Here is a 115343-nt window from a genome sequence, read left to right on the forward strand (position 1 = left end):
ACCTCCAATAGCCTCTTCCATTTGCTGTTGATTCTTTTGCTCTAAATCATTTTCTTTAAAGATCCCTTTAACATCAGGATGATTTTCGCTTAAAATAGCAACCGCTTGTGCAATGACCGTTTGTTTATCGGTCCCTTCCTTCAATTTAAAATTAATACCGCTGATTGACTTGGAAGCTGCTAGTTTATTATACGAACTTCTTGATACAAAACTACTGTTCACAATATTCCAGTCTAACGACATCGCCTCAGAATTATCCAATGCGTCATAATCAAACGGCTCTAAAATACCAATCACTTTGTACATATATCCGTTGATTGAAACAGCTTTTCCGATCAATTCACCAGGATCATCCATCTTTAAACTCATGTCAAACGTATCATGATTTAAAATGATCACATCTTTATTGATATCTCGATCGTCAAAATCCCGACCATATTTAATTTTATTCTGGCCTCTATTAGAAGTGACCATTAAATTTGCTTTAGCGCCAAAATAATCTAACTGAGTTGTCAAATTATCTCCCATCATACCGTCTCCATATTGAGGATAAATCGATTCAACGCCATCAATATCTCTAACTTTTTTCATATCAACTCGGGAAAAGCTATAGTCTGGCTCTTCAAACGACATCATCCCAGAAGCACTTTCATCCTGCATCGTATAATGTAGCTTGACCACATCTGTATTCATAGCACTCGTTGCAGACATTACTTGCTTTTTCATGCCCTCACCTAGTGTTGAAATCGTCACAACAGAAGCAATCCCAATAATGATTCCAATCATCGTCAAAAACACTCGCAGCTTATGCGCTCGTAGACTCAATAAGGTACTTATCAATAGATTTGAGATCATCGAATCACCTCTTCTTCAAGGAAACGACCATCTTTCATATGGATCACTCGAGTCGCATATTTTTTCATATCGCCATCATGAGTTACCATCACGATCGTTTTACCCTGTTGATTCAACTCTGTCAACAGCTCCATGATCTCAGTTCCAGTTTCACTATCAAGTGCCCCTGTTGGTTCATCTGCCATGATTAACAGTGGATCATTGACTAGAGAACGAGCAATCGCCACTCGCTGCTGTTGTCCACCAGATAGTTCATTAACTTTTGCTTTTGTTTTTGCACCTAAACCAACCAACTCTAAATATTTTTCAGCAATCTTGCGTTTTTCTTCATTACTTTTCTTGCCTTCATATACACAAGGCAATTGCACGTTTTGGCTAACATTCAATGAATTGATCAAAAAGAATTGTTGAAAAATAAAACCAAGATATTCATTTCGAAACTCAGATTTTTTATTCTCTGAAAGTTTAGAAACATCTTCCCCTTTAAAAAGATAATTGCCATCAGAAACACGGTCTAAAAAACCAATGATATTCATCAAAGTAGTTTTTCCACTTCCCGATTTTCCCATGATCATAATGAATTCACCTTCATTGATCGTCAAATCCAATGATTTTAAAACCTGCAATTTTTCTTTCCCAACAGGAAAATATTTATTGATAGCTTGCATTTGAATGAGAGGTCGCGGGCTTTGTTCTTCTTGTGTCATGTGTGCTCCTCCTATTCTTTAGCTGCTGCTCCTGATTCTTTACTTTCTTCTCCAATCAGATCTCCTTCTTTGACTTCCTTTTTAGAGGAAACGACGATTCGATCAGCCGACTCTAAACCTGAATTGACAACTGTATTTTCACCTTTTTCTTCGCCTACTTGAATATCACGGCGGATCACTGAACCGAAATCGTTCACTAATACATATTTTTTGCCATCTTGATCATGGATTGCCTTTTTAGGGACTTCAATTGGTTTGTTGTCTCCTAGATTGATCGTTGCTTGCATATGGTAACCATTTTTGATGCCATCCAAACTATCGAGAGCCAATTTTACATTATAATTAGACATCGAACTGTCTGCACCAGTACTTTCACCTTGATTTTGATTTGCTTGTGCTTCAGGTGGATTGTCATCGATATACGAAATTTTACCTGTCACCGTTGTGCCGCTTGAAACCACTGAAAGATTTGCTTTTTGGTCTACGGCAATTTTCATCAAATCTTTTTCATTTACTTTTCCTGCAACATATAGACCATCCGATGTCAAACGTAGTACTGGCGCATTTTCATCTTTGACTTCTGGAATGGACACACGTCCTTTAAACTTTGCTTTAGTTGAAATGAACTGCTTCGTTGACAGGTCAGCAATTGTTTCATTTGAAAAGAAAATTTCTTCATCTACTCCATCGACTTCTGCTTGATGTTGTTCATCAATAGCAGCTCCCGTTGTGTTTCGTTCTTCTTCTTTTGTTTTATTAAAAGTATCGATTGCTCGATTCCATTTCTTATAGATATTTTGTTTTTTTGTTGCAAGTTTACTTAAGGTATTATTTTGTACTTCGATTTCTTTAGTTACTTCTTTATCTTCATACGTAAATAATTCTGTGTCAGGTTCGACAACATCTCCATTTTTGACTTTAATTTCTGGTGTGCTTGTCATTTTGTTATCTTTTGCAAAAGCTTCCGCCTGTTCAGGTTGTACAACACCATTGATGTATACCTGTTCAATATCGGGCACTTCAAAATATTCGATTCCTAAATCTTCTGTGGCAGTCTTCATTTCAGGACCAGCCGCTTGTTTTCCTCCAAATAAACTTGGAAGAACAAAGATACCAATTATTACCACTACTGCAACTATCCCTGCAATGATCATTGTTCTTTTTTTCATAATTCTACTCCTCATCTCCTTTTTTATCCCATCAAGTAATCTCTTTCCAACAACACAGTTGTCTTACTCTTAATTTAACCATTATTCGGTACATCATACAACTTACATTTTTGTAATTGCTCGAAAATTCAGTTTATTACAAACGTTTTTTTCATTAAACTCGTTTGTTCAATAAAAACGATCCAGCTACGAAAATCGTTTTCTATGTAAAAATTACTCTTTTATCGTATCGTTTCAGCTTTTAAGAGTCTGAGTTAGAAACCAAAAGGATTATTTCTTAGACCCTTAAAACCTTAACAAACGACCTTAATAATACGCTTAATTTTTTTACCTTCTTACTAGTTATAAACTCCTTCTTTTAACCAATTCAACCTGGTTTTAAAATTTCCAATTGTTAGCTCAATTTCATAATCAGGATTTTCCTTAAGTTTGCGATAGCCTTCGATAATCGAAGAATATACGGTATTCATAAGCATCTGCATCAACATTTTAAATTCCTGTTCATTTTGAATGTTCAACTTAGTAAGATCAATCAGTTTATACATTTTATGGCCGTGACGTTTTTTCTGCCATGGTTCACCCTTTTTGTCGTTTGGGGTGAATTGTGGAGAAATCCGGCTAGTGGTTTGATAATCCATTTTCATAAAAAGATTGTGATAAAATGACGCATGCTCACCAGTCAATACTTCTAAAATCAACTTAGGAAAATATATGGCTAGCCCCTCAAACAAATCACCATCTGCTTCTTTAATATATTTTTCAATATTTTTTTTACTATCTTGCCTCAATAAATCAAAATAGTAGTAATAAAGATCTTCTTTATCTTCGAAATACTGATAGAAGCTGCCTCTAGGTATCTCAGCTAATCTCACGATATTAGCAATTGAGGCATCATTCAAGGCTGTTCTGGAAAATTCGATGGAAGCCGCTTCTAATAGGCGTTGCTGCTTCTCTTTAGTTAAATGAAAAAAAGTCTTTTTTGGCATATTTTGCATCCCTTCCTTTTTATGACAAGATGTCATATGACACCTTGTCATTATATCATCTTAAAAGAAAAAGGCAAGAGGCATAAATAGCATTTTAAATAATTTATACAAAAAAACTGGTTACTCCAGCTTTTTTATGCGCTCATTTACTGCTTGTTCTACCTCTTTCACAACTTTTTCAAAGGGTTGATTTGCATTGATTATAGAGTGGTTCGGATATGTGATTATTTTATTTTTATTCTGAGATTCTTGAGTGTATAATGCGCCTCGTTGTTTTATAAGTATGGTATCATTTTCTCTCGTCTGTAACCTTGATAATACATTTTTTTTAGATACATCTAAGAAAATCGGAATAATCATATTGCCAAATTGTTCTTCGATTTTTTGAAATCCCTTGAACGTCAAAACATCATAGGCATAATGATCCGTCGTTTTTTGAATCAGTTCTGCTATCCCTACACCATATTGATTGCCATGATAGGTATCAAATTCTGCCAAAGCATTCATATTTAATAAGTGTTGAAATCCTTCTTCCGTTTCAAAATAGTAATCTGCACCCTCTACTTCTTCCTTGCGAATAGGGCGAGTTGTATGAGATATCACCTTATACTCCGACGGAAAAACAGCTTCTGCTACTCTTGTTTTTCCTGAACCGCTAGGACCGATAATAACAAAAAATGGGTGCTTGAGTTTTTTTCTTTCCACTAGTCCTTCCCCCTTACAAATTTACTATACAACAACGAAAGAGCGGCTTCAATAAAAAGGAAAATAAGGAATCATTTTTAGACGATTAGCATGCGTTAGTGATTTAATGAATGGACTTTTACTCTTCCTTATCACATAAAAAAAGGGCTATAAAACAGATTTGTTCTGCTTTATAACCCCAATTTGTTTTCTAGTTCAACTCTTGACCATTCGTTTCAATGACTTGCTTATACCAATTAAATGATTTTTTCTCATAACGATTCATCGTTCCTTCACCGTTATCATCTAGATCTACATAGATAAAACCGTAACGTTTGCTCATTTCACCAGTTGAAGCACTGACTAAATCAATACAGCCCCAAGGTGTGTAGCCCATTAAATCAACGCCATCTTTAATGGCATCTGACATCGCTTCAATGTGACGACGTAAATAATCAATTCGGTAATCATCTTCTACATAAAAGTTTTCATCCACTTTATCGATCGCGCCTAAGCCATTTTCAACAATGAATAACGGTTTTTGATAACGATCGTATAATTCATTCAAAGCAATCCTCAAGCCTTCAGGATCGATCTGCCAGCCCCATTCACTTGCTTCTAAGAATGGATTGCGCACACCACCTAATAAGTTTCCGACTACTGTATCCTCTTCGTCAGCCGTTTCATTGACTGCAGAAGACATATAATAACTAAAACCAATATAATCTACCGCATATTCTTTCATTAAGGCTAAATCATCATCACCAATCTCTAACTCAGAGACGCCATATTTATCAAACATGCGTTGTTGATATGCTGGATACTCACCACGAACCTGAGCATCTGTACAATAGAAATTAAATTCTTGATTTTGAGCCAGTGTTGCCATTTGATTGATTGGATTTGCATCAATACTGTAGGTTGTCGCATAAATGATCATGCAACCAATTTGCATATCAGGATTGATTTCATGACCGATTTTCACAGCTTTTGCGCTAGCGACAAATTGATTATGCCATGCTTGGAAAACATTTTGATAATCGCCTGCACCTGTTGCTTTAACCATTCCTTGGCTTAATGCAGGGAAATGGAAGGCAGAATTGATTTCATTAAATGTCATCCAATATTTTACTTTTTTGCCATAACGAGTTAATACAACTGTGGCATAGTTTTCAAAGAAATCGATCATTTTACGATTTTTCCAACCACCATATTCTTTGGCTAAGTGTAAAGGCATTTCATAATGAGAAATTGTAATCACAGGCTCGATACCATGTTTCAAGCACTCATCGATCACTTGATCATAAAACTTCAACCCAGCCTCATTTGGAGTAGCTTCATCACCTTTAGGAAAAATTCTAGTCCAAGCAATTGAAAAGCGATAACATTTAAAGCCCATTTTTGCAAATAAAGCAATGTCTTCTTTAAAACGGTGATAGTGATCGATCCCGCGGTGGTTAGGGTAAATGAACTTGTCTTCATCGATTTCCCAATTAAACGTATCACTACCTAAAATTTGAAAACGTTGTTTCCCTCCAGGCATTGCATCTGCTACTGACAAGCCTTTGCCATCAGAGCGATACGCTCCTTCTAATTGATTGGCTGCTGTTGCGCCACCCCATAAAAATCCTTCTGGAAATGCAGTTGTTTTAATTGACATCTAGTATTCCTCCTTATTTTAAAAATTAATAGGGCTCGTTTAGCTCCTCGAAAAAAAGATAACATAAAAACTAAACGGGCTCATTAAGCATTATCTAAAATTTAAAATCCTTTAATTAGCGAACAATGGCCAAGAAATCTTCTCCATGTAAAACATCTGTTTGATCCATATCTAATACATCCAAATAATCACCACTATTTGTCACAACAACTGGCGTTACCACTGGATGTCCTGCTGCTTTGATTTTTTCAATATCAAATTTAACTAATAAATCGCCCTGTTTGACTTTATCCCCTTGTTTGACTAATATCTCAAATCCGTCACCATCCATCTCGACCGTATCCATACCAATGTGCATTAAAACTTCAGCACCATCTTCTGTTGTAATACCGACCGCATGACCTGTTGGAAAGAGCGTTGTGATTTCTCCATTCGCTGGAGCATAAAGTTCACCTAAGATTGGTTCGATCGCAATCCCTTTACCCAATGCACCTGATGAAAATACTTGATCTTCAACTTTATCTAAAGGAACGATTGTACCTGTTATTGGGCTTGTTAAAACAATTTTATCATTTTTATTGCCATTTTGTGCTTCTGAGCTATCACTTTGACCTTTTACAGGTGTTTCGCTGCCTGCTTCTGGTTTATCTTCAAATTTCAAAATAAAGGTTAATACAAAAGCAATGACAAAAGCAATGATTGTTCCGATTACCGCTGCAATCAAACCAGAAGTATCTTTTGTATCTTGAGGAATAAATCCTGGTAAACTCAACAAACTGATCAAACCAAATACATAGTTTTGAACATGGCTGAAACCGATAAATGCACCACCGACAGCGCCACCAATACATGCTGCAATAAATGGTTTTTTAAGTGGTAAAGTAACACCATAAACAGTTGGTTCTGTAATCCCAAAGATCGAAGTGATCGTTGAAGATAAAGCTAACCCTTTTAATTTTACATTTTTTGTCATAAAGAAGACTGCTAAAGCTGCTCCACCTTGTGCTAATACAGCTGGTAAAAGCATTGGTGCCATTGTATCTACGCCGCCGCCTGCTGCTGAAAGGTTTAATAACATGATTGGAACAAAGCCCCAATGCATACCGAACATCACGAACACTTGCCATAAACCACCCATAACTGCACCGGCAATAATTGGGCTGAAACCATAAATTCCATCATAGCCTTTTCCAAGTAAATCACCTAAAATTGTACCGATTGGACCAATTGCAATAAAAGTAACTGGTGCCATTACAAGAAATACTGCCAAAGGAACACAAATGATTTGTAAGAAAGAAGGAATTACTTTCTTAAAGAAACGTTCAACATAACTTTGAACAAAAACAGCTAAGATAATCGGGATAACGGATGATGTATACGCACTTGCCCCAATAATCACTGGAATACCTGCAAAACTCAACGGTTGTCCAGCCAAAGCAGTAATGCTAGGATGCACGAGCGCCATTGCTAAACAGACTGCTAAAAACTGATTCGTTTTGAACTTCTTCGCAGCAGTAAAGGCTAGAAGAATCGGTAGGAATGTGAAAATCCCGTCAGCTATTGCAAAAAGAACAACATAAACACCTGATTCTACAGTCAACCAGTTTAATGTAACCGCTAGTGTTAAGAAGCCTTTTAAGACCCCAGCTCCAGCCATCGCACCTAAGAATGGCGTGAATATAGAAGAAATAATGTCAATCAGTTGATTAAAAATATTGCCTTTAGGTCCTTCATCTTTTGCTGAATCATCGTCGCCTAAACCACTGTGCGCCATCAATTCTTTATACACATCACTTACGTGGCTGCCGATTACGACTTGATATTGGCCACCACTTCTAACAACTTGAATCACATCTGGATCTTGATTTAATTTTTCAGTCGCCGCTTTTTCCTCATCTTTTAATTTAAAACGCAGACGAGTAGCGCAGTGGACAACGCTATTAACATTTTCTTCTCCGCCGACAAGCGTTAAGACGCGCTCAGCAATTTCTTGATTTTTACTCATTTTATATCCCCTTTTCCTTAATTTTTTATATAAAAAAACCTAAACTGAAAAAACAATGATCTACTATACTTAAAAAAACCTAAATATAGATGGATCGGTTGTTTTTTCAATCTAGGTTTTGCCTGCTAAACAGTAACAATCCGCTTCGATTGAAATTTGAATTTTTTAATACAAATAAATGCTAAATTTTTTTCTCTCCAGCTACTCGCTGAATATGAATAGTCAAATAAATTTGTTCCGCTTTATCAATTGGTTTTTGATATTTTTTGACTAGATAATCATTAATTCTTTGCACTGATTGAAATGCTTTTGGATACTTGCTTTGAATCAACTCATAAAGAAAGTCATCTTCTTCGTCATGTGCTTCATTTTGTAGATAACGTTGGGCAAAATACTGTAAGTGCGTCACGATTCTTTGATAGTTCAATGAATCTTCATCAAATGGTTTACCGAAATAACGACTAATAATTGTTAAGATATCTCGGACCATTTCAGTAGCTGACATAGTCACTTCCATATTGCCATTTGCCTGCTCACTATTTACGATGTGAAAGGCAATAAATCCTGCTTCACTTTCTGAAAAATCAATGTTCAGTTTTTCCTTGATCAATGCTACACCTTTTCTAGCAATAGCAAATTCTTTAGGATAAAACTTTTTTGTTTCAAACATTAATGGATTCGGCATCTCAAGGCCCTCTTTGGCTCTCATGATGGCGTAATGCACGTGATCTGTCAACGTTAAATAGATATTGGATGAAAGCTCAATTCCTAAATCCTCTTCAGCCATATCCACGATTTTTTTAACAATCTCTACTTCTTCTAACGGAATATCTGCAAACAACTGTTGGAACTGTCCTGAGGTGATAGAATCTTTCAGAACAAACTCTTTTTCAATAAATGTTGGATCGATTACATCGCCGATTTTTTTTTGAAATGCTAGTCCTCGGCCCATACAGACGATTTCTTCACCTGATTCATTTTTTGTCATGACGACATTGTTGTTTAAAATTTTTTCAATATACATGATGAACCTCACTTTTACAAATACAAATGAAAAAAACCTAGAATCCACCCAAACAAACTACTATGGAAGATTCAGGTTTTGCCTGCCGAACAGTAACAATCCTCATTACATGGATATCATAACATCTTTCTATTTCATTTGCAACCCTTTTCAAAGAACAAATGAAAAGGTTGTTTTTAGACAACTATTAAGAAATGTAAAAGCCCGATTGCAAACCTTCTATAAAAGAGTTACAATCTATCCCGTAGTTTAAAAAATATTTTCAAAGGATGAGGTACATGTTTGAATCAATCTCCACTCCTGATTTTGAAACACTTTACAGTAAAAATGACCTTAACGTCATCGATATTCGTGAAACTGAAAGTTTTTTACAAGGACACTTAGCACATTCTATGTCACTACCTGCAACTGTTTTACCAAATATGTTAAAACAGCTAAATAAAGAGAAAACCTACCATATCATTAGTTACAGTGGCCGCCGTTCTGAAGTTATTGCATCATTTATGGCTTCCAAAGGCTTTCATGCTGTACACGTGATCGGCGGCATGCAACAACTCTCTAAAGCTTCTTAATAAGAAAAGAGTTTGGGTCAGAAGTGTTTAACTCCGAGAAATAAGAGGAAATTCACGAAAATGGCTCTCCAAATTTTTGTGAATTTCCTCTTATTTCCGAAGGGGTTACTTCTGCTCCCACCGTTTATTCAGATTCCTTGAGGCTAGAATGTAACTCGTAGAGTTATGTCCCGGGCTCTTTTTTATATAATTTAAGTAAAAACTTGATTTTCTTACTTTTTATTAGTAAAATAGTTTTTGTTTATAAATAATGATACTTAGGTATTCAAAGGAGACTTTACATGTCAAAATTACTTGTTGTTAAAGCACACCCGCTTACTAAGGAAGAATCTCGCTCTGTTCGAGCGTTAGAAACCTTTTTAGAGAGTTATCAAGCTCAAAACCCAGCTGACGAGATCGATGTACTTGATGTCTATGCCGATTTCGTTCCGGAAATCGATGAAGAACTACTTTCTGGTTGGGGAGCACTACGCACAGGTACTGAATTTACTGCCTTAAATGAAAGTCAGCAAACAAAAGTTGCCCGCTTCAATGAATTAACAGATCAATTCTTAGGCGCTGACAAAGTTGTTATTGCTAACGCATTATGGAATTTAAATGTACCAACTCGTTTAAAAGCGTGGGTCGATACGATCAACGTAGCTGGAAAAACGTTTAAATATACTGAGGAAGGTCCTAAACCTTTGACTACTGGTAAAAAAGCCTTGCATATCCAATCAAATGGTGGATTTTATGAAGGGCAAGATTTCGCTTCTCAATATGTAAAAGGAATCTTGAATTTTATCGGTGTTGCTGAAGTTGATCAATTATTTATTGAAGGTATCGATCATCACCCAGAAAAAGCTGAAGAATTATTAGATGCAGCAATGAATCAAGCAACAACCTTAGGAAAAACATTTTAATAATATAAAAAGCTGAAACAGACAGACTTGTCTACTTCAGCTTTTTTCTTTGAATAAAAAATAGCACTTTAGCCTTACTTTTACTCTAATTTATTTAATTCTTCTTCTTCATGGTACAAGCTTGAGACATCTTTGTACCATTCAAAGACATGAGTAATTATGACCTTAGCTGCCGCGTATACTGGTATACCTAAAATTACACCTACTACACCAAAGAGCTTTCCAGAAGTCAACAGCACGACTAATATCGTTACTGGGTGGATATCTAGTTGACTACCTAGAACAAGCGGTGAAATCACACGACCTTCAATCGTCTGCTCAATCACAAAAACAACTAACACTTTAGCTAATAAAACCGGACCGCCTACGATTCCTAAAAAGATCGCCGGAACCATTGCCAAAAATGAGCCTAGATAAGGAATCAAATTAAGAAAACCAGCAGTGATACCTAAAGTGATCGCATAATCTAGTCCAATAAATGAAAACCCTAGAATAAACATCACAGCAACCGCAAAAGCCACAGTCAACTGACCACGAATATAAGAAGAAACTTGTGAATTAACTTCTCCTAACACTTTCAATGTCGGTTGACGCATTTTATTAGGCAAAAACTTCATCAGGTACGGAGCTAATTGTTTGCCATCCTTTAGTAGATAAAATAATATAAACGGCATCGTGATGATTGCTACTACAATTGTTGCGACCGCTCCCACAAAGCTTCCTAGCCCTTGGACCGTAAACGTCGAAATATTACGAATAATATCACCTAATGAGCTGATTAGCTTATCACCCATATCTTCCAGTTGACTACGAAACTGTGCAAAGAGGGGATCACTTAAAATTTCCTGCATCTTTTTATCGATCGTATCAATATATTGCGGGAAGTGATTGCCAAAACTAACTGTCTGCTCTTGGATTTTAGGAACGATTACAACAAGTCCCCAAATCATCAAAGCAATCACAATAATAAATAATCCAATGATGCTCCAAAGGCGCGGGATTCGTTTCTTTTCCAAATAATCGACAACTGGATTCATTAAATAATATAAAATTCCTGCCATAATCAATGGTAGGCCTACAACACCGATAAATTGCCAAACCGGTTTAAATAAATAGGAGACCTTCGTGAAAACGAGTAAAATCAATAAAATCAGTAATACAATCAATAATGAAGTGACGATTTGATTGTTTAAAAACCAGCGCCAAAACCACGAAAAGCGCTTTTCTTTTTCTTTCTCTTGTCCCATTCACTCACACTCCATGTGATACATACTCAATTATTGTTCCAACCTTGATTGCTGGAAGAACTTGAGGCGTTAGATACAACGCATTCACAATTGCATCCTCCTCAGGAATGTCATCAAAAACCAAAGTCACATGGGCAATGCTGTTTAAATTTTTATTCGCAAATGGCCCCACATAATCTATGATATATTCTTGCTCATCAATCTTTAACAGATTGCCTTCTTTCATCGCTAAGGGTTGTATTTGTTGAAATTTTTGAATCACTGAGTATTCTTTTAACCCCTCTGTGGCACTTTCACCAAAAAGTATGATCATCGGCTCTTTTTCATCTAATGCGTGAACACCAATTTCAGTAACTACAGCTTTCATATACTTATCGCTCCCTCTTCCATTAATCAATCTTTATTATAACATATAACTTTTTTTCTTATTCGATAATTCGAACTTTGCAAGCTACAAAAAAAAGATGAACAAGAATTCAAACATTCTGTTCACTTTTTGATATGTTATAGAGAAACTCTTTGCAACGTGTTCTCTGCTTATGATAAAATCGTCACAGAAACTTGTCTCCTACCCCAATTGATACACTGAGATACATCTGAAAAATGCACATCGATAATATTGCCTTTGATTGCACCACCTGTGTCACTAGCAATCGCTTCACCGTAACCTTCGACATACAATCTCGTGCCTAAAGGAATTACCGTAGGATCAACTGCAATTGCCATTGGGTCAACCTGAAGATTTTGTCCGGTAGCCGTTAAGTTACCTCCACCGATAAAGCCTTCATTACAAGAGTATGCGGTCGCTTCCATTATCAGCTTTTGGCCGCTTGGATTCGTATTTTCACGTTGTTCTTTTTCCAATTGCGCTTGCTTTTGTTCAGCTTCTGCTTTTTGTTTTGCCGCTTTTTCTTTTCGTTCAGCTTCACTTTTAGCTTTTGCAGCTTTTTCTTTTTCTATTTTTTCTTTATTGAGTATGTCCGTTTTAACTAATTGAAATGCTTTGCCTTCTGACAAGGAATGGATCATTGAACTAGACAATGTCTTGGCTGTACGCTCCGATACGATTGTGTAATTAGATAAACGCTCTATCTCGTTGTTTTGATTTTCAGATGCGTATACTGGAATAACTGATCCAGTAATAAAGCAACTAATAATAAATAAAATTGGCAACCATTTTTTCTTCATTAAATAGTTTCCTCCCTAAAATTCGTACGAGAGCAATCATATCATGTGTAGAATTTTTGATGGTTACTATTTAATTAAAGCTAAGTTACAGTGTTAGAGAAAGCGTTTTAGAAATTGTCACATTGGAAATATTTTCATAAAAGACTTGGCATGCCTCTTTATGATCCTTGGTGTACCAGACTTTCCACATTTTCATTAGAAAATACATAAAATCTATACTGATGAATTTTTGTTTTCTTTTACAAGTTCTAACATAGATAATAACTTGAAAAAGGCGATAAAACCTCAAATATTACGACATTTTTACAAAAAAAACGAAACCTAAATTAATAATGATTGTTATTTAATATTCAAAAAAAGATTGGAACAAGACTCAGCGAGTCATATTCCAATCATATAGAGTTCGAATAAAGAATTGGAAGCAAATTATTGCACTTTAATCTTCTCACATTTTACCAATCAAATGCCTAGTTATCAAAGCGCTCATTTATTTTCCAACATCAGGTTTTAAAATCTACTTAAAAAAGTCTAGAATATGAGTCCAAATTTCTTCTTTGAACACATCTTTTGGATTTCCTCCACCGATTACTCCATAACCGATCATCGTTCCGGCAATAAATAAAATAATCACTAAAGCTATCACTACTAAAACTTTCAACAAAGTCACTATAATATAGCGTGTCGAACTCATATCTATTTCCCCTTTTAATTAACAGTAGACAATTTCTTTTCTGCAGCTTTTTCGTCATCGTTTACTCGTTCCACTTTTGCTCCTAATTTTTGAAGTTTTTCATGGAATTTATAGTAGCCACGATCTAAATATTCTAAGTGTGATACACGCGTAATACCGTTAGCACGTAATCCTACTAAAATCAACGCAGCAGCAGCACGTAAATCAGTTGCTTCTACAGCAGCCCCTTGCAATGGTTGACCACCATTAATAATAGCAATATTACCGTCCATTTTCACATCAGCATTCATGCGTTGCATTTCTTCCAAATGTTGGAAACGATTTTCAAAGACTGTCTCAGTTACAATACTTGAACCGTCTGCTACCATTTGTATCGCAGTCATTTGTGCTTGCATATCTGTTGGGAAACCAGGATGCGGCATTGTTTTAACATCTGTTGGTTTGATTACTTTAGGACCAATGACGCGTAAACTGCCTCTTTCTTCACGAATAACAGCGCCCATTTCAGTTAATTTAGAAATAAGTGGACGATTGTGTTCTGGGATTGCTTCTTCGATCAAAACATCTCCCTCAGTCATCGCAGCTGCAACCATGAATGTTCCTGCTTCAATGCGATCTTGAACAATTGAATGTTCAACAGCATGAAGTTTTTTCACACCTTCGATACGCATCATTTCAGTACCGGCACCGACGATTTTAGCGCCCATTTTATTAAGGACATTCGCTAAATCAACGATTTCAGGTTCTCTAGCAACGTTTTCAATGACAGTTGTGCCTGTTGCTTTAACAGCGGCCATCATGATATTTTGAGTAGCACCTACGCTTGGGAAATCCAGATAGATCGTATTGCCAATCAATTCATCCGCAATCGCTTCGATATAGCCATTTTTCTGAATGATTTTAGCACCTAGCGCTTGGAAGCCTTTCAAGTGTAAATCAATTGGACGTTTACCAATTGCACACCCACCAGGCATCGCAACTTTGGCATGACCATTACGAGCCAATAACGGGCCCATAACAACGATCGAAGCTCTCATTTGACTAACATACTCATAATTTGCTTCAATGCCTAAAGGCTGAGTCGCATCTATTGTAACTTTGTTTTCGTCTTGATTAAAATCAACATCAACATTCAAGTGTTTGATTACTTGATTCATTGTAAACACATCAGAAAGAATCGGTACATTATTTAATGTCGTTACTCCTTCTTCTGCTAAAAGGGTCGCTGCTAAAATTGGCAATACTGCATTTTTAGCCCCTTCGATTTTCACAGTTCCTTTTAATTGGTTACCACCATGAACAATAATCTGTTCCATTTTGTTCCCCCCAAAAAAGTTAGAATTGGATGCTTTGATCCAAAATCTTTTCTATTATACCACTATTTATCAACAATTAGTACCTTTTCTTTTTATTCGTCGTTCCTTATGGAAAAATTACAATAAATAAGTTGCGGCATAATGCAAGAAACTCTAAGAAAAATGAGCTTACAGTATAGCCAATGACAATTGAAAATAAAACGATCAGCAAACGTACTTGAGAGGTTTGATGCGCTTTAAAAAACTGTTCAATTCTGATAGATTGCATCGCCCAGAAACTAACATAGATAAACATCATATGGCAGATAATCCGAATCACTGCATCAATACCAAAAAATTGCATAGGTTTCTCCTTAATTTAAAAGCGTATTTGGCTCAGTCAGGCTCGACTGAAAAATAGGAAAAATTGACTGTGGCGTCCTTTGTCACATTCAATTTTTATCTTTTTTCCGAGAGACTAGCCAGAGAAGCTAGATAACATTTAAAAGCGTATTTGGCTCGTTCAGGCTCGACTGAAAAATAGGGAAAATTGACTGTGGCGTCCTTTGTCACATTCAATTTTTATCTTTTTTCCGAGAGACTAGCCAGAGAAGCTAGATAACATTAAAAGCGTATTTGGCTCAGTCAGCTTCGACTGAAAAATAGGAAAATAGGACTGAGGTGCTTTTTGCCTCATTCATATTTTATCTTTTTTCGAATAAACATAGCTACTTTACTAAGTAATATAAAACCAGTTTAGCACAAATAAGCGGAAACAAAACATAAAGATTCTTAAGTTTTCTAAAAAAATATATGTATATATCATTTTTTCAAAAAAAGTGAACTGAGACAGCTACTAGTCTCAGTCACTTCAATTTTTTTACGTATGTTTTGATACATTGATCCGATTGATCGCTCGATGAAGGGCAACTGTTGCACGGCGCAATTCGTCCGTATTTGCATTTTCTTTCGCTTTTTCAATCATTCGTTCAGCTCGTTGTTTGGCACGTTCTGCGCGACTAACATCAATGTCTCGTTCTCGTTCTGCACTATCTGCAATGATCGAAACAATGTTATCACGGACTTCCATAATACCACCATTAACAGCGATCCAATCCACGTGTTTATCTGAATCTGTTCTTTTTACGCGAACCTCATCGATCGCTAAGGGAACGATGATTGGTGCATGTTTCGGTAAAATACCGATTTCACCATCCGTTGTTTTTGCAACGACGATCATTGCGCGATGGTCATAGACCAAACCATTTGGAGTCACCACATTGACAGTTAAACAATCCATTTCTGTGTCTCCTCCTTTTAGTAGTTCAACGTTTTAGCTTTTTCGATAACGTCTTCGATTCTACCAACACTGCGGAACGCTTCTTCCGGTAAGTCGTCATATTTTCCATCAAGAATTTCTCCAAAGCCTTTAACTGTATCAGCAACTGGAACATAAGAACCTGGTTGTCCTGTAAATTGTTCTGCCACGTTAAAGTTTTGAGATAAGAAGAACTGGATACGACGGGCACGGCCAACCAAGATTTTTTCTTGATCAGATAACTCATCCATCCCTAAAATTGCAATGATATCTTGTAACTCACGGTAACGTTGCAGCACGTGTTGTACTTCTGTTGCTACGGCATAATGCTCGTCTCCGACAACTTCTGGTGCTAGAGCACTAGATGATGAGGCTAACGGGTCAACCGCTGGATATATCCCCATTTCAGTTAAGCGACGTTCCAAGTTAGTTGTTGCATCTAAATGGGCGAATGCTGTTGCTGGCGCCGGGTCAGTATAGTCATCTGCTGGTACATAGATTGCTTGAATCGATGTGATCGAGCCTTTTTTAGTAGAAGTGATACGTTCTTGTAATTGACCCATTTCAGTTGCAAGTGTTGGTTGATACCCAACGGCTGAAGGCATCCGACCTAACAAGGCAGAAACTTCTGATCCAGCTTGAGTGAAACGGAAAATATTATCGATAAACAATAATACATCTTGACCTTCAACATCACGGAAATATTCGGCAATCGTCAAACCAGTCAAGGCCACACGCATACGTGCACCAGGAGGCTCATTCATTTGACCGAAAACCATAGCTGTTTTTTCAATAACGCCAGAGTCTTTCATTTCAAAATAAAGGTCGTTCCCTTCACGCGTTCGTTCACCAACACCGGTAAATACAGAAATACCGCCATGTTCTTGAGCAATATTATGAATCAATTCTTGAATCAAAACGGTTTTACCAACACCGGCACCACCGAACAAACCAACTTTACCACCTTTTAAGTAAGGGGCTAATAAGTCGATCACTTTGATTCCAGTTTCTAGAATTTCATTACTTGTACTTAAATCAGCAAAATCAGGGGCTTTTTTATGGATACCGCTGCGGATTGCATCTTCTGGAAATGGCTCTTCTAAATCGATCGTATCGCCTAAAACGTTGAATACACGACCTAATGTTTCTTTTCCGACAGGAACAGAAATTGGTTTTCCAGTATCAATAACTTCCATTCCGCGTTGAAGCCCATCAGTAGATTCCATAGCGATTGAGCGGATAACACCGTCTCCTAATTCTAAAGCGACTTCTAAAACGACTTTTTGTTTTTCTTCGCCGTTTTTATAAACGACTAATGCATTGTTTATATCGGGTAAGGATTGATCTAGTGAAAATTCCACGTCAACAACGGGACCGATTACTTCAACAATCTTTCCTGAACTCATGTGTCTTTCCTCCGTTTCGTTTGAAGAGGTACAAAACCGCCGAAAGTTCGACAGTTTTATGCCCTAACGAGGTCGTGATAAAACCTGTCTTCTCTATTACATTAGTAAGAATATCGTGCTAAGTAAGCCCAACATTCTGATTGTTATTCTAGTGCTGCTGCACCAGCTACGATTTCTGTGATTTCTTGTGTAATGGCTCCTTGACGAGCACGATTATAAGAAATCGTCAGATCACTAATAATATTTTGCGCATTATCAGTGGCAGTCTTCATCGCGGTCATCCCAGCAGCATGTTCCGCTGTTTTTGCATCAATTATTGCGCCATAGATCAAGCTTTCAGCATATTGAGGCAGTAAATTATCTAAAATCGCTTCTTCTGAAGGTTCTAAAATATATTCCTGCTCATAGGTTGTTGCTTCGTCCGGATCTAAATCAGAAATCGGCAGCATTTTTTCTACACGAAATTGACTTGTCAATGAATTAATGTGGTGATTATAGCAAACATACAACTCATCAAATACTTCATTTTCATACATTGTAGTCGCTGTTGAAACGATTTTTCTAACCTCATCAAAACTAGGTTGATCACTTAGACCACGAAGTTCGTATGCAACGTTTATTCCACGAGCCTTGAAAAAATCTGCACCAGTTCCACCAATTGCAATCAAGACGTATTCATCTTGAGATTTATGGTCATCTGTCATCATTTTCATCGTTTGCTTCAAAATTGAACTGTTATATCCGCCCACCAATCCTTTATCAGAGGTAATGACGATATAACTTGTTTTTTTCACCGGACGCGATGTCAGCATTACATGATAATTGCCTGTTTCTGATGCCTCTTCACTATCATAAGAATCTAATTCTTCTAGATCACTTAATTGAGCTGCAACAAGATGTGTAACGATAGAACGGATTTTTGACGCATATTCTTGAAAACCTCTAGAAGCCGCTTCTGATTTTGTCAGTTTAGCACCTGAAACCATTTGCATGGCGTTAGTAATTTGGCTTGTTTTTTTCGTTGAAGCAATGCGTTGTTTGATTTCATTTAATGAAGCACCCAATTCTTGTCACCTCTCTTACGCATTTTGAATTGAATCAAGTGTGTCTTTAGCTGTCGATCCTTCTGAATTAGCGGCATCAAAAATCTCTTTGAATTCGCTGATTGCTGCATCTAGATCTTCTGATTTTGGCAAGTCTTTTGTTGTACGGATCGTTTCAAATAATTCAGGATGTTTGCCGTCTAAAAAGTCAAACAGTTCTGATTCGAAATCTAGGATTTTTGCCACACTGATACTATCTAAAAATCCGTGCGTCAGTGCATATAAAATAACAACTTGTTTTTCAACTGCTAATGGTGCATGTAATTTTTGTTTTAAAATTTCAACAGTCCGACGACCTCGGTTTAGTTTTGCTTGTGTTGCCGCATCTAAATCAGAACCAAACTGAGTAAAAGCTTCTAATTCTCGGTAACTTGCTAAATCTAAACGAAGTGTCCCAGCGACTTTTTTCATTGCTTTGATTTGTGCTGAACCACCAACACGTGACACGGAAAGACCAGCATCAACGGCTGGACGTGTACCCGCATAGAACAAATCGCTTTCTAAGAAAATTTGTCCATCTGTGATTGAAATAACGTTTGTTGGAATATAAGCAGAAATATCTCCGGCTTGCGTTTCAACAAATGGTAAGGCAGTCATTGAACCGCCACCTAATTCATCACTTAATTTTGCTGCACGTTCTAATAAACGTGAATGCAAATAGAACACATCACCTGGATAAGCTTCCCGACCTGGAGGACGACGTAATAGTAATGACAGTTCACGATAAGCAACAGCTTGTTTTGATAAATCATCAAAAATGATCAAAACGTGTTTGCCGTTGTACATGAATTCTTCACCCATTGCAGCTCCTGCATAAGGCGCAATATAAAGCAATGGCGCTGGTTGAGATGCTCCAGCATTCACAATAATTGTATAATCTAGTGCGCCATATGCTCTTAACGTTTCGACTTGGTTACGAACCGTTGATTCCTTTTGACCGATAGCAACATAGATACAAATAACATCTTGACCTTTTTGGTTGATGATCGTGTCGATGGCAATCGATGTTTTACCAGTTTTACGGTCACCGATCACTAATTCACGTTGACCACGACCAATTGGTACAAGAGCATCAATTGCTTTAAGACCAGTTTGCATCGGTTGATCAACTGATTTTCTTTGCATAACACCTGGAGCTGCTGCTTCTACTGGACGTGTCTTATCTGTCTTGATTTCACCCAGACCATCGATTGGTTGACCTAATGGATTAACAACACGTCCGATCATTGCTTCGCCGACAGGGACTTCCATGATTTTACCAGTGCGTTTTACTTTATCGCCTTCTCGAATGGTTTCAAAATCACCTAGAATGATAATACCAACGTCATTGGTTTCTAAGTTTTGCGCCATTCCGTATGAGCCATTAGAAAATTCAAGTAATTCTCCGCTCATTGCGTTTTCTAATCCATGGGCACGAGCGATTCCATCCCCAACGTATGTGACAGTCCCAATTTCTTCGACTGCTAGTTCTTGTTGATAATTTTTGATTTGTTCCTTAATCAAGGCACTGATTTCTTCTGCTTTGATAGCCATTCAATTCACCTCTTTATTGTGCTGAACGTTATTTTAATAACAATTCTTGGATTCGTTCTAATTGCTTGTGGATACTGCCGTCAATCACTTTGTAGTTGGCTTCTATTATCACGCCGCCAACAATTTCAGGATCGATCAAATTAATTAGATTCGCTTGCTCATAGCCTAACAATTTTGCTGCTTTTTCTTCCATCAATCGGTGTTGTTCTTTGGTCAATGGAACGGCAGTCAACGCTGTTCCTAAAAGTAAGCTTCTATGTTCATCGTAACGTTTTTCATATTCATCGATCATCAATAATAAATCATTCATGCGTGAATAGTTATAAACGACATTTAGGAAATTCTCAAGGGTTCCTTCAAATCCGTTAACCAATTGTTTCATGATTTCGTCTTTTTCATAAGGTTCAAGACGGACATCACTTAAGATATCGCCTAAATCTGGTACTTCATTAAAAATTTCTCTGAGTTTTAATAAGTCTTGATAAATGCTATCGGCTTCTTCATTTTCAATCGCCAACTCAAACAAAGCTTTACCGTAGCGTTTACCTACCGTGTACTTATCTAACTTCATTTGAATTACCTAAGCCTTCAATGTAAGAATTGATCAATGAATCGTGTGCATCTGGCGTCAATTCTTTGTTTAAGATTTTTTCTGCAATTTGTAAAGACAAGCTCGCTACTTCGTCTTTAACAGATGCCAATGCTTCTTCATGCTCTTGAGAAATATCAAGACGTGCTTTTTCTCGTAAACGTGACACTTCATCATTGGTTTCTGCTAAGATTTTTTGGCGATTTTGGTCTCCATTCTCTTTCGCATGTTTGATGATTTCTGCTGCTTCGGATTTAGAAGAAAGTAGTTTTTGTTGACGTTCTTCTTGCAACTTAGCAGCTGCGATTCGAGATTGTTCTGCAGAATCTAAATCGTTGGCAATTTTATCTTCACGTTTTTTTAACATATCAGTGATTGCTTCCCAAGCGAATTTCTTGATTAGAAGCATCAAAATTAGAAAAGCGCCACTTACGACAATCATCGTGCCAATTGTTGTACTTGGGCCGGCTTCACCGATTACTAAATGATCTAGCATGAAGTTTCAACTTCCTTTCTCTGCAATTCTCTGTGGTGATGTTGTTAAATGTTTTTCGTTTGTATGATTTGTTCACCTTATTTTTGGTGGAGCATGATGGTTTTTTTATAAGGTAGCTTTTCTCATTACGTTCGCTAAGTATTGCTCATCATCTGTTCTGTCAGATTTTTGATAGCTACAAACTTAACTTGATGTGTTTTGCGGTCTACTTTATTTTGGAGAAGCTTGATGGTTCTTTTAATAGGTTACTTCTCTCACTATGTTCGCCAAGTACTGCTCATCATCAGCTCTGCCTTTGGGCTAGAACTTTGAAGTATACTTGATATGTTTGGCGGTCTACTTTATTCTGGTGAAGCTTGGTGTTTCTTTTAATAGGTTACTTCTCTCTCTTCGTTCGCCAAGTACTGCTCATCATCAGCTCTGCCGACGGCAGTCGCTGTGATTCGCAGCAAAGAAAGCAGCAACGCGTGGCGTTTTAAAAACTCAGCGTCCTGCCTTCTAAAGAGATTATTTAAGCACTAATAACAATGCAATAACTACACCTAGAATTGGAACCGCTTCGATCAAGGCTACCCCGATAAACATTGTAGTTCTAAGTTGTCCAGCCATTTCTGGTTGACGTGTCATTGATTCGATTGTTTTTGAGATAACTTTTCCGTTACCGTATGCTGCTCCGATTGCTGCTCCGAAAACTGCGATTGCTGCTGCGATATAATTCATTATTGTTTTCCTCCTAAGAAATAGTTGTTTTTAATTTATTGTTTATTCTTCGACTTCAACTTTATGAGCCATGTAAACCATTGATAATGTGACAAAGATAAATGCTTGAATTCCACCGATAAATAATGAAAAGGCTAACCAGATCATTTCTAACGGTATTGCTAGTGGAATCGTCCAAAGTCCTACACTTGATACAAGTCCTGCAATCAGTCCAAGTAATACTTCACCAGCAAAAATGTTTCCGTATAAACGTAGCGCCAACGTAAGCAAGTTCGTAAATTCTTCCATCAACTTGATCGGCATTAGAAACGATACTGGACTTAAAAAGCTGTTTTTAAAATATCCTTTTAAGCCAAAACGACTAACACTGAAGAAATGTGTTAAAGCAATCATGATCAAGGCTAATGTCAAGGTAACCATCGGATCGGCTGTTGGGCTCTTCCAATACGTATAATCTCCGATTGCCACTTTGGTTACTAATCCAATAATATTAGCAACTAAAACGAACATGAACATCGTGAATGCTAGCAGGTGAAAATTTGTTACTTCTTTACTCGGCATATTGTCGGTAATGATACTTCGAACAAAATCAATGAGATACTCAATGACATTTTGTTTGCCTTTAGGTTTCATTTGTATATTCCTTGTGCAGTAATATACTATCCCAAAGACAATGACACATGTTAACAGAACCATTAAACAAATCGTTCCGTCAAACCAAATTGGCCCAATCTTGAAGAGTAGTGTCTTCTCTTCCAAATTTTTTCACCTCTTTTCCAACAAACTTGCGAGAAGCTTAAAAAGGCTTCTATTTCTTAACCACACGTATCATACCACCAACGATGAATAATTTCAAAAGAATTTCATGAAAATTGGACACTTCTTTTAATATGACAAAATAGTAAAAGAATAAAGTCTCACTGGTAATTGGTCGTACAATAGTTGGTTACTGAAAAAACGATGAAAACTCATCAGTTTCCTTACACTCTACCAAATTTTTCACATAAGATAAAGCAAAGAAAACAAATATGCGAAAAAGAATAAAATAACCACATAATCAATTTCTTTTCATTCAAAAAATTGACAATTCTCTTGATAAACTACCTTAAATTATTTTTTAACGTTCGGTCTATTTCACGATTGATTTCTTTGCGTTTCAAATCTTCCCGTTTATCGTATTGTTTTTTCCCTTTAGCTAGACCGATTAACACTTTGGCATAGCCATTACGGATATATACTTTTAACGGAATAATCGTGATTCCAGTATTTTTGGTCTCAGCAATCAGTTTGGCGATTTGTTTTTTGTGCAGTAATAATTTTCTTGTTCGTAAAGGATCATGATTAAAAATATTGCCCTGCTCATAGGGACTGATATGCACATTGAGCAGGTAAGCTTCGCCATTTCTGATTCTGGCAAAGCCATCTTTTAAGTTGATTCGTCCATTGCGGATCGACTTTATTTCAGTTCCTTGTAAAACAATTCCAGCTTCCATTGTATCAACAACAGTATAGTCATGCCGCGCTTTACGATTTTGGGCAATCAGTTTTCCTTCCCCTTTTGGCATACCCATTCCTCCGTTTTCTATTTTTTCTTCGGTTTCTTCGCTTTTTTCTTTTTGACTACTTCTTTATAAAATGGTTTTTTACCTTTTTTCTTGTTTTTCTTTTGTGTAAAAGGTTTCTTATCGGTATCTTTACGGTCAGAAGTTCGTTTTCGACGCCCATCTTGACGTTTCTTTTGTTTTGGCGCTTCAATTCTTTCGACTTCTTCAGCTTCAAGAAATTCAAAATCGATTTCTCTGGTTTCTGGATCGGCTTTGTCTACTCTAACTTTGACTTTTTGACCAATTTTCAAGGTCATTCCTGTTCGTTCGCCAACAAGCGCCATATGATTTTCAATAAAATGGAAATAATCTTGTTTCAAGTTATTGACGTGGATCAAGCCTTCAATTGTATTTGGTAATTCTACAAACAGGCCGAATCGAGTAACCGAACTAATAACGCCATCGTATTCCTCACCTATTTTATCAGCCATAAATTCTGCTTTCTTCATCGAATCGACTTCACGTTCTGTCTCAACTGCACGACGTTCCATTCTTGAGCTATGATCAGCAATATCTGGCAAATCCTGTTCCCATTTTTCTTTTAATTTTTCAGAGACATTTCCTTCATAACTGCGGATCAATCGATGAACGATCAAATCTGGATAACGACGGATCGGTGAGGTAAAGTGGGTATAGTATTCTGCAGCCAAACCATAGTGACCATAGTTATCCTCTGAGTAACGCGCTTGTTGCATACTACGCAGCAACATTGTATTGATTACAGCCTCTTCTGGCTTATCAACCACTTGCTCTAAAACCTTTTGTAAGTCTTTTGGTGTAATGTCGGCTTTAGTCCCTTTGACTAAAATGCCCAATACGGCAGCAAAATCAAAGAAACGTTGCATTTTTTCTTCTTTGGGTTGCTCGTGAATTCGGTAAATAAATGGTAATTTCAAGTCATTGAAATGCTTCGCTACGGTTTCATTTGCTGCTAGCATAAATGATTCGATCAAACGTTCCCCCACCCCACGTGTACGCAGTAAAATGTCATGTGGATGACCATTTGCGTCAACTAACACTTTTGCTTCACGGTCCTCAAACGAAATCGCACCACGATTTTCCCTCATGTGTTCAAGAATATGGTGAAGTTCCCCCATTTCTTTAAACATAGGAAGTAATTTTTTGTAACGTGTCATCGTTTCTGGTTTTTCTTCTTCTAAAATTTCATTAACTGCGGTATAGGTCATCCGCTCAGTTGTTTGAATCACGCTTTGGAAAATATCATGTTTCACGACATGACCTTCAGGCGTTATCTCCATTTCACAACTCATTGTGAGTCTTGGCACGTTAGGGTTTAATGAACAAATACCGTTCGATAATCGCTGTGGAATCATTGGTACAACACGGTCTGTTAAGTAAACACTAGTACCGCGTTCGTATGCTTCTTGATCTAACTCACTACTTTCTGTCACGTAATAAGAAACATCTGCGATATGAACGCCTAAGAAATAGTGGCCATTGTCTAACTTACGGACAGTCACTGCGTCATCTAAGTCCTTAGCGTCTTCACCATCGATCGTTACGATCAATTGATCACGTAAGTCTCTACGGCCTTTGATATCCATCTCTGAGATTGCATCAGGCACCTTGTCGGCTTCGGCGATCACTTCATCTGGAAAACTTGTTGGAATCCCATGAGCCACGACAATCGACAAGATATCCATGCCAGGATCATTTTTATGGCCAACCACTTTTTTGACGATCCCTTCCAAACTCTTTGGATATTCTTTTTCAGGGTAGTGAGTCACTTCTACGATCACGATACTACCGTCAACGGGTTTGATTCCTTGAGCGGCAATATTAAACGTTAAACCTGTCATTTTTTTATCTTTTGGCACCGCATATCCGTATAGATCTGTTTCACTCACTTCTTTTTCATCATAGGCGATAAATTCACCAACGACTTGCGTGATTGCACGCGTTTTGATTGCTGCGACTTTCCCTTCAGCACCGCGATCTGAAAAAGCATCTGCCGGCTGAACGATGTCAATGACAACAATATCGCCATCCATTGCAAAATTTACAGCTTCTTTTGGAATATAGACATCGGCTTCTTCTGGATCGATTGTCACAAAGCCAAAGCCTCGTTCATTTGCACGAAAAGTCCCTTCAATGTCACCACTTTTTTGTGGTAAACGGATTTTTCCTTTTTTAGTGAATTCTACTGATTTTTCCCGTTCCATCGTCGCAACGGTTTGAACAAGTAATTTAAAATCTGAGCTTTTTTGCAGTTGTAAGCCTTCTGCAATTTCTTCCATAGAAAAACTCTTTTTCGTATGATTTTCTAGGAAAAATAGGATTTTCTCCTTGATTGTTTGTTTTGTCATTCTTTCTCCTCACTCCAAGACAGTGTATTTAAAAATGCTAACACATCTTGTTCTAATTGTTTATGATCTGGTCCAATCGTCAGAACATGTCCGCTATTTGGATACCAGTTTAATGTAAATCGTGTCTGGGTTAGTGCTTGAGCGGTCTGATAAACGCCCATAGGATCGATCATTTCATCTTTGCCAGCCTGTCCCATAAAGACGGGAACTTCGATTTGATCAAGTTTTGCGGCTATTTGTTCAGAATAAGATTCAATGTCTTTTAATTGACTATAAGATGCTTCTTTGATTTTCCCCATACGCTGCGTTCGTTCTTCACTTGGCACACCAGCCGTTTTCAAGACTTTATCTGCATACAAGACAAAATTTTCAGGTACGTTGTTTTTTACTGGAAAAACGGGTGAACAGAAAAAACCACCACCGATAATTCCTTCTAATTGACTTGTTAATGCGCCCATCGTAAAAATACCACCCATTGATAAACCAAAGACGGCTATCTCTTGATACCCTTTTCCCTTTAAAAACTGTACAGCATCAATTGTGTCTTGCCACCAGTCACTAGTCGATTTCCCCAAAATATCTTCTGGTGCAACCGTTGCATGTCCAGAAAAATTAGGTGAATACACCGTATAATTTTCTTTTTCTAAATAACGACTCAACATACGAACATCGTTACTACTGCCTGAATACGCGTGCAAGAGTAATACTGCACGGGAACCATTTTGCGTAAATAATGGTTTAGGTAGACTTATTGTTTTCACTATCTAATTCACCTCATCCTCATTTTAGCACATTATCTATTGAAAGCCTTATGAAAAGAAAGTTGTTTCAAGAACTTTTCACAGATAGTAGTCAATTTTTTTAAAAGAAAAAAGCCTCTCCGTAAACGAGAGACTTCAAAGAGCTTACTTTGATGATAATAATACTAAAATAAATAATAGTAACATCCAAACAGCACCAATAATTGCTGTTGCACGTTGCATAACAGCTTCAAATCCGCGTGCTTTTTGTTTACCGAAAAGTTTATCTGCGCCACCTGTAAATGCACTTGCTGCACTGTTTTGTTTACTTGGCTGCATCATAACGGCAATAACCATCACTACTGAAAGGATGATCACAAGTGTTAAAATAAAATTATACATAGTCTAATTCTCCCTTATTCACAAAATACATCTATTATACTTTAGCATATTTTTTGTACAAATACCAGTTGTATTTGCAAAACGAGAATGTTTCAACTAAATTATACGAAAAAATGACCTGTGTTTCCTCATTCAAGCACAGGTCATTTTCATCACGTTCTTAATACATCACTATATTCAGATTTTGTATCAAATTCTTTTTTGGCAAAGGGGCATAGTGGAATTATCTTTTTCCCTTCACGACGGGCTTTTTCTACACCGTTATAGACTAGTTTTTCTGCTAATTTTTGCCCTCTGTAGGTCGGATCAACAAATGTATGATCGATAATCATCATGTGATCTCCTGCGTTGGACCAAGTCATTTCACCAATTTCTTGGTCGTCATCGTTTAATAACACAAAACGATTTTTTTCTTCTTTGATTTCCATCCTTATTTTCCATCCTTTCGAATGTATTTTAGTGCTCCGCTAGGGCACGTATTAATTACTTGAATGTCCTCTTCAATACTACCATTATCAGCAATGATCCACGGGCGGCGTCCTACTTCAAATACGTTTGGATTCCCTCGAACACAATTGCCAATATGCACACATACATCTTTGTTATAGTAAATATCCAGATCCTCACCTAAGTATTTACGATACCCTTGCTCTGTCAGCATTTCTTCTGTGACACTTTGGTTATTTACTTTGCTGCCATCCATATTTTTCCTCCTCAAACTATAAAATTACAGTCATTTTTTTATTCTTTAGTCAAGTTGATTTTAACAATTAAAAATGGACGTTGCAACTATCTTTACTCTTGCACATCGGTCGTATAGAAAGAGTCGTTTTAATCATTTTTAGCTCGTAACGAAGAAAGAATAGAGACAGTATCCACCACTTCTTGTAAAATCGCACCTAATAAGGCTGGAATAATCCCTGTGCTAGCGATCAACATCAAGATCGTACAAATCAGAATACCGATCAACACAGATTGTTTAGCGATTTTCATTGTGTCTTTAGAAATAGCCACTGCCGTACTAACTTTTTCTAAGTCATCTTTTAAGATCACAGCATCAGCCGTCTCACTTGCTGCAGTAGCTCCGCGAGCCCCCATTGCGATTCCCACATCTGCAATTGCCAAAGAAGGTGCATCGTTTACTCCATCCCCGACCATTATCACAGGACGATCAGCATTAACTATTTTCTTTAATACATTAATTTTGTCTTGAGGTAAGCACTCTGCATAGACTTCCGTGATGCCGACTTCTTTTGCGATATCATCGGCAACTTTTTGATGATCTCCAGTCAACATCAATAAGTGATTTACATGCAATGTTTGCAATTGATCCATTGTTTTCTTTGCTTCTGGACGAATGCTATCATTAAAAGTGATATAGCCTAGAAATTGTTCATCTTCGGAAACATATACAGCAGTTTGGTCCACTGTATCTTCAATTTTTTTTGGTGACACAAATGCTGGTTTCCCGACACGAACTACTTTTCCTTCAATCGTTGCTTTTACGCCGGATCCTGTTATTTCTTCTAATTCTGACACATTTTTCAAGCTTTGTGCTGATGAAAAATGAGCTACCAGAGAACGTGCCAATATATGGCTAGATTCTTGTTCAGCACTTGCCGCTAAAAGTTCTAACTGATCGGCTGAAAAACCATTAGCAGGAACAATCTTATCCACTGATAATTCTCCTTTAGTGATGGTTCCAGTCTTGTCAAAGGCAATTGATTTAGCACTCGCCATTTTTTCTAAAGTAGTTCCTGTCTTTACAACGATTCCATTTCGACTTGAACGGCTCATACCAGCAACTAAAGCAATCGGTGCCGCCAATATCAACGGACATGGGGAAGCTACAACTAAAACCTCAGCAAACCGGGTTGGGTCCTTTGAAATAAACCAAGCAACACCTGCAATGACATAAGCTGTAATTGTAAATGGCACCGCGTATCGATCAGCCATCCGAACAAAACGGGCAGGCTGTGCTTCTGATTCTTTCACAAGCTTAACGATTGTTTGATACTGACTATTTGCCGCCGTTTTTTCAGCCCTCATCGTTAACGAATTGTCACCATTGATCGAACCAGACATGACTAAATCGTCTACATTTTTATTGACAGGACGAGATTCACCAGTCAAAGATGATTCGTCAACAGTTGATGTACCACTAACGACACGACCATCGACTGGGATTATTTCTCCCGGTTTGACAACTAGCTGATCGCTAACAATAACTTTTTCCACCGCAATGTCGATCAGATTTCCCTCAACTAGCTGATGGGCTTTTTGCGGTGAATTATCAAGTAGTGATTTTAATTCTTTATTGGCTTTTTTAGCTGCATAATCTTCAAGCGAATCGCCACCAGTCAACATAATCAAAATCATTAAACTCGCCCAGTATTCCCCGACAGCCAAGGTTGCAACGATTGCTGTGATTGCTAAAATATCAACACCGTATCTACCTGATTTCAATGTTTTCACCATTTCTACCAACATCGACAACGCCATAACCGAACCAGTGATAATGATGATCCCGTAGGCAACAGCCGATTGATTAAAAATAAATTCAAATAATAATGCTAAAATTCCTGTTATGACAGTAATCACCAATTTGATTAAATGCTTCATTTATACTCACTCCTTTTAAACACAGTGATCTCTTTCTTAAGACTACTCCTCGTGGAAGAAATAACAAAGCCAAAGCCCCTAAATGAAAATGATTGTCATTCTTTATACACAAAATAAGACGAGGCTGGGACATAACTCTACGAGTCACATTCCAGCCTCAAGGAATCAAGATACTTTTGTCTAATAACTGTAATCATTTAAATCACGCGCTTCTTCTTTTTGACTGTTCTATTTTCTTGTCTTTTTTCAACTTCATAGACTGCTCTTGTCATAAAGAGTGAGATATAGTTAAAGATAGAGCGACTACCTAGAATCAATGGTAGATAAAAGAAAACATTTCGGGTAAACAATGACGTTAGCATAAAGAACTCACCGAAAAATAGGAAACAAACTAGAAAAGCGACTAGTAAAAGACCAATCATGATCTGTTTTTTTAAATCCAACGGTCGAGCTGCTCGAAGTAACACTTGAAATCCGACACAGCCTGTAAGTAACACGCACATTGTAGAGACTTCTTGATGCGATAGATCAAACCAAATACCAGCAATTTGCAGCACTAAAATATTAAACACAACCGTTAAAGCACCAGGAACTGAAATTTTCAATATATTGGTTAAAAAATGACCCTTGATTCGTTGATAATTAGGCTCTAGCGCCAAAATAAAGGAAGGTATTCCGACTGTTAAGGTATTGATTGGTGTTAACTGCAACGGGGCAAAGGGATAGGGTAAGAATAAAAAGATAAAGCTTACAGCCAAAATAGCTGAATAGATTGTTTTTACCATATACATTGAAGCAACACGCTCAATATTATTGATGACTCTACGCCCCTCATTTAATACTTGAATCATTGAACTGAAATCAGAATTCAGCAAAACAACATCCGACACCGCACGGGCAGCATCACTGCCACTGGCCATGGCTACACTGACATCCGCTTCTCTCAAGGAAAGAATATCGTTGACACCGTCACCCGTCATACAAGTCGTATGACCATTTTGTTTCAGTGCTTGGATCAACTCTCTTTTTTGGTAGGGAGTTACTCGGCCAAAAACAGTCGTATTTTCTACTAATTCATTAAAGTTTGCTGAATCAGAAATAGTGCTCATATCAACAAAATTTTCAGCACCATCTATGCCGGCTTGTTTGGCGATTTGAGACACAGTTATGGGATTATCACCAGAAATAACTTTTAGGGTTACATCTTGTTTGGAAAAATAAGAAAAGGTATCCACTGCATTTTCTCGAATCGTATCGGCAATAATGAAAATCCCAACCGTTTCTTTTTTTGAGGGTAATTCAGGACTTTTTAATTCTTCTGGAAAATGAACTAAAATCAGGACACGGTCTCCTTGCTCATTGTATGGCGCCAACTTTTCTTGTAAGTCTTCTGGAACTTTAGAATATATAAATTCAGGCGCCCCCATGACAAATGAGCCTTTTTCTTCAAACGTCACCCCACTCCACTTTCGATCAGAAGAAAAAGGAATCACTTCTTTGACTTTCCAAGTAGATTGGGACAATGGAAACCTTGTTCTAAGAACTTTTGCTGTCGCATTTTGATCAGACAAGCCTAGCATCATTTCACCCATCGCACGTTCAACTTCACTTGCTGGAAAACCAGCTTGTGGAATCAATTCTTTAAAAGTTAAAGTGCCGTCAGTGATCGTTCCAGTTTTATCTAAGCAAATCGTATCGACTCGAGCAAGCGTTTCAATACAAGACAGGCGTTGGATCAATGTTTTTTTTCTAGCTAGGTTTGCTGCACCAACGGCAAATGCCACACTAGTCAATAACATTAGTCCTTCTGGAATCATACTAATCAAGGCACCAGAAACACCTAAAACTGTTTTAGGAAACGACTGTGTCGATTGGTATTGTGACCAAAACAATAGTAAACCAATTGGGACAATCGCAAACGTTAGTCCTTTTATTAACAGATTCAGAGAATTCATTAATTCAGAGGTTGATTGCTTTTCTGTTTTTGCTTCTTTTGACAGCTTAGAAACAAAATTATCTTCTCCAACAGCAGAGATTTTAACAAAGCCTAAGCCTGATGTGATAAAACTACCGCTCATGATTTTATCACCATTTTGCTTTGTGATTTTATCAGATTCTCCCGTTAGTAAAGACTCGTCAACCTCCATCCCATCAGCTTGCAGTACAATTCCATCAGATGGCACTTGATTGCCCAAGGTCAAGACTAAGACATCCCCTAAAACGATCTCATCTTGAAAAATCTTTACTAACCGCCCTTCTCGCAGTGCAGTAACTTCTGTTTTATTGACAATTGATAATTTATCGATCGTTTTTTTAGCATGTATTTCTTGAATCACACCAATTGCTGTATTAATGATGATGATCCAAAAAAATAGTGCATTCTTCGGATATCCTACAGCAAAAACTGCAACTGCCAGAAATAAATTGATAAAATTGAACAAAGTTAGTGAGTTATCTAGAATAATCTGTTTTGTTGTTCTAGACAAATCTTCTACTTCTTTGTTGTATTTTCCTTCTGCGTAAAGCTGTTCTACCTCTCTATCAGATAAGCCAGTGATATTAGCTGGTATCCTAATATCATTATTATTTATCGTTTGTGCTTTTTCTTCAGATGAAAGAAACTCCTCATTATCGATATCTCTTTTTTTCCTGAATAATTTTTTCATATTTTCATTCACCTTTTTCTTGCTATAGTTACGTTTATTGTAGAGTAATTCACCGATTATTGTAGATTACTAGTTTAAGTTTACACTTTTTTTAACCATTTGAACAAAATGAAGGTATTTTAAATTGAAAATAGGTATAAAAAAAAGGCCATTTTTCTAGCCATTCTTTTTGTTCATTTCGATTTATTTAAGTCTAGTTACTTTAGATTGGAGCGAGAACTTTGTATTGATTCACATTTACCTGTTACTACGATATTTTGATCGTGTCTCACTCTAGATTAGAGTGAGACCGTTTATATTCACGTCCAAAGCTTCAGCGATCAAATTTCAATCCACTCACTCTAGATTAGAGTGAGACGGAGCAACGACATCAAATCAAAAAGTAACACTTGTTATTTCAATCCACTCACTCTAGATTAGAGTGAGACGCTGCTAATCGATTAAACGATGGGCAGAAAAAAATTTCAATCCACTCACTCTAGATTAGAGTGAGACTGACACAAACAAAGACACTAAAACACACCTATTATTTCAATCCACTCACTCTAGATTAGAGTGAGACAAAAAGGATACTTGATTGCATTTGGTAGAGAGAAATTTCAATCCACTCACTCTAGATTAGAGTGAGACAAGTAGAGTTGGCTCCAATGGTCGAGTGGGTACAATTTCAATCCACTCACTCTAGATTAGAGTGAAACCTGAACAAATGTTAGAGGATATAGAGCGGATTAAGATTTCAATCCACTCACTCTAGATTAGAGTGAGACAATTTATGTTCAAGTAAAAACACAAGGTGATTATATTTCAATCCACTCACTCTAGATTAGAGTGAGACGTCATGGCAATGCTAAAACACCAAAGTATTTTACTGCTATTTCAATCCACTCACTCTAGATTAGAGTGAGACGAGGAGGAATAAAAATGAGTAAACCATATACAACAATTTCAATCCACTCACTCTAGATTAGAGTGAGACGCGGAATTTATCAACTTAAAAAGAAAGATCTATATTTCAATCCACTCACTCTAGATTAGAGTGAGACTCACAAGAAGTTTGCGGAAAAACGGACAGAAAAAATTTCAATCCACTCACTCTAGATTAGAGTGAGACTCGAATGTTAAACCAGTTGAGAGTGCGATTTCTGATTTCAATCCACTCACTCTAGATTAGAGTGAGACCGTGAAAAAACAAAAATAACAGTCAAAAACTTACTATATCTACTATTTCTTCACGTAAATCTATACAACCATTAAAATAAAATGAGAAAAACAGCTTAATTATGCTCTTTTTCGCTCTTTTTTTGGTGCGGATCTCCCAGTGTTTTTATGGGCACTTAGGGTCCGCACCAAACGATCCCTTACCTTTTTGAACTTTTAAAGGCTTACTTCCAGAAGTCATCAAAAATGGAAATCGGCATATGGCGTTTATGTTGGGTCTTTTTATACCAACCTTCAATCGTTTCCTTTGCTGGTTCAGATACTTTTTTCCCTTCAACATAGTCATCGATATCATCATAGGTCACACCAAGCGCAACTTCATCTGCCAACAATGGTTTATCATCTTCTAAATCAGCAGTTGGGATCTTTGTATACAATTCAGCAGGTGAGCCCAATTCTTTCAATAAGGCTTTTCCTTGACGCTTATTTAAGCGATATAACGGTAAAATATCAGCACCACCGTCTCCATATTTTGTATAAAAACCAGTAATATTTTCAGCAGCGTGATCCGTTCCAATCACAGCGCCTGCTTTTGCTCCAGCAATCGCATATTGAACGATCATCCGTTGCCGTGCCTTCATATTGCCTTTATTGAAATTATTAATCGAAACACCAGACTCCTCAAGTGAAAGAACACCTGCATCGATAGCAGGTTTGATATTAACTCGTAAAGAAACATCCGGCTGAATAAAATCTAGGGCTTTTTTAGCATCCGCTTCATCCACCTGTTCACCGTAAGGCAAACGCACAGCAATAAACTGATACTCATCATCTTTCGTTTCCTGACGCATTTCCTCCATTGTTAGCTGAGCCAGTCGTCCAGCTAAAGTGGAATCCTGACCGCCACTAATACCAAGTACAAAGGTTTTTAAAAATGGATATTTATATAAGTAATTTTTCATAAAATCAACACTTTTTCGAATTTCTTCTTGCGGATCGATTTGTGGTTTGACACCTAATTCTTCAATAATTGCCTGTTGCAGTGACTCCATATAAAATCCCTCCTAATTTAAAAGCGGAACAAATCGGTTAATCCTGTAGAAAATTAGGAAATTGGTACTGAAACGTTCTTTGTTTCATTGCCAATTTATCTATTTTCCTAAGGATTGATTTGTGTAGCTAGATAATTTAAAAGCATAGCAGGCTCGGTCGGCTCTGACTGAAAAATAGGAAATTATGACTGAGGTGCTTTTTACCTCATTCATAATTTATCTTTTTTCCGAGAGACTAGCCCATGCAGCTAGATAACATTAAAAGCATAGCAGACTCGTTTAACTCCGACTGGAAAATAGGAAAAATCGATTGTGGTGCTTTTTACCACAAACTATTTTTATCTTTTTCCCAAGGAATTAGCCCGCGTAGCTAGATAACATACGGTAAAAACGTTCCGCTTCGCTTCACTGTGTTTCAAAACAAAAGCGGAACAAACCGGTTAATCCTGTAGAAAATTAGGAAATTGGTACTGAAACGATCTTTGTTTCATTGCCAATTTATCTATTTCCATAAGAATTGATTTGTTTAGTTAGGTATATCTATTTGCCTTCACTTAATGCTTTGACATCCACACGAACTTTTTCAAGTAAACGCATTTTATGATTCCAACACTCAGTTGATAGATCGACTGGGTATTTTTGCGGATTAAGATCACGTTTATACTCTTCCCAAAGTGAATCAAGATTTTCTTTTGCGTAGCTTTTGATTTCTTTTAAAGTTGGCATTTCATACACTCGTTTTCCTTCAACAAAAATATCTTGTAACACCGCTCTAGCTTCAAAATCTCTGACTGTTTTATTGATAAATGTATGCACTGGATGGAACATATAAATCTCCTCTTGTTTGCGAGGATCTTCATCCCACAGTGTCACATAATCACCTTCAGATTTCTTATCTGATTTACGTGTGATGCGCCATACTTGTTTTTTCCCAGGTGTTGTAACTTTTTCGGCATTGCTAGAAAGTTTGATGGTATCTTTCATCTGACCATCTTTATCTTCGATCGAAACTAATTTAAACACAGCCCCTAAAGCCGGTTGATCATAGGCCGTGATCAATTTCGTTCCAACACCCCAAACGTCGATTTTAGCTTTTTGCATTTTTAAACTTAAAATCGTATTTTCGTCTAGGTCATTTGAGGCGTAGATTTTAGCTTCGGTGTATCCCGCTTCGTCTAATTGTTCACGCACTCGTTTTGAAATATACGCCATATCGCCACTATCAAGACGTACACCGAGGAAATTGATTTTATCGCCCATTTCCTTCGCTACCCGGATTGCTCCTGGTACTCCAGATTTCAAGGTGTCATAGGTATCAACTAAAAAGACACAATCCTTATGCGTTTGTGCATATGCTGTAAAAGCATCATAATCATTTCCATATGACTGTACTAATGAATGTGCATGCGTTCCGCTAACTGGAATACCGAAAACTTTACCAGCTCGAACATTACTTGTCGCATCAGCTCCGCCAATGTATGCTGCCCGAGTGCCCCAAACAGCCGCATCCAATTCTTGGGCACGACGAGTTCCAAATTCCATCAAAGGATCATCTCCAATGACAGATTTGATTCGTGCCGCTTTTGTTGCAATTAGGGTTTGGAAATTGACCATATTCAACAGAGCCGTTTCGATCAGCTGACATTGCGCTAAAGGACCTTCTACCTGGATCAACGGTTCATTATTAAAAACTAAGTCCCCTTCTAAAGCAGAACGAACAGTACATTTAAATTCAAACTCTTTTAAGTAAGTCAAAAAATCCTCTGGGTAGTTTTCTACTTCTCTCAGATAGGCAATATCCGTATCTGTAAATGTTAAATTCTCTAAATAATCGACCAACCGCTCTAAACCAGCAAAAATAGCATAGCCATGATTAAAAGGCATCTCTCGAAAATAACATTCAAAAACAGAATGTAAATCGGCCCTTCCTAATTTCCAATACGTCTGCATCATGTTGATTTGGTATAAATCCGTATGTAATGTTAAACTATCATCCTTGTATACTTTTTTCATCTCAATATGCCATCCTTTGTCTTTTCTAGAATTTTAATTTTTATTATAACAAATAACTATTTTTTTAACTAAAAACTGGTTTTAAGATGCTTTTTTCTTGAAAATAAAAAATTTACTGAAAAAGTAATTCAATACAACTACTGCAACTTGTGTTACCATTTTTGCCCAAAAATCGGAGATATGCATCACTTCTATCATTAAAACCATCAATGCCATGTCAACGACAAATGATAGTACTCGGTACCAGTAAAACAGCAACATCTCTCTAATAAAAGAGCCCATATCTTCATGATTGCTGGCAAATACAAAATATTTATTAGTAAAGAATGCAAACAATACTGATAAAAACCAACCGATTGCATTACTTATTTTATAGTCGATTCCTAATACATCCTTACAAACAAAGAAAATCACTATATTAACAATCGTTGTTGCCACACCAAAAACTAAATAAGAAATCACTTCTTTATATTTATGAAATAATTCTTTCAACGTCCACGCTTCCCTTCGTTCCTTTTCCTATTTTATCAAATATAAGATAGAAATCATACTGATTTTCTAGTTTCTCGTCATTGATTATTGAATCTCTTCCATGAGTTCCTAACAAAGCCGCTTATTATCGCTCAATCACTTGATTGTACTATCCTATTTTAAAAACTAAAAACCCTTGAAAAATTGATGATTCAACTTTTCCAAGGATTTTAATTATTTTTAAGACGGATCAACAGTCTTTTGAATCACAATAATATCTTTTCTAGGAGCGCTAAAAGAATAGCCTTTTTGCTGCATTTCGTTTTTTACACCGATATTGACAGTTACTTCTTCTCGCGTCGTATTTAAAAGTTTTTTGATCACATAATCAACTTCTTTTTTGGTAATCTTCTTTTTAGTATTGATCATGATGATGTCGATTTTATCAAATGCATCAGCATAGACAATTTGAGTACGGTCTAGTGCATATAATTTAAAAAATTTAATCGCTTTTGTACCAAAAACGAACTTCGTAATATTTGGATAAAAATATTCTAAGTCTAAATTCCTGTTGATTGGTGTTTCGATTAATTTCATTCTACCAGCTCCTTGTTTATTTAACTTTGCTCCTAATAGCTTTACATAAAAATTTTACTCTTTCATAGACACTTTGTAAATCAAAAAATAAAATTTATGTTATCCTATAAAAAAAGTCTTGACCTTAACGTTAAGTAAAGGTTTATGCTAGTTTCATACAGGAGGAAAACAGATGGAATACACAATCAAAAAAATTGCTGAATTATCTGGCATCAGCACTCGAACATTGCGTTATTATGACGAAATCGATCTTTTAAAACCTGCGCGTATCAATACTTCTGGTTATCGCATTTATGGAACAAAGGAAATTGACAAGCTGCAGCAGATTCTTTTTTACCGTTCATTAGATTTGAAGCTAGAAGCGATCCAAAAACTACTAAATACACCAAACTATGATCCAAAACACGTGTTACAGGATCATTATCGTCAATTATTGGACAAACGTCAGCAGATCGATCATCTGATCCTCACTGTAGAAAAAACATTACGTTATCAAAAAGGAGAAATCACTATGACTGACAAAGAAAAATTTGTAGGACTAAAACAAAAAAAACTACAAGAAAATGAACAACAATATGGCAAAGAAATACGTGAAAAATATGGGGAGAAAATGGTGGAGGCATCTAATCAAAAGTGGCTGGATCTAAGTGAAGAAGACTATAGCAGAATGGAAGCCGCTGAAAAAGAAATACTTGAAGCATTAAAAATCGTGATGAACACCAAAGAATACCAATCGAAAGAAGCAGAAACCGTCTTTTTTAAGCATAAGGAATGGCTACAATACACTTCTCCCACCTATTCAGTTGAAATGCACAAAGGTCTGGGACAAATGTATGTTGGCGATGAACGATTTGCAGCTTACTATGATAAACGAGCAGGAAAATCTGCTGCTCAAACATTAAATCAAATTATTCAACATTTTGCATAATAGACAAGCGATTACGAGCTTAGTATGATTTAAGGTGTCTGAGAGGTAACTTTTCCAGTTACCTCTCAGACACCTTAAAATCTAAATAGTGATAAAAAAAGTAGCTATTGATTGCTTGTAAACTATCCTCAATACTTTTTTTTGCTTTCTACAATGTCCCTAAATAGGCCAGACCAAATAAAATCAGTAGAAAAATCGTTAAAGCCGCCGATTTAAGTCTTCGTTTTCTCTGTTTTGCAATAAAATTAGCATTTTTTAAACGCTCTTGCTTATAGCTATCAGAGTGTTTGATTTGCGTAATATCATAATAAAAAAATTGCAGAGGCTGTTCCAGCATCGTCTCATCTAATCCATCTGTATAGCCAACCAACAATGTATATTGTCTGATTTTTGATGGGAAATTTCTACTATTCTTCTTTTTTAACTTCACAAATAACTCTTGATCGCCTAAAAAATAATAAGATTGATCATCTTCCTGAATTTCGATCGACTCCATTTTCTGAAATTCATCTGGCAGTTGCGTCTTGATCCGCTGAAAATAGGCGTCAAAAACTTCTGCACGTATATAGCGAAATAAATAGACAACTACGCCTGCCTCAATCAAAAACAATGTCACTAATAACCATCTAATAAGTGCTTCAGATAAACCGACCCCAACAGCCGTTACCAACATGACGGCAAGCAGAAAGAATAAATATTTTTGGTAATGTTTCATGTATAACTGCCTGATTCCCGATTGATAATACTCTAAATCATGTTCAACATTCTTTTTTATTTCGTTCATTGTTACTCCCCTAACTTTAAAAATCCATTCCATAATTACCTTGTTTCAAAAAATGTTCACTGCTTTTATTTTAGCTTAGACAGTTCTCACTGACAACTTGTGTTTTAGCCTTTGATGATTTCTTCAAAAATAAATTTCCCGACACCGCCATCTAAACACTCACCAATAATCAGCTGACACTGCTCTTTCACGATTTCCTTGGCATTTCCGACTGCTACTGGAACATCAACAACTTCTAACATGGCTAAATCATTTTCGCCATCACCGATACCGTAGCTACGTGCATCTGGAAAACTTTTCATGAATTCTTTGATAGCATTCCCTTTGCTGCTCTTTGGGTCAACGATTTCTAAGCATTGGATAAATGAAGAAAAGACATCTGCCGACTCACTTGCCAATAAGTCACGCAAGGTTTCATGTTCTTCATCGCTTGCTTCCATCAATTCGATTTTCATCACTTTTAATTCTGGGTGTTCAGTTAAATAAGCAAATGGATCGTCTACATGCTGACATTGCTCTTTGAAAAAAGCTTCTTTGAAATCCATGATCTGCTTGCCTGTCTCACCCATCGGTTCAAGTTTTTTCCTTAAGGCTAAAATATTCGCTTCATAATTTTCAACTGGCTTTAAAATGATTCCTTCATTTGTATGAATATGATAAAAAATATTTCGTGCTTCTAAAATTGCAATAACTCTTTCACACTCAGTCATGGATACACAATGATTATACTGAACCGGTTCACCGACCAGCTTATAGCCACCACCGTTACTAAAAATAACATCACATTCACTGTCTAATTCATCCATCAATTCGGTCAATTGCGCATAGCCACGACCACTGATAAACACAAAATGGTCCCCTTGCTTTTGTAACGCATAAATCGCATCATAGTTGACCTGTGGCACTTCACCTGCCAGATCTTGAAACGTTCCATCTATATCACAAAAAACAATATTCATTCGTTTAAACTCCTTTTTCTTATCTGCCTATACGCTTGAAGAGGTCGATAGGCTTTTTATTTCAACTATTTGAGTATAGCATAAAATTTCTGTGATATTCTCTTAAATTTAAATACAATTTTTTGAGTAAAAATTTAAAAAAAATGACTGAGACATGACTCTTTGAGTCACATCACAGTCACATGGAATCCGGATAAACGGTGGAGATCACAAGCAACTACTACGTTACACTTCGATCACATCAAATTCTAAGTGCTAAAGCACTAAGAGTTGAAGGCTTCAGAAATAAGCTGAAATTGATTTCACTCGTATCGTTTTTAAGAGCTAAAGTTCTAAGAATAGAAAATATTCTGAAGTAAGCTTCTGCCCTCCCTTTTTCTACTAATTATTTACTTTAAGTAGTCTTAACTTAATAAGCTTTTATATCATTGACAGGCAATAACCGCATCATAATTATCCCAATAATATTTCGTTCAGCCACCAATCCATAATGGCGACTGTCTGTTGCATATGGCCGATTATCTCCTAAAACTAGATAATAGCCTTTTGGAATACGGCTTAGCCCACTAACACCACCACTAGAAAAATCTTCTGTAAAGGATTTACCACTATACTGACTTTCATTGATTCCATTTATAATAAATTTTTCGTCGATAGGTGTGCCATCAATAATTAATACATCATCTTTATATTGAACAAGTTCATCAGAAAGCCCAATCACTCGTCGTACTTGCTGCTTATTTCCGATTTTAAGAACAACTATGTCAAAGCGTTTAATCGCTTTTGTTTTCTTAGCTACCACAATATCTTTATCTCGTAAAGTAGGCATCATCCCATAACCGTCAATTTTTATCCCTTTAAAATAGAAACTACTGGCTATCATCAATAAAAATAGAACTATTCCACAAGCAACCAATAGGTCTTTTAAATAAGGAAAAACAACCTCTTTTTTCTTTATTTTGACTCTTTTCTTGTTTTTTTGAAGCTTCTTTTTAACCATATGTTTCCTGCTTACTTTTCTTTGCTTAGTGCAGATTCATCGACTTTATAATAAGTAAAGGCAGCTTTTTCGTAATCTTTTATCTTTTGGATGTCCTCTAAAAAGTTATCTACTAACTGTGCATTCCCATAAAAATTATATGTTTGAGTACTTGCATTCATTCCCAACTGTTTCACTGCATTGTAGTAGCGATTTAAGATTATTTGACCTTCTTCCGTGTTGATTCCACTTGCCTTTTTAATCCCCTGAGTCGTCATCGATGTAGCTAAATAACGAATATTTTGTCGAACTTTTTCTTCATCGTCCTCTTTATTTTTTGCAATTTCTAACTCTTTTGCAAAATCTTCTAACAGATAATAAGATTTGACTACTGTATCTGAGTCATCGGATGATAAATTCATTGACTGATAGTAGGAAAGATATCCCATACCGCCAACTAATAAACCAGCTAAAATAACGGAAGCAATCATTGAAGTAAGTTGCTTCTTTTTTACTTTTTTTAATTGTACTTTTTGCTTAGCAATTCGTTTATTTTTCTTCTTATTTTTTAGCCTTTTCTTTGGCAACCGAGACAATTTAGTTCGGGTTCTTATATATTGAATCAAACAATAAACAGCAAGAAGAAATAAGACAATTGCTACGGCTACGCCACCGATAAATAGCCGATCTAGAATAGTCATTTTTTCAGCCCCTAACTATCTTGTTTCTTTTTTTTAGGTTTATTAGACGCTTGTGTTTTACTACTCTTTTTTTTAGAAGTTTTATTCGGACGTTTACGATTATTGCGTTTACGTATAAACACAAGTCCTCCAAAGACGATCATAATAACTAGTAATATCCCACCAACAATTAATCCAATTGTTTGCCAATCGATTCCTTTTTCCTGAACCAAACCGACATCTCGTTCGTTAAATCTGTCTGCATCTTTTTGCTTGATTTCAAACTCTTGATCCCATGACCACTTCTTATCACCAGATATCATCAAGATTTTGGCTTTGTATTTCCCTGCTTTCATTTTTTCACCATTCATGCTTATAGGAAAATTGATGAATGAATTTGGTGCCATTCGCATAGCAGTCTGCTTCCGTTCGTATATAACGGCATCGTTATCTTTTTCTGTTATTTGCACCTCTGCTGTAATATCATTTAAATAAGCAGCTTCTATATTTGAAACATTCACAAAAATAGCATTTCGGGCGTTATCTTGATCCGCTTTCACACTATTCAGTTCCAATTTAGGTTCTATAACTTTGTCTGTTTCCTGTAACAAAATTCCAACGATATAAGCATATTGATTAATGATTTGAGAACCAGCTTTTTTATCTTTTTCGCCTTGGTCCGCACGCATAAGTTGAACACCACCGGCTAAGGTACCATCAAAAGCTATTGCTGGCATTTTAATGGTTAAATCAAGGTCTTTTGTTTCTCCTGGACCTAGCTCTACAGTTTTTGGTGCTGTCACAATGTCTTTAAAATCTATTTTTAAAGAAGAATCATTTTCAATGATAGAGTCCCCGTATTCAATCACACCATTTTGATTGGTTTTAGCGCCATTTAAACGAACATTTACCGTAAGCTTTTCTGAGCCTGGATTTGTCAATGCTATTTTGATTACTTGCTGATCATTTGGATTCATTTTCAATTTATAATAGCCTAGATTCTCTTCCATTTGATTTTCTGGATAAGAAACTTTATATGTAAATCCAGTTGCACCACCTGGGTCGTTATTTGCATTTACATTTTGAACATCAGCAGTCATTGATATAACTAATAGTCCAAGTAGACTGAATAAAGTCAGCAATATTTTTTTCTTCATCACTTTTTTCATAATTCACCTCATATATATAATTACTACTCTTATTCAGTATGTATACACTAAAAAAACATGGAAAAAGCAAGCTGATGAGAAAACGTCATCAGCTTACCTCAGAATTAATTACTTACGCTGCTGCAACAATTTTCCAAGTTACTTTAGCTGTATATGTGTCAAGAACCATATTTGATGCAGTTGTTGTAGGAACTGTTAATTGCACAGAACTTGCATCTGTTCCAGGTGCGCCAGCTGGAGCTCCTGTGCCAGGTTTGTAATCAGCACTTTGACCAAATTCTAATACATATGTCCCTTTACCTTCTTTGTTGGCCTTATCAGCAGTTACAACTGTTTTAGCTCCGCCTTGGTATGCCAATTCAAATCCGTTTAAAACATTAGATGGTACAGTGTTTTTGTTGGCACCTTCTGGTACAGCCATCCCATTAGAATAAGTAATCGTTGAGTTTGCAAGAGTTGTTGCATTTGTAGCTGATCCTGTAAATTGTTGTGTTAATTCTGCTGTTACTGTATATCCAACTGTTGCTCCACCACGAACATCAGTCCAACCAACGATTGCTCCACGTGTGCCAGTTCCTGCTGGTGTTGCATTTGATAAATCAATAGCTGCAGCATATTTTTTGATTTCTTTAGTATCTGTACTAATCTTTCCAAAGCTCAAGTTTGAAACTTGGTCGATTATTAAGGCACCAGCATCCGGGTTTGTTGGTATTTCTGGATGTTCAGGTAATTTTTCATCTGGTTTTTCTGGATCGGGTGTTTTATCTTTACCATTAGTACCACCTTCATCAACAGTTACTGTGCCTGTTGAATCTAGTTCTCCTGGAGCTGCAAATGCTTGTGCCGCTCCTCCTGTTGATGCTACTAAAACTCCTGCTACTACTGCTGCTGTACATAAACTTCTTAATTTCATTTGTATTAACTTCCTCTCTTTTTTGAGTTAAAATTTATTAAGGCAACTTGGCTAATATCCAAGTTATCTCCGTTTCGTATTGTACCGGATAAATCTTTGTTGATTCAGGTATCGTTAGGCTAACTGCAGAATTGGTATATGCTGGTTTTTTATAAACCTCATCAATCACTGCTTTACCATCACTATCTTTGAGTGGTTTTAATGTTGCTGATTGCTGGTTACTATTCGCTTCTGATGCTCCAAAAGCAATTGTCCAGACTCCTCTACCCGTGCCAGGTGACGCCGTTGCAACCTCATATGCAGTATTTATTGCATTTAATCCAATGGTTTCTCTTGTCACAGTTGGTGCTTGACTGTCACCACTGGAGTTTGCCCAGCCTTTGTCCAAAGAAAGATAAGCGCCAACTAATGTTTGTTCTTCTTGTTTTTGAATCACAGGATTGTGAAATTGTGTATTCTGCTTAACTTGAAGCGTCCAACCAGTTGATGAACCACGCTGATCTGTAATTTGAATATAGCTTCCTCTAGGCTCTGTCTCATCGAAAAATTGTTGTGCCAACGCTTCGTATGTTCGCTCGTTTTTTTTGATTATTGCCTTGTTAAAGTTCAAGGCAGAAACATAATCAATTCTTAGCGGTCCCGTTGTATTGGGGCTTTCACCAGGATCTACTGTTGTTCCAGGATTTTCTGGATCAATTGGTTTTGTATGATCACTTCCTGTAACAGTGACACTCCCAGAACCGTCTAAAGTATCTGCTGTTGCAAAACTTACTTCTTGTTTAAAACTGACTGAAATAAGACAAACTACAGTTACCATCGTTAGCTGAAAAGGAATCTTCAATCTCATCATTCCTGCTCCTCCTTTTTATGATTTCGCATAAATAAAAGGAAAGCACTTAGTAATAATATTGCTCCACCAATCCATCCGTATCGCTTGACTAGCTCTCCTGTACTAGGTAATCTCCCTTTAGGTTTTTCTGTAACCAAATTAGAAGAATCTGAAGTACTTGGTTCTGTGGAGGAGCTTGCTTCTATCGATGAGCTACTTTCTTCATAAAACGTGATTTTACCGCCTCTGATTACTTGTCCACCACCGCCTTGTGAAGCTTCAACTTGATTAGAATTTAAAACGATCAATCCAACCAAACCTAGCCACGCAACTATAAGGAGGGATAAAATAAAACTCTTTTTCTTTTTCATATTCTTTCTCCCTCTCTTATGGTTGTCCAGCCATGATTTTCCAAGTAATAACCCCAATATATTCACCAGTGTATACTGTATCGGAAGAATTTATTTGGAGCTTGATTCCGTCAGTACCTTGAGTTGTTCCCCATTTATCACTGACTATAAATTTCCCATCTTTCCCTTCAATATTGGTATAGACCACTTGAGCATTTGAATCAAGGATCGATTCTTTTCCTTTGTCCACATAACGTAGTGCATTGACTAATTCTTGTCCCTTATCATTTTTCATAGGATCAGCTAATTCAGCAGTTAAATACCACCCTTGTATAGGATTAGCACGAGTATCTGAAATAACTAACTTCTCTTTGAATGTAGGATTCTCTACCCGTTGGTCTTTAGCATCATACGTTAAGTTACCAAAGTTTAACGTTTTTGGAACAGAATCTAACGCAAGATTCCCTTGAAATTTATAGGTGACCGTTCCTGCACTATAAGGTGTCTTATTTTCTGGAAAAGGATTATCCCAAGCCAGCTTTGTATATCCCTTTGAAACTAGATCAGATATAATCCCTTGAACAATGGTATTTTCCGACAAATCAATGCTGTCAGTTGTATTTCCATCTAAAACTACTGGTGTATGAATCTCATTGCCACCTTCGCCCATAAATTGAATGGTTAGTGAGGTACTTACATCTTTGATCGTAATGGTTACAACCTTTTCAGTAGTAACTCCTTTAGCAGTTGTTAAAATTAATGTGACCTTTTGTTCACCTAAAATCGATGAATTTGGCTGTACACCATTTTTATAGGTAACATAAATAGGTTCATCAATCTTATTTTTCGTATCAACTCTTAAGTTTTCCAAATAAGCTGTTTGCTCGTCTACTTTAGAAAAATCAGTCCCTTTTGAGAATGTAATATTCTCTATAGGATCACCATCTGGAACCCCTTCATATAACACTTTAGATATTGTTTGGTTATCAATAACCTTTGCTTCTAAAGTATCTTTAAATTTCTCTTGGCCAGAAGGTTCTTTATAAACATAAGACATTTTAGTTTTGACACCAGCTTGTTCAAAACTCATGAACCCATTGTCATCTGGTAAATTGGCATCATTAATATAATTATATGCGTCCGGATCAAATTTAAAGGTACTATTTGGTTTGGCGACTATTTTAATATCAAATACATGCGCATTGAATACTTTGGAGTTAGGATTTAAAGGATCTAGGTCTGCAGTTGGATCTTTTGCTGATATAATGACTTTAGAATCTGATTCAGGGCTTTTTGTAATATTAAATATGCTGGTATACTCTTCGGTGGTTCCATATTCAAAAATTTTCACTGAATCAAAATCAATAGAATAGTAACTAGGTACTTCTGTTTCTAGTGTAAAACTACTATCTCTATTTAATTTTGTGTTATCAGCAATATTTTGCAGAATAGAGTAACTCAGCTCTCTATATTTTGGATCAGTATGCGTCACACTATTACGTTGACCAAATACGATAGGTCTAGCAGGTGCAATTCTAGCTATTGATTCTGTCATATAAAGGATTCCCATGTTACCTGTATTGGTATCTGGGTTTGTTGGTGGTGTATTAGAAGCATTTCCATATCGTCGTTCCATCTTCATCGTATAACTGTCCTTTTCGAAAAGATGTGTGAGACGACCACTTTTTTTATTCACTTTATTATTTCCACCATACATTTCTATATATCCTGGAATTGGCGTATCTAATTTGTATCCAATATCCATTTTAGAATCAGCTTCCGCACCACCTGCTAATCCATACATTTTACTGAAATCATTGGCAAACGGAATACTTGTAGCTTTTAAATTGTTGATATTATTAAAGTTCCAAGCTCCTGAAAGAACAAACCGTTGCTTTGACTCGCTATCATAAAATTCATAATGATAATCAACGGTATCACCAATATGATATTTATCACTGGTCTCGGCCAGGGTAGACGAAGTACTTCCAACCATTAAATAAAGATCATTCCACGTATTCATTTGTGAAACTGGCTTATTATCTTGCGAATATTTATCCAATGGATCAACTGCAATAAAGTTAAAATTAGGATACACACCTGGTTTACCTTCAACTTCTCTAAAAGCCATATTATCAATCACCAATTTCAAATCGACGCTTCGGCCATTGTAGATACCAGCATTTCTAATCCAAACGCCTCGTTCAGGATATTTATCTTGATCGATTGGATTAAATTGATATCCGTTAGAATTAGATCCTCGAATATTTTTAGCAATATTTGACTCACCAAAACCTTGGTACTCTACTTTATCAGTCAATTTGAACATAAAACCATATTCACCAGGAATTTCTACTGAAGCTCCCATTGAATCATCTTCCATGTTGATATTTTCAGCTTGTGATAAATCTTTATAACCAACTGGTGTAACCGCTGATATAGGTTCTGGATTTTTTATAAAAAAGTACACCGAACAAGCTAATACAACTAATATTGAAACAACTAAATACTTCTTAACTTTCCACATAATCGTTCCTCCTTTCTCTATTATTTTTTTCTTTTTCTAGTTTAAATACTGAGAAAACAGACTTGTAAAAATGGCCGTACAAAAGCCCAATTTCCTTTATGTTAATGCTGATGTACTGACCACTTTACTTATTTTGATTTTAAATACTTAGAATAGGACTTGCTACTCTCAGCTTAAATTCCGCCAGATGCTAAAGAAATTTTTCCGTAGTTTTCCATTTTAAATTGTTGTGATAAATCACCAGTTACAGATAATGTCTTGCTGTTGCAAATTTTACCGAAATTAACGGCAAAGTTACCACCATCAAATTCACTTACTGGATTTTCAGTGTATTCTCCACCAATTTGATTCCATGTAGAGATTGTTCCAATGTCAGTACCGTTGATTGTTGTATTTGTAGAATAGAATAATTTACTATTCGCTTTCTTATTTGCAATTTCAACGTTTTCAGGAGCATTTAAATTGATAACAGCGCCTTTATATTCACTTTCAATGACAGCTTTGGTACTGTTACCAGTTACTACTAATTCAGCGCCTTCTGAAACATTTACTTCTGATCCATAATATTGAAGTTTCATTGTCGCGTAGTTACCTCCACCACGACCATTAAACTTCACGTGGCTATCACTTGCTAAATTCAATGTAGGTTTTTTGTTTATATAATCAGCACGTGGAATAAATTGGAAAGCAACGCCAGCTGCATCAACATCAAAAGTAGCACCAGCGCCTACATCAACTTTTTGAACTTTGTCATAAAATACTGGGTAATAGTGATTAACTGTACTTTGTGGCCCAATTTTTACATTTACTTTTGCACGGTCGCCAATGATCGCTTCTCCAGTTGCTTTGCCTTTGATCAAAGCGCCATTGAAGTAGAATGCTGAGAATTGACCGTGGTCTTTATTCGCAGCAATTCCGTTATAAGTTGAACCAGCTTTAAATTCTAAATCATGCACCCAAGCATTTTCAGCACGAGTTGTGATATTGTTTGTTCCATCAAAAGTTAATTTACCTTCACTTAAATGGACAAAGCGCGCACCAGTGTACGTGACATTTTTCGCTAAAACATCCCAACCATAACTTGAAGGACCGTTACCAGCACCACCAGTGAAGAAACGCCCGTCACTGTCAGCTCCAACGATATTAGCATTGGTAATTGTTACCAAGTTTGTGCCTGCTTTGTTTTGTTTACCATAGATAGAGTTATGTGCTGAGTTGATCACTACACCTTTATCTGCATTCCCATTGATTGTTACATCACGGTTAGGAATATCGGTAATATTTTTTTTGAACTGGATACTTTGATTTACATTGATCAAAGTGATTGCTGGATTTTTCAATGCTGCATCAAATTCTTCAATCGTTGATACTTCAGCTGTTTCTTCTGCTGCATAAGCAATGACTGAATCTCCTGTAAAAGGCGTAGGCACAGATAATACTACTGCTCCTAGTGCTACTGTTGCTGCTAATGTCAGCAAACTTCTTTTTAATACTTGTGTTTTTTTCAATTCTTTTTCCTCCTAAAATGTGTGTTGTTGTCGAAACTTCGTGAGCTCCTCCTCCTTTCCAGAAAAACGAGCAACTACTTGTTCCACTCGGTATTTCTAACCAGTTTCGCACATTGCTTGTTCGACTGGAATCAATTGTTTAAGCATTTCTGTTCCTCCTAGTTCGTTAAATTCAAGTGGTTTTTATGTTCACTGAGTCTTTCCATTGCCTTCAAAGTGCTCCTCTTTTCAAGTAGCGCCAAATTACAAGGAATACGAATAAGCGGTGGAATTGGTCGCTATGCTTTTGTTCCCTGCTTCTTTCGATCAGCCGATTCTCAGTCTTTTTCTTTTATTCATTTAGCTCTAACATTGTTCTACTTTAAATATTTAACATGTAACCTTTGGAGCGGACCGTTTTAATGTATTTCGGTTTTTCGATATCTACTTCAAGTTTTTGTCTTAAATGGAAAATCAAATTGGACACTCGGTATTTTCGATCATGATAGGTATCGTTCCAAACACTTTGATAAATTTCTTCATATGTCATTGTTTTGCGTGCATGTTTATGTAAATATTCAATTGTAAGAAATTCTAATTTTGTTAAATTGACTTCCTTTCCATTTTCTAAACAAACACTCAAATTCTGTGGGATCAATTTAAATTCAACCATTTTGCTTCTTGATGTTTCTTTGAGAATCCCATATTGTTCTCGATTCCGAAAACGTCTCATTAGATTTCTCATCATCAATATCGATTGATCGGTTTCGTTTGCTTGGTCGATAATACCGTCTGCACCTAATTGTAGATAAACAATCCGGTTTGTTCGATTCACGTGTTCTGATGAAGCTAAAATCCAAAGCGGTACAGTTGCCTGTTTGCGTATATTCATGATCAGCTCACAAATCCAATTAAGCTCATTTAAGCCAGAATTTTCAATGACTAACGTATCTATTTGATGCAATACTTCGCTATCATGTTCAAACAGTTGATCAGCATGCTTTTTTTCAATAATTTGAATGTGAGATTGAAGTGGTGTAAATAATTCTTTATAGCCTTCGCTTACTCGATCTTCAAACGAAATATAGCCTATTGTATACATTATTAAAACCTCCCCCCTTATCATCATATTGTCATACGTCTGGTTATTTTTTCCTTTAATTACAGCCTCTAGTTCTTCCGAAGTCTTTAGAGTTTAGAAAATCATGATTTCCGATTATAATAGGTATGTTTCTATCCATATATGGCTTAAACAGACAACGACAGTACAAAAATAGTTATTTCAATTTTTTCTTGAATGTAGCAGTTACAAGAAAAAGACGTTTTTTCGTTATTATCCTTGAAACTTATTCTATAGTTGACCATTTTATGACGGCTTAAAGTACAGACCAATCAAAAAAATTGACTCTTGTGCTGTTTAACCTAAATAAAGAAAAGGTCGGAGACACAACGCAACTGGTTATGTCTCCGACCTTTTCTATACAAGTAAATAATAATTTTGATCCTTGCTACTAGCTGTTTTAATTATTTGGGCAATACGTGCTGCAAGCCAAGTTGATCATCAAGGACTGAAACAGCTGCTTTTCTATTTTCCCATAGTGAATCGGTATAAGTATCTAAGGTCAATTTTATCGATGCATGTCCTAGTAACTTACTTAAGGTTGCGATATCAATACCTCGTTCTACACATCGGGTAGCAAATGTATGACGCAAAACATGAAAATGGATCGGTCTGATCTTTGCTTGCTCAATACTTTTTCTAAATCGATAACTGATTACACGCGGCTCAGCATAACTATTTTTACACGAAATGACGTATTCAGAAGTAGCGATTTTCTGCTTGCTCAATAGATAATTTTTCAAATTTTTCGCCAAAGGAATAGCTCGTTTGGAACTTTTTGTTTTAGGTTCTGCCATAATGATCTCTGTTTTCTTACTTCTGGCTGTGCTAGAAATTCTGTACACGGTTCTTCTTACCGAAATAACATCCTTTTCAAAATCGATGTCTGACCATTTCAGGCCACTGATTTCACCAATTCTCAAACCTGTATACAAAGCTAAAATCACTGCTGAACAGTCCTTTTCGTTCAATGCTACTTGTTCGATTTTCCCTTGCTCTTTCATGCTCAATGCTGATATTTCATTGAGCGTATTAGGTGATAATGACAGGTTATTACACGGGTTTGAAAGAATGTAATTTTCCATGCAGGCTTTGTTCATTGCACTTTTCAATACAGTTACTATTGAATGAACTGTTGAAGGAGACAACGCCAAGCTAGTTAAATAATTGACAAATTCTTCAACTTCTCGGCTTTTTAATTGTGTTAATTTTTTTTTTCCCAAAAATGGAACAATGTATTTATCGATACGCAAACGATAACTTGAATAAGTAGAAAGTTTGATTTTTTTTCGCATCAATACATCTAACCAATGGTTTAACCAATTTTGAACCGTCCCTTCATATAAATTGACGCTATTATGGATAAAGGAATATTCTACTTTCAATTTAGCAAGCTTCTCTTTAACATAGGCATAACGTTTTCCATAAATATAGCCATAAATAATTTTGCCATGTTCATTTCTCGCTTTCACATATCGTCCTTCCCAACGACCATCTTTCCTTTTATATATATTTTCACCTTTTCTACTCAAAACATGACACCCTTTCCCAAAAAAATTGACGGCTTATTTGACGGCTAAAAAATATAAATCTGCTTCTTCCGACTTATTGATAACAACACTGACTCGATCAAACATAAACTTAATGAGATATTTTATAATAAGAGCGATCTATTCTTCATTTATCACTGTAATCATTTTCCATTTTTCTCATTTTTTTATAAAAATTAATAAAAATATGATAAAAAAATGAACTTTTAGTTATAGACTCTTGCTTATTTTTGATATAGAATGAATTAGTAGTTGAAATGAATGAGCGATTGTACACGCCTGCTTTTCAAGGTTTTCTTGTAACTGCTACATTCAAGAAAAATCATTTATCACTTTAATATAATTTCATTATAACAATATATCTTATATTTTTCACTGTTACATTTAGAATTTTCTTATTATTTTTTCGTTTTATATCAAAAAAAACATACTACTGATAAAAACTGTCTAGCGTTTTTATCAGTAGTTTTACTTTTCTCCTTAGAACTAACATTGAACTACTCTTCGCTTATTTTATTTCGTTACGCTGTAAAAAAAATCAGACAAGTTTTTCGATTTTTTGATTATACCGTCAATGATCTATGCTAAAATAGTGTCTTAAACTAAACTATTCAGAGGAGTACTTGTATTGAAAACAAAACCATTTTTTTCAGGAAGTCAATTGAAATGGCTGGCAATCTTTGCGATGCTACTGGATCATATAGCAAAAATCATTTCATTTCAGCCAGCTACAACGGCATTAGTCCCTTATCTTACTGAAGCGCCCCCTTTGTTTCCCTTTACCCAAGTTATTTTTCCTATGTTTACGATGATTGGCAGACTAGCTTTTCCCATCTTTTGTTTTTTACTTGTCGAAGGGGTTATCCATACAGCAAATACAAAAAAATACTTGTTGCGTTTGTTCTTATTTGCTTTGATTGCTGAAATTCCCTATGACTTAGCTTTTTCGCACCAATTCATTGATTTAAAAAATCAAAACGTTTTTTTCACCTTGTTCATCGGCTTAATCGTTATTATTGGGTTGAAAAAAATACAGGTTCAATCATTAAAGAGTGGGATTCTTGCTGTAATAATAATTGGAAGTGGGATTTTTTTTGCAGAATGGTTGCAGACAGATTACGGTGGTTGGATCGGTGTTTTGTTGATTGTGTCTTTCTATCTTTTTAGAGATGAACATTTAATAAAATGCATTGCGGGCGCGTTGATTCTTCTGCAAAACAGCTTGTTTGGACTTATCGCTTTTGTACCGATTTATTTTTATAATGGTCAACGTGGAAAACAATGGAAGTACTTTTTTTATTGGTTTTATCCAGTTCATTTACTTGTGTTGTATGGTATTCAAGAGTATTTGATTATGCCTTATTTAAATTAAAAAGATTTCCTTGCAACTTTTTTCTTATCGCGACGTTTGTGTTTTACGCTATAATTATTCTACATTTTAATCGTTGTAATTTTTAAGCTATTGAATTTTTATAGAGAGCTATTTTTCCTGAATAATTGATAACTCTTTCAATAAAGACAGTCCAATAGTAAAACCAATTATAACGGAGTCACCATTGTTAAATTGCACTCATGCCAACGAATATTCTGTCTAAATCATTCTTCATACATTTTTCTAACTGCTCTAGGGCACACTATTTTCTGTAAATCACTAACGATGCTTGACAGCAAGATAATAATCACTTATATTATAAGTGTACTTATTAAAAAGAAAGAAGGATTCGATATGAAATTTAGCTTTGAATTAAACACTGACACACCAATGGAAAAAATTTGGCCTTTTTATGAAGATATTAATAAATGGTTTTCATGGGAAGACGATTTGGAAGATATTTCTTTAAATGGGGAATTCACACAAAATACTACAGGCAGCATGACATTGTCCGGTCAGCCTTCTATGGAGTTTACATTAGTTTCTGTTGTTCCAGGTAAAAGTTTTACTGATAAAACTTCTATTCCAGATATTGGAGATATTTATTTCATACACGAGCTTAACAAGAACGAGCAACAAACTTTCATTAAGCATTCTGTAGAATTTATTCCTTTCAATAGAAAGACTACTGTTAAAGATTTAGAATTCATTTCGCAAATATTTGCTGACGTCCCTAGTTCAGTCTTTTCATTAATTGAGGCTGCAAATGGATAAATTTGTTTCAAATTTTAAGGAAAATGATGCTGCTTCTATCGGATTATCCTTTATAAAAGCCTATAATCTATGGCATAAAGCTATTAAAGAAAAACTAAAAACTTTAAATTTAACCCACCCACAATTTGTTGTTTTAGCTTCTTTGGGCTATCTGAGTCAAAATAGTGAAGAGGTAAATCAGGTTGCTATTTCCAAGCAATCAGATATAGACGTAATGACCGTATCAACCATTATCAAAAATTTAGAAAAAGTCAACCTAGTGCTACGTCAACATTCAAAAAAGGACACTAGAGCCAAAGTTGTCAAATTAACTGAAACTGGGCAAGAATTACTAAACAAAGCTTTACCATTAGTAGAAGAAATCGATACTAATTTTTTTGGTGTATTGAGATCTGAAACAGAAATATTTAACTCACTTCTTTTTACATTAATAGAAGAAAATCTAGATTGAAGATAATTAGATAAACGCAAGATGATCGAAGTATAACGTAATCATTGCTTCTGATCACACCCTTTATCAAGATTCCATGTGAATGGGATATGACTCAAAGAGTTATGTCTCACTCACTTTTTTATTTTATTGCAGAAGAAGCAGATGATACGTTTATTCGTATGAGAATACCTACCGATGACCTACGTTCTACCTTGCTTATATAAAATTTACTTAGCTATTTTTATCATAATGTAAAAAAAAAAGAACCTTGAAATATCAAGGTTCTCAATCACTTCTTACATCATGCCGCCCATGCCCATTGATGGATCCATTGGAGGCATTGCAGCGCCTGCTGGTTCTGGTTTATCCGCAACAACAGCTTCTGTTGTTAATAGTAATGCGGCAACTGAGGCAGCATTTTGTAGCGCTGAACGAGTTACTTTAGTTGGGTCAACGATTCCTGCTTCAACCATGTTTACCCATTCGCCATTGGCTGCGTTGAAACCAATACCTAAATCGATATTTTTTAATTTATCAACGATTACTGAGCCTTCATAGCCAGCATTTTCAGCGATTTGACGAATTGGTTCTTCTAAAGCACGAACAACGATTTTCACACCTGTTGCTACATCGCCTTCTGCTTCTAAAGCAGTGACTTTGCCGATAACATTGACTAGTGCAGTACCACCACCAGAAACCATGCCTTCTTCAACAGCCGCACGCGTTGCATTCAAAGCATCTTCAATGCGAAGTTTTAATTCTTTTAGTTCCGTTTCAGTTGCAGCACCGACTTTGACAACAGCAACCCCGCCAGCTAATTTTGCTAAACGTTCTTGTAGTTTTTCACGGTCAAAATCAGAAGTTGTTTCTGCAATTTGATTTTTGATCAATTGAACACGAGCATCGATTGCAGCTTTTTCTCCTGCTCCTTCAACGATTGTTGTATTGTCTTTATCTACAACAACTTTACTTGCATTACCAAGATTTTCAATTGTTGTATCTTTTAATTCAAGTCCTAGATCATCAGTGATCACAGTTCCACCAGTTAAAACAGCGATATCTTCAAGCATCGCTTTACGACGATCACCAAAGCCTGGTGCTTTAACAGCCACAACATTGAATGTTCCGCGGATTTTGTTTAACACTAATGTTGGCAATGCTTCTCCATCAACATCATCAGCGATAATCAATAATGGACGGCTTTGTTGTAAAATTTGTTCTAACAAAGGCAAGATATCTTGAATGTTAGAGATTTTTTTATCCGTGATCAAGATATATGGATTTTCTAAGGCTGCTTCCATCTTATCGTTATCTGTCACCATATATTGTGATAAGTAGCCACGGTCAAACTGCATTCCTTCAACGACATCAAGTTCTGTTTCGATCCCTTTTGATTCTTCGATCGTGATGACACCGTCATTGCCAACTTTTTCCATTGCGTCAGCAATCAATTGTCCTACACGGTCAGAGCCAGAAGAAACAGCCGCAACTTGCGCAATTGCTTCTTTAGAGTCAACAACAGTTGAAATATTGTGTAATTCTTCAACGGCAGCTTTTGTCGCTAATTCGATACCACGGCGAATGCCTAAAGGATTAGCACCTGCGGTAACATTTTTTAAGCCTTCTCGAACGATTGCTTGTGTCAAGACTGTCGCAGTTGTTGTACCATCTCCTGCGATATCATTTGTTTTAGAAGCAACTTCAGAAACTAGTTTAGCTCCCATGTTTTCAAAATGATCTTCTAATTCGATCTCTTTGGCGATTGTTACGCCATCATTAGTGATCAATGGTGATCCAAAAGATTTTTCTAAAACAACGTTACGACCTTTAGGACCTAATGTTACTTTTACTGTATCCGCTAAAATATCAACGCCACGAAGCATTGCTGCTCGTGCATCTTCTGCAAATTTAATTTCTTTTGCCATAATTCCTTCACCTCAAAATTTTTATTTTTCTATATTAAATGTTGTTTGCCTAAACAATTATTCGACGATCGCAATAATGTCTTTCCCAGATACGATCAAGTAATCGTTGCCTTCATATTTGACTTCAGTACCTGAATATTTTTCAAACATTACTGTATCGCCTTCTTTTACATCGGCAGGAACTTTTGTACCGTTATCTAAAACTCGGCCTTCACCGACTGCGATGACTTTTCCTGTTTGCGGTTTTTCTTGAGCTGCTGATGCTAACACAATGCCGCCTACTGTTTTTTCTTCTTCTTTCGCGACTTCAATAATGACGCGATCGCTTAATGGTTTTAACACAATAAATCCCTCCATAAAAAATATTTATCATTTTAGCACTCTTGGTTATCGAGTGCTAACTCACACTATTTATAATACTCATTTCACCTTCATAATGCAAGCTTTTTGACTATTTTTTTAAAATAATTTCTCTCTTCGATTTTATAAAAGGAGTTGCTTTTTTATGGATATCACTAGATTCCCTCGTTCTCATCCATTTCATGGTAAAATGTAATCAGAAAGAGAGGCGATTAAAATGAAACAACGAATCACGGGAGCTTTGATGGCAACGGGACTATATTTGCTGATTGCCAATGCTGGCAACTTCTTTTTTGGTGTAAATAGACGCTTTGATTGGACAACCACTTTATGGGAGGCTGCTTTTTTCTTCCTATTCATCTTTCTGTTACTAGGCTATCGCAACAATCACAAAAAATAATTTATTTAAACAGACTAGCCCAAAGCTATGGTATACTTTTTTTATTCTATTAAACATGAAAGGAGTCTTTAGTTTCTATGCCAAACAATTTTTCTATAAAAAAAATCAGTCTAGTAACAATCCTTTTATACGGACTCGTATTTTTTTCTCCATTTTTATTCAAACCATTTTCACCGGCTATTATTATTGCTGGAACGACCTTCACGTATATTCTTGGTGCTGGATTGATGATCTGGCTTTACATCAAAAATAGAGGTTCTGCTATTACAGTAGTTGAAAAAGAGGCCAAATTGACCTCTCTCGTTTTTACCTTATTACTTGGCATCAGTGGTATTTTTATCGCGATGATCATTCAAGCCATTGTTTTTAGCATTGAAACTGCCATTACAGGTGTTGAACCCAGCTCACAAAATACACAAAATATTATTGCTGTTATTTTAGCTAATCCCTTATTTATTTTAGCTACAACGATCGGCGGACCGATCATGGAAGAATTTGTTTTTCGTCGGTCTTTGATTGGCTTAACTGAAACGTACACTGGCTTTTGGATTTCAGCTATTATTAGTTCGTCCTTGTTTTCAGTTATCCATCAAGATGGGCATTTCTTTGTTTACTTTTTCATGGGTTTCTTTTTTGCATTACTGTATAAAATGACAGGCCGGATCTGGACTTCTATTATTGCCCACTGCGGCATGAATACTATGGTCGTGATTGCGCAACTCGTACTTCATTATGCAAATATTGAATTGCCTAAATAATTAGTCCTCAAGAAAATAAAAAATAAGCCCTTGTGAGTGCATGTTTCCTAACATCTGCACTCACAAGGGTTTTTATTATTCTTTTTCGTCTTCGATTTCTGCTTCAGCTAACTCGCTGTCGTGGTGTAGGAAATAAATCAATGTTTGCAATTCATTCGTCAAATCCACATTTTGAATTAGAACATCTGTCGGTGCCACTAAGCGCGCAGCGGTAAAGTTTAAAATCCCCTTCACACCAGCATCAGCTAACTGACTGACAACTTCTTGCGCTTTTCTTGCTGGTAAGGTTAGAATCGCTACTTCAATTTGCTGTACTCGAATTTGTTCCATCATATCCGTCATTGGATACACAGGAATTCCATCAACAATTCTGCCCACGATGTCATCATTGACATCGAACGCACAACTGACACGAATACTGTTGCTTTGATGAAATTTATATTTCAGTAAGGCACTTCCTAAGTTACCTACACCAATCAATGCTACATTGGTTAGTTCATCATCATTCAATGTTTTTGCAAAGAAATTCATCAGATTCTCTACATCGTAGCCATAACCGCGCTTACCTAATTCGCCAAAATAAGAAAAATCTCGTCGAATCGTTGCGCTATCTACTTGTACTGCTTCACTTAGTTCAGTAGATGAAACTTTATTTTTGCCTGCATCATGCAGAATTCTCAAATAACGATAATATAGGGGAAGGCGTCTTGCCGTTGCTTTTGGAATAATTTGGTCTTTCACAATCGTACCTCCAATACTCTAAATATAGACAAATATCCACTTAATCATAATAGCAGTTGTTCCAGACAAAAAGCAATCTTACAGCTCAAAAAACTCCTTTTTTTCAATTTTTCTTAAAGCTTCTTACTATTTTTATTGACTCACTATGTAGTAAGTGTGCTATTTTAAGTCATTTTATGCTACACTAAAACCATTGAAATAGAAATGAGGATGCCCCATGATTTTACTCCAAGCAAACCAAATTGCCCGATATTTCGGTGCAGACACTTTGTTTGAAAACATACAAATGGAGATCAGCACAAATAGTCGGATCGCGTTAGTCGGCCGTAATGGTGCTGGTAAATCTACCCTACTAAAAATAATCGCTGGTATCGATGCACCAGATGCTGGTACGATTGCAAAAAATAAAACAGCTAGTCTAGGATACTTAGCCCAAGATACTGGTCTTGATTCTGATAAAACCGTTTGGGATGAAATGCTTGAAGCCTTTGTCGATGTAATCACAATAGAAAAACGAATGCGTGAACTAGAATTGATTATTAGTGAACTGCTGCCTGATGCTGCAAATTATGAATCCGTTATGAAAGAATATGATCGGCTGCAACACGATTTTTCAGAAAAAAATGGTTACGGCTATGAAAATGAAATTCGTTCTGTCTTGCATGGTTTTGGATTTAGGGAAGAATTCTATTCAAAGCAGATCAGTACCTTATCAGGTGGTCAAAAAACGCGTTTAGCTTTAGCTCGTATGTTACTACAAAAACCAGATATTTTGATTCTCGATGAACCGACGAACCATTTGGATATCGACACTCTTTCTTGGTTAGAAAATTATCTACCGAGTTATTCCGGGGCACTTTTGATTGTCTCTCATGACCGATATTTCCTAGATAAAGTTGTTACAGAAGTCTATGAAATCAGCCGTCATAAAATGCGTTATTATAAAGGAAACTACTCAAAATATTTAGAATTAAAAGCTGAGCAGTTGACTAGCGAATGGAAAGCGTACGAAAAACAGCAAACTGAAATCAATAAACTTGAAGATTTTGTTGCCCGTAATTTAGTCAGAGCGTCAACCACAAAACGTGCGCAAAGTCGTAGAAAAACCTTAGAAAAAATCGAACGCTTAGATCGACCTCAAGGAGACGAAAAATCAGCTAATTTCCTATTCGCTATCGAAAAAACTTCTGGAAATGTTGTTTTACAAGTGGAAGATGCTGCAATTGGATACGATGATCGGATTTTATCTGAACCAGTTTCCCTTGATATTCGTAGACAAGAAGCTATTGCGCTTGTCGGACCAAACGGAATTGGCAAATCCACATTGTTAAAATCAATTATTGGAAGCATTCCCTTCATTAAAGGGACAGCTAATCTTGGCACCAACGTTCAGATCGGTTATTATGACCAAGAACAAGCGAACCTTCATGGAACCAAAACCGTTTTAGCTGAGCTTTGGGACGAGCATCCAACGACTCCTGAAAAAGATATACGAAATGTTTTAGGCAGTTTTTTATTTAGCGGAAATGATGTAGAAAAAACTATTCCACTTTTAAGTGGCGGTGAAAAAGCTCGAGTTGCTTTGGCAAAATTATCCATGGATAAAGAAAATTTCTTGATCTTAGATGAACCGACAAACCATTTAGACATTGATAACAAAGAAGTCTTAGAAAATGCTCTGATCGATTATGACGGGACACTATTATTTGTTTCTCATGACCGTTACTTCATTAATCGAATCGCAACGAAAGTCATTGAACTTTCCGAAACCGGCAGTAAATTGTACTTGGGCGATTACGATTACTACCTAGAAAAGAAAAAAGAAGAGGAAGAATTAGCCGCATTATTGGCTGAAGAGTCCACTGCTAAACAAACAGAAACCACAAAGCCTAAAAATGATTTTTATCAAAATAAAGAACAACAAAAAATCCTGCGTACTTTAAATCGAAAAATTACACAGATCGAAGAGAACTTGGCGAACTTAGATACAACGATTGCTCAATTAGAACAATCAATGACCGATCCAGCTCTTGTTGATGATCATGTGAAGCTAATGTCATTAAATGAAGAGCTAGAATCACAAAAAACGCAGCAAGAACAATTACTATCCGACTGGGAAAACCTTAGTTTAGAACTTGAAGAATTAGAAGAAAATAATTGACGAAAGGCAGGTTTCATATGACTTCAAAACGTATGAATGTAACGAAACCTAAGTATCAGCAAATCGCTGTAGATGTAGCCGCTAAAATTGCTGATCAAACATTTACCGTTGGTGATAAAATCCATGCACGTTCTACTTTGGCTAACAAATACAGTGTCTCTCCTGAAACAGCCCGTAAGGCAATCAGTGTATTAGTTGATTTAGAAATCGTCCAAGCAAAACATGGCAGCGGTTTTTATGTTCATTCAATGGAAAAAGCCAAACTCTTCGTCGATCAATACCAAGATGTTCAATCAATTCATGATTTAAAAGACGATCTAATCGGCAGTGTTAAAAAACAAAAAGAGGAATTAAGCCACTTTTCAGAAATACTGGATAAGCTTGTTGATCAGACTAAGCGTTTTGATTCGTTCAATCCGCTAAATCCAGTGACTTTCACACTGACTGCTGACGCAACGCATCTTGAAATGACGATCAGTGAATTGAATCTATGGCAAAGTACTTCTGCTACTTTGATTGCGATCAAGCATGGTGATGAACTCCTTGTATCTCCTGGTCCATATGCAAAACTTACTGCAGGTGATACGATTTATTTTGTTGGTCATGAATCAACATTGCAACGGGTTCAGAATTTTTTCTACCCGAATGCATAATATAAAGAAGAATCGAACAAATTAAAGTTTTGTACCGACCCCAAAAAGTTAGACCAAAAATCTAATTTTTTGGGGTCATTACATTTGACTGTTCTTTTTTTTTTGATTTCCTTATCTTATATGCCGCTAAGTTGACAAAGTGACTACACGATGTTAACCTAGAATGGTCACTTTTTTTACAGAAAAGAAAATGATTTACATTACATGTAAATCATTTTGTAGCTTATCTAGCTTCACGGGCTAGTCTCTCGGGAAAAAGATAAAAAATAAATGAGACAAAATATGTCTCAGTCATTTTTTCCTATTTTCCTGTCAAGGCTAAACGAGCTCGTTCAGCTTTTATTGTTATCTAGCTTCGCAGGCTAACTCCGACAGAAAAAAGATAAAATCCGATTGTGGCGAAAAGCACCACCCTCTGATTTCCCTATTTTTCTGTCGGAGTTGGACGAACCTGCTCAGCTTTTAAAATAAGGAGGAATTTTGTTTTGCCCAAAGTACAAGTCTCACATTTAACAAAAATATTCGGTAAAAAATCAAAACAAGCACTGGATATGATCAAAGAAAACAAAGATAAAACTGAAATCTTGAAAAAGACCGGTGCCACAGTTGGCGTTTATGATGTCAATTTTGAAGTAGAAGAAGGCGAAATTTTCGTGATCATGGGTCTTTCTGGTAGTGGTAAGTCTACCTTAATCCGTTTATTGAATCGTTTGATCGAACCGACTTCTGGAAATATTTTTATTGATAATCAAGACATCTCAAAATTGGATAAAGAAGGCCTTAGAGAAGTTCGTCGTAATAAGATGAGCATGGTTTTCCAAAATTTTGGTCTCTTCCCTCACCGCACGATTTTAGAAAATACAGAATATGGTTTAGAAGTTCGTGGTGTCCCAAAAGAAGAACGGACTGCAAAAGCTGAGCAAGCGTTAGAAAACTCTAGTTTATTAGCTTTTAAAGATCAGTTTCCTAATCAGCTATCTGGCGGGATGCAACAACGTGTCGGTTTAGCTAGAGCTTTAGCTAACGATCCAGAAATTTTATTGATGGACGAAGCCTTTTCCGCCCTTGATCCGTTGATTCGTCGGGAAATGCAAGATGAGTTAGTTGATTTACAAGAAAACGTGAAAAAGACAATCATCTTTATTACCCACGATTTAAATGAAGCTTTACGCATCGGTGATCGAATCGCTTTAATGAAAGATGGTCAGATCATGCAAATCGGTACTGGTGAAGAAATCTTAACGAACCCAGCTAACGATTATGTACGTACCTTCGTTGAAGATGTCGATCGTTCGAAAGTCTTGACTGCTCAAAATATCATGGTTCCGGCACTAACGACCAATATTGAAATTGACGGTCCAACCGTTGCTCTAACACGGATGCGCCAAGAAGAAGTTAGTATGCTTTTAGCTGTTGATAAAAAACGTCAACTAAAAGGTGTTGTCCGAGCTGAACGCGCTCTAGAAGCACGTAAAGCAGGTAAACCATTAACTGACTATGTGGATACAGATATTACTTCTATCGACAAAGATATGCTTGTCAACGATATTTTCCCAATCATCTATGATTCACCTACGCCAGTTGCTGTAACTGACAATAATAAATTGCTTGGTGTTGTCATTCGTGGTAGCGTTCTTGAAGCATTAGCAGAAACAGAGGTGAATATCAATGAATAATTATCAATTGCCAGTAGCAGATTGGGTTGAAACAATTACAGAATGGATGACGAATACTTTTTCCGGCGTTTTCAGTTTCTTCCAATCAACAGGTCAAAGCTTAATGGACGGAATCACTTCTCTATTAGTTGCAATTCCTCCTGTACTATTTATTATCATTTTAACTGCCATTGCATTCTTTATTTCAAATAAGAAAATTGGTTTAAGTTTGTTTACACTGATTGGGTTACTTTTCATTTATAATCAAAATCTATGGACAGATTTAATGAGTACTGTGACTTTAGTTTTACTTTCTAGTGTTGTTTCGATCGTTATCGGTGTGCCACTTGGAATTTTAATGGCCAAAAGTAATAAAGCACAAAGTATTATTACGCCTATTTTAGATTTCATGCAAACCATGCCTGGATTTGTTTATTTAATTCCGGCCGTTGCGTTTTTCGGAATTGGTATGGTTCCTGGGGTATTTGCCTCAGTGATCTTTGCATTGCCACCAACTGTTCGTTTTACAAATCTTGGAATTCGTCAAGTACCGAAAGAACTGGTTGAAGCATCTGATTCATTTGGTAGTACGGGTTGGCAAAAACTATTCAAACTTGAGTTACCATTAGCTAAAAGTACCATTATGGCCGGTGTCAATCAAACAACCATGCTGGCACTTTCTATGGTGGTGATCGCATCAATGATCGGTGCACCTGGACTTGGCCGTGGCGTTCTTTCGGCCTTACAACGTGCCCAAGTCGGTAATGGCTTTGTTAATGGGGTTGCGTTAGTTATACTAGCGATCATCATTGATCGTTTTACTCAAAATTTAAATAAGAAAAAAACAACTCCAGCTAAATCAAAATTCTCTAAAAAACAGAAAATTGGTGGAACTGTTGTTGCTGTTGTAGCTATTGTTGCTTTGATGGCTGGCTCTACTCTTTTCTCATCTGCTAAAAACGAAGAAAAAAACATTTCGCTTTCTTATGTAGAATGGGATACAGAAGTTGCCTCAACGCATGTCATCGGTGAAGTGCTAAAAGATGTTGGGTACAATGTCTCACTAACACCATTGGATAATGCAATTATGTGGGAATCACTCTCAAAAGGAGAAACCGATGCAATGGTTGCCGCTTGGCTTCCTGGAACTCACGGTGAGCAATACAAACAATATAAAGATAAAGTGGATGATTTAGGTGAAAACTTAAAAGGTGCTAAACTTGGTATCGTCGTTCCACAATATATGGATGTCAATTCAATTGATGAGTTAAAAGATCAAGCTGGTAAAAAAATCACTGGGATCGAACCTGGTGCAGGCGTTGTTGCGGCGGCTGAAAAAACGCAAAAAGCTTACAACAACTTATCTGATTGGTCTGTTGAAACCTCATCTTCTGGTGCAATGACCGTTGCACTTGGACAAGCGATTAAAAACAAAGAAGAGATCGTGATCACTGGTTGGTCTCCTCATTGGATGTTTGCTAAATATGATCTTAAATATTTAGAAGATCCAAAAGGCACCATGGGCAATGAAGAAGCCATTCATACAATGGCTCGAAAAGGATTAGAAAAAGAAAATCCTGAAGCTTATAACATCTTAAACAATTTCCATTGGACAAAAGAAGATATGGAATCTGTGATGTTAGAAATCAACAACGGAACAGATCCAACACAAGCAGCAAGAGACTGGATCGACAGTCATTCAAAAGAAGTTGCTGAGTGGAAAAAATAATAAAAAGAGCTGCCCATAATTTTTGTGGTCAGCTCTTTTTCATGTCTAGCCTCTTCCTTTTCTTTACTTATTTAAAATCCCTGTACCCTCTCAGTGCATCATTCAGTAAAACGAATTAATTTATAAACTTCTTTATTTTCAATAGGTCAAAAGCTATAATTTAAATTAGGAGGTGATAAAATGGTGTTAAGATTCACACAAACTTTAACGCAAGAAAACTGGTTAAATTTCAATAAAATTTACATGAAAGAAAAAAATAAACGTAGACGCTATCTTCTTTTAAGCATTTCCATTATAAGTTTCTGTATGTTCTTCTATTCAATCTATCGAATTTGGACTTTCTTCCAAAAAGATTCATTCTCTTTTTTAAGTATTAGCTTTACTCAAATAATTCATTATTGTCCAATTGACTTTTATAGCGCACTTCTTTTTTTCATTGTAGGTATAGAATTATGGCTTATATACTACAAAGAAATTGATTTCAGAATAAAAAAAATGTTAAAAAACTCTTCAAATCGTTCTTTTTTTGTCGAAAAAGAATTTATTATAACGAATGAGAAGATCGAAGTAACCACCCAACTATCAACTTCTACTTATGAGTGGCCCATATTTATAAATTGTATTGAAACAAACAATGACCTTGCTTTGTTTTTAAATTCATCTTCTATTTTATTGATTTCAAAAAAAGAACTCAGTCAGGAACAACTCTTTCAATTAAAACAACTAATCACTGAGAAAATGGCTGATTCATATGAATTTTTGACTTAGTTTATTTAGGAGTTGTCAGTAACACTCAAAAAAATAACCACCGCTGGGTAGGCGGTGGCAAGGAGTTCTTTTTTACTTGAGGAGTAAAAATGAAAAAGTGTTTTGTTTGGGTTTGTTATTGGGTATGAGTTAATAATAACGGGAAGATTTGAAGAAACTATGCCTAAATCATTTAGGTTTTCTATAGAATAGTTAAGAAAAAGTAAATAGACCTTAAATAAAAAAGTCAATGATATTGTTGAGCGATTAAGCTCGACAGTATCATTGACTTACTTTTATTACTTAGGTGTCACATATGCTAAGATATTCGCTGTATCTTTATCAATCACTCTAAATGAAACCATACCTAAGCCCGCTACATTCATTTCTGAAATTAGAATAGATCCATCATCATAAACATGTTCAACAAACGCTACATGTCCATAGGTTCCATCCGCTCCAGCAACTGTTGGTTGGAAGCTGACAGCAGTTCCTGCTTTTGGTTTACTTGTTACTTCATAACCATTAGCTTTTCCTGTTGCCCCCCAGTCCATTCCATTGCCCATTGTTGTTTCAACAGAACCATCTAATTGAACAATACGGTTATAGACATATTGCGTACAATTTCCTGCAGCATAGGCTTCTGAACCAGAATATGTTTCCCCAGAATAGTCTTTGAAATCACTATCTGGATGACTATCAGAAACGATGATACCACTTGTTGATGTAGATGGTTTTTCTTTATCGTATTCAGTCAAGTCATATTCTTCGATAAATGCATTCAGTTTTTGATCATAGCTAGTATCTGTTGCATAGACACCAGTTAACGCTTTTGTCGCTTCACGATAGCTAACGGCATTGGCTTTCCAAGTACCTGAATAAATCGTTTTATTTGAATCGATGCCTTCTTTCATCAACTTAGCATAATCTTCAAATGATTCTTTGTAACCAGGATATTTTTTAAACGCAGCATCAATTGTGTACCAATTGCCTGAACCGTCATCTTCTTGTGTAGAAAAGATAACTTTCTCGCCTTTGTATTCACCTTTGATACCAAATAGATTATGATACGGTTGTTGGCTTAAATCGCTATTGCCAGAACCTGTCTCCAAAATTGCTTGAGCAATCATAACAGAAGCATATAGATCATTTTTTTGACCAACGGCACGCGCTTTTTCTCCGATTCGGCGAATAAATGTTTCCGTGGGCTCATTTTTTACGATCTTAATTGCTTGATCCAATTGTGCTTCAGTAGGCGCGTGATCAGCTGTTGGCTGAACAGGTTGTTCTTCTGGTGCTGTTTCAATTGGAGTACTTGGTTGTGGCGCTACTGGGACTTCCTCATGGCTACTTGCAGGAGGTTGCACTTCCTCTGAAGATTCCGTACTCTCATTAGTTGTTGTTTCAGTAGTACTAGTTTCTTCTTCTGAAGTAGATGAATCAGTCGTCGTTGGCTCTTCTGTAGACGAACTTTCTGTTGTTTCAGCCGGAGCTTCTTCCACAGTTCCTGAATCTGACTGGGTTAATTCATCCGCATGACTAATTACTGGTACTAAATTAACACTGAGTAGTACACAAATCATCTGGAGTGATAAAATTTTTCTTTTCATTCATTTTAATTCCTCTCACATGTATTAAAGATTCCAATACTTTATTTCTAGAATCTATCACTCATTTTTTAGGCCGGTTGTCTGTTGTTTTTAAGCGGTAAGGCAACCCTATAATAATTTTTAAACCCCTGACTTTTGCTTTCATTAAATCCAATCAGTAAAGCATCCTGAGTGTAGGAATATCATGCATTCCTGATCAGCTCCGTGCTTTCTTGAGGTTCCTCCATATGTCCACCTGCCTCATATCTCTAAAAATCACATTTAACCTTCTATAAGTTGAACTTATTTTACCATAAGTAGCAGCTAAAATCTTGTACTTGACTCAAAAAAACTTGAATTTTCCTCAAAAATTCATTATTTAGACACAGATTTGACTATTTATAGCAATTATCCGTATTTTTTTAAGCAAAACGCTTATTCATGCCGAAAAGTTAGTCAATAAATTAAAAATTGGTCTGAGACATCATAACTCGCAACGTTATGCCTCAGACCTCTAAAATTTTAATAAACGGTAGAAAAATTTTTTTTCAAACCTTATTGCCTTATTCTAAAACAAACACAACTTCACGGTTCCACGCTAACTATTCTCCTTATACATAGTATTATTTCAAATTGAATACTTGTGGTTTATTTCATGTTAGAATACATCAAATAAATAAGCTAGCAAACTTCAGACATCATACTAATGTTGAAAAATTTGTGAATCAACTTCTAAGAGAATTTCCAATTTTTCATGCGCAGATAGGAAATAATATCCAGAACTAACTTTGAAATGAGTAAAAATAAGAATAGTAAGCTTGCATTTAAAATAAACGAATCAAAAATATAATTGTCAGATGACAGCAACAGCATCACATTTTTAGGATTGGAAAAATTTATTGGAAAAAGAAATAATAATTTGTTTACCAATCCATTTCTGATTAGCTCTTTCAATAGAGAAGGAAGAAAATAGATTGCTAATGACAGAGCGAAAGCTGCCATTGGTGTTTTGGATAGTGCTGATGCGAAAAAACTCAAACTTGCTATAAATAATATACCAATTATTTGTAATCCAAGAATAAAGAAATAGACTTGCCAATGTGTCCAAGCTAACGGAAAATCCCCTAAATCGAAGCTGAAATTGGTCTGTATATTGGAGCTGCCACCTGACAGATCAAATAAGAAAGAAAGAACACCAAAATTAATGAGTTGAAAAAATAGCAATAGTGCTACTGAAACAATAATTCCCACTCCAATTTTCGACGAATTCATTTTGTTTCGGCCATACTTAGTAGTAAACAGTAACTGATTAATATTTTTACTGGTATCTTCAGAAAAAAGTTGTGAACAAATTAAAATAACTAAAATACTAGAAAGTATAAAAACATGCCCAGTAACCTTAAATAGATCAGTCCAAGGAACAAAATTTCCTAGCTTTAAAGGCTTATCAAACTTCTTAAAATTAAGTGTTTCAATTTTTTTTAGAGGAATGTCTTCAATTGACAAAGGTGTATCATTTTCTAAACTAGTATTTAGATAATCAGAGAAGCTGGGTATTCCACCTTTAATAAACGTTTGCCCCATTTCCCAGTAAAAGGGATAAAATGAAAAATCTTCATCTTTTGCCTCTTGTTGGCGTGATAACAGATAATCAGCTATAATAATTTTTACTTTTTCATTAGTAAAATCTCCAGAATATTTTTCTTGAATGGTCTGGTCAATATTTTTTTGATAACCACCTTTTACGTTTTGACTCTGAGAATGATAATTTTGGCTGTAAATATACCCTACAAAAAGAATCCCGATTAAAATAAACAAGCTAGCAACGATTCCTCCTATTGTAGCTTTACTTGTACGAATTTTTTCAAATTCAAATTTAAATAATTGTCTCACTGCTCAATTCCCTCCTCTCTAAAGTAATAAAGATACAAATCTTCCAACGTTGGCGACACTTTATAAGCAGTTTGAAAGGGCATTTCTTTTGAGACAATCCGAATTACTACACCGTTCTCAGCGTGTTTTTGATTACTGATCGTATAAGTCTGCATTAATTCATGCACTTGCTCCTCAGCAACAACACATTCCCAAACAGCTGTTTCTATTTCTTTCAGTAGTTCTTTTGGCGTCCCTCTATTCACTAAAGAGCCCTTTTTCAACACTAGAATTTCATCAGAGATGTACTCGACATCTGATACAATATGTGTGGAAAGGATAACGATTTTTTCTTTAGAAAAAGAAGAAATGAGATTTCGGAAACGAACTCTTTCTTTTGGATCCAATCCCACAGTCGGTTCATCAAGAATTAAAATTTCAGGATCGTTGATCATTGCCTGTGCAATCCCCAAACGTTGTTTCATTCCTCCAGAATATTGCTTGATTTTTTTATTTTTCACTTCCGCCAATCCAACCATCGTTAATAGTTCGAGGGTTCTTTTTTTCGCCATAGTCTTATTAAGTCCCTTTAATGCAGCAATGTACAGCATAAACTTCAGGCCTGAAAAATCAGCATAATAACGAAAATCTTGTGGTAAAAAGCCTAAAATACTACGATAGGCTTCTGTTTGCAACTGGATGTCTTTATGGTTATAGTGTATTTCACCACGTGTTGGTTTCATTAATCCACAAATAACACGAAAAAGCGTTGTTTTTCCTGCGCCATTCGCCCCTAAAAGTCCATAAACGCCTGGTTTTAAACTAAATGAAAGATTATTTAAAACTTGAACATTATCGTATTCTTTAGATACGTTGCTTATCTTTAACTCCATAATTAATTAGTCCCCTTGTTCATTTGATAGATTTGCACGTATACCACATAAATCAAAGCACAGCTTGTTAAAAGTAAACCTGTTCCCCAATAAGCCATAGAAAGATTATAAACATTGAGCAGATTAGTCAGTACAAAACTTATGCCACCGACAACTCCTGCTATGATCCAAAGTATCTCTTGACGCATATTATTACGCCAAAACGTTAAGGTAGAAAATAAAAGAATACAAAAAATATTGAACGGAACGAGTAGATACAAAAGCACTCGCAAAAGCGGGATCGATAAGGTTATATTTGAGAGCAGTGACATCAACAGGATCAAAACAATATCAACACTCCCAAAAACAATTAATTTCATTAAGGTATGCTGGCTTAAATCATATTTAAAACTTTGTTCAAGCTCCCACATTCCTGAAACAAAACTTTTATATAACTCATCTAAAAAGAAGAGAATAGAGAAAATTAAAAGAAGCAGATAGCTATTCATAATCATTTTGAATGAGGTTTGATATAAAATATGAATATTTACTGTGGCAATTATTAATAACAAAATAAAACATTGCATTACCCATGTTTTTACTTGAATAAATTGAAGCGTTGATAGGAAAAGATTTAGATAGGAATGCTGGTTCATCTGTTTTTTTGCCATAATGCTTTTCCCCATCGCAATTGTTTCCAGACGCCCTTTCTCATTTGGTAAAATACGATAAGTTTTCAAATCTTCTACTTTTTTAGCCATCCCAAAACTCCTTTCGTTCAAGAACTTTTCTTAATTTTTTTAATCCTTGGTGGATTCTTGATTGAGCTGTCGGCACAGAAACACCGGTAATTTCAGCAATTTCCTTTACTTTAAAGCTATGGTAATATTTTAAGATGACAGCTTCTCGTTGCAAGGGATTTAATAAATCCAAGGCTTCTTGAATCATTTTATTGCGTTCTTTGTCAATTAGTTCATTCCCGACTGACAGTTTATTATCTGAAGGAAGCAGGTAATCTTCATACTGCTGTTCATCAAATTTTTTCTTAGTGGTGTAGTTATGACAGGTATTAACCGCAATCGTAAAAAGATAGTTATAAAATTTTCCGCTGAATCGATACCTATGAATATTTTCTACTAGCTTCAAAAAAATATCTTGCGTTAGATCAGCTGCAAGTAATCGATTTCCAAAGCATCTTCTTACACAATAGGAAAAAATTGAATCATAATATTTATTCACTAAACTTTCCCATGCAGTTGGATCACCATTTTTAATTTTTTGAATTAAAAAAAAGTCATTGATCCAAATCACCTTCTTCCTTAAATCCCTTTTCATATAGATTAACAAACTAAAAGAGAAAATCATTTAATAATTGCTAATTTTTTTGCTTAATCCTTTTATACTTTAAAGGCATCTATTCGCATCAGGATATCGTAACTGTTTCTTACATATAGATGCTTTGTCTGTTATCAAAAAATAAATTAATGGACATATGAGACCGATGATTAGCCTAATTATCCCTAACTTACTTGCCGCTAAATCTTTATAATCTCTAATCAAGAAATTAAATATTTCAATTGGAATCATATGAAAAAAGTAGATGCTTTGCCCGATTTTCTGAAACTTTTGAGAATATTTTAAAGAACCTTTGATTTTCAATAGTGTTGAAAATATAATTGTACCAAGTGGAATTAAAGATAATAGAAAATTTTTATCCAATCCTTGATTTTGATAGATTATGGTTCCTTCCATAACCCAAATCACTACAACAGAAACCACGATCCTTTTTTTATATTTTTTTAAAAGAGGTAATTTATTTTGAGTGTCACTTATGTAAAACCCAATTAATACAAAGATAATTCCAAAAAACAGACCATTTTTAGTTGTAATAAAAACCGAAAAAAATGGACGATATACCGTTTCTAGGAAAGTATCTTTTAAGTAGCCATAATAGGTTTCACCTGATCCAACGAAATACAGAATGATTGCTATTAGAAAAGAACTCTTATACCCTAAACTTTTTATTAGTTTACTTCCTAGAAATAACGATAAGAGCAACGCAGGGAAATACCACAGGTGATAAAATACCCCTGAATAAAATAGTCCAATGATTAAAGCAATAGGAATCTTCCATAGCTCTAAATAAAGTTTTTGAGTTAGCCAACAAAATCCGAATGGCAAATAAACTATACTTAAAACTAGATACTTTTTAGTAAAGTTACTAATCCATTTTTGAGCCTTTTCAGAAGAACGAATCATTTTTTTCCTATAAAAATATGCACTTGTTATAAAGTAAAGAGGAACTGCCACTCGACAGACCATGCTTTTTATAAAAAAATGGTGGAAAGGCTTATCAGTAATAGTACCTACATGCACTATTACCACCATGATTGCGCATATAAATTGCATAATATCTAGTGCTGCATACCTCGTTTTATTTTCCATAAAAGTCTCCTTTTTTGATTTTATATCTCACCATTCATTAACAAAAATAGCAGGAAAATCATTTAAAAAGAGCTTACTTTTTTTAATTAATAGGGACTAAGCTTTTATTAAGAGAATAAACCGTTATATATAAATTGTTTATTTTAGCCAACTCTTCTGCCTTGCAGATAATGCCCACACTTTTCTAGCCTAAGTCTTTTAGAATAAAAATCTAAAAAAGCACAGATAAAAGCAAATTTAACTCTGCCTTTATCCGCACTTCTTATTTTATTCATTCGCTAATAATCCGCCTACTTTTCCCTTCCACGAGCCAGTAATTCTTGTAAACGAGCTTGTCCATTTGAAATTGTCCGTTTACTTGCTTGAACGTCAGTCAACTCCTCAAATGACAGCCCGAATTCATCCCTCAAAGCTCCATCAATCACTTGGGTTGCCCTTAAAAGTGCGCCGATTTTAATTTCAGCTTCTTGGTATTTATTTCCCATAGTTTCACCATTGTAGTCTACGTCTGTATTAACAGCTAAACTAGCACCGGCTTCTATTAAAACATACAGTTGACCTGCAGTATCTTTGAACCAATAGACATCTTCATTATCCGTATAATCGCCTGAAGTCGGTGCTAAAGATAACTTAATAGCATTGCTAGTGTCACTAGTAAACTGACGCTCTTCAACTGGAATGACCGTCAATTGATCATCAGCATAGACAAACTTAATTTGAGAACTATTGTCAATTTTTACCATTGCAGGAATGTCGCCTTCGTTACGAATTGTCCCCTTAATTTCTGAATAAGTACCTGGTTCAAAGACCTTAGGATCGGATAATTCTTCAAAACTAGCAGCAATCTTTAATTTCCCCATCGTGACATCTTGCTTCATCTCTATCCGAGCTGTCCACCATGCGTAAGTTGCCCCAAGCGTCACTAAAACAATCGCTATACCTGTCAACACTAATTTCATATTTTTGTTTTTCAACAAATTTTCCACTTTACTCCTCATTTAGATTCCTCATTTCTACTTTTATCCCCTGTTCATTTGAAGCTGTCTTTTTCATTAATAATGTGAAAAAATAACTTAGTAGTATCAAAAGAAATACACTCAATAGAAAAGCTGTCAATCCGCGAGTTGTTCCTATCAGTAGAAAGAATGAGCCAAGATAGGGAATTGAAAAAACAACTTTCCCAACAATCGCTTCCTTGCGGCGTTGTCCTTGATCTGGAAACTCATTCGTATCTCCTTTTGTTTTATAAACAGCATCTTGACCGTTTTCAGCAATATCAACAACACGATGCGTGACATTTTCCCCGGCAGTTTCAAAGGTTACAACATCACCAACTGCTACTTCTTCATTAGTTTCCTTAATGAAGATAAGACTATTTTTAGGTATTTTAGGTGACATACTATCACTCATCACAACACGCAATTGATAGCCAAAATAGCTAACACCATTTGTAATTCGCAGGTTAAGTGAAAATAGAATAAGAGCAATGATCACAAACAAATAGACTTTAGCAAGAAATCGCCCAAGTTTTCTCATCATTGCTCTCCTTCCTGTTGTAATTCAGCATCCGCTTGCCCACGGCTTTCTATTTCAGAATCTTGTGTTGGTTGCTCCTCTAGTCCTTTTTCACTCGTAATTGTCCACTCAAGCGAGCTACTAGTACCCTCAACTAAACTATTGGTTATTGCTTCAACTTCAATTGATTCACTAAATATCGAATGTTCATTTGTTGATGTATTCTCACTATCCAAAGAATCTGTTGTTGCTTTGGATATATTTTTTGTTGTACCATAATCTATTGGTAAATAAAATGTGAAATAACGGGAGGCCCCACTTACACCTAGTGGAAAAATAATACTTAATATCAGTAAGCTAATGATAACTTTCCATTTTCGGTTCATTGGCACCCATCCTTCCAATTTTTAACGTGTGACTCTTAAAGTAAAGCGAGCTTCTTTGCCATTTATTGCTTTAGCATAAACATGAGTTGTCCCAGCTTTTTTAGCAGTGACTACTCCATTTACATCAACACTAGCCACTTCATCTTTTTGAACGGACCAAGTTAAATTCGTAGACGCATTTTTTGGTAAGACACTACTTCCAACAGTTAATTGTTTCCCTACTTTTAGAACTTCGATTGTTTTTGCGTTCAAACTAATGCTTTCAACTTCTGGTTGCCCCTCTGCTAAATGATTCATTAACTCAGCAATCGCACTCTCTAAAGCCGTCACTGCTTTATCAACGATTGCTTGAGTTGCTGTTGGATCATCTTTAACCGCTGAAGCAGCATTACGTGCGATAACAAATTTTGCCCAAGCGTCTGCTTGATAATCTGTTTCAATTAACTTATTGGCTTTTGCCAATTTATCTACTAAGACACTGAAGTTAACTACTACTTTGCTCTCTTTTTCAACAATTGATAACCAACTTAAAACAGGATCAGAGCCCTCTTGTTTCTTAAGGCTAACAACGACTGAGCCCGCTTTAGCTAATGTAAATTCTTTGTTGACAATCGCTTCAGGATTATCAGAACTTAACTTAATTGTTTCTTTACCAAGGACGTCATCATCTAATTTAATCGTTAGTTCCATTTGACGAGTAGCATTCCACCACTCTTTTAAGCCTGCACCAAGTTCATATGTCCCTGCTTCTAAATCAAAAGCGTAATCAATGCTCTTCCCTTGATTAGCCCACCAACCACTGTCTAAAATATGCTTACCTTTATGACGACCAAAATCAAAGTCTTCTGGATTCTCTTCTTCTGTTGTTCCTAAATAACCTGCTTTGTTATCTTTCGTATATTTTTGATCCGCTTTTGTGTTGAGTAGTGTCTCTCCTAATAAATCTTTGGCAGCATCAAAATAAACGGATTCATCCGCTCCACTATCAAAGAAATAACGCAGCCCTTTTGGCGCAACGTGCACATCATGCCAGACATCTTGATTTTTTTCAGGCAGATACCCTTTGATAAAAACCGTGCCTAACTCCTTACCGTTATATGGTTCATATTGCCATTCAATCGGCGTTACTTCCGTTTCAGTACCATAGGAAATGGTGACTTCATTTGGCATTAAATCTGCAATACCTTCCATTGATAAGACACTTTTAGGTAACCCTTTTGGTGTTAAATCAAATAAGCCATTGTCATCAAGTTGATCTAGGGTCCAATGATCAGCTCTTCTAATTGCTAACTGATTTCCAGGTTTAAACTCGATTGGCAACCAAACATAACGAGATTCACTTAAGTCCCAGGAATTCCAACGATCACCCATATAAATAAATTTACCGTTTTCAGGATCTACAGGAATTACATGCGTACTTTGCGTATCATAAGTAGTATTTCCACCCCAATCTGCAGACGGATCGCCCATTCCATGCCAAGGCCCCATCGGGCTATCAGCAACCGCATATTGTGCTGGATTTGGACTCCAACCGGTCTGACCTGAGCTAATCATGTAATATTTATCCTTATAGTTGAACATTGCAGGCGCTTCACGTGACCAGTGAATAAATTCGCGAGTGAAATCCACGCCTTCAGTCGCTTGGTCAAGATCTACAGCTAAATTTGTATAGTCATCATTTAATTTAGAAATAATGGTTGTTTTATTCCCTTCTGAGGAATAAATGACGTAAGCTTGACCATCAGTGTCTTTAAATAATGTCATATCCCGCACTGAACCACGTCCAGCCCAACCATCAAAACCATAATCACCATTTGGATCGTTATGATAATTCAATTTATAACTACCAAGTAATTTGAAAGGACCAGTCGGACTATCACTAATCGCAACGCCAGCTTTAGCTTTACCATAGTCAGCATCACTTCCAGGGAAGCGACCATCAGCATGGAACCAAATCACATATTTGCCTGTTTTATCGTTGTAAAGCATTTTTGGTCGTTCAATAACTGTATTATTCCGGTCTAAATCTATAAAAATGTCATCCTTTTTCTCTTCTGAATAGTCACCATAAAGAGATTTAAAGTACTCATCCGTTTCAAATTGATTCCGCGTTTCCATCGGTTTTAAAACGACGCCTTCATCTTTCCAATTATATAAGTCTGTTGATGTATACAAGTGAATTCCACCAACTGGACGATAGTCATAGGTCTTATCTTCACCGATCCAATAATACTTGGTTTCACCATCAACGGTTAGTTTTTGCACTTGGCCGCCATGAGCTTGGATGGTATTTCCATTTGTATCGTACATCAAGTCGCCTGCTGTTCCAGTAAACGACGTATAAGGCGCTATCGGTTCCTTCTCAGTAACTGCTTGAACTTTGATATAATTGATAATCGGATCGCCTTCTGGACCAGATCTACGCGGGGCCTTAACAGCGACATTCAATTCACCATCCGTCACAGTTGTAACAAACGTTTTGCTGACCCATTCGTTATTGCCAACTTCTCGGTCAGCATCAACCGTCTGACCTTCAAGCATAATATTGAGCCACCGTTTTTCCCAATAGTGCTTAAAGGCCACGGTAACCTCATACGTTTGCTCTTTCATTCCAGGAATCTTCTCTTTGGGTAATTCAAATGAATAGCCCAACATACTTTTTTCTTTATCAAACATTACTTTATCTGACATATAGACAAAACTTTCACCGATATCTGTAGCGTCACTGCCAGATTTGACCATGGAGGAATACTCATTATCCGGATCAGCTCCCCAAGCCATGCCCGTTTTTGAGTCCTTTGAAAATTTCTGATCAACATTTGACTGCAGTAATCCCATTTTTTCCGTTTTTGGGACTACTGATGGATCAGGTGTCCCTGCATTAACAGAATATAAAACACGATCATTATTGAGGACTTCTTCTTCAGTCAGTACTATTTCTTTTTCTGTTTCAGCTTTTATTCCTTCAGTTGCTTGAACAACTGTCGGTCCTGTAATCCCTATGCCTAATAGAAGACTCGTTGCAAACGTTAAAGAAACTTGCGGTAATTTGTTCGAACTATTTTTCATTAGTTGTTTATTCTCCTTTCAAAAGCACTATTTTTATCAACAGCATTCATTCCTTACTCCTGCACCTCGCTTTCATTTAATGATTACCGCATCATTATAGCTATGATTTCTCACTTTTGAAACCGCTTACCAAAAAATACTTAAAATAATCCGAAGATAGGTAAAAAGTACAAAATTTTTAATTCTTCTCCTGGCGCAGTAACTGACTCTTCTACAAAATTTCCTCAACTATTTAGTTATAGATAGAAAAGAGGACATCCCATGAGAGAGACGTCCTAGATTTTTTACCGAAAATTCGAATGAGTGAAGCAGACACATGATCTGAAACAAGGAACATGTAAAATAATGAGTATCAGCTAAGTATTAAACACAGGAACAAACGACGTTCTTGTCACGTTAGTTTTGTACGGTGCGATATAAATGACGAAACTGATTTGGCGTGTAGCCAATATTCTGTTTAAACATGGCAATAAATTGGCTTGGGGATTGAAATCCAACTCTCAAACTAATTTGTTGTACTTCCAGTTGAGGAAAATTGATCAACAACTCCTTTGCTTTATTAAGGCGCCAAGTCATTAAGTATTGATAAGGACTGTTTCCAACAAAGCGATTAAATAAACGATTTAAATATTGTGGGCTGATATAGATTGACTGAGCCAATTCTTCAATGGAAGTAATTTCATAAAAATGTGTTTCGATTTCCGCTATTATCGGTACAATATACTGTTTATATAATGGGTGTTCACTGACAATCTTCGTCTCATTTCTTTGGCTTAAGTGAAGTAAAAAGGAATAACATTGCTGGGAAAGCTCGATTGGTTTTAATTGTTGGTTAATATGATGCGAGATGAGCTGATCAATCCAATCTGAAAAAGAAAACTCTGCAGTATCCGTTGCGGTAATGTAAGCATTACTTTGTAGGATTTGATGCAAACTTTCCTTGATCTCTCCTTCAAATGTGGCGAATTTTGTAACCCAGTTATCTAGAGAATAGTAAGCGTGAGGAACGAACGGCGGGATTAAGATTCCTTCACCGGGGGTTAAAATTACTTTTCGATCGTTTATTAAAACTTCTCCTAAGCCTAATTCTGTCTGAAGCCAATGGTAACGATGGTACCCGTGTTGGCGCTGAATCGCAACTTGTTCCCAGTGATTTCCGATACTTTCTAAAGTGATTGGTAAAGGTCGCACGCTTAATTGAAAATAAATTGGCATTCGCTTCTCCTTTTGTTTCGTATTCTTATATTATTTAGTTTAACTTATTATACTATAAAATTTAGAAATGGTTATACTGAGGGAGAAGAAAATAAAAACTACTAAAGGAGCAGTGCACTATGAAAACATTTGAAATTAAAGATGACTTTTATTTGGACGGTCAACCGATCAAAATCATCTCGGGTGCTATCCATTATTTCCGAGTTGTACCAGAATATTGGCGTGATCGTCTGGAAAAGTTAAAAGCTTTAGGCTGTAATACGGTTGAAACGTACGTACCGTGGAATTTCCACGAACCTCATGAGGGTCAGTTTAACTTTAATGGACGTTTCAATGTGCGGAAATTTATTCAAATTGCAGATGAATTAGGCTTATACGTTATCTTGCGTCCTGCGCCATATATTTGTGCGGAATGGGAATTTGGTGGCTTACCTTATTGGCTGATGAAGGAAGCTGATTTGAAAGTTCGGTTTGATAATCCAATCTTCCTTGAAAAAGTTGATAATTATTTTACTAAATTGTATCCAGAGATAGTGGATCTGCAAATCACTCAAGGTGGACCTATTATTATGATGCAAATCGAGAATGAATACGGCGGCTTTGCTAATGATAAAAGCTATATGGGGAAAATTGCTGATTTGATGGAAAAACATGGGACAGAAGTGCCTTTTGTAACGTCAGATGGACCTTGGGGCGATATGCTCGAAGATGGATCAATCCAAGATCGCGCCTTGGCAACGATTAACTGCGGCTCAAAAATCAAAGAACATTTTAAAGTGTTAAAAGACTTTCACAAAGAAAAGAAACCCCTAATGGTAATGGAATTTTGGATTGGCTGGTTTGATGCATGGGGTGATGAAAAACATCATACAATGGACGGTCAAACAGCTGCCAATGAACTGTCAGATATTTTAGATGAAGGCTCAGTTAATATTTATATGTTTCATGGTGGTACTAACTTTGGTTTTAGTAGTGGCGCCAATTATTATGATAAACTAGCACCAGACGTGACGAGCTATGACTACGATGCACTGCTAACTGAGTGGGGAGATATCACACCGAAATACCGTTTATTTCAAGAGGTGATTGGAAAACATCGAGAAATTCCCACAGTAGAATTAACGACGGATATTAAAAAAATCGCTTACGGTTCAATACAGGCTAGCTCTAAAACGTCATTGTTTAACAACGTTGACAACTTAGCGCAAAAAATCACTCATAATTATCCGCTTTCTATGGAACAATTAGATCAAGGATTTGGCTATGTTTATTATGAAAGTAACATTGGTCGCAAACGCCATATAGAAGATTTCCGCTTAATTGGTTGTATGGATCGAGCCCAGATTTTTGTCAATGATGGTCTTATTGCAACCCAATATGATTTAGAATTAGGCACACAATTGGCATTTGATTTACAGGCTAAAACAAATAAATTAGGTATTTTAGTTGAAAATATGGGCCGTGTAAATTATTCAGTCAAAATGAATCATCAAGAAAAAGGTATTCGCGATGGTGTCATTCTCAATGGTGCGTTTCAAAGTGGATGGGCGATGTACGCTTTACCGATGGATAATTTGGCACAGCTGGATTTCTCTGCTGAATGGGCTGTGGGACAACCAGGCTTTTATCAGTTTACTTTTGAGGCTGAAGAAATCGGGGATACGTTTATTGAGTTACCAAGCTGGGGAAAAGGTTTTGTCACAGTTAACGGTTTTAATATTGGGCGTTTCTGGGAGGAAGGTCCACAAGTCCGGCTTTATATCCCCGGCCCGCTTTTAAAAGTTGGTACAAATGAGATTATCGTCTTTGAATCAGAAGGAAAAGTAGGCACAGAAATCATCTTGACAGATGAGCCGAAACTAGCTAAAAACTAACTAAAAACGACTTGAGTCACTTAGACTCAGGTCGTTTTTTTAGGATGATTGATTGGCATCAATAGTTTAATTGATGTTCCCTCGCCAGGAGCTGTTTGAATTTTTAAACCATATTTTTCTCCATATAGCAGTTGGATCCGTTCGTGAATATTTCGTAAGCCGAGCCCAGAATAATGTTGTTTTAAGGTTGACTGAGTATTCGGCGGCTGGCTATCATCAAAGCCAACCCCGTTGTCGATAATTTCAATTTGTAATTTATCCTCTACCGTGGTAGCAAAAACTTGGATATAGCCCTCTTGATGTTCAGGGAAAGCATGGAGATACGTGTTCTCAATAATAGGTTGAATGATCATTTTGGGCACGAGTAGTTCTTCAGCGGCTTCATTAGCAAAAATATTCGTTTGAATCCGCTCGCCATAACGCAATTGCAAAATGTTAATGTAGGCTTCTACCCCGTTCAACTCTTGTTTCAAGGGAACAACTTCATCTTTATTACTGAGCGTGTGGCGCAACAGTTGGATAAAATTGTCCATCGCCAGACTGGCCTTGTCTCTTTCCCCTTGCCAGATCAGAAACTTAATTGCCGTTAAGGTATTGTAAATAAAATGAGGTTGGATTTGCATCTGCAACGATCGGATTTCGGTCAGTCGTTTCTCCTCTTCAACCGTCATTAAGTGATCAAAATAACCTTGTAAATCTTCTAGCATCAAGTTATAGGCTTTTCCTAATTCTTGCGTCTCATAGGTCCCTTCAATCGCGACACTATTAGAAAACTCGCCCTGGGTCACACTTGGTAAAGCATCAATTAAACGATAAATAGGACCTGTCATTCGTCGAATAACAATAAAAGCAATCACACTTGCTATCATAATTGAAAAAAAGACGATGGTGATAGTGGGTCGTATCAAGTTCATATTTTTGATCAAGGTGTCTTCATTGATCAGATTGTAAAGGGTAAAATTGTACGAATATAGTTTTAATGAATTAGTATAATTATTATCTGCTTTCCTGATTTTGTTACTTAAGGTGGTGCCTAATTGTGATTTTTGGTTAGAAGAAATAACGGTATTTTCACTGTCCGTAATATAAATAGTATGAATATTTTCCGCTAAAACTTGCTCGTAAATTGAGGCAAAGTATTGCTCCGGTACAAAAATCAGCGCATATCCAATAATGCCGATGTCATCTGTAATTTTGCGAATATAAAGTAAGCCTGGTTGTTTTGCGGTTGAAATAGTTAACCCGTTTTGTTGATAGAAATATTGACTTAAAGCAGGATTCCCATCGATTTCTTTCATCAAATCACTCTTAAAAAAGGTGTCGAGAGATTGACTACGGACTCCTTCATTTTGAAAAAAAGTACGGCCATTTTTACCAATTAAAATCAAGTTTGAAGGTGTGTCATTAAATATCCAACTGGTAGATGCCATTTCCTTTTGTAACTTGATAATCGCTTGAATCTCTTCTGATTGATCCTGTTTAAAATAGTCTTGCACGCCTTGACTTTTAGAGACCGTCTCGAAAATACGATTAATGTTGTCATTTAAAAGTTCATAATCATTTTGGATCTTATTCATCAAAATCTGATTTGATTCTTGATATGAAAGCACATATGCACTCTTTGAACGATTAAAAACAACTGCTACGGAAAGTAACGTAACACTGATGACGCAAAAAATAACGATCATCAAGATGCGCGTGAAAAGTTCATTTTGTTTTGACCACAGTTCTAATCGTTTCATAAGCGGTTCTCCCTTCTATAAACAGAAGGAGTAACATGATATTCTCGTTTAAAGAGACGAGAAAAATAACTCAGGTCTGAATATCCCGCAGCTACACTAATTTCTGATAGATTATCGTTTGATGTTAGGAGTAATTTCCTAGCTGCCTCTAAACGTACTGTATTTAAGTAATCAGAAAAGGTCATCTTAAAGTGAGCTGAAAAGAAGCTGGACAGATAATTATAGCTAAAATGAAATTCTTCTGCTAACCGAGCTAAAGATAAATCCGACTGATAATTATCACGAATGTAGCGTTCAATACTGGTAATTAATTCATTTTCTTTAATATCCAGCCTAGGATTTTGCTGTTGTAGTATCTGGCGAATCTGATCATTCATCGTTAAAATAAGCGCTGAAAAATCTTCCAAATAACTCATCTTTCCAATCTGATTAAGGAAATAAGTTTTTAGTTTTGAAAAGCTATCTTCATGAGGATAAGCTTCTTCTAGGCTAGATAATAGTGTATAAAAAATATTGCTGGCTTGCTGTTTCAAATCGGAAGCACTGCTAAAGCTTAAAATCATTTCATTAAAAAATTCCTCAATCCGTACAATGCCCAATAAGAAATCATTATTCAGGATGGCTCGTAGAAACTTCTTCGTATCAAAGCGCTCACGTTGTTTTAACATATACAATTCATTAAATTCAACGATAAAGTGGTGTTTAAAATAAAACCGCTGTTCCTTGGTACCAGCTTTTAGTTGGCTAAAAGTTTTTTTGAGCTGGTTTATCTGAAAAAATGGCTCACTTAAGGTAAAAAAACTCCCTGCTTCAATTTGCCGTAAACTGTAGAGTTTTTTCATTAACATTGTCTGGCTATTCGGCTGAACATTTCTAAAGGCAAGCAATAAACCAGCTTCATCATTACTCGTTGCATAAGCTAACGATTTTATTAGCGTGTTGTCAAAGGTCAATTCGTTTAGTACACGTTGTAGATTATCGCGGTCCTGGTACCAAATCGTATTGGTATAAACTAATTGGTAGCAATCGTATGTAAGAAAATTTGCAACGGGACTTAGGTCAGTCTCTTTATAGCCGACTAAATAACGATTGAGCGTTTGACTTAATACTTCCTCCTCTGAAACAGTTGCCTTTGTTGCTGCTAGCTTGGTTGCAATTTTATTTAAAGCTGTAAGCAAGTTTTCTTTAGTCAGAGTTGGTTTTAATAAATAATCAACCGCACCGTTTTTAAACGATTCAGAAACATAAGTAAATTCGTCATAACTACTTAAAACTAAAAAATGAATCTGTGGAAATTGTTCTTGGATTATTTTAGATAATTCTAAACCATCAAGTTCAGGCATAATTAAGTCCGTAATCACAATATCGGGTTGCAGCTCAATGATTTTATCTAAGGCTATTTTGCCGTTTTCAGCTTCACCAACAATGTGAAAACCAAATTTTTCCCACTGAAGCAAGTGTTTTAAACCATCGCGAATAGCGACCTCATCATCGACGAGTAAAATCGTAATTACATTAGTCAAGAAAACGCCTCCTTTACCGTGTTGAGTCCATTATAGCATTTAAAAGTTTTTAATGAATTAGGATTATTTTATGATTTTTGGACAATTTTATCTACTCATCTTAAATAGCTTGTTAGCGCTTCCTTTCAATTGGTTTAGTGTGTATAGTATGGATGTAAGCAAAAATGGAAAGAGGGAATAAACATGAAAAAGTTTTTAGGCTCCTTATTAGTTTTAGCTTCAGCATTAATGTTAACAGCTTGTGGAGGGGCTGGTAGCAGTAAAGATGCTGATGCAGGAAGTACAAACAATGGTAGTAGTGAAAAAATAACGCTTTGGGCTTGGGATGAAACATTTAACATCAAAGCGGCTGAAATCGCAAAAGAATATTACGAAAATAAAGATGTTACAGTTGAAGTTGTGACCATGTCACAAAATGATATTGTTCAAAAATTAAATACTAGTTTAGCTTCAGGAAATACAGAAGGTTTACCTAATATCGTGTTAATTGAAGACTATCGCATTCAAAGTTACCTGACATCTTATCCCGATGCATTTTCAGATCTAGGTTCAATTGTGAAAGAGAAAGATTTCTCAGATTATAAATTTGCTGTAAATAAAGTTGATGACAAGATTTATGGTGTGCCATTTGATAGTGGAGTTGCAGGTATCTTCTATCGTCGCGATTACTTTGAAGAAGCTGGCTATAAGGAAGCCGACCTACAAGATATCAATTGGGATGATTTAATCAAAATTGCTCGAGTTGTTAAAGATAAAACCGGTCATGCATTGATGACAATGGATCCAAGTGATTTAGGCTTAACACGTATTATTATGCAATCTACAGGTAAATGGTTTACAGATGAATCTGGTGAAAAGGTAACCTTAAAAGGCAATAAAGCATTAGAATACGCCTTAAAAATTCAAGCGACTATCTTAAAAGAAGGTCTAGCTGAGCAAGTTTCTGACTGGGATGGCGGTGTAAATGGGGTTCAATCAGGTTCAGTCGCAAGTGCCATTCAAGGATGTTGGTATGCAAGTACGATCCAAGGCGCTGAAGATCAAACAGGTAAATGGGGTATTGCACCGATTCCAGTCATCAAAGGTGATGCAAACTCTAAACATAGTTCCAACATTGGTGGCGGAGGTTGGTACGTAATCAAAGGCTTACCAGGTGAAGAACAAGCAAAAGAATTCTTAGGACAAACATTTGCCTCAAATGTTGATTTAATGAATCAATTAGCGAAAGAAGTTGGCGTTATTTCTACCTTAAAAGCTGCCAGTAAATCCCCTATTTATCAAGAAGGTGTCGCATTCTATGATGGTCAAAAGGTCTTTGAAGATTTTTCGAACTGGTCTGCTGAAGTACCAAAGGTTAACTATGGTAAAGATACGTACGCCATTGAATCCATTTTAACTGAAAGCTTACAAGAAGTGATTAATGGCGGAGACGTAGATAAAGTCTTAACAAATGTCCAAAAACAAGCTGAAGACCAATTAGAAAATTAAGGGATTAATGCTCCCACCGCTTATTCAGATTCCTTGAGGTTGGGAATGTAACTCGTAGAGTTATATCCCAACCTCTGCATTATTATTAATCGGCTGACAACAATCAGGAGGCATCAAGTTATGCAAAAAAGAAAGAAAAAATTTGAATTCTTTGCCAATGGTGATGGTTTTATACTATTACCCGTGATTTTGATTACGGTCTTAGTCTTTATCCCAATGGTAATGGCCCTATTGAATTCCTTTAAATCTGGAATTCCAACAAATATGACTTTTAATGGGTTAGGTAATTACAAGCGAATGCTCTCAGATAGTACGTTTAGAAAAGCCTTTGGCAACACTTTTTTATATTTAATTGTTCAAGTTCCGGTGATGCTAATGCTCTCACTATTTTTTTCAAATATATTAAACGATAAGCGTTTAAAGTTTAAAGGATTCTTTCGGACGGCCTTATTTTTGCCTTGTATTACGTCCTTAGTATCTTACTCATTAATTATGAAAAGCTTATTTTCTGCGTCGGGCTTAGTCAATCAAGTCCTGTTAAATATGAATCTTGTGGAAGCACCGATTCAGTGGTTGACGGATCCTTTTTGGGCTAAAGTCTTAATTATACTTTCCATCACGTGGCGTTGGACAGGTTATAACATGATTTTCTTTATTTCAGGTATGCAAAATATTGATCCAGAAATTTATGAAGCTGCCGATATGGATGGCGCAAATAAATGGCAGCAGTTTTTCAAAATTACAATACCAAACTTAAAACCAGTTATTTTATTTACGACAATTACTTCCACAATTGGCACGTTGCAATTGTTTGATGAAGTTCAAAATATTACCGGTGGGGGTCCAGCCAATGCAACGACGACTCTTTCACAATATATTTATAACCTAAGTTTCAAATTCACACCAAATTTTGGTTATGCAGCCGCAGTTTCCTTTGTGATTGTGTTCTGTATAGTTATTTTAACAATTATTCAAAAACGTGTAGCTGGAGATGAGTAAGATGGAAAAAATATCAAAAGGAATTAAATATCTCGTTTTAAGTATCGCGGCCTTTGTTTCGATCTTCCCTTTTATCTGGATGATTTTAGGGATGACCAATCAAACCATTGATATTACTGCTGGCAAGATTATGATTGGCGATCAGCTGATGATCAACTTTCAAAATCTTTTTACTAGTGATTTAAACTTTGGCAGAGCCTTAATCAATTCCGCCGTAATTGCAGTGATTACAACCATATTTGCCTTATTCTTATCCTCGATGGCAGGCTATGGTTTTGAAATTTTCCGTTCTAAACGGAATGACCGTATTTTTAGTATTTTACTCCTCTCGATGATGGTCCCATTCTCAGCAATGATGATTCCTTTATATACTATGTTTTCAAAATTAAGTAACACACCTTTTGGAATCAACTCATTGTTCAGTGTGATTATACCGTCTGTCAGTACCGCCTTTTTAATCTTCTTGTTTAAACAAAATATTAAAGCCTTCCCCCGCTCTTTAGTTGAAGCTGCTCGAATTGATGGGTTAGGTGAACTGGCGATTTTCTTTAAAATATATATGCCAACGGCCAAAAATATCTATGCTGCTGCTGCGATTATTACGTTTATGAATAGTTGGAATAACTATTTATGGCCTCTAGTAGCCTTACAATCGCCAGATAAGCGGACAGTTCCTTTGATTTTGTCGGCCATGGGTGCATCTTATACACCAGATTATGGCATGATCATGACAGGTATCGTGATTGCCACTTTACCGATTGCCTTAATTTTCTTTATTCTACAAAAACAATTTGTTCAAGGCATGTTAGGTTCGGTAAAATAAGCCACTTTTGCATCACTTCTTAACTTATACACAACAGATATCTAAAAAAGTTACTTTCATAATTATTAGCTCTTGATATATCGAACTTTTAAAAGCAATAAAAAAGGTGTGGGACAAAAGTAAAAAGCACTTTTGTTTCACACCCTAAATATGAATAAACGCTCCCTGTCCCAACCTCTAATCTTAGTATGTTTTTGTATTAGACATGGATATTTTCTATTCCTTTCATGTAGTACTTGATTTAATCCCACTTCAACTAAATTTCCCTCTATTTCCGATACATTTTAAACTCTAAAAACAAGTCATTGTAAATCCCTAAATATTTCGCCCCTAAATCTTCATAAACCTCTAAATGCTTAATGACCTCATCACTTGGATAAAACTGTTTATCACTAGAAATTTCCTTAGGCAATAATTTTTTTGCTGCTTTATTTGGAGTTGAATAACCAATATACTCTGCATTTTGAGCAGCATTTTCAGGTCGTAACATAAAATTGATAAACTCGTAGGACCCTTTAATATTTTTCGCTGTTTTAGGAATCACGATATTATCAAACCACAGATTAGATCCTTCTGATGGAATTACATAATGCAGATGCTCATTACCATCAAGCATTTCAGAAGCTTCACCAGAAAATGTTACAGCGGCCGCACTTTCTTCATTGATCATATACATTTTGATTTCATCGGCTACGATCGCTTTGACATTAGTTGTTAGTTTGTTCAATTTATCTGTTGCTTTACGCAACTCTTGATTATTTTTACTGTTCAAAGAATACCCTAAGCTGTTCAAGGATAGGCCCAAGACTTCACGAGCCCCATCAATCAACATCACATTATCTTTTAATGCTGGTTTCCATAAATCATCCCAATGCTGAATTTGACCTTCATCAACAAATTTATCATTGTAAATGATACCTAATGTTCCCCAAAAATAAGGAATCGAGTATTTATTTTGCGGATCAAAATCAAGATTTAGAAAACGTTCATCAATATTTTCTAAGCCCTTTAATTTAGAGTGATCGATTGGGAGTAACATTTTTTCTTTCATCATTTTTTGGATCATATATTCAGAGGGAATCGTAATATCATAGGCCGTACCACCTTGCTGAATTTTCGTAAACATCGCTTCATTCGAGTCAAACGTTTCATAATTGACTTTATATCCAGACTCCTTTTCAAATTTACGTAATAAATCAGGATCAATATAATCGCCCCAGTTATAAATCGTCAAGGTATCAGCACCAGCCATACCGCTGGCTTTTTCTAATTGGCGAGCCCCGAAAAATAGAATTAGAATGATCGCTAAAATACCAATAAGCAAAGATTGTAATTTTTTCATTTAAGATTCGCCACCTCACTTTGTTCACGACGCAGTTTTTTCAGCCGTTTCGACGTATTATCTTGGCTGATAAAATAGTAGCCGATCACTAAAATCATAGAGAAAAGAAAGACTAAAGCACTTAACGCATTGATCTCTAGACTGATTCCTTGTCTTGCTCTAGAATAAATCTCAACTGAAAGTGTCGAAAATCCATTTCCTGTAACGAAAAAGGTTACCGCGAAATCATCTAAAGAATACGTAAACGCCATAAAATAACCTGCAATGATGCCTGGTGATAAAAACGGCAAAATAATATTTTTGATGACCTGCACATTATTGGCCCCCAGATCACGAGCTGCATCTACCATCGAGTCATTCATTTCTTGTAATTTCGGTAGCACCATCAAGACAACGATCGGAATACTAAAAGCAATATGAGACAATAGCACACTGGTGAAGCCTAAACTAATAAAACCGACCGCAGTAAAAAAGATCAAGAAACTAGCACCAATAATGACATCAGGGGACACAAGTAAAATATTATTGAAACTCATTAAAGTTGTCCTAGTTTTTCTTCGTCTTGTATAATAAATCCCCATTGCACCGAATGTTCCGATGATCGTTGCTAACAACGCTGATAAAAAGGCCAACAAGAAAGTATTCAGTACAATGATCAACAAGCGGGTATCTTCAAAGACCGCCGTATAATTGGCAAGTGTGAAACCAGTAAATTGATTCATCGTGTCAGTATCATTGAACGAATAGAAAATCAGATAAAAAATCGGTGCATACAATAAAGCAAAAACGATGATCAGATAAACATACGACCATTTAAATTTTTTCTTTGTCATTTCACCCGCCCCTTTTTCTTCTTCTCACCGGTCAACAGCATCACGATAAACATCGCCACAATCAAAATCACACCGATCGTTGAACCCATGCCCCAATTTTGCGTCACCATAAAATGCTCTTCGATGGCAGTTCCGAGTGTAATCACTCGATTTCCACCAATCAAACGAGTCAACATGAATAATGATAGTGATGGAATAAAGACTGCTTGAACACCACTTTTTACGCCATTCAAGGATAGCGGGAAAATCACACGCTGAAACGTTTCAACACTATTGGCACCAAGATCACGACTAGCACTGATCAATGAAGGATTCAACTCTTCTAACGCATTAAAAATTGGCAAAATCATGAATGGAATTTCAATATATGTTGCGACAAACAAAAAACTAAAATCCGTAAACAAAATTTGGTGCGGCCCAATCCCAAGAAAACTTAAAAATTGATTCACATTACCATGGATGCTAAAAATCCCAATAAAGGCATAAGCTTTCAACAACAGATTCACCCATGTCGGCAAGATCACCAACATCAACCACAATTGTTTATGCTTTAACTTTGTTAAAAAGTAGGCGGTCGGATAACTGATTAAAAACGTAAACAACGTGATCAAAAAGGCATACCAAACCGAATTCAGAGTCATACTCAAATAAGTGCCAGAAGTAAAATACATCTGGTAATTGTCAAAAGTAAACTGGCCATTCATATCAAAGAAAGACTGATAGATAATCATCAAAACCGGCGCAATTACAAACAATAACAGCCACATCATATAAGGAATCGAATAAATCCGACGCATTGTTTTCATTATTACTCCCCCTATTCTTCGTAGCTTTCTAAACGAGCATCAAAGTCTTCTTCTGATTCATTGAAGCGCATGACATGAATATCTTCTGGTTCAAAAAAGAGACCTACTTTGGTACCTTCTTTAGCTTTTCTTGTTGAATGAACCATCCACTCATTGTGGTCTTCATCATGACAGATGATTTCATAGTGAACCCCCCGGAATAATTGCGTATCCACCGTTACAACTAATTTACCTTTATCCGCTGTCGTGATCGTTAAATCTTCAGGACGCAACATTATTTCAACTGGTTCCGCTTGGCGCATTCCGCCATCCACACATTCAAATCGTTTTCCAACAAATTCAACTAAATTATCTTCGATCATCGTACCATTAACGATATTACTTTCTCCCACAAAATCCGCCACGAAATGATTGATTGGTTCGTCATAAATATCTACAGGCGTACCACTTTGCACGATGTGTCCTTTGTTCATGACAAAAATTTCATCACTCATTGCTAAAGCTTCTTCCTGGTCATGGGTAACAAAAATAAACGTGATCCCTAACCGTTGCTGCAACTCTCGCAGTTCATATTGCATATCTGTTCGCAACTTCAAATCCAACGCTGATAACGGCTCGTCTAACAACAAGACTTTGGGTTCATTGACAATGGCACGGGCAATCGCTACACGTTGGCGCTGACCACCAGACATCTCACTGATTTCACGCGTTTCATAGCCTGGTAACTGAACCATTCGCAAGGCATCTTTGACTTTCTTTTCGATGTCTTTCTTCTGTACCTTTTTAATTTTCAACCCAAATGCTACATTGTCAAACACATTCATATGAGGAAATAAGGCATAATCTTGAAACACAGTATTTACTTGACGTTTATTGGCTGGAATATCATTGATTCTTTGTCCATCAAAATAAATATCCCCTTCGGTCGCATCTGCAAAACCAGCTAGAATTCTTAAGATCGTTGTTTTCCCACATCCTGAAGGACCAAGCAATGTATAAAATTTTCCTTGCTCGATTTCAAAACTAACATTTTTTAGGACTTTTTCATCATCATATTGTTTCACGACGTTTTCAAACGTAATAATATTTTTTTTCACCCGCTGATACCTCCAAATTAAAATTGTACTGGGTTTATTTTAACATTGTAGCAACGTTTCACTTCGCTACACCTTGTACTTTTCAACATCAGCTCATTTTATTCACTGTGTTTCAAAGCAATAGGCTTGTTCAGCTCTGACTGAAAAATAGGAAATTATAACTGAGGTACTTTTTACTTCATTTATAATTTATCTTTTTCTCGAAGAGCTAGCCCATAAAACTAACTCTTACAAATAAGATTCTGTAGCCACGATCAATACCCGACTTTTTCCTTTTGAGTGATTGATCAGCTGATGACGTTCTGTTGCTTGGTAATACATTGCCTCACCTTTTTTAGCAGAATGAGTCATTTCACCTAATATCAATGAGACAGAACCATCGATCACATAGATAAACGTTTCAGATAGGGAAGGTTCAAAGGTCTTATACTGACCGTTCTTATCAAAGGTCAAAACAATAGGCTCCATTTTTTTTTCATTTGATTCTGGAATCAGCCATTTTAGTTCATAACCATTCTCTTCATCATAATACAGTGTGCTATCTTCATCTTTATAAACAATTTTCTGCGCTAACGTTCCCTCACTAAAAAATTGTTCTGGTGTGATGCCTAATACTTCTAAAATATTAAAAAATGTCTCCATTGAAGGTGAACTCAAATCACGCTCCAACTGAGAAATATAGCCTTTTGTCAAATCAGTTCGCTCACCTAATTCTTCTTGTGTTAAGTTCTTTTGTACACGTAAATTCCGCAGTTTCTCACCAATTTCCAACTGACCACCCCATTTTGATTTATTAAAAAGTTTGCTCCTACTAAACTACAAGTTTAATTTTACCTTTTCTAGTATACGAATTTTTCAAAAAATAGCAACAAATTTTAACAATAAAATTTGATTTTTTTAATTTCATCTCATACTTTTATACTAGCACTGATCGAAGGATTTTAACAAAATAAAAAAGCATCTGTTATTCAGACACTTCCTCATTTTTTATAAGCCGCACAATTCTTTTTTTGCCAATTTTTAACGGAATAAAGTAATTGACTAGTAAAGCGATCCCCATTCCGATAAAACTGTCTACGACTCTAGCGAATGCATACCCATAAGATCGATCAGCTGGAATCATAAATACGATCGTTAACAAGGTCGCACATGCTCCAACGGTTCCTTCGTGATAGCCTAGACTAGCCAATAAAGCAATCATCAGCGTTATAATCACAGGAATAAAAATCAATTGCACCAGCTCTGTTCTTCCCAACAAATTGAAAACAGCAATCACCACGACTGACATCAGGGCTCCCATCACATTACCAATAATACGATGTTTGCCGTATCTCACTGTATTCTCCATATCTTCCCTCAATGTAAAAACTGTTGTGATCGCCGCAACTACATATGTTTCTCGTTTTAATAACATACTCACTAAAATACAAAAAAAGACGCTTAACCCCGTTTTAAATGTGCGCATTCCAATTTTAAATTTCAACTACCTAAATTCCTTTCACTGTTTAGCAAAAATATGACTAATTATTTTTTTCTTATTGTCCAATAAAAAACATCATCTTCTATTTTAACTTATTTTTCTTCTATTATGAAGGGATGTTCAAGAAGAATTTGGTAAAGATAAAAAGAGAATATGTTATGATAGTAACAATAAAACTAATTACGTTAAAAGGAGACTATTTATGAAAGAGTTTTTGGGTTTTCAGGTAAAAAAAGTGGACGACTTGCTTACTACGTCCATAGAGAAACTAACCCTTGCGGACTTGTCTGAAGGAGATGTCCTAATTGAAATTGCCTATTCTTCAGTAAACTACAAAGATTCATTAGCTGCAAAACAAAATGGCGGTGTTATTCGTGACTATCCTATGATTCCCGGTATCGATCTAAGCGGAACTGTGGTCACGAGTAAGGATCAGCATTTTAAAGAAGGTCAGAACGTTTTGGTGACCGGGTATGGATTAGGTGTCACTCATACAGGAGGCTTTGCTGAATTCGCTCGTGTGCCAGGAGCTTGGCTCGTTCCTTTACCTGATAATTTAAGCTTGAGAGAAGCGATGATTTTTGGTACCGCTGGTTTCACTGCTGCCTTAGCTGTTCAAGCACTTGAAAATCACGGCTTAGCTCTAAATAAAGAGGCTGCCATTTTGATTACAGGAGCTTCTGGTGGCGTTGGAAGTTTAGCGATTGCCATGTTGAATCAACTAGGATATAAAAATATTACAGCCTTAAGCCGTAAAAAATCAGCGATTGATTCATTGAAAAAAATTGGAGCAACGAATGTCCTTTTATTAGATGAGTTTCTTCCTGAAAAAATCAAACCTTTAGCTAAACAAACGACAGATTTTGCTATCGATACAGTTGGCGGAGACGTTACTTGTGCACTATTATCACAATTAAGTTATGGCGGCAGCATTGCAATTTGCGGAAATGCGGCTGGAATTAAACTAGACACCACGGTACTGCCTTTTATTTTAAGAGGAATAAACCTCTTAGGAATTGATTCAGTTAATGTCCCAATGACACAACGCATCGCTACTTGGCAACGTTTAGCCACTGACTTAAATGTCAGCCAGCACGAGTTGACCCACGAAATTGCCTTAGAAGCTCTACCAAATACCTTAGAGCAATTGCAAGCTGGTACGCATATTGGCCGCACCATTGTTAAAATGAAGTAAAGGAGCAACTTATAAATGAATATCTTAATCACAGCTGGGGGAACTTCCGAAAAAATCGATAACGTGCGTTCCATCACCAACCATTCTACTGGTCGTTTAGGCAAAGCGATTGCTGAAACATTCCTAGCACAAGGGCATCAAGTGACGTACCTAACTACGCCACAAGCAGTTCATCCGGCGATGGAATCAAATTTAACACTCATTGAAATCGAAACGACAAAAGAGTTGGAATCAGCTTTACTTACTCAGTTTAAGCAACAAACCTTCGATGGCATCATTCACAGCATGGCTGTCAGTGATTTTACAACAGAAACTACTTTATCTGAAGATATTTTTATTGAAAAACTTGCTGATAAATTAGCAACAGAAAGCGATTTATCTGATTTAACCAATTTAACTGAAGCTCTTTACCGTAGCTTAGATGAAATTGGCCAAACAATCCAGCAAGCGAAAAAAATACCTTCTGGAACAGATCGCCTCTTGCTTTTTCTGAAGAAAAACCCTAAAATAATTGCAATGCTTCGAGAACAACAGCCACAAGCTGTGCTTGTTGGCTTTAAGCTTTTAGTTGGTGTTTCTACAGAAGAATTAATTCGTGTTGGCCGCTCGATCCTAGCGAAAAATGATTGTGATTTTATTTTAGCAAACGACCTTGAAGATATACATGGTGACCAGCATAAAGGAATTCTGCTTGATGCAAAAGGACAAACTGAAACTGCTCAGACTAAAAACGAAATCGCTCAACTCATCGTCAATAAGGTTGAAGAAAAATGGAGGAACCAATGATGAAAACAATATTGTTAGGTATTTCCGGCAGTATATCAGCTTATAAAGCAGCTGATATCACAAGTCAATTGACAAAGCTAGGTTATAATGTTGACGTCATCATGACGACGAACAGCACTAAATTTATCACACCTCTGACATTGCAGTCTTTATCAAAAAATCCAGTGCATACAAATGTTATGGAGGAAATCGCCCCAGATAAAATCAATCATATCGAATTAGCGAAAAAGGCTGACCTTTTCCTAGTTGCACCAGCTTCTGCCAATATCTTGGCCAAACTAGCTAATGGCATCGCAGATGATATGCTTTCGACTGTTGCATTAGCATTAAAAGAAGACGTACCAAAATTCGTCGCACCGGCGATGAATACCTATATGTATCAAAATCCGATCACTCAGCGAAATTTGGCAACATTAAAAGAAGTTGGGTATCAGGAAATTGAACCGCGCGAGGCACTGCTCGCTTGTGGTGATTTTGGTCGAGGCGCTCTTGCTAACGTCGAGGAGATCGTTGCCAAAGTTAATGAAATTTTTGCGAAATAATTTTTGAGGAGTCATTTATGAAAAATACAAAAACATTCACATTAACGGCTATGTTCTTAGCAATCCTGATTTTATTATCTGCTGTTCCATTTTTAGGCTTTATTCCAATCGGACCGATCAATGCCACAACGATGCATATTCCTGTAATCATTGCTTCGATTGTCTTAGGTCCTAGAATCGGTGCTTTTTTAGGCGGTGTCTTTGGGATTATCAGTATGATCCGCAGCACGATTGTTTTATCTCCGCTATCCTTCGTTTTCTCACCTTTTATTCCAGTGATTGGAACAGATCAAGGTAGCTGGAAAGCAATCATTGTTGCGTTAGTTCCAAGAGTTTTGATCGGCATCGTACCCTATTTTGTCTTCATGGGTCTTAAAAAACTAACGAAAAATAAACCGACATCACAAACAATCAGTTTGTTTATTGCAGGTTTTCTGGGTTCAGCTACGAATACGATTTTAGTAATGAATCTGATTTATTTTCTATTTAAGGATTCTTATGCACAAAGTATCGGTGCCAATGGCGCAGCAGTTTACACTGCGATTCTGACTGTTATCTTTACTAGTGGGATTGTTGAAGCAATCGTCGCAGCACTTGCCACCGTCGGGGTGACTGCTGTCTTACTGCGTTTAGTGAAGAATAATGCTACACAAAAACTATAAAAAGATTGAGGCGTGACTGGGACATAACTCTACGAGTTACAACCCAATCACTTGGAATCGGAATAAACGGTGGAAACAGAAGCAACCCCTTCGGAAATAAGCTGGAATTCACAAAAATTTGAAGAACAATTTTCGTGAATTCCAGCTTATTTCTCGGGGCTAAACACTTCTGTCCCATCCTCAGCCTCAATCTTTTTTATTTTTTCTGTTTTTTCAATTTATAGGCATACTCACTTGCTTTAAAAAGTAAGCCATTGACTGGTAAATCAAATTCACCAATAAATTCATTCACAGTTGGATTGAAGTTAGATTTGAACTTGATCAAGCCATCACTCAAACTACCCTCTAATCCTCCCATATTACAAGACGTACAACCACGCTCAAAACATTCGTTGATTGCATCAAACCAAGTTGGATAAGCTGGCATATAGCGTTTATAACGGTCGTCCATCCCAGCATAAAGAATTTCACTAGTCGAACCAAAAGTAATCGCCAAGGCTCCTGCAACAACAGCAATATCACCAGAATGTATAATATTTTCTTCAAGCTCTGTCATTTCACGGGTTAGAGAAAAATCGAGTTCTTCAAGATTATGACGTTTTTTCACTTGATTTTCTTTTAAATTTGCTAAATCTTCTTTATTTTTGTCAAAACGCTGTTTAGTTTCTTCAAAACGATCTTTCAAATTCACTTCTGCTAACATAATAAAAGAATTTTCAGGATAGATCGTTAATAACTTTTCAAAATAATCGCTATTTCTAAGCGAGATGTTTTGTCGTTCTGTGGTTAATTCGATGACTTTAGCAAAATCAGCCACTAACTCAGTATGCCCCATTTTAACAGTGACACCCTTTTTCTGCGCTTGCTTCATCATTTTTTTCGTACTTTTTGATAATTGCTCTTCACTGAAATCTTCTTTGTAAATATTTGCTTGAAACCGCGGCTGGATCGTTGCATCCATCGCCATCGTCAAGCCTTGATGTTTCGCTCCACTTGCGATGATATTGTCGATGATCGATTGAGCTGTTGGATCGATTACTTGTTCTTGTCCTAAATGAAAATCTTTATAATGAACCGTTGGGTCCATTTTGACAAACAATGCGCGCTTTGTCTTACCAAATTGCTTTAACTCTTTTAAAAAGAACGCCACAAGTTCTGAATTTGTATAATCCATGATCGGACCACGCGGTGTATACAGCATTGAAAATTTCATTGGTAATGGTCTGATCAAAACCAAACTAGAAGCAACCAACGTACCATTTTCATAAACACCAACAATTTCTGAGCCCCAATTATCCTTTACTTTAGCCCAGGCTGATGACTGCAACAAATTACATAAGGGATGATTTTCCACAAATTTATCGTGTTCTTTGGCATCGACGCCAATTTTAAATTCAAACATTATAAAAAAACTCCTCTACATTTTAGCTTCTGTATTACCATATCATAATTTATCGAAGAGGGACAGTAAAGTTTTTCATGAAAATGGTGAGAAAACTTTAAGAGACTGAACCAAAACAAATATAGTCTTGATTCAGCCTCCTCTATTGATAGTTTGATTGAACTTATTTAATGATCAAAGTCGTTTTTCAAAATGAACAGATTTATTGATCCAGTACATCACGGGTGCAGCCACTGCCATTGTCGCAAACTCACTAAGCGCTAATGTTGCGTAATTTCCCCAAAAAGCTGCTCCGCCATTGGGTGCCAACATATAAGCAATGATGCACATCGTTGCAGTGAAAAACACTGTATTCAAGGCTAAACGAGCGATAACATTTGGGACTTTTTTCTGTAGTAAGGCTGTTAATCCTAACGAAATAAACGATTGTAGTCCGCCATATAGTGCATCGATAGCACCAAAGCCAAAGAAAAAGTTATAGACAATTACTCCTCCTAAAACGCCCCACATCAATTTCCGATTAAAGACAACTAAATGATTCAAACTTTCGGAAATTCTAAATTGAATCGGTCCTGACGAAACGGGTGCTACTAAAATCGTTAAGCCAAGATATAACGCCATCACAATCCCATTCATGGTGATTGCTTTTACTTTACTGTTCGTTGTAACAGTATTTTGCATAGTTTCCCCTTCTTTCTCCGAGTTTTTTTACAAGGGATGGTTGATGAACCTTGTTAAGGAATTAAATCCTCAAAAAATGATACGTAGGCATTATATCTCATAATCAATGATTTAACAATATCGTCCTTATAAAAAATCAGTCTTTATTTTCATTTTTTCCCTCTTTTTCAAGCTTCTCTCATTCTTAATTTTTCCTATCTCTGTTATAATAAGACTTTGTACAAGGAGGAAACAAATGAAGAAACATTTTTATCTTATCATCAATGAAAATGCCGGCAGCGGCACTGGCCGAAAGGCTGCCGAAAAAATTATCAAGCAGCTGCAAACAGCCACGATTGATTATACGACTTTTTATACAGAATACGCCGGTCACGAAACAGAAATCGTACAAAAGCTAGCTCAAAATATTTTGATTCCTTGGTCTTCTGAACTGGAAAACGACTCCTTTCCACTTTTAGTTGTTTTAGGTGGTGATGGTACTTTACATAGCGTGCTTAACGCCCTGTCGCCATTTGATCCTCTAATTCCGATCGGCTATATTCCTTGTGGCTCTGGCAATGATTTTGCCCGTGGCTCAGGGATCGCTAGACAGCCGGAAAAAGCCTTTTTCCAATTATTAAAAGCTGAAAGCCCTCAGGAAATTCAAGTGATTACCTATACGGAATCTATTCAAGAAGAAACAGGTCTTGCTGTTAATAATGTTGGCATTGGCTTGGATGCAGCCATTGTTAACGCCGCCAATACATCTGCCTCCAAAAGCGCACTAAATAAATTTAATATGGGGTCCTTGTCTTATATTTTTTCTATTTTAAAGGTATTATTCACCCAAAAGGGCTTTCCGATCTTAGTTGAAGTCAATGGAAAAACAATTGAATTTGGTCGGACTTTCTTATGCACTGTGACTAAGCATCCTTACTTTGGCGGTGGTGTCCCAATCGCTCCTATTGCTGATCCACGCAAACCTGTCCTTGATTTTGTCTTGGTGGAGCGGGTTAATATGTTCAAAATTTTTTGGTTGATCATATTATTGACTCAAAAAAAACAGATGAATTCAAAATATTTTCACCATTTCCAGTCTAGTAAATTACGCATTGTTTCAACCGTTCCTCAATATGTTCATGCAGACGGCGAAATTTTAGGAAAAAGAAGTACTGATTTTACATTTGGAACTTCTGGTAGATACTTCTGGTTCTAAATGCAAAATAAGAGAGAAGCATGGCTCTAAAAGTCATGCCTCTCTCTTATTTTTATCCTACTGCTTCAAATGCCTGCCTTAAATCGTTGATTAAGTCTTCACTAGATTCAATCCCCGTTGAGATTCGCAATAAATCAGGCGTTAATCCGTAAGACTCTCTTAATTCTTGTGGGATGTCGGCATGTGTTTGCGTCGTTGGGTAAGTGATCAAGCTCTCTACCCCGCCCAAACTTTCTGCAAAAGTGAAAATCGTTAAATTTCGCAAAAAATCTTTGATCCATTCTTGATTGCTGATTTTAAAACTCAACATTCCGCCACGCCCTGGATACAGCACTTCTTTGACCTTATCACAGGTGTTCAAATATGCTGCAACTTCCTGAGCATTTTTTTCATGCCTTTCCATCCGCAAAGCTAAAGTTTTCATTCCTCTGATTAATAACCAACTATCGAATGGAGACAATACTGCTCCTGTAGTATTCAAACTAAAAGCTAACTGTTCACCCAGTTCTTTTGAGCGTGTAATAACAGCACCTGCCAATAAATCGTTGTGTCCACCTAAATATTTAGTCGCACTATGCACAACAATGTCCGCTCCTAGATCTAGTGGTCGTTGAATCAAGGGTGTATAAAATGTATTATCAACGATTAGCTGTGCGTTTGATTGTTTGGTCAAAATTGCAATTTTCTCTATGGAAACTTCACTCATCAATGGATTCGTTGGGGTTTCAACAAAGACAGCCGCAGTATTGGCTGTAATAGCCTTTTCAAACCCAGCTTCATCATCAACATAAATAAACTGATAGATTCCTTGTTGTTCCAGTTCTTTAAAATAACGATAGCTTCCGCCGTATAAATCTCTAGAAGCCACGATTTGACTACCTACAGGAAATTGACTGAAGACTAATTGAACTGCACTCATTCCTGAACTAGTCGCTAATCCGACCGCACCATTTTCTAAGACTGCCAGAGCTGTTTCAACAACTTCTCTCGTTGGATTTTTAGTTCTAGTATAATCATAGCCCGTCGACTCTCCTAGCGTTGGATGCTCATACGTCGTTGAAAAATAGATTGGTGTATTGATCGATCCAGTCACTGGATTTTGATGATTACCGATTTGTGCCAAAAATGTATCTGTTTGAATTGCGCCCGACTTTGTTTCTTTTTTCATTACCTTCCCTCATTTCTACCAAAATAGTCCACCTTCATTTGTACTACAACACCATTACGTGTTTTTTCAATTATATACATCGACTGATTCTTAAAGCAAGTAATAGTTCTGTAGGTGTCATAAAAGGTTTAAAACTTGAGAATAAGGTTGCGCAAAATCATTTAAGTGCAACTCGCTCTTTACTACATAAAATCAGCTGGCGTTGTCTGCCCCATTCCGATCATTGGGTCAATTGTTTGCGCACTGACTAAGCTTGGCGTCAATAAGCGCTCAACCTCTGCTTCTATTTGTTCACTCGTTTCTTGAACAGGTTCACTAAACAGTGAGATTTCTTCCGTTTTAGGTTTAGTTCTCACTGGCACTATCACTTCTTCGACTACAGCAGTCTCCTCTTTGACAGCTTCATAGGTCACTGATTTAATTTCTGTTGTTTCTGAAAATGGCCCCTCTTTGTTTAATCCTTCTTCATAGGCCTCAAGTTGCATTCTCGTAGTTAACGACATGTCATCCGCACTAGTGATCCGTTCTTTGAGCATCGTTAAGCGACTAGCTGATTCATGCGCAACACAAGTGTTAAAGGCTTGAACTTCACCTAACAGGATCAGGATGTCCTTGCTTCTAGTCACTGCGGTATAGAGCAAATTACGCTGCAGCATCCGATGATATTGATGCACCATCGGCAAAATAACCATTTTAAACTCGCTACCTTGCGCTTTATGAATCGAACAGCAATAGGAGAGCGTGATTTTATTCCACTCATTGCGTTTATAGCTGACTTCATTATTGTCAAACTGAATCACTAATTCATCCACTTTATCTTCTGATTCTTTCGCTAAAATAATTCCTACTATCTCGCCCATGTCACCATTAAACACATTCAGCTCTGGTGTATTGACTAAATGTAAGACCTTATCTCCAATGCGATAAACAGATTCATTCCATTTTACTTCCTTTTTCGTGCCGTCATTAGGATTAAAAATTTCTTGCATCATTTTGTTTAACGCATCAATCCCAGCAGCTCCTCGGTACATTGGAGCCAGTAATTGGATATCTTGCGGAGAAAAGCCCTTTGCTTTAGCTTTTGTTACGATTTGGCGGACATAGGTCTCGATATGATAGACGTCACTTGGAAAAAATGAACGGTCTTTTTGATTGACAGTAAAATCTTGTGGTAATTTTCCCTGCTTGATTTCATGAGCTAAGGGAATAATACTTGAACCGTCGCCTTGTCGATAAATTTCTGTTAATTCTCTTTGTGGAATTTCATTGATTTGCATCAAATCATGCAGAACCTGACCCGGTCCAACAGAAGGTAATTGATCCTTATCACCAACAAAAATCACCTGCATATTGGTTGGAATAGCTTTAAACAATGTATTTGCCAACCAAGTATCGACCATCGACATTTCATCAACGATCAATAAACCGCCTTCTAGTTCTTTAGCTGTCATACTAGGATTTTTTTCTCGTCCACTTAACCCCAAGAGACGATGGATCGTACTTGCCGGCAGTCCAGTCGTTTCATTCATTCGTTTCGCTGCACGTCCAGTTGGAGCGGCTAATAGTATTGGAAACATTTCCTGTGTATAATCCTTTACATCTAAAGAAAGTCCATTCAGCTCGGCAAAGACTGAAACAATTCCGTTGATGACGGTCGTTTTCCCAGTACCTGGTCCGCCAGTTAAAATGAATAATGGTGATTTGATTGCTTCTTCAATTGCCGCTTGTTGAGAATCGCCATACAAGATTCCCAAGCGTTTTTCAACCCCACGAATATTTTTTTCAATGTCTTTTTTATCATACTTAATTTCTTTTTTTCGTGTTAGCAGACGTTGGATCGATGTCCCGATTCCCCATTCTGAAAAATATAAACTATTTTCAAAAAGTTTTGTGCCTTCTTGCTGGATTTTAGCTTCTTCTACTAAATGGATGATCTGTTCTGCCACTTGATCAATGGAAATTTCTACAGGTCGACTCGCTTCCAATGTATTGATCGTTTCTCTCAGCAACATTTCTGCTTCCACATAAGTATTCCCAGAACGCACAGAATGTTGGAAAATTTCATGTGTGATCGCCGCTCGCACTCGTTTGTCTGAATCTGCACCAATCCCCAACTGCTCTGCAATATTATCGGCCCGTTTAAAGCCAATCCCTTCAATATCTTCAACTAATTGATATGGATTTTCGTGAATAATATCTAAAGTTTCTTCTTTATAAGTTTGATAAATTGCAAACGAAAGCTGACTCCCGAAACCGTAACGATTTAAGCCGACGATTACTTGCTCCATCCCATGATTTAAACGGATCGTTTCAATGATTGTTTGGCGTTTTTTTTCATTTAGTTGAGGAACTTTTTCAAGAACATCAGGAGTTTCAATAATACGATCGATTGCATCTTCTCCCAAAATTTCAACGATTTTCTCAGCTGTTCGCTTCCCTATCCCTGGAAATTTTTCACTAGAAAGATAATTTACAACGCCACTGGCAGAAGTTGGTCGCTCTTGCTGATAGCTATCGACTTGAAATTGTTTGCCATAACGAGGATGATCAACGAAATGTCCAAAAAAGCGATAAATTTCTTCTTCCTGAATTTGACCGAAACTACCAGTCGTTACGATTTCTTTTTCTAAATAATCTGTATTCGTATCCGTGATTTTCACCAACAAAACTTTATAAAAATTGCTGGGATTTTGAAAAAAGATTGCCTGAACTTGTCCAACCACATATTCTTTTTCCCCTTCGCCAAACAATGTATCCATCGATCTCACCTCGCTTCATCAAAAAAATAGTTTATTGTAAAAAGGAAACATCATTCCATAATTTTAAAGTATAAAATTGCTCATTGTCATCTTCTGCTGTTTCTAGGATCGACAAGCTATTATTTTTAAGCCCGCCCATACTGCGCAGTTCGCCTAACGCTTTACCTGAAAGTGATTGAATCGCAGCAGTTAACGACGCGCCGTGGCCAACGAAAAGATAGGGGCCATCACCTTTATCAACCGCAGATTTAACTACAGAAGAAATACGTGAAATCGCTTGGTCGATCGGTTCACCTTGAAATACTTCCGGATTGTAGCGATCTAGCTGATAACGCATATGGTCTAATTCTTGTCCATACGTTTCTCTCATCTCTGCGATAGACTGACCTTCTAATTTTCCCAGACCCAGTTCTTTAAGCTCATCCGTATAGATGATTTCTACAGGTTGTTCTAATTCTTGATTGATGCCTTCAGCTGTTTTTCTCGCACGTGGTGAAGTACTCGAAAAGATTTTTTCAAAAGGTACTTCCTTGACCGTTTGGCCTAATAATTTTATTTCTTCATAGCTTGTTGGAAGCAGTGGTGAATCTCCAGTCATTCCCTGAAAACGCAGTTCCTGATTCCATTCAGTTTTTCCATGACGAGTAAAATATAATTTCATGATATTGCTCCCTTGATTCTGATTTATTGATTTTCTACTTCTTGATTTCCACTTATTTATCTTATCTAGTGTATCATTTTCACTGGCAAAATTCCATTTAACTACGAGGAGGTTGATAAAAAACGAAACAGTCTGAGTGTTTTAAAGAAATAAGTAGGTTATAATGAAAAGGTTAAAATATATATTTGAATACATGACTTGGCGAGACTGTTACGCTTTTATATTATTTAGCTACTCGGACTTGCTTCTCGGTAAAAAGATAAATTCTCTTTGAGACATAATGCGTCTCAATTCGATTTTTCTATTTTCCTGTCGAAGTCAAACGAGCCCGTTTCGCTTTTATTTTATCCAGCTGCACGGTCTTACTTCTCGGTAAAAAGACAAAATCTCTTTGAGACATAAATCGTCTCAATTCGATTTTCCTATTTTCCTGCCGAAGTCAAACGAGCCCGTTTCGCTTTTATTTTAAGGAGGAATCTGATTTGTTTTTTGAACATATTCATCACATCGCGATTAACTGTTCTGATTACCATAAAACAAAAGAATTTTATGTTGAAAAACTTGGTTTTAAGATCATCAGAGAAAATCAAAGAGACGATAAAAACGATGTTAAACTTGATTTGAAATTAGGGAATTATGAGCTAGAACTATTTATTGCGCCTAATGCGCCAAAACGCCCCTCTTATCCTGAGGCTTTGGGCTTACGCCATTTAGCGTTTAAAGTTGAAAATATCGAGGAAGTTATTACTTTTTTAGCTGCCAAAGAAATCGAATGCGAAGCTGTTCGAACAGATACCTTCACAGGAGAAAAAATGACTTTTTTCTTTGATCCGGACGGGTTACCTTTGGAATTACATGAATAATCGCGTTTTCCCTCGACTCTTGATAAACAAAAAAACTGTTGCCTTTAATATCAAAGGGAACAGCTTTTTACTATTATTTTTAATCCAATTTATCATTTTCATAATGATGTTTCACTTCCAAAGCTGGAAAATTCTGTTGACGTAATGCTTCATAAACTACTAAAGCGACTGTATTCGACAAATTCAATGAACGAACATGTTCATCATTCATTGGGATACGTAGACATTTTTCTTCATTTTCCCGCATAAATTCTTCCGGCAAGCCTGTTGTCTCTTTGCCAAACATAAAATAGTGATCTTGATTGTTAGTATAATCTACTTCACTATACGTTTGATTCGCGAATTTTGTAATCAGATGCAGTGGACGATCACCTAAGTAGGTTAAAAATGCTGTCAAATCTTTATGGTACATAATATTAACATCATTCCAGTAATCCAATCCAGCTCTTTTTAAGTGTTTATCATCAGTCGAAAAACCTAACGGCTCGATGAGATGTAAGGGCGAATTTGTTGCTGCACACGTTCGTGCGATATTCCCTGTATTTGCTGGAATTTGTGGTTCAAATAATACAATATGATTTGTCATGATTACTGTTTCCTTTCAATTGTATGTCACATTATTTATTTTTTATTCACTAAAATCAACATAAAAAAAACGTATCGCCTCGGTGTCAATCACTGCGAGTCGCTACGTTAGTGAAGCTCTTTTCACTAACTTTTATCAGAACAGGAACCTGATAAAAACCAACGAAAAAACAACTTGTATGTAATATAACACCATTACCAGAGCTTTGCAATACCTTTTAGCAAATTAACCAAATGTAAGCGTTACCTGTTCTTTCCTTTTAACATCCGAACGTCAATTGTGATTTCAGATAATGGATTCTTTTGAAGCTCTTCTTTTACACTTTCAGCCACCCCCCACTCAAGCGGGGACATTTCTAATAAGTCTAAACGATACTCTTTTGGTACAGCAAAAGTGAAGGTTACTCGTTCATCAACTAAAACATCCATTTCTTTAGCGAATTTTGCTAAAACTTTTTCATTTGAATAGGTTTGTTTGCTTTTATCATCTGGATAGAAGGCTGCTCTCAGTTCTTTCAAATAATTAGCTTCTGGTACTACTTTGATTACTGTTCCATCTTTTTTCAACACACGTTTAAATTCCTGATAATGAGACGGAGAAAAAATATTCAAGACAGTATCCATAGACTGATCTGTAAATGGTAAATTCGTCAAATCAGCTACACACCAAAAAGCCTCAATTGCTTGGTTACTAGCTAAATAGATGCCATCTTTAGAAATATCAAAACCAAATTTTGCCCCTGCTAAACCTAAAGAAGAAAGCTCAGCTAAAAAACTTCCCTCGCCACAGCCAACATCCAATGTGCTTCCTGTTAGATTCATTGTAGCGATCATTTTTTCTAATAGAGGCAGATACATCCCACTTTGAATCATTTTACCTCTGTGAACCAACATTTTTTTATTATATTCCGTCTGAATGCTATGCGTTAGAAAATAAATAGTGCCTTTTTTCGATAAATCAAATTGATGGTTTTCCTCACAAATCAAACTATGGTCTTTTAACTGAAAGGCTTTGTTACATACAGGGCAACGAAATTGTTCTTGGTGTTTTTCTAAAAAATTACGAGCAAAATCAATTTTTTTCAACATAAGGTTACGTCCTATTCACTATAAATTCTGACACTCGCTGATAAACTGTCGTTACTAATCTTACAACGAGAAGAAGACTTTGGCAACAGCCGAAATTATGGTACAATGCCTGTGAAGAAAAAACAAGGAGTGAAACGAATGATTAAAGAATTCTGTGCCGAAAATTTCACAAATATACCTACTGCCATCCGTAATGGTGCAGGTCGAATTGAATTATGTGACAATCTAGCTGTTGGTGGCACAACGCCTAGTACGGGTGTTATCGAAGAAGTTGTGGCCTATGCTGGTGAAAAATCGATTCCAGTCATGACGATCATCAGACCACGAGGCGGAGACTTTGTTTATAATGATATTGAACTTAAAATCATGCATACAGATCTGATCGAAGCCAAAAAAATTGGAACAGACGGTGTTGTTTTAGGTTGTCTGACAAAGGATAATTGGTTAGATGAAGAGGCTCTTGAATTATTGATCGATACGGCGGAAGGTATACAGATCACTTTCCATATGGCTTTTGATGTGTTAAGTAAAGAAAATCAATTGAAAGCGATCGACTGGCTAGCAGAACATGATGTGCATCGGATTTTAACCCATGGTGGATCTGCTGGAAGTGCCATTGAGCACAATTTTAACCATCTGAAAGAGCTGATTGATTACGCTAACAACCGAATCATGATCTTACCAGGCGGAGGAATTTCTAGTGAAAATATTGACGCTGTAGTCAACGCCTTAGGAGTCACTGAAGTTCACGGAACTAAAATTGTAGGATAATTTCTAAATAAAAAGGAGACGATTCTTTGCAATAGTTTCGTCTCCTTATTTCTTATTGCATCTCTTAGGTTACTTTGATTGATCTTGCATTTTTTTAGCCTCAATACTCATGACTAAACTACTGAGAAGTCCTAAACTACCTAAAAGAAACAACTCATTTCTTTTTAGAAATACACCTGCACTAGCTAATCCTCCACCAATAATCAAATTGATTGTCGCACTTTGATTCAATCTGCGACTGTTCATTTTCGGCAATTTTACATTTACCCCTAATTTTTTATTTAGTTTATTCATTTTTTTATTCATTTCATTGATCATTTTTTCTCCTCCTAGGAATGTTTTGTTATTGGTTTGATTTATCCCACTTCTATTTGTTTTGTTTAATTGACAATGGTGGTAACTGCTCCAATAGAAACAGCTAATAATAATCCATAGATAATACTAGTCGAGCCCCTTTTCTAATTGCATAGTATTATTTAACACTGAACAAAGGACCCGTGCAGTTACAATCGTTGAGATAACTGATTTATTTTGGAATCCAACCGCAAGAAAAATTCCTACTATCATCAAAGCTATAGCACCTGAAATAACTGCTTTTGTTAAAATAGTCTCCCCTCCAAACAATAGTTCACTCTCTTTTAGCAATGGGCTATACCCCGAGCAACACTTTAGTGTCCCTAAACAGATCACCATTGAAAAGAACGCTGTAATTACAGTCCAAATACTGATAGGATTTATAAACACCTCTTAATTTAATCATTTGCATTCTCCTTTTACATACTAACGGTATGTATCACTTGAAAATAAAAATGCCGTTAAGCATCTTTATTCTCGGATTACTCTAAACATAGTCACTACGTCATTGATATAGTCATCATCAATCAATGGAAAATTCACACCATCATATAGCATCTTAAAAAATGAAAGCTTGTTCAAAAGCTCATTTTCATCAATTTTATAAAATGAAGGAGCTAACCAGATATTTGTTGAAAGAACGATCAACTCAGCTATTTCTTGAGGATAATCAGTGATAATCGAACCATCACTAACCCCTTCTTCTACTAATGATTTAATGTACGGAATAATATTTGTAAACGCCTCTGCATACAACTCACCAATAATTCTGGGGTTCGTAATCAATGATTTTGCTGAAAAAGCAAGTTTTTGATGCTCTAATGACCGCAAACTCATCGAATTGATTTTTCTAATTTTTTCAAAACCGCTAATGTCTTTCATCGTTTCGATTTGATCCATTACACCAATTGCATACCTTTTTTCTAATATTGTATTAAAGATTTCTTCTTTTGATTTAAAATGATGGTAAATAACCCCTTTAGTTAATCCACCTAAATGGTCAATTATATCTTGAATCGTCGTATGATCGTAGCCTTTTTCTAAAAAGAGCTCTTCTGATACATCTAATATTTTTTTTACTGTTTCCTCTGGATACTTATTACGTGCCACAAGCTTCCCTCCATACATACCGTTAGTATGTATCATATCTAAAAGTATTACTTTTGTCAATTCTTCTTTTGTCATTTTCTTAATTTACATAAAAAAGGGTTGAGATATAACTCTTCGAGTCATGCCTCAACCTCACTTATAATTTAAATAAATCCTGATAACTTTACCTTAGATTCCTCACTAAACAAAATATTGCATAAAGAGACTCGCAATATTAAAATAGATCAAAACACTTGTTAAATCACTTAGAGTTGTGATAAAAGGACCGCTGGCAACCGCAGGATCAAAGCCTAATTTATCCATCAGCATGGGAATCAAGCTTCCAGCCAGATTGGCAACTGTAATCGCGCAAAGCATCGCCATTCCGATCACAAACCCTAATGGAAAATTGTGCTGCCAGATTCCAACGACGACAAAAATAGCCACACCAGTCACAGCACCCGTTACAAGTCCTGTTAACACCTCACTAATGATCAAACGACTAAAGTTATTGTCTTTTTCATCAGATACTGCTAATCTTCTAACGGCAACCGCTAATGATTGGGTACCAGCGTTTCCAGCAGTTCCTGTGATCAAAGAAATGAATACAGCCAAAATACTTGCTTCACTTACTAACTCTTCATAATGGCTGATTAATGTTGCTGTAGACATTCCTAAAAATAACAAGGTGATTAACCAAGGGAGCCGTTTAGAGGCAGCCTTAATTGGATTTTCGCTGACTTCTTCAACGTTGACCCCAGCAAGTCCAGAGTAATCACTAGCTGCCTCATCATCAATAACATCAATGATATCATCAACTGTAACAATCCCTAAAAGATGATCATCATAATCTGTAACAGGTAGTGCTAGGAAATCATAATCTCGAATCGTTTGAGCAACATCTTCCTGATCATCCCCAACATGGACCGAGATTACCCGTTCACTCAGGACGTCAGAGATCATTGTATCATCATCGTTTACAATCAGGTCACGCAAAGAAATAACTCCGACTAAATGATCTTCTTGATCCACCACATAGACATAATAAATTGTTTCAGCGACATCTGCTTGATTTTTCAACACATACATGGCAGAGCGAACGGTTTGATTAGCAACGATAGAAACAAATTCTGTCGTCATGATTGATCCTGCTGTATCATCTTCATAATGCAGCAGTTCCTTGATTTCACCAGCGTCTTCTGTACTCATCAAACTAAGATATTTTGCTTTTTGACTTTTATCAAGCATGTTCAACAAGTCAACTGCATTATCGGTGTACATTTCTGACAGCATTTCAGCCGCATAGCTTGGACGCATCTCGGCTATATAGTCTTTCATATTCTCATTATCTTCTTCGATAACATCAAACATATCTGCTAATTCTTTAGGCGACAAATAGCTGTAAATTTGTTTTCTATCTGCTTCATCGATCGACTGATAAAATTGCCCCTGTTCATAAATGTGAAGTGCTAGAAATAGCTCCCGAAATTCAGCCATTTGCTGCTCTTTCAATTTTTCCAACAGTAAGGAGAAATGTTCTTCCATTTCTTGTCCTTCATTCATCCAGATCTCTCCTTTCAATTTAAAGTTGATCTACGATTTTTTTCATATCTGCGGCTAAAGGTGAAGTTAGTTCTAATCGTTGTTTCGTAAATGGATGCATGAAACTCAATTGACAGCAGTGTAGCGCTTGACGGCTAATCCCGCTATCCATTTTACCACCATACATCTCATCTCCCAGTAAAGGACAGCCCAGAGCCTCAAAATGCACTCTGATCTGATGGGTCCGTCCTGTATGGAGTTGAATGTTTACTAATGCTTTGTCCTGGTTACGTTTTGTTAGCCAATATTCTGTTTTTGCCTGCTGGCCCGTTTCAACTATTGTCCGCTTTAGTATAGAGGACATATCTCGGCCAATTGGCAGCTCGATTTTACCATGTTTATTTAACGTCAGCACATCACCTGCGACTAACGCCTGGTAAATCTTGATTACTTCTTTTTTGCGCAATTCCTGATCCAACATTGCGTGAGCAAAACCATGTTTGGCAAATAACATCAAGCCTGTCGTATCTCGATCCAAACGGGTCACCACATGGATGACTTGATTTTGATAATTTTGCGTTTTAAAATAGGCCTTCACCCGATTAGCCATTGTCCCATTAGGATGATATTGAGCTGGAATCGATGCTATTCCTGCGGGTTTATTGACCACTAAATAATGCTCATCTTCAAAAACGATCTCAAGCGATACATCGTCAACAAGTAAGGTTTCGTGTTCTTTTTCATCAGGAATCGTGATTTTGACTTGATCGCCAAAAGATAGTTTATATAAGACATTCTCAACCGACTGATTAACCTCGATTTTGCCCCCTTGAAATTTAATTTTCGCCAAAAGACCTTTGGAGATTCCCTGCTCTTTTAAAAAAGCTTTTACTTGTTGTGTCTCTTCTTTTTCAACTGTCCAATTAAATTCCATTAATCTATTAATCCTCACTAATAAAGGCATCTTTTACTCGATGCCAAAAATGCATATGTCGGTATGAAGAAAAATGAATGCGTTCATCCGCAATTCGATAATAAATTGACTTGATGTCGTCTTGGTAAATATCCAACTGATCAACTGTGATCAAATAATCATTACTTTCCTGCAGCTTAATTTCGACCCATTCGGTGTGAGCAATTACAATGGGCGAACCTAACGTTCTAAACACACGATTATTTAATGAAGCAATCTCGGCAAGCTGAAACGCATTGATACTAGGATGCAACACCGCTCCACCAATACTCTTATTATACGCTGTAGAACCAGTCGGTGTCGAAACAGACAAACCGTCTCCGCGAAAACGTTCAAATAACTCATCTTTAATCAGAACATCTGCCACCATTGTACGATTGGCACGTTTAATAGTCGATTCATTCAATGCCAAGAAATGCTTATCTGGTTTAGTACCGTGAAAACTGATTTTTACATCCAATAACGGATAACTAACGCTTTTTTCTTGATGGACGAGCAGACTTTGAACAAGTTCATCCAACTCATAGTCTCGCCAATCTGTATAAAAGCCTAGATGCCCTGTATGGACGCCAAGAAAGCTTACTTCATCCAAGCGATGACTAAACCGATGAAATGCTGATAGTAATGTGCCATCGCCCCCTACAGAAATTACAAGGTCTGGCTGATGATCATCGATCTCAATCTTATTTTTTTTCAAAAGCAGGAGTAAATGGCGGGTAACTTCAGTTGATTTGTGCTCATGATTATGAACGATTGCTACTTTCATTTCACCCCTCCTATTCTTTCTTTAGCTCATCTTTTTTATCATTGATTCTTTTATAGTAATTATCTTTTGACTTGCCTCGACCATGTGAGAATAGATGCTGTGCTTCCTGGATTTCTTCACGGATCGTGGACATTTCTTCATCTAACTGATAAGCAGCTTCCGCTGCTCGTTGAAGTCGCTCTTTCATTTCTTCTGGAAAAGCTCCTTGGTATTTATAATTTAACGAGTGTTCGATTGTCGCCCAAAAATTCATTGCTAATGTACGAATTTGAATTTCTGCTAAAATCTTCTTCTCGCCAGTAATCAATTGAACTGGGTACTCGATCACTAAATGATATGAGCGATACCCGCTTTCTTTTTTATTGGTAATGTAATCACGTTCTTGTATAATCTGCAGATCTTTTCTATTGCGGATGATATCTACGACCTGACGAATGTCTTCAACAAACTGACACATGATTCTAAGACCAGCGATATCCTGCATTTCTTCTTCCAAACGATCGACAGGAATATTTCGCAATGCGGCTTTCGTTAAAATGCTATCTACAGGTTTTACGCGACCTGTTACAAACTCAATAGGTGTATGCTTATTTTGTTCTCGAAACTGCTTGCGGATGCCGCGCAGCTTAACTTTCATTTCTCCAACAGCCTGTTCATACGGTGCCAGAAAAAGCTCCCACTCTTTCTCCATCCTAATCCCTCAATTTCCTTGAATTTGATTTACAGCTTATTTTACCATAGAGCTGGGAAAAATAGGGTAATTTGAGAAATTGTATAAATTTTTTCAACAATAGCGAACTTTTTAACTTCTAGTTCACTTTTCTTGACGTAAATGGGTAAAGTATGCAAAAATTGAATTAAAATAAAATAAGGTGGGTAATAATCAGTGAGTGAAAATTTAGAAATAGAATTTAAAACATTATTATCTATTGAGGATTTTTCGCGCACAGCTGCTTATTTCCATCTAAAAGAAAATGATTTTTTTACACAAGTTAATTATTATTTCGATTCTGCTGATTTTCAATTAAAAAAACAGCACATCGGCCTAAGAGTTCGTATACTATCAAACAATGCTGAAATCACGTTAAAAGTCCCTGAAAAAGTCGGTTTACTGGAAATCAACGATGCTCTTTCTGTTACAGAAGCCCAGCACATCGTTGACTCGGCTGCACTTCCAGAGTATGGAAATGTTTACAGTAGGTTGACTGATTTAGGCATCAGTACTCGTGATTTACGTTTAATCGGCAGCTTAACAACTAAACGAGCAGAAATAAAACTTCCCCAAGGTTTACTCGCGCTAGATGAAAGTTGGTACAACCAGCAACATGATTTTGAGTTGGAGCTAGAAGTGAAAGACGCACAAAATGGCAAAAAAGATTTTCTAGCTTTGTTGGAAACTTTGACTATCAAAGAATCCCCGTCACCAAACAAAATCCAGCGAATGATGCTAAGCTCACAAGAGAAAGATTAAGAAGTTATAATCGTAAAAACATATCATTTCATTTTTCCCGGATTTTCTGATAAATTAGGGACACTTAGTTGAGAAATGATGTCTAGTCGCAAAAGGGTCAAATTGGAGGAAGTATGAATGATTGAAATTTATCTGTTCGTTAATCCTTTGGGGGGCATTTGTCTCAACGTAGAAAAGGATATTTTAAAATTGGTTGAAACTGAGAATAAAAAAATTCAATTTCGTTTCATTCCGCTAGTTAATATGCGGACCATAAATCATCTTATAAAGTTGTTTGATATTCCATCAAATGATATTGAACAACGTAATCAATTGTTTGAAAATATTTATTCAGCTGCATTGGATTATAAAGCAGCACAGCTACAAGGAAAGAAAAAAGGACGTCACCTATTGCTTGGTTTACAACAAGCTGTAGCGATGGAAAAAGTTCCCTACTCTTTAGAATTGGCTGAAAAATTAGTAGTTGAAGCTGGCGGCGATTTAGATATGTTCAAAGCCGATAGACAATCTGATTTTGTCAAAGAATCTTTTCAAACAGATCAACAAATTGCTCGTGAAATGGGGATTGCAAAACACCCATCGGCAGTAGTTTATAACTATACATGTGATCGTGATTTTGGTGTACTTGTGGAAGATTGCGAGTCAATGGACGAAATCAAAAGACTTTGTGAATCATCTGAGGATAACTTACAGTATTTTCACGAAAAATTTGAACTAGATCATTACAATGAATCTCGTGTACCACACGGACATTTACATTTGCTTTGATTACACAGTAGCACAAAAAATACACCCTCTTTTACTAAGAAGGTGTATTTTTTTATACCACGTTTTCTTATGCTAAAGATTCCACGAGCTGTTCTAGTTCGTTCAATCTTAATTCAAATATATGCATAGCATCTTCAATATATTCCGGTTTTGTCATATCGACACCAGCTTTTTTCATCACTTCGATTGGGTAATCACTACTGCCTGATTTCAAATAAGTCAAATAGTTATCTAAAGCAAGTGGTTCTTTTGCTAATATTTTATTTGCCAAAGCTGATGCAGCAGAGAAACCTGTAGCATACTGGTACACATAATAATTGTAATAAAAATGAGGAATTCTTGACCATTCTAATGCAATTTCTGGGTCTTTTGTTACCTCAGGACCATAATACTTCTGATTCAATTCACCATAATAATCACTTAAATACTCACTTGTTAAAGGAGTTCCTAAGGCATCTTCAGTATGAATAAAATGTTCAAATTCAGCAAATTGTGTCTGACGGAAAATCGTTCCTTTAAATCCATCCAAATAATGATTTAAGACATACGCCCGAGTCCGAGGATCTGTCTCAGTTTCAAGTAAGTACTCCGTTAAAAGATTTTCATTCGTTGTTGACGCAATCTCAGCTAAGAAAATCGAATAATCTCCATACACATACGGCTGATTATTACGAGTAAAATAACTATGAACACTATGACCCATCTCATGCACCAATGTGTATAATTGATCTAAGCTATCATGCCAGTTCATCAGGATATAAGGTGCCGTATCATAAGCACCAGACGAATAGGCTCCGCTGCGTTTTCCTTGATTTTCTATAACATCGATCCAACGATCATTAAAGGCATCTTTTACTATATTTAAGTATTCATCTCCCATTGGGTTTAATGCCGTAATAGCTTTTTCTTTTGCATCCTCATAAGTATATTTGATTGCTGCTTCTCCTAAAACTGGCGTATACATATCATACATATGAAGTTCATCTAGTTTTAATAGACGCTTGCGTAATGATACATAACGATGAAGCAATGGTAGATTTTTATTTACGACATCTACCAATGTATCATAAACACTTTCTGGAATATGATTACTACTCAAAGCAGCCGCTCTTGCAGAAGGATACTTCCGAATTTTTGCTTTGTAATTATGCGTTTTAACGTGCGAACTTAATGTTTGAGCAAAAGTATTTTTGAATTGCTCATAAACCGTGTAAAAGCCTTTAAATGCCTCTTCACGAACTCTTCTATCTGTGTTTTCCATCAACT

Annotated in this window: 110 protein-coding genes and 1 CRISPR repeat array (2 of these 111 cut by a window edge); of the genes, 26 read left to right on the forward strand and 84 right to left on the reverse strand. The window is 36.4% G+C overall.

What is annotated here, in order from left to right; translation table 11 throughout:
- The 8 genes from RV15_RS04825 to licT form a co-directional block, all read right to left on the reverse strand.
- Positions 1 to 855 carry the 5' portion of an ABC transporter permease gene (locus RV15_RS04825; RefSeq protein WP_071876926.1) on the reverse strand. The gene continues 381 nt to the left of window position 1, outside the view, so only the first 855 of its 1236 coding nucleotides appear in the window; its start codon is at positions 853 to 855; the stop codon falls past the left edge of the window.
- Positions 852 to 1562 (reverse strand): ABC transporter ATP-binding protein, encoded by a 711-nt coding sequence (locus tag RV15_RS04830; RefSeq protein ID WP_071876927.1) that lies wholly within the window; start codon positions 1560 to 1562, stop codon positions 852 to 854. Before RV15_RS04830 ends, RV15_RS04825 begins: the two co-directional genes overlap by 4 nt.
- A gap of 11 nt (positions 1563 to 1573) precedes the next feature.
- Entirely contained in the window at positions 1574 to 2731 is a 1158-nt protein-coding gene (locus RV15_RS04835; RefSeq protein WP_071876928.1) for an efflux RND transporter periplasmic adaptor subunit, read from the reverse strand.
- A gap of 338 nt (positions 2732 to 3069) precedes the next feature.
- The gene (locus tag RV15_RS04840; RefSeq protein ID WP_071876929.1) at positions 3070 to 3717 is read right to left on the reverse strand and encodes a TetR/AcrR family transcriptional regulator; all 648 of its coding nucleotides are present in this window, start codon (positions 3715 to 3717) and stop codon (positions 3070 to 3072) included.
- A gap of 120 nt (positions 3718 to 3837) precedes the next feature.
- Entirely contained in the window at positions 3838 to 4422 is a 585-nt protein-coding gene (locus RV15_RS04845; protein WP_071876930.1) for a guanylate kinase, read from the reverse strand.
- A 190-nt stretch (positions 4423 to 4612) separates the two neighbouring features.
- Positions 4613 to 6061 (reverse strand): glycoside hydrolase family 1 protein, encoded by a 1449-nt coding sequence (locus RV15_RS04850; RefSeq protein WP_071876931.1) that lies wholly within the window; start codon positions 6059 to 6061, stop codon positions 4613 to 4615.
- A gap of 115 nt (positions 6062 to 6176) precedes the next feature.
- Entirely contained in the window at positions 6177 to 8066 is a 1890-nt protein-coding gene (locus RV15_RS04855; protein ID WP_071876932.1) for a beta-glucoside-specific PTS transporter subunit IIABC, read from the reverse strand.
- 181 nt (positions 8067 to 8247) lie between these two features.
- Positions 8248 to 9090, reverse strand: coding sequence for a BglG family transcription antiterminator LicT (licT, locus tag RV15_RS04860; protein ID WP_071876933.1), 843 nt, complete (start codon positions 9088 to 9090; stop codon positions 8248 to 8250).
- A 278-nt stretch (positions 9091 to 9368) separates the two neighbouring features.
- Here licT and RV15_RS04865 point away from each other — a divergent pair, with 278 nt between their 5' ends.
- Together RV15_RS04865 and RV15_RS04870 are read left to right on the forward strand one after the other, a co-directional pair.
- Positions 9369 to 9662: a rhodanese-like domain-containing protein gene (locus RV15_RS04865; protein WP_071876934.1), complete on the forward strand. Its 294-nt coding sequence runs from the start codon at positions 9369 to 9371 to the stop codon at positions 9660 to 9662.
- A gap of 281 nt (positions 9663 to 9943) precedes the next feature.
- Positions 9944 to 10564 carry an FMN-dependent NADH-azoreductase gene (locus RV15_RS04870; protein ID WP_071876935.1) on the forward strand — a complete coding sequence of 207 codons (621 nt, stop codon included), beginning with the start codon at positions 9944 to 9946 and terminating at the stop codon, positions 10562 to 10564.
- 80 nt (positions 10565 to 10644) lie between these two features.
- Here RV15_RS04870 and RV15_RS04875 read toward each other — a convergent pair whose 3' ends face one another.
- The 26 genes from RV15_RS04875 to RV15_RS05000 form a co-directional block, all read right to left on the reverse strand.
- Positions 10645 to 11811, reverse strand: coding sequence for an AI-2E family transporter (locus tag RV15_RS04875; RefSeq protein ID WP_071876936.1), 1167 nt, complete (start codon positions 11809 to 11811; stop codon positions 10645 to 10647).
- A gap of 4 nt (positions 11812 to 11815) precedes the next feature.
- Positions 11816 to 12178, reverse strand: coding sequence for a PTS glucitol/sorbitol transporter subunit IIA (locus tag RV15_RS04880; protein ID WP_071876937.1), 363 nt, complete (start codon positions 12176 to 12178; stop codon positions 11816 to 11818).
- 170 nt (positions 12179 to 12348) lie between these two features.
- Positions 12349 to 12999, reverse strand: a complete 651-nt coding sequence (locus RV15_RS04885) for a 3D domain-containing protein (RefSeq protein ID WP_071876938.1) — start codon at positions 12997 to 12999, stop codon at positions 12349 to 12351.
- Between the two features lie 514 nt (positions 13000 to 13513).
- The gene (locus RV15_RS04890) at positions 13514 to 13690 is read right to left on the reverse strand and encodes a DNA-directed RNA polymerase subunit beta (protein WP_071876939.1); all 177 of its coding nucleotides are present in this window, start codon (positions 13688 to 13690) and stop codon (positions 13514 to 13516) included.
- Positions 13691 to 13704: 14 nt separating this feature from the next.
- Positions 13705 to 15006, reverse strand: coding sequence for a UDP-N-acetylglucosamine 1-carboxyvinyltransferase (gene murA, locus RV15_RS04895; RefSeq protein ID WP_071876940.1), 1302 nt, complete (start codon positions 15004 to 15006; stop codon positions 13705 to 13707).
- Between the two features lie 106 nt (positions 15007 to 15112).
- Complete coding sequence (locus RV15_RS04900; protein ID WP_071876941.1) at positions 15113 to 15349, reverse strand: DUF1146 family protein; 237 nt, start codon at positions 15347 to 15349, stop codon at positions 15113 to 15115.
- 516 nt (positions 15350 to 15865) lie between these two features.
- Positions 15866 to 16285, reverse strand: a complete 420-nt coding sequence (locus RV15_RS04905; RefSeq protein WP_071876942.1) for a F0F1 ATP synthase subunit epsilon — start codon at positions 16283 to 16285, stop codon at positions 15866 to 15868.
- A gap of 17 nt (positions 16286 to 16302) precedes the next feature.
- Entirely contained in the window at positions 16303 to 17709 is a 1407-nt protein-coding gene (gene atpD, locus RV15_RS04910) for a F0F1 ATP synthase subunit beta (RefSeq protein ID WP_071876943.1), read from the reverse strand.
- Between the two features lie 143 nt (positions 17710 to 17852).
- Positions 17853 to 18773, reverse strand: coding sequence for a F0F1 ATP synthase subunit gamma (locus tag RV15_RS04915; protein WP_071876944.1), 921 nt, complete (start codon positions 18771 to 18773; stop codon positions 17853 to 17855).
- Between the two features lie 15 nt (positions 18774 to 18788).
- A complete protein-coding gene (atpA, locus tag RV15_RS04920) occupies positions 18789 to 20345 on the reverse strand; it encodes a F0F1 ATP synthase subunit alpha (RefSeq protein ID WP_071876945.1) in 1557 nt (518 codons plus the stop codon).
- 28 nt (positions 20346 to 20373) lie between these two features.
- Complete coding sequence (gene atpH, locus RV15_RS04925) at positions 20374 to 20916, reverse strand: ATP synthase F1 subunit delta (RefSeq protein ID WP_071876946.1); 543 nt, start codon at positions 20914 to 20916, stop codon at positions 20374 to 20376.
- Positions 20903 to 21430 (reverse strand): F0F1 ATP synthase subunit B, encoded by a 528-nt coding sequence (gene atpF / locus RV15_RS04930; RefSeq protein WP_071876947.1) that lies wholly within the window; start codon positions 21428 to 21430, stop codon positions 20903 to 20905. The genes atpH and atpF overlap by 14 nt, the downstream gene beginning before the upstream one ends.
- Positions 21431 to 21937: 507 nt before the next feature.
- Positions 21938 to 22150 (reverse strand): F0F1 ATP synthase subunit C, encoded by a 213-nt coding sequence (atpE, locus tag RV15_RS04935; protein WP_010763289.1) that lies wholly within the window; start codon positions 22148 to 22150, stop codon positions 21938 to 21940.
- A 42-nt stretch (positions 22151 to 22192) separates the two neighbouring features.
- Positions 22193 to 22909, reverse strand: coding sequence for a F0F1 ATP synthase subunit A (gene atpB, locus RV15_RS04940; RefSeq protein ID WP_034860381.1), 717 nt, complete (start codon positions 22907 to 22909; stop codon positions 22193 to 22195).
- A gap of 341 nt (positions 22910 to 23250) precedes the next feature.
- A complete protein-coding gene (smpB, locus tag RV15_RS04945) occupies positions 23251 to 23715 on the reverse strand; it encodes an SsrA-binding protein SmpB (RefSeq protein ID WP_071876948.1) in 465 nt (154 codons plus the stop codon).
- 17 nt (positions 23716 to 23732) lie between these two features.
- Positions 23733 to 26081 (reverse strand): ribonuclease R, encoded by a 2349-nt coding sequence (gene rnr / locus RV15_RS04950; RefSeq protein ID WP_071876949.1) that lies wholly within the window; start codon positions 26079 to 26081, stop codon positions 23733 to 23735.
- Positions 26078 to 26845: an alpha/beta hydrolase gene (locus tag RV15_RS04955; protein ID WP_071876950.1), complete on the reverse strand. Its 768-nt coding sequence runs from the start codon at positions 26843 to 26845 to the stop codon at positions 26078 to 26080. The genes rnr and RV15_RS04955 overlap by 4 nt, the downstream gene beginning before the upstream one ends.
- 141 nt (positions 26846 to 26986) lie before the next feature.
- Complete coding sequence (gene secG / locus RV15_RS04960) at positions 26987 to 27223, reverse strand: preprotein translocase subunit SecG (RefSeq protein WP_010765524.1); 237 nt, start codon at positions 27221 to 27223, stop codon at positions 26987 to 26989.
- A gap of 152 nt (positions 27224 to 27375) precedes the next feature.
- A complete protein-coding gene (locus RV15_RS04965; RefSeq protein WP_071876951.1) occupies positions 27376 to 27651 on the reverse strand; it encodes a GNAT family N-acetyltransferase in 276 nt (91 codons plus the stop codon).
- A 2-nt stretch (positions 27652 to 27653) separates the two neighbouring features.
- Positions 27654 to 27926 (reverse strand): (4Fe-4S)-binding protein, encoded by a 273-nt coding sequence (locus RV15_RS04970; RefSeq protein ID WP_071876952.1) that lies wholly within the window; start codon positions 27924 to 27926, stop codon positions 27654 to 27656.
- 128 nt (positions 27927 to 28054) lie between these two features.
- On the reverse strand, positions 28055 to 29845 hold the full coding sequence (locus RV15_RS04975; RefSeq protein WP_071876953.1) for a heavy metal translocating P-type ATPase: 1791 nt from the start codon (positions 29843 to 29845) through the stop codon (positions 28055 to 28057).
- 197 nt (positions 29846 to 30042) lie between these two features.
- On the reverse strand, positions 30043 to 32511 hold the full coding sequence (locus RV15_RS04980) for a cation-translocating P-type ATPase (RefSeq protein WP_071876954.1): 2469 nt from the start codon (positions 32509 to 32511) through the stop codon (positions 30043 to 30045).
- A 324-nt stretch (positions 32512 to 32835) separates the two neighbouring features.
- A CRISPR array of direct repeats spans positions 32836 to 33690; the repeat unit is 34 nt; unit sequence ATTTCAATCCACTCACTCTAGATTAGAGTGAGAC.
- Between the two features lie 203 nt (positions 33691 to 33893).
- Entirely contained in the window at positions 33894 to 34721 is an 828-nt protein-coding gene (nadE, locus tag RV15_RS04985) for an ammonia-dependent NAD(+) synthetase (protein WP_071876955.1), read from the reverse strand.
- A gap of 540 nt (positions 34722 to 35261) precedes the next feature.
- Positions 35262 to 36734 carry a nicotinate phosphoribosyltransferase gene (locus RV15_RS04990; RefSeq protein ID WP_071876956.1) on the reverse strand — a complete coding sequence of 491 codons (1473 nt, stop codon included), beginning with the start codon at positions 36732 to 36734 and terminating at the stop codon, positions 35262 to 35264.
- 81 nt (positions 36735 to 36815) lie between these two features.
- Positions 36816 to 37226 (reverse strand): GtrA family protein, encoded by a 411-nt coding sequence (locus RV15_RS04995; protein WP_071876957.1) that lies wholly within the window; start codon positions 37224 to 37226, stop codon positions 36816 to 36818.
- Positions 37227 to 37445: 219 nt separating this feature from the next.
- Positions 37446 to 37802 (reverse strand): DUF1827 family protein, encoded by a 357-nt coding sequence (locus RV15_RS05000; protein ID WP_071876958.1) that lies wholly within the window; start codon positions 37800 to 37802, stop codon positions 37446 to 37448.
- A 172-nt stretch (positions 37803 to 37974) separates the two neighbouring features.
- On the opposite strand from RV15_RS05000, the gene RV15_RS05005 reads away from it, so the two are divergent.
- A complete protein-coding gene (locus RV15_RS05005) occupies positions 37975 to 38730 on the forward strand; it encodes a MerR family transcriptional regulator (RefSeq protein WP_071876959.1) in 756 nt (251 codons plus the stop codon).
- 148 nt (positions 38731 to 38878) lie between these two features.
- On the opposite strand, the gene RV15_RS05010 is transcribed toward RV15_RS05005, so the two are convergent.
- The 12 genes from RV15_RS05010 to RV15_RS05065 all read right to left on the reverse strand — a co-directional run bounded on the left by RV15_RS05010 (position 38879) and on the right by RV15_RS05065 (position 52059).
- Entirely contained in the window at positions 38879 to 39514 is a 636-nt protein-coding gene (locus RV15_RS05010; RefSeq protein ID WP_174549267.1) for a hypothetical protein, read from the reverse strand.
- 104 nt (positions 39515 to 39618) lie between these two features.
- Positions 39619 to 40473: an HAD-IIB family hydrolase gene (locus tag RV15_RS05015; protein ID WP_071876960.1), complete on the reverse strand. Its 855-nt coding sequence runs from the start codon at positions 40471 to 40473 to the stop codon at positions 39619 to 39621.
- A 409-nt stretch (positions 40474 to 40882) separates the two neighbouring features.
- Positions 40883 to 41473, reverse strand: coding sequence for a signal peptidase I (lepB, locus tag RV15_RS05020; RefSeq protein ID WP_083429105.1), 591 nt, complete (start codon positions 41471 to 41473; stop codon positions 40883 to 40885).
- An 11-nt stretch (positions 41474 to 41484) separates the two neighbouring features.
- A complete protein-coding gene (locus tag RV15_RS05025) occupies positions 41485 to 42153 on the reverse strand; it encodes a hypothetical protein (RefSeq protein ID WP_071876962.1) in 669 nt (222 codons plus the stop codon).
- Between the two features lie 11 nt (positions 42154 to 42164).
- Entirely contained in the window at positions 42165 to 43301 is a 1137-nt protein-coding gene (locus RV15_RS05030) for a WxLIP family cell surface protein (protein ID WP_083429106.1), read from the reverse strand.
- A gap of 112 nt (positions 43302 to 43413) precedes the next feature.
- Positions 43414 to 44214, reverse strand: a complete 801-nt coding sequence (locus RV15_RS05035; protein WP_071876963.1) for a WxL domain-containing protein — start codon at positions 44212 to 44214, stop codon at positions 43414 to 43416.
- Between the two features lie 37 nt (positions 44215 to 44251).
- Complete coding sequence (locus RV15_RS05040; protein WP_245791246.1) at positions 44252 to 45064, reverse strand: WxL domain-containing protein; 813 nt, start codon at positions 45062 to 45064, stop codon at positions 44252 to 44254.
- Positions 45061 to 45414, reverse strand: coding sequence for an LPXTG cell wall anchor domain-containing protein (locus tag RV15_RS05045; protein ID WP_071876964.1), 354 nt, complete (start codon positions 45412 to 45414; stop codon positions 45061 to 45063). The genes RV15_RS05040 and RV15_RS05045 overlap by 4 nt, the downstream gene beginning before the upstream one ends.
- A 16-nt stretch (positions 45415 to 45430) precedes the next feature.
- Positions 45431 to 47920 (reverse strand): WxL domain-containing protein, encoded by a 2490-nt coding sequence (locus RV15_RS05050; protein WP_071876965.1) that lies wholly within the window; start codon positions 47918 to 47920, stop codon positions 45431 to 45433.
- A 173-nt stretch (positions 47921 to 48093) separates the two neighbouring features.
- A complete protein-coding gene (locus RV15_RS05055; RefSeq protein ID WP_071876966.1) occupies positions 48094 to 49428 on the reverse strand; it encodes a pectate lyase-like adhesive domain-containing protein in 1335 nt (444 codons plus the stop codon).
- 361 nt (positions 49429 to 49789) lie between these two features.
- Positions 49790 to 50509, reverse strand: coding sequence for a response regulator transcription factor (locus tag RV15_RS05060; RefSeq protein ID WP_071876967.1), 720 nt, complete (start codon positions 50507 to 50509; stop codon positions 49790 to 49792).
- A 422-nt stretch (positions 50510 to 50931) separates the two neighbouring features.
- The gene (locus RV15_RS05065; protein ID WP_071876968.1) at positions 50932 to 52059 is read right to left on the reverse strand and encodes a tyrosine-type recombinase/integrase; all 1128 of its coding nucleotides are present in this window, start codon (positions 52057 to 52059) and stop codon (positions 50932 to 50934) included.
- A gap of 646 nt (positions 52060 to 52705) precedes the next feature.
- Between RV15_RS05065 and RV15_RS05070 the strand changes: the two genes are divergently transcribed.
- From RV15_RS05070 to RV15_RS05080, 3 genes are all read left to right on the forward strand, one after another.
- A complete protein-coding gene (locus RV15_RS05070; RefSeq protein ID WP_071876969.1) occupies positions 52706 to 53449 on the forward strand; it encodes a TraX family protein in 744 nt (247 codons plus the stop codon).
- Positions 53450 to 53803: 354 nt separating this feature from the next.
- Positions 53804 to 54223, forward strand: coding sequence for an SRPBCC family protein (locus RV15_RS05075; protein ID WP_071876970.1), 420 nt, complete (start codon positions 53804 to 53806; stop codon positions 54221 to 54223).
- On the forward strand, positions 54216 to 54674 hold the full coding sequence (locus tag RV15_RS05080; protein ID WP_071876971.1) for a MarR family winged helix-turn-helix transcriptional regulator: 459 nt from the start codon (positions 54216 to 54218) through the stop codon (positions 54672 to 54674). Before RV15_RS05075 ends, RV15_RS05080 begins: the two co-directional genes overlap by 8 nt.
- A gap of 278 nt (positions 54675 to 54952) precedes the next feature.
- Here the strand turns inward: RV15_RS05080 and groL are convergent, their stop codons facing one another.
- Entirely contained in the window at positions 54953 to 56581 is a 1629-nt protein-coding gene (gene groL, locus RV15_RS05085; protein ID WP_071876972.1) for a chaperonin GroEL, read from the reverse strand.
- A 57-nt stretch (positions 56582 to 56638) separates the two neighbouring features.
- Positions 56639 to 56923, reverse strand: a complete 285-nt coding sequence (gene groES / locus RV15_RS05090; RefSeq protein WP_025868463.1) for a co-chaperone GroES — start codon at positions 56921 to 56923, stop codon at positions 56639 to 56641.
- A gap of 235 nt (positions 56924 to 57158) precedes the next feature.
- Here groES and RV15_RS05095 point away from each other — a divergent pair, with 235 nt between their 5' ends.
- Together RV15_RS05095 and RV15_RS05100 are read left to right on the forward strand one after the other, a co-directional pair.
- The gene (locus RV15_RS05095) at positions 57159 to 57341 is read left to right on the forward strand and encodes a hypothetical protein (protein ID WP_071876973.1); all 183 of its coding nucleotides are present in this window, start codon (positions 57159 to 57161) and stop codon (positions 57339 to 57341) included.
- Between the two features lie 77 nt (positions 57342 to 57418).
- Positions 57419 to 58099: a CPBP family intramembrane glutamic endopeptidase gene (locus RV15_RS05100; protein WP_071876974.1), complete on the forward strand. Its 681-nt coding sequence runs from the start codon at positions 57419 to 57421 to the stop codon at positions 58097 to 58099.
- 75 nt (positions 58100 to 58174) lie between these two features.
- Here RV15_RS05100 and RV15_RS05105 read toward each other — a convergent pair whose 3' ends face one another.
- The gene (locus RV15_RS05105) at positions 58175 to 58840 is read right to left on the reverse strand and encodes a redox-sensing transcriptional repressor Rex (protein ID WP_071876975.1); all 666 of its coding nucleotides are present in this window, start codon (positions 58838 to 58840) and stop codon (positions 58175 to 58177) included.
- A 217-nt stretch (positions 58841 to 59057) separates the two neighbouring features.
- Here RV15_RS05105 and RV15_RS05110 point away from each other — a divergent pair, with 217 nt between their 5' ends.
- The 5 genes from RV15_RS05110 to RV15_RS05130 all read left to right on the forward strand — a co-directional run bounded on the left by RV15_RS05110 (position 59058) and on the right by RV15_RS05130 (position 65806).
- Positions 59058 to 61001 carry an ABC-F family ATP-binding cassette domain-containing protein gene (locus tag RV15_RS05110; RefSeq protein ID WP_071876976.1) on the forward strand — a complete coding sequence of 648 codons (1944 nt, stop codon included), beginning with the start codon at positions 59058 to 59060 and terminating at the stop codon, positions 60999 to 61001.
- Between the two features lie 17 nt (positions 61002 to 61018).
- Positions 61019 to 61654: a GntR family transcriptional regulator gene (locus RV15_RS05115; protein WP_071877046.1), complete on the forward strand. Its 636-nt coding sequence runs from the start codon at positions 61019 to 61021 to the stop codon at positions 61652 to 61654.
- Positions 61655 to 62139: 485 nt separating this feature from the next.
- Positions 62140 to 63330 (forward strand): quaternary amine ABC transporter ATP-binding protein, encoded by a 1191-nt coding sequence (locus RV15_RS05120; RefSeq protein WP_071876977.1) that lies wholly within the window; start codon positions 62140 to 62142, stop codon positions 63328 to 63330.
- Positions 63323 to 65038, forward strand: a complete 1716-nt coding sequence (locus tag RV15_RS05125) for an ABC transporter permease/substrate binding protein (RefSeq protein ID WP_071876978.1) — start codon at positions 63323 to 63325, stop codon at positions 65036 to 65038. The genes RV15_RS05120 and RV15_RS05125 overlap by 8 nt, the downstream gene beginning before the upstream one ends.
- A gap of 180 nt (positions 65039 to 65218) precedes the next feature.
- The gene (locus tag RV15_RS05130) at positions 65219 to 65806 is read left to right on the forward strand and encodes a YcxB family protein (protein WP_071876979.1); all 588 of its coding nucleotides are present in this window, start codon (positions 65219 to 65221) and stop codon (positions 65804 to 65806) included.
- Positions 65807 to 66084: 278 nt separating this feature from the next.
- Here RV15_RS05130 and RV15_RS05135 read toward each other — a convergent pair whose 3' ends face one another.
- From RV15_RS05135 to RV15_RS05185, 12 genes are all read right to left on the reverse strand, one after another.
- Entirely contained in the window at positions 66085 to 67395 is a 1311-nt protein-coding gene (locus RV15_RS05135) for a glucosaminidase domain-containing protein (protein ID WP_083429107.1), read from the reverse strand.
- Positions 67396 to 68106: 711 nt separating this feature from the next.
- A complete protein-coding gene (locus RV15_RS05140; RefSeq protein ID WP_071876980.1) occupies positions 68107 to 69267 on the reverse strand; it encodes an ABC transporter permease subunit in 1161 nt (386 codons plus the stop codon).
- On the reverse strand, positions 69264 to 70139 hold the full coding sequence (locus RV15_RS05145; RefSeq protein ID WP_071876981.1) for an ABC transporter ATP-binding protein: 876 nt from the start codon (positions 70137 to 70139) through the stop codon (positions 69264 to 69266). The genes RV15_RS05140 and RV15_RS05145 overlap by 4 nt, the downstream gene beginning before the upstream one ends.
- A gap of 2 nt (positions 70140 to 70141) precedes the next feature.
- A complete protein-coding gene (locus tag RV15_RS05150; RefSeq protein WP_083429108.1) occupies positions 70142 to 70879 on the reverse strand; it encodes a hypothetical protein in 738 nt (245 codons plus the stop codon).
- Positions 70872 to 71426 (reverse strand): RNA polymerase sigma factor, encoded by a 555-nt coding sequence (locus RV15_RS05155; RefSeq protein ID WP_483866616.1) that lies wholly within the window; start codon positions 71424 to 71426, stop codon positions 70872 to 70874. Before RV15_RS05155 ends, RV15_RS05150 begins: the two co-directional genes overlap by 8 nt.
- A 96-nt stretch (positions 71427 to 71522) precedes the next feature.
- Positions 71523 to 72563, reverse strand: coding sequence for an acyltransferase family protein (locus RV15_RS05160; RefSeq protein WP_071876982.1), 1041 nt, complete (start codon positions 72561 to 72563; stop codon positions 71523 to 71525).
- Positions 72564 to 72706: 143 nt separating this feature from the next.
- Positions 72707 to 72838: a hypothetical protein gene (locus RV15_RS19045; RefSeq protein WP_281246822.1), complete on the reverse strand. Its 132-nt coding sequence runs from the start codon at positions 72836 to 72838 to the stop codon at positions 72707 to 72709.
- A gap of 15 nt (positions 72839 to 72853) precedes the next feature.
- Positions 72854 to 73522 (reverse strand): hypothetical protein, encoded by a 669-nt coding sequence (locus RV15_RS05165; protein WP_217265801.1) that lies wholly within the window; start codon positions 73520 to 73522, stop codon positions 72854 to 72856.
- Positions 73523 to 73550: 28 nt separating this feature from the next.
- Positions 73551 to 74102, reverse strand: coding sequence for a signal peptidase I (locus RV15_RS05170; RefSeq protein ID WP_083429111.1), 552 nt, complete (start codon positions 74100 to 74102; stop codon positions 73551 to 73553).
- Positions 74099 to 74464, reverse strand: coding sequence for a hypothetical protein (locus RV15_RS05175; protein WP_071876984.1), 366 nt, complete (start codon positions 74462 to 74464; stop codon positions 74099 to 74101). Before RV15_RS05175 ends, RV15_RS05170 begins: the two co-directional genes overlap by 4 nt.
- Before the next feature lie 21 nt (positions 74465 to 74485).
- Entirely contained in the window at positions 74486 to 77533 is a 3048-nt protein-coding gene (locus RV15_RS05180; protein ID WP_071876985.1) for a family 43 glycosylhydrolase, read from the reverse strand.
- A 396-nt stretch (positions 77534 to 77929) separates the two neighbouring features.
- The gene (locus tag RV15_RS05185) at positions 77930 to 78748 is read right to left on the reverse strand and encodes a helix-turn-helix transcriptional regulator (protein ID WP_071876986.1); all 819 of its coding nucleotides are present in this window, start codon (positions 78746 to 78748) and stop codon (positions 77930 to 77932) included.
- A gap of 119 nt (positions 78749 to 78867) precedes the next feature.
- Between RV15_RS05185 and RV15_RS05190 the strand changes: the two genes are divergently transcribed.
- Complete coding sequence (locus tag RV15_RS05190) at positions 78868 to 80622, forward strand: glycoside hydrolase family 35 protein (RefSeq protein WP_071876987.1); 1755 nt, start codon at positions 78868 to 78870, stop codon at positions 80620 to 80622.
- A gap of 26 nt (positions 80623 to 80648) precedes the next feature.
- Here RV15_RS05190 and RV15_RS05195 read toward each other — a convergent pair whose 3' ends face one another.
- Positions 80649 to 82364, reverse strand: coding sequence for a sensor histidine kinase (locus RV15_RS05195; RefSeq protein ID WP_071876988.1), 1716 nt, complete (start codon positions 82362 to 82364; stop codon positions 80649 to 80651).
- Positions 82361 to 83887: a response regulator transcription factor gene (locus tag RV15_RS05200; RefSeq protein WP_071876989.1), complete on the reverse strand. Its 1527-nt coding sequence runs from the start codon at positions 83885 to 83887 to the stop codon at positions 82361 to 82363. The genes RV15_RS05195 and RV15_RS05200 overlap by 4 nt, the downstream gene beginning before the upstream one ends.
- 183 nt (positions 83888 to 84070) lie before the next feature.
- Between RV15_RS05200 and RV15_RS05205 the strand changes: the two genes are divergently transcribed.
- The 3 genes from RV15_RS05205 (at position 84071) to RV15_RS05215 (ending at position 87197) form a co-directional block, all read left to right on the forward strand.
- Positions 84071 to 85375 carry an ABC transporter substrate-binding protein gene (locus RV15_RS05205; RefSeq protein WP_071876990.1) on the forward strand — a complete coding sequence of 435 codons (1305 nt, stop codon included), beginning with the start codon at positions 84071 to 84073 and terminating at the stop codon, positions 85373 to 85375.
- Positions 85376 to 85495: 120 nt separating this feature from the next.
- The gene (locus RV15_RS05210) at positions 85496 to 86374 is read left to right on the forward strand and encodes a carbohydrate ABC transporter permease (RefSeq protein ID WP_071876991.1); all 879 of its coding nucleotides are present in this window, start codon (positions 85496 to 85498) and stop codon (positions 86372 to 86374) included.
- Between the two features lies 1 nt (position 86375).
- Complete coding sequence (locus tag RV15_RS05215) at positions 86376 to 87197, forward strand: carbohydrate ABC transporter permease (RefSeq protein WP_083429112.1); 822 nt, start codon at positions 86376 to 86378, stop codon at positions 87195 to 87197.
- A gap of 268 nt (positions 87198 to 87465) precedes the next feature.
- On the opposite strand, the gene RV15_RS05220 is transcribed toward RV15_RS05215, so the two are convergent.
- From RV15_RS05220 to RV15_RS05245, 6 genes are all read right to left on the reverse strand, one after another.
- Entirely contained in the window at positions 87466 to 88539 is a 1074-nt protein-coding gene (locus RV15_RS05220) for an ABC transporter substrate-binding protein (RefSeq protein ID WP_071876993.1), read from the reverse strand.
- Complete coding sequence (locus RV15_RS05225) at positions 88536 to 89372, reverse strand: ABC transporter permease (RefSeq protein WP_071876994.1); 837 nt, start codon at positions 89370 to 89372, stop codon at positions 88536 to 88538. Before RV15_RS05225 ends, RV15_RS05220 begins: the two co-directional genes overlap by 4 nt.
- Positions 89369 to 90178 carry an ABC transporter permease gene (locus tag RV15_RS05230; RefSeq protein ID WP_071876995.1) on the reverse strand — a complete coding sequence of 270 codons (810 nt, stop codon included), beginning with the start codon at positions 90176 to 90178 and terminating at the stop codon, positions 89369 to 89371. Before RV15_RS05230 ends, RV15_RS05225 begins: the two co-directional genes overlap by 4 nt.
- 11 nt (positions 90179 to 90189) lie before the next feature.
- Positions 90190 to 91275, reverse strand: coding sequence for an ABC transporter ATP-binding protein (locus RV15_RS05235; RefSeq protein WP_071876996.1), 1086 nt, complete (start codon positions 91273 to 91275; stop codon positions 90190 to 90192).
- Between the two features lie 228 nt (positions 91276 to 91503).
- Positions 91504 to 92046, reverse strand: coding sequence for a helix-turn-helix domain-containing protein (locus RV15_RS05240; RefSeq protein WP_071876997.1), 543 nt, complete (start codon positions 92044 to 92046; stop codon positions 91504 to 91506).
- A 193-nt stretch (positions 92047 to 92239) separates the two neighbouring features.
- Entirely contained in the window at positions 92240 to 92740 is a 501-nt protein-coding gene (locus RV15_RS05245; RefSeq protein ID WP_071877051.1) for an FUSC family protein, read from the reverse strand.
- Between the two features lie 217 nt (positions 92741 to 92957).
- Here RV15_RS05245 and RV15_RS05250 point away from each other — a divergent pair, with 217 nt between their 5' ends.
- From RV15_RS05250 to RV15_RS05265, 4 genes are read left to right on the forward strand one after another with little or no spacing between them, the layout of a single operon-like run.
- Entirely contained in the window at positions 92958 to 93950 is a 993-nt protein-coding gene (locus RV15_RS05250) for an oxidoreductase (RefSeq protein WP_071876998.1), read from the forward strand.
- A gap of 15 nt (positions 93951 to 93965) precedes the next feature.
- Complete coding sequence (gene coaB / locus RV15_RS05255; RefSeq protein WP_071876999.1) at positions 93966 to 94736, forward strand: phosphopantothenate--cysteine ligase; 771 nt, start codon at positions 93966 to 93968, stop codon at positions 94734 to 94736.
- Positions 94736 to 95278, forward strand: coding sequence for a phosphopantothenoylcysteine decarboxylase (gene coaC / locus RV15_RS05260; RefSeq protein WP_071877000.1), 543 nt, complete (start codon positions 94736 to 94738; stop codon positions 95276 to 95278). The genes coaB and coaC overlap by 1 nt, the downstream gene beginning before the upstream one ends.
- A gap of 17 nt (positions 95279 to 95295) precedes the next feature.
- Positions 95296 to 95940, forward strand: coding sequence for an ECF transporter S component (locus tag RV15_RS05265; protein WP_071877001.1), 645 nt, complete (start codon positions 95296 to 95298; stop codon positions 95938 to 95940).
- 196 nt (positions 95941 to 96136) lie between these two features.
- Here RV15_RS05265 and RV15_RS05275 read toward each other — a convergent pair whose 3' ends face one another.
- Together RV15_RS05275 and RV15_RS05280 are read right to left on the reverse strand one after the other, a co-directional pair.
- Positions 96137 to 97342 (reverse strand): aminoacyltransferase, encoded by a 1206-nt coding sequence (locus RV15_RS05275; protein WP_071877003.1) that lies wholly within the window; start codon positions 97340 to 97342, stop codon positions 96137 to 96139.
- Between the two features lie 174 nt (positions 97343 to 97516).
- Positions 97517 to 98023, reverse strand: a complete 507-nt coding sequence (locus tag RV15_RS05280; protein WP_071877004.1) for a QueT transporter family protein — start codon at positions 98021 to 98023, stop codon at positions 97517 to 97519.
- A 235-nt stretch (positions 98024 to 98258) separates the two neighbouring features.
- Between RV15_RS05280 and RV15_RS05285 the strand changes: the two genes are divergently transcribed.
- Complete coding sequence (locus tag RV15_RS05285) at positions 98259 to 99218, forward strand: diacylglycerol/lipid kinase family protein (RefSeq protein ID WP_071877005.1); 960 nt, start codon at positions 98259 to 98261, stop codon at positions 99216 to 99218.
- Positions 99219 to 99270: 52 nt separating this feature from the next.
- Here the strand turns inward: RV15_RS05285 and RV15_RS05290 are convergent, their stop codons facing one another.
- The 3 genes from RV15_RS05290 to RV15_RS05300 all read right to left on the reverse strand — a co-directional run bounded on the left by RV15_RS05290 (position 99271) and on the right by RV15_RS05300 (position 103806).
- The gene (locus tag RV15_RS05290; RefSeq protein ID WP_071877006.1) at positions 99271 to 100386 is read right to left on the reverse strand and encodes a PLP-dependent transferase; all 1116 of its coding nucleotides are present in this window, start codon (positions 100384 to 100386) and stop codon (positions 99271 to 99273) included.
- A gap of 182 nt (positions 100387 to 100568) precedes the next feature.
- A complete protein-coding gene (gene recD2, locus RV15_RS05295; RefSeq protein ID WP_071877007.1) occupies positions 100569 to 103145 on the reverse strand; it encodes an SF1B family DNA helicase RecD2 in 2577 nt (858 codons plus the stop codon).
- A gap of 31 nt (positions 103146 to 103176) precedes the next feature.
- Positions 103177 to 103806: a histidine phosphatase family protein gene (locus tag RV15_RS05300; RefSeq protein WP_071877008.1), complete on the reverse strand. Its 630-nt coding sequence runs from the start codon at positions 103804 to 103806 to the stop codon at positions 103177 to 103179.
- Between the two features lie 482 nt (positions 103807 to 104288).
- Here RV15_RS05300 and gloA2 point away from each other — a divergent pair, with 482 nt between their 5' ends.
- Complete coding sequence (gene gloA2 / locus RV15_RS05305; protein WP_071877009.1) at positions 104289 to 104669, forward strand: SMU1112c/YaeR family gloxylase I-like metalloprotein; 381 nt, start codon at positions 104289 to 104291, stop codon at positions 104667 to 104669.
- Positions 104670 to 104748: 79 nt separating this feature from the next.
- On the opposite strand, the gene trmL is transcribed toward gloA2, so the two are convergent.
- Both trmL and RV15_RS05315 read right to left on the reverse strand, forming a co-directional pair.
- Complete coding sequence (trmL, locus tag RV15_RS05310; protein ID WP_071877010.1) at positions 104749 to 105255, reverse strand: tRNA (uridine(34)/cytosine(34)/5-carboxymethylaminomethyluridine(34)-2'-O)-methyltransferase TrmL; 507 nt, start codon at positions 105253 to 105255, stop codon at positions 104749 to 104751.
- Positions 105256 to 105497: 242 nt separating this feature from the next.
- A complete protein-coding gene (locus RV15_RS05315; protein ID WP_071877011.1) occupies positions 105498 to 106343 on the reverse strand; it encodes a methyltransferase domain-containing protein in 846 nt (281 codons plus the stop codon).
- Positions 106344 to 106481: 138 nt separating this feature from the next.
- On the opposite strand from RV15_RS05315, the gene RV15_RS05320 reads away from it, so the two are divergent.
- A complete protein-coding gene (locus RV15_RS05320; RefSeq protein WP_071877012.1) occupies positions 106482 to 107114 on the forward strand; it encodes a copper homeostasis protein CutC in 633 nt (210 codons plus the stop codon).
- Between the two features lie 69 nt (positions 107115 to 107183).
- Here the strand turns inward: RV15_RS05320 and RV15_RS05325 are convergent, their stop codons facing one another.
- The 7 genes from RV15_RS05325 to yjbM form a co-directional block, all read right to left on the reverse strand.
- Positions 107184 to 107432 carry a hypothetical protein gene (locus tag RV15_RS05325; RefSeq protein WP_071877013.1) on the reverse strand — a complete coding sequence of 83 codons (249 nt, stop codon included), beginning with the start codon at positions 107430 to 107432 and terminating at the stop codon, positions 107184 to 107186.
- Positions 107433 to 107555: 123 nt separating this feature from the next.
- The gene (locus RV15_RS05330; protein ID WP_071877014.1) at positions 107556 to 107858 is read right to left on the reverse strand and encodes a hypothetical protein; all 303 of its coding nucleotides are present in this window, start codon (positions 107856 to 107858) and stop codon (positions 107556 to 107558) included.
- Positions 107859 to 107939: 81 nt separating this feature from the next.
- A complete protein-coding gene (locus RV15_RS05335) occupies positions 107940 to 108578 on the reverse strand; it encodes a TetR/AcrR family transcriptional regulator (protein WP_071877015.1) in 639 nt (212 codons plus the stop codon).
- Between the two features lie 180 nt (positions 108579 to 108758).
- Complete coding sequence (gene mgtE / locus RV15_RS05340) at positions 108759 to 110120, reverse strand: magnesium transporter (protein WP_071877016.1); 1362 nt, start codon at positions 110118 to 110120, stop codon at positions 108759 to 108761.
- Positions 110121 to 110139: 19 nt separating this feature from the next.
- On the reverse strand, positions 110140 to 111033 hold the full coding sequence (locus RV15_RS05345) for an RluA family pseudouridine synthase (RefSeq protein ID WP_071877017.1): 894 nt from the start codon (positions 111031 to 111033) through the stop codon (positions 110140 to 110142).
- A gap of 7 nt (positions 111034 to 111040) precedes the next feature.
- Positions 111041 to 111838, reverse strand: coding sequence for an NAD kinase (locus RV15_RS05350; RefSeq protein WP_071877018.1), 798 nt, complete (start codon positions 111836 to 111838; stop codon positions 111041 to 111043).
- 10 nt (positions 111839 to 111848) lie between these two features.
- Complete coding sequence (gene yjbM / locus RV15_RS05355; RefSeq protein ID WP_071877019.1) at positions 111849 to 112529, reverse strand: GTP diphosphokinase; 681 nt, start codon at positions 112527 to 112529, stop codon at positions 111849 to 111851.
- A 195-nt stretch (positions 112530 to 112724) separates the two neighbouring features.
- Between yjbM and RV15_RS05360 the strand changes: the two genes are divergently transcribed.
- Positions 112725 to 113309: a CYTH domain-containing protein gene (locus tag RV15_RS05360; protein WP_071877020.1), complete on the forward strand. Its 585-nt coding sequence runs from the start codon at positions 112725 to 112727 to the stop codon at positions 113307 to 113309.
- 117 nt (positions 113310 to 113426) lie between these two features.
- Complete coding sequence (locus tag RV15_RS05365) at positions 113427 to 114077, forward strand: ClpXP adapter SpxH family protein (RefSeq protein WP_071877021.1); 651 nt, start codon at positions 113427 to 113429, stop codon at positions 114075 to 114077.
- Positions 114078 to 114144: 67 nt separating this feature from the next.
- Here RV15_RS05365 and pepF read toward each other — a convergent pair whose 3' ends face one another.
- Positions 114145 to 115343, reverse strand: the 3' portion of a protein-coding gene (gene pepF, locus RV15_RS05370; protein ID WP_071877022.1) for an oligoendopeptidase F. It continues 616 nt past the right edge of the window; 1199 of the gene's 1815 nt are visible here — the last part of the coding sequence; its start codon lies beyond the right edge, outside the window — the gene reads right to left on this strand; it ends in the stop codon at positions 114145 to 114147.

This window comes from Enterococcus silesiacus (assembly GCF_001886225.1).
GTDB classification, from domain to species: domain Bacteria; phylum Bacillota; class Bacilli; order Lactobacillales; family Enterococcaceae; genus Enterococcus_L; species Enterococcus_L silesiacus.

Coding starts and splice junctions, on each gene's coding strand:
- RV15_RS04830 (WP_071876927.1), bottom strand. CDS start 1,562: ATGACACAAGAAGAACAAAGCCCGCGACCTCTCATTCAAATGCAAGCT.
- RV15_RS04835 (WP_071876928.1), bottom strand. CDS start 2,731: ATGAAAAAAAGAACAATGATCATTGCAGGGATAGTTGCAGTAGTGGTA.
- RV15_RS04840 (WP_071876929.1), bottom strand. CDS start 3,717: ATGCCAAAAAAGACTTTTTTTCATTTAACTAAAGAGAAGCAGCAACGC.
- RV15_RS04850 (WP_071876931.1), bottom strand. CDS start 6,061: ATGTCAATTAAAACAACTGCATTTCCAGAAGGATTTTTATGGGGTGGC.
- RV15_RS04855 (WP_071876932.1), bottom strand. CDS start 8,066: ATGAGTAAAAATCAAGAAATTGCTGAGCGCGTCTTAACGCTTGTCGGC.
- licT (WP_071876933.1), bottom strand. CDS start 9,090: ATGTATATTGAAAAAATTTTAAACAACAATGTCGTCATGACAAAAAAT.
- RV15_RS04865 (WP_071876934.1), top strand. CDS start 9,369: ATGTTTGAATCAATCTCCACTCCTGATTTTGAAACACTTTACAGTAAA.
- RV15_RS04870 (WP_071876935.1), top strand. CDS start 9,944: ATGTCAAAATTACTTGTTGTTAAAGCACACCCGCTTACTAAGGAAGAA.
- RV15_RS04875 (WP_071876936.1), bottom strand. CDS start 11,811: ATGGGACAAGAGAAAGAAAAAGAAAAGCGCTTTTCGTGGTTTTGGCGC.
- RV15_RS04880 (WP_071876937.1), bottom strand. CDS start 12,178: ATGAAAGCTGTAGTTACTGAAATTGGTGTTCACGCATTAGATGAAAAA.
- RV15_RS04885 (WP_071876938.1), bottom strand. CDS start 12,999: ATGAAGAAAAAATGGTTGCCAATTTTATTTATTATTAGTTGCTTTATT.
- RV15_RS04890 (WP_071876939.1), bottom strand. CDS start 13,690: ATGAGTTCGACACGCTATATTATAGTGACTTTGTTGAAAGTTTTAGTA.
- murA (WP_071876940.1), bottom strand. CDS start 15,006: ATGGAACAGATTATTGTTCATGGTGGTAACCAATTAAAAGGAACTGTG.
- RV15_RS04900 (WP_071876941.1), bottom strand. CDS start 15,349: ATGCAATTTTTTGGTATTGATGCAGTGATTCGGATTATCTGCCATATG.
- RV15_RS04905 (WP_071876942.1), bottom strand. CDS start 16,285: ATGGATTGTTTAACTGTCAATGTGGTGACTCCAAATGGTTTGGTCTAT.
- atpD (WP_071876943.1), bottom strand. CDS start 17,709: ATGAGTTCAGGAAAGATTGTTGAAGTAATCGGTCCCGTTGTTGACGTG.
- atpA (WP_071876945.1), bottom strand. CDS start 20,345: ATGGCTATCAAAGCAGAAGAAATCAGTGCCTTGATTAAGGAACAAATC.
- atpH (WP_071876946.1), bottom strand. CDS start 20,916: ATGAAGTTAGATAAGTACACGGTAGGTAAACGCTACGGTAAAGCTTTG.
- atpF (WP_071876947.1), bottom strand. CDS start 21,430: ATGCTAGATCATTTAGTAATCGGTGAAGCCGGCCCAAGTACAACAATT.
- atpE (WP_010763289.1), bottom strand. CDS start 22,150: ATGAATTATATCGCAGCAGCAATCGCAGTTTTCGGAGCAGCAATCGGA.
- smpB (WP_071876948.1), bottom strand. CDS start 23,715: ATGCCAAAAGGGGAAGGAAAACTGATTGCCCAAAATCGTAAAGCGCGG.
- rnr (WP_071876949.1), bottom strand. CDS start 26,081: ATGACAAAACAAACAATCAAGGAGAAAATCCTATTTTTCCTAGAAAAT.
- secG (WP_010765524.1), bottom strand. CDS start 27,223: ATGTATAATTTTATTTTAACACTTGTGATCATCCTTTCAGTAGTGATG.
- RV15_RS04965 (WP_071876951.1), bottom strand. CDS start 27,651: ATGGAAATCAAAGAAGAAAAAAATCGTTTTGTGTTATTAAACGATGAC.
- RV15_RS04970 (WP_071876952.1), bottom strand. CDS start 27,926: ATGGATGGCAGCAAAGTAAATAACCAAAGTGTCACAGAAGAAATGCTG.
- RV15_RS04975 (WP_071876953.1), bottom strand. CDS start 29,845: ATGAAGCATTTAATCAAATTGGTGATTACTGTCATAACAGGAATTTTA.
- RV15_RS04980 (WP_071876954.1), bottom strand. CDS start 32,511: ATGAAAAAATTATTCAGGAAAAAAAGAGATATCGATAATGAGGAGTTT.
- nadE (WP_071876955.1), bottom strand. CDS start 34,721: ATGGAGTCACTGCAACAGGCAATTATTGAAGAATTAGGTGTCAAACCA.
- RV15_RS04990 (WP_071876956.1), bottom strand. CDS start 36,734: ATGAAAAAAGTATACAAGGATGATAGTTTAACATTACATACGGATTTA.
- RV15_RS05000 (WP_071876958.1), bottom strand. CDS start 37,802: ATGAAATTAATCGAAACACCAATCAACAGGAATTTAGACTTAGAATAT.
- RV15_RS05005 (WP_071876959.1), top strand. CDS start 37,975: ATGGAATACACAATCAAAAAAATTGCTGAATTATCTGGCATCAGCACT.
- RV15_RS05010 (WP_174549267.1), bottom strand. CDS start 39,514: ATGAACGAAATAAAAAAGAATGTTGAACATGATTTAGAGTATTATCAA.
- RV15_RS05015 (WP_071876960.1), bottom strand. CDS start 40,473: ATGAATATTGTTTTTTGTGATATAGATGGAACGTTTCAAGATCTGGCA.
- lepB (WP_083429105.1), bottom strand. CDS start 41,473: ATGGTTAAAAAGAAGCTTCAAAAAAACAAGAAAAGAGTCAAAATAAAG.
- RV15_RS05025 (WP_071876962.1), bottom strand. CDS start 42,153: ATGACTATTCTAGATCGGCTATTTATCGGTGGCGTAGCCGTAGCAATT.
- RV15_RS05030 (WP_083429106.1), bottom strand. CDS start 43,301: ATGAAAAAAGTGATGAAGAAAAAAATATTGCTGACTTTATTCAGTCTA.
- RV15_RS05035 (WP_071876963.1), bottom strand. CDS start 44,214: ATGAAATTAAGAAGTTTATGTACAGCAGCAGTAGTAGCAGGAGTTTTA.
- RV15_RS05040 (WP_245791246.1), bottom strand. CDS start 45,064: ATGATGAGATTGAAGATTCCTTTTCAGCTAACGATGGTAACTGTAGTT.
- RV15_RS05045 (WP_071876964.1), bottom strand. CDS start 45,414: ATGAAAAAGAAAAAGAGTTTTATTTTATCCCTCCTTATAGTTGCGTGG.
- RV15_RS05050 (WP_071876965.1), bottom strand. CDS start 47,920: ATGTGGAAAGTTAAGAAGTATTTAGTTGTTTCAATATTAGTTGTATTA.
- RV15_RS05060 (WP_071876967.1), bottom strand. CDS start 50,509: ATGTATACAATAGGCTATATTTCGTTTGAAGATCGAGTAAGCGAAGGC.
- RV15_RS05075 (WP_071876970.1), top strand. CDS start 53,804: ATGAAATTTAGCTTTGAATTAAACACTGACACACCAATGGAAAAAATT.
- RV15_RS05080 (WP_071876971.1), top strand. CDS start 54,216: ATGGATAAATTTGTTTCAAATTTTAAGGAAAATGATGCTGCTTCTATC.
- groL (WP_071876972.1), bottom strand. CDS start 56,581: ATGGCAAAAGAAATTAAATTTGCAGAAGATGCACGAGCAGCAATGCTT.
- RV15_RS05095 (WP_071876973.1), top strand. CDS start 57,159: ATGAAACAACGAATCACGGGAGCTTTGATGGCAACGGGACTATATTTG.
- RV15_RS05100 (WP_071876974.1), top strand. CDS start 57,419: ATGCCAAACAATTTTTCTATAAAAAAAATCAGTCTAGTAACAATCCTT.
- RV15_RS05110 (WP_071876976.1), top strand. CDS start 59,058: ATGATTTTACTCCAAGCAAACCAAATTGCCCGATATTTCGGTGCAGAC.
- RV15_RS05115 (WP_071877046.1), top strand. CDS start 61,019: ATGACTTCAAAACGTATGAATGTAACGAAACCTAAGTATCAGCAAATC.
- RV15_RS05125 (WP_071876978.1), top strand. CDS start 63,323: ATGAATAATTATCAATTGCCAGTAGCAGATTGGGTTGAAACAATTACA.
- RV15_RS05130 (WP_071876979.1), top strand. CDS start 65,219: ATGGTGTTAAGATTCACACAAACTTTAACGCAAGAAAACTGGTTAAAT.
- RV15_RS05135 (WP_083429107.1), bottom strand. CDS start 67,395: ATGAAAAGAAAAATTTTATCACTCCAGATGATTTGTGTACTACTCAGT.
- RV15_RS05145 (WP_071876981.1), bottom strand. CDS start 70,139: ATGGAGTTAAAGATAAGCAACGTATCTAAAGAATACGATAATGTTCAA.
- RV15_RS05150 (WP_083429108.1), bottom strand. CDS start 70,879: ATGGCTAAAAAAGTAGAAGATTTGAAAACTTATCGTATTTTACCAAAT.
- RV15_RS05160 (WP_071876982.1), bottom strand. CDS start 72,563: ATGGAAAATAAAACGAGGTATGCAGCACTAGATATTATGCAATTTATA.
- RV15_RS19045 (WP_281246822.1), bottom strand. CDS start 72,838: ATGAATAAAATAAGAAGTGCGGATAAAGGCAGAGTTAAATTTGCTTTT.
- RV15_RS05165 (WP_217265801.1), bottom strand. CDS start 73,522: ATGAAATTAGTGTTGACAGGTATAGCGATTGTTTTAGTGACGCTTGGG.
- RV15_RS05170 (WP_083429111.1), bottom strand. CDS start 74,102: ATGATGAGAAAACTTGGGCGATTTCTTGCTAAAGTCTATTTGTTTGTG.
- RV15_RS05175 (WP_071876984.1), bottom strand. CDS start 74,464: ATGAACCGAAAATGGAAAGTTATCATTAGCTTACTGATATTAAGTATT.
- RV15_RS05180 (WP_071876985.1), bottom strand. CDS start 77,533: ATGAAAAATAGTTCGAACAAATTACCGCAAGTTTCTTTAACGTTTGCA.
- RV15_RS05185 (WP_071876986.1), bottom strand. CDS start 78,748: ATGCCAATTTATTTTCAATTAAGCGTGCGACCTTTACCAATCACTTTA.
- RV15_RS05190 (WP_071876987.1), top strand. CDS start 78,868: ATGAAAACATTTGAAATTAAAGATGACTTTTATTTGGACGGTCAACCG.
- RV15_RS05195 (WP_071876988.1), bottom strand. CDS start 82,364: ATGAAACGATTAGAACTGTGGTCAAAACAAAATGAACTTTTCACGCGC.
- RV15_RS05205 (WP_071876990.1), top strand. CDS start 84,071: ATGAAAAAGTTTTTAGGCTCCTTATTAGTTTTAGCTTCAGCATTAATG.
- RV15_RS05210 (WP_071876991.1), top strand. CDS start 85,496: ATGCAAAAAAGAAAGAAAAAATTTGAATTCTTTGCCAATGGTGATGGT.
- RV15_RS05215 (WP_083429112.1), top strand. CDS start 86,376: ATGGAAAAAATATCAAAAGGAATTAAATATCTCGTTTTAAGTATCGCG.
- RV15_RS05220 (WP_071876993.1), bottom strand. CDS start 88,539: ATGAAAAAATTACAATCTTTGCTTATTGGTATTTTAGCGATCATTCTA.
- RV15_RS05225 (WP_071876994.1), bottom strand. CDS start 89,372: ATGACAAAGAAAAAATTTAAATGGTCGTATGTTTATCTGATCATCGTT.
- RV15_RS05230 (WP_071876995.1), bottom strand. CDS start 90,178: ATGAAAACAATGCGTCGGATTTATTCGATTCCTTATATGATGTGGCTG.
- RV15_RS05245 (WP_071877051.1), bottom strand. CDS start 92,740: ATGCGCACATTTAAAACGGGGTTAAGCGTCTTTTTTTGTATTTTAGTG.
- RV15_RS05250 (WP_071876998.1), top strand. CDS start 92,958: ATGAAAGAGTTTTTGGGTTTTCAGGTAAAAAAAGTGGACGACTTGCTT.
- coaB (WP_071876999.1), top strand. CDS start 93,966: ATGAATATCTTAATCACAGCTGGGGGAACTTCCGAAAAAATCGATAAC.
- coaC (WP_071877000.1), top strand. CDS start 94,736: ATGAAAACAATATTGTTAGGTATTTCCGGCAGTATATCAGCTTATAAA.
- RV15_RS05265 (WP_071877001.1), top strand. CDS start 95,296: ATGAAAAATACAAAAACATTCACATTAACGGCTATGTTCTTAGCAATC.
- RV15_RS05275 (WP_071877003.1), bottom strand. CDS start 97,342: ATGTTTGAATTTAAAATTGGCGTCGATGCCAAAGAACACGATAAATTT.
- RV15_RS05280 (WP_071877004.1), bottom strand. CDS start 98,023: ATGCAAAATACTGTTACAACGAACAGTAAAGTAAAAGCAATCACCATG.
- RV15_RS05285 (WP_071877005.1), top strand. CDS start 98,259: ATGAAGAAACATTTTTATCTTATCATCAATGAAAATGCCGGCAGCGGC.
- RV15_RS05290 (WP_071877006.1), bottom strand. CDS start 100,386: ATGAAAAAAGAAACAAAGTCGGGCGCAATTCAAACAGATACATTTTTG.
- recD2 (WP_071877007.1), bottom strand. CDS start 103,145: ATGGATACATTGTTTGGCGAAGGGGAAAAAGAATATGTGGTTGGACAA.
- RV15_RS05300 (WP_071877008.1), bottom strand. CDS start 103,806: ATGAAATTATATTTTACTCGTCATGGAAAAACTGAATGGAATCAGGAA.
- trmL (WP_071877010.1), bottom strand. CDS start 105,255: ATGACAAATCATATTGTATTATTTGAACCACAAATTCCAGCAAATACA.
- RV15_RS05315 (WP_071877011.1), bottom strand. CDS start 106,343: ATGTTGAAAAAAATTGATTTTGCTCGTAATTTTTTAGAAAAACACCAA.
- RV15_RS05320 (WP_071877012.1), top strand. CDS start 106,482: ATGATTAAAGAATTCTGTGCCGAAAATTTCACAAATATACCTACTGCC.
- RV15_RS05325 (WP_071877013.1), bottom strand. CDS start 107,432: ATGATCAATGAAATGAATAAAAAAATGAATAAACTAAATAAAAAATTA.
- mgtE (WP_071877016.1), bottom strand. CDS start 110,120: ATGAATGAAGGACAAGAAATGGAAGAACATTTCTCCTTACTGTTGGAA.
- RV15_RS05345 (WP_071877017.1), bottom strand. CDS start 111,033: ATGGAATTTAATTGGACAGTTGAAAAAGAAGAGACACAACAAGTAAAA.
- RV15_RS05350 (WP_071877018.1), bottom strand. CDS start 111,838: ATGAAAGTAGCAATCGTTCATAATCATGAGCACAAATCAACTGAAGTT.
- yjbM (WP_071877019.1), bottom strand. CDS start 112,529: ATGGAGAAAGAGTGGGAGCTTTTTCTGGCACCGTATGAACAGGCTGTT.
- RV15_RS05365 (WP_071877021.1), top strand. CDS start 113,427: ATGATTGAAATTTATCTGTTCGTTAATCCTTTGGGGGGCATTTGTCTC.